The organism is Tenacibaculum sp. 1_MG-2023 (genome assembly GCF_030547425.1).
In the GTDB taxonomy this organism is placed as follows: domain Bacteria; phylum Bacteroidota; class Bacteroidia; order Flavobacteriales; family Flavobacteriaceae; genus Polaribacter.
The window spans coordinates 288,357-374,420 of the sequence record NZ_JAUORH010000001.1; the positions used below are offsets into that span (position 1 = coordinate 288,357).

76 protein-coding genes and 2 tRNA genes (1 of these 78 cut by a window edge) are annotated in these 86,064 nt (G+C 31.8%); 42 read left to right on the forward strand and 36 right to left on the reverse strand.

Annotated elements, in window-relative coordinates:
* The 5 genes from Q4517_RS01300 to Q4517_RS01320 form a co-directional block, all read left to right on the forward strand.
* On the forward strand, positions 1-196 hold the 3' portion of the coding sequence (locus Q4517_RS01300; protein ID WP_303505343.1) for a hypothetical protein. Its footprint begins 173 nt before the window's first position; the window shows 196 of its 369 coding nt (coding positions 174-369); the start codon falls outside the window, past its left edge; its stop codon occupies positions 194-196.
* A 161-nt stretch (positions 197-357) separates the two neighbouring features.
* Positions 358-1,146, forward strand: coding sequence for an MbnP family protein (locus Q4517_RS01305; RefSeq protein ID WP_303505345.1), 789 nt, complete (start codon positions 358-360; stop codon positions 1,144-1,146).
* Positions 1,147-1,245: 99 nt separating this feature from the next.
* Positions 1,246-2,277 carry a cytochrome-c peroxidase gene (locus tag Q4517_RS01310; protein ID WP_303505347.1) on the forward strand — a complete coding sequence of 344 codons (1,032 nt, stop codon included), beginning with the start codon at positions 1,246-1,248 and terminating at the stop codon, positions 2,275-2,277.
* Positions 2,240-3,226 (forward strand): transporter, encoded by a 987-nt coding sequence (locus tag Q4517_RS01315; RefSeq protein WP_303505349.1) that lies wholly within the window; start codon positions 2,240-2,242, stop codon positions 3,224-3,226. The genes Q4517_RS01310 and Q4517_RS01315 overlap by 38 nt, the downstream gene beginning before the upstream one ends.
* A gap of 121 nt (positions 3,227-3,347) precedes the next feature.
* Positions 3,348-3,890, forward strand: coding sequence for a DUF2911 domain-containing protein (locus tag Q4517_RS01320; RefSeq protein WP_303505351.1), 543 nt, complete (start codon positions 3,348-3,350; stop codon positions 3,888-3,890).
* Between the two features lie 66 nt (positions 3,891-3,956).
* Here the strand turns inward: Q4517_RS01320 and Q4517_RS01325 are convergent, their stop codons facing one another.
* Positions 3,957-4,955 (reverse strand): phytanoyl-CoA dioxygenase, encoded by a 999-nt coding sequence (locus Q4517_RS01325; protein ID WP_303505353.1) that lies wholly within the window; start codon positions 4,953-4,955, stop codon positions 3,957-3,959.
* A 397-nt stretch (positions 4,956-5,352) separates the two neighbouring features.
* On the opposite strand from Q4517_RS01325, the gene Q4517_RS01330 reads away from it, so the two are divergent.
* From Q4517_RS01330 to Q4517_RS01355, 6 genes are all read left to right on the forward strand, one after another.
* Positions 5,353-8,454 carry a leucine--tRNA ligase gene (locus tag Q4517_RS01330; RefSeq protein WP_303505355.1) on the forward strand — a complete coding sequence of 1,034 codons (3,102 nt, stop codon included), beginning with the start codon at positions 5,353-5,355 and terminating at the stop codon, positions 8,452-8,454.
* Positions 8,455-8,560: 106 nt separating this feature from the next.
* The gene (locus Q4517_RS01335; RefSeq protein ID WP_303505359.1) at positions 8,561-9,013 is read left to right on the forward strand and encodes a hypothetical protein; all 453 of its coding nucleotides are present in this window, start codon (positions 8,561-8,563) and stop codon (positions 9,011-9,013) included.
* A gap of 85 nt (positions 9,014-9,098) precedes the next feature.
* Positions 9,099-9,566: a hypothetical protein gene (locus tag Q4517_RS01340; RefSeq protein WP_303505361.1), complete on the forward strand. Its 468-nt coding sequence runs from the start codon at positions 9,099-9,101 to the stop codon at positions 9,564-9,566.
* Between the two features lie 107 nt (positions 9,567-9,673).
* Entirely contained in the window at positions 9,674-10,630 is a 957-nt protein-coding gene (locus Q4517_RS01345) for a hypothetical protein (protein WP_303505363.1), read from the forward strand.
* A gap of 240 nt (positions 10,631-10,870) precedes the next feature.
* Positions 10,871-11,884 carry a peptidogalycan biosysnthesis protein gene (locus tag Q4517_RS01350; protein ID WP_303505365.1) on the forward strand — a complete coding sequence of 338 codons (1,014 nt, stop codon included), beginning with the start codon at positions 10,871-10,873 and terminating at the stop codon, positions 11,882-11,884.
* Between the two features lie 30 nt (positions 11,885-11,914).
* On the forward strand, positions 11,915-12,787 hold the full coding sequence (locus Q4517_RS01355; protein WP_159610976.1) for an acyl-CoA thioesterase II: 873 nt from the start codon (positions 11,915-11,917) through the stop codon (positions 12,785-12,787).
* 60 nt (positions 12,788-12,847) lie between these two features.
* On the opposite strand, the gene Q4517_RS01360 is transcribed toward Q4517_RS01355, so the two are convergent.
* The 3 genes from Q4517_RS01360 to Q4517_RS01370 all read right to left on the reverse strand — a co-directional run bounded on the left by Q4517_RS01360 (position 12,848) and on the right by Q4517_RS01370 (position 17,533).
* Positions 12,848-15,109 (reverse strand): inorganic phosphate transporter, encoded by a 2,262-nt coding sequence (locus Q4517_RS01360; protein ID WP_303505374.1) that lies wholly within the window; start codon positions 15,107-15,109, stop codon positions 12,848-12,850.
* A 72-nt stretch (positions 15,110-15,181) separates the two neighbouring features.
* Entirely contained in the window at positions 15,182-16,384 is a 1,203-nt protein-coding gene (locus tag Q4517_RS01365) for a porin (protein ID WP_303505375.1), read from the reverse strand.
* Between the two features lie 264 nt (positions 16,385-16,648).
* A complete protein-coding gene (locus Q4517_RS01370) occupies positions 16,649-17,533 on the reverse strand; it encodes a metallophosphoesterase (protein ID WP_303505377.1) in 885 nt (294 codons plus the stop codon).
* A 191-nt stretch (positions 17,534-17,724) separates the two neighbouring features.
* Between Q4517_RS01370 and Q4517_RS01375 the strand changes: the two genes are divergently transcribed.
* Positions 17,725-19,809 (forward strand): M20/M25/M40 family metallo-hydrolase, encoded by a 2,085-nt coding sequence (locus tag Q4517_RS01375; protein ID WP_303505379.1) that lies wholly within the window; start codon positions 17,725-17,727, stop codon positions 19,807-19,809.
* 266 nt (positions 19,810-20,075) lie between these two features.
* On the opposite strand, the gene Q4517_RS01380 is transcribed toward Q4517_RS01375, so the two are convergent.
* On the reverse strand, positions 20,076-20,810 hold the full coding sequence (locus Q4517_RS01380; protein ID WP_303505381.1) for a hypothetical protein: 735 nt from the start codon (positions 20,808-20,810) through the stop codon (positions 20,076-20,078).
* Between the two features lie 270 nt (positions 20,811-21,080).
* Here Q4517_RS01380 and tssD point away from each other — a divergent pair, with 270 nt between their 5' ends.
* The 5 genes from tssD to Q4517_RS01405 all read left to right on the forward strand — a co-directional run bounded on the left by tssD (position 21,081) and on the right by Q4517_RS01405 (position 25,606).
* Complete coding sequence (gene tssD / locus Q4517_RS01385) at positions 21,081-21,866, forward strand: type VI secretion system tube protein TssD (protein ID WP_303505382.1); 786 nt, start codon at positions 21,081-21,083, stop codon at positions 21,864-21,866.
* Positions 21,859-23,304 carry a hypothetical protein gene (locus Q4517_RS01390; RefSeq protein WP_303505384.1) on the forward strand — a complete coding sequence of 482 codons (1,446 nt, stop codon included), beginning with the start codon at positions 21,859-21,861 and terminating at the stop codon, positions 23,302-23,304. The genes tssD and Q4517_RS01390 overlap by 8 nt, the downstream gene beginning before the upstream one ends.
* Positions 23,297-24,007 carry a hypothetical protein gene (locus Q4517_RS01395; RefSeq protein WP_303505386.1) on the forward strand — a complete coding sequence of 237 codons (711 nt, stop codon included), beginning with the start codon at positions 23,297-23,299 and terminating at the stop codon, positions 24,005-24,007. Before Q4517_RS01390 ends, Q4517_RS01395 begins: the two co-directional genes overlap by 8 nt.
* Positions 24,008-24,128: 121 nt before the next feature.
* Complete coding sequence (locus Q4517_RS01400) at positions 24,129-24,965, forward strand: hypothetical protein (protein ID WP_303505388.1); 837 nt, start codon at positions 24,129-24,131, stop codon at positions 24,963-24,965.
* 56 nt (positions 24,966-25,021) lie between these two features.
* Positions 25,022-25,606, forward strand: a complete 585-nt coding sequence (locus tag Q4517_RS01405) for a hypothetical protein (RefSeq protein ID WP_303505390.1) — start codon at positions 25,022-25,024, stop codon at positions 25,604-25,606.
* Positions 25,607-25,722: 116 nt separating this feature from the next.
* On the opposite strand, the gene Q4517_RS01410 is transcribed toward Q4517_RS01405, so the two are convergent.
* Both Q4517_RS01410 and Q4517_RS01415 read right to left on the reverse strand, forming a co-directional pair.
* A complete protein-coding gene (locus Q4517_RS01410) occupies positions 25,723-27,696 on the reverse strand; it encodes a DUF5689 domain-containing protein (RefSeq protein ID WP_303505392.1) in 1,974 nt (657 codons plus the stop codon).
* Between the two features lie 13 nt (positions 27,697-27,709).
* Positions 27,710-30,469, reverse strand: a complete 2,760-nt coding sequence (locus Q4517_RS01415) for a TonB-dependent receptor (RefSeq protein ID WP_303505394.1) — start codon at positions 30,467-30,469, stop codon at positions 27,710-27,712.
* A 186-nt stretch (positions 30,470-30,655) separates the two neighbouring features.
* Here Q4517_RS01415 and Q4517_RS01420 point away from each other — a divergent pair, with 186 nt between their 5' ends.
* Entirely contained in the window at positions 30,656-31,705 is a 1,050-nt protein-coding gene (locus Q4517_RS01420) for an endonuclease/exonuclease/phosphatase family protein (protein ID WP_303505396.1), read from the forward strand.
* 32 nt (positions 31,706-31,737) lie between these two features.
* Here Q4517_RS01420 and Q4517_RS01425 read toward each other — a convergent pair whose 3' ends face one another.
* The 3 genes from Q4517_RS01425 to Q4517_RS01435 form a co-directional block, all read right to left on the reverse strand.
* Positions 31,738-32,082 carry a hypothetical protein gene (locus Q4517_RS01425; protein WP_303505399.1) on the reverse strand — a complete coding sequence of 115 codons (345 nt, stop codon included), beginning with the start codon at positions 32,080-32,082 and terminating at the stop codon, positions 31,738-31,740.
* Positions 32,083-32,156: 74 nt separating this feature from the next.
* Complete coding sequence (gene recJ, locus Q4517_RS01430) at positions 32,157-33,842, reverse strand: single-stranded-DNA-specific exonuclease RecJ (RefSeq protein ID WP_303505520.1); 1,686 nt, start codon at positions 33,840-33,842, stop codon at positions 32,157-32,159.
* A gap of 18 nt (positions 33,843-33,860) precedes the next feature.
* The gene (locus tag Q4517_RS01435; protein WP_303505401.1) at positions 33,861-34,286 is read right to left on the reverse strand and encodes an OsmC family protein; all 426 of its coding nucleotides are present in this window, start codon (positions 34,284-34,286) and stop codon (positions 33,861-33,863) included.
* A gap of 119 nt (positions 34,287-34,405) precedes the next feature.
* On the opposite strand from Q4517_RS01435, the gene Q4517_RS01440 reads away from it, so the two are divergent.
* The gene (locus Q4517_RS01440) at positions 34,406-34,996 is read left to right on the forward strand and encodes a carboxymuconolactone decarboxylase family protein (protein WP_303505403.1); all 591 of its coding nucleotides are present in this window, start codon (positions 34,406-34,408) and stop codon (positions 34,994-34,996) included.
* A gap of 63 nt (positions 34,997-35,059) precedes the next feature.
* On the opposite strand, the gene mscL is transcribed toward Q4517_RS01440, so the two are convergent.
* Genes mscL through Q4517_RS01455 form a run of 3 tightly spaced genes read right to left on the reverse strand, consistent with a single transcriptional unit; the run spans position 35,060 to position 37,223 of the window.
* Entirely contained in the window at positions 35,060-35,461 is a 402-nt protein-coding gene (gene mscL / locus Q4517_RS01445; protein ID WP_303505523.1) for a large conductance mechanosensitive channel protein MscL, read from the reverse strand.
* Between the two features lie 51 nt (positions 35,462-35,512).
* The gene (gene alr, locus Q4517_RS01450) at positions 35,513-36,616 is read right to left on the reverse strand and encodes an alanine racemase (protein ID WP_303505405.1); all 1,104 of its coding nucleotides are present in this window, start codon (positions 36,614-36,616) and stop codon (positions 35,513-35,515) included.
* On the reverse strand, positions 36,609-37,223 hold the full coding sequence (locus Q4517_RS01455) for a thymidine kinase (RefSeq protein ID WP_303505407.1): 615 nt from the start codon (positions 37,221-37,223) through the stop codon (positions 36,609-36,611). Before Q4517_RS01455 ends, alr begins: the two co-directional genes overlap by 8 nt.
* Before the next feature lie 102 nt (positions 37,224-37,325).
* Here Q4517_RS01455 and Q4517_RS01460 point away from each other — a divergent pair, with 102 nt between their 5' ends.
* Complete coding sequence (locus tag Q4517_RS01460; protein WP_303505409.1) at positions 37,326-38,261, forward strand: hypothetical protein; 936 nt, start codon at positions 37,326-37,328, stop codon at positions 38,259-38,261.
* A gap of 51 nt (positions 38,262-38,312) precedes the next feature.
* Entirely contained in the window at positions 38,313-39,017 is a 705-nt protein-coding gene (locus Q4517_RS01465) for a glycosyltransferase (protein WP_303505412.1), read from the forward strand.
* Between the two features lie 32 nt (positions 39,018-39,049).
* On the opposite strand, the gene Q4517_RS01470 is transcribed toward Q4517_RS01465, so the two are convergent.
* On the reverse strand, positions 39,050-39,877 hold the full coding sequence (locus tag Q4517_RS01470) for a universal stress protein (protein ID WP_303505414.1): 828 nt from the start codon (positions 39,875-39,877) through the stop codon (positions 39,050-39,052).
* Between the two features lie 164 nt (positions 39,878-40,041).
* Here Q4517_RS01470 and rimP point away from each other — a divergent pair, with 164 nt between their 5' ends.
* The 4 genes from rimP to Q4517_RS01490 all read left to right on the forward strand — a co-directional run bounded on the left by rimP (position 40,042) and on the right by Q4517_RS01490 (position 45,542).
* Positions 40,042-40,503: a ribosome assembly cofactor RimP gene (gene rimP, locus Q4517_RS01475; protein ID WP_303505416.1), complete on the forward strand. Its 462-nt coding sequence runs from the start codon at positions 40,042-40,044 to the stop codon at positions 40,501-40,503.
* 12 nt (positions 40,504-40,515) lie between these two features.
* Positions 40,516-41,772, forward strand: coding sequence for a transcription termination factor NusA (gene nusA / locus Q4517_RS01480; protein ID WP_303505418.1), 1,257 nt, complete (start codon positions 40,516-40,518; stop codon positions 41,770-41,772).
* A gap of 123 nt (positions 41,773-41,895) precedes the next feature.
* Positions 41,896-44,787: a translation initiation factor IF-2 gene (infB, locus tag Q4517_RS01485; protein ID WP_303505420.1), complete on the forward strand. Its 2,892-nt coding sequence runs from the start codon at positions 41,896-41,898 to the stop codon at positions 44,785-44,787.
* 329 nt (positions 44,788-45,116) lie between these two features.
* Positions 45,117-45,542 (forward strand): hypothetical protein, encoded by a 426-nt coding sequence (locus Q4517_RS01490; protein WP_303505422.1) that lies wholly within the window; start codon positions 45,117-45,119, stop codon positions 45,540-45,542.
* Between the two features lie 47 nt (positions 45,543-45,589).
* Here Q4517_RS01490 and Q4517_RS01495 read toward each other — a convergent pair whose 3' ends face one another.
* From Q4517_RS01495 to Q4517_RS01510, 4 genes are all read right to left on the reverse strand, one after another.
* A complete protein-coding gene (locus tag Q4517_RS01495; RefSeq protein ID WP_303505424.1) occupies positions 45,590-46,468 on the reverse strand; it encodes a thrombospondin type 3 repeat-containing protein in 879 nt (292 codons plus the stop codon).
* A 505-nt stretch (positions 46,469-46,973) separates the two neighbouring features.
* On the reverse strand, positions 46,974-49,184 hold the full coding sequence (locus Q4517_RS01500) for a hypothetical protein (protein WP_303505427.1): 2,211 nt from the start codon (positions 49,182-49,184) through the stop codon (positions 46,974-46,976).
* Between the two features lie 97 nt (positions 49,185-49,281).
* On the reverse strand, positions 49,282-52,065 hold the full coding sequence (locus tag Q4517_RS01505; RefSeq protein ID WP_303505430.1) for a TonB-dependent receptor: 2,784 nt from the start codon (positions 52,063-52,065) through the stop codon (positions 49,282-49,284).
* 135 nt (positions 52,066-52,200) lie between these two features.
* Entirely contained in the window at positions 52,201-54,531 is a 2,331-nt protein-coding gene (locus Q4517_RS01510) for a TonB-dependent receptor (protein ID WP_303505432.1), read from the reverse strand.
* Positions 54,532-54,662: 131 nt separating this feature from the next.
* Between Q4517_RS01510 and Q4517_RS01515 the strand changes: the two genes are divergently transcribed.
* The 8 genes from Q4517_RS01515 to Q4517_RS01550 all read left to right on the forward strand — a co-directional run bounded on the left by Q4517_RS01515 (position 54,663) and on the right by Q4517_RS01550 (position 64,521).
* Complete coding sequence (locus tag Q4517_RS01515) at positions 54,663-55,322, forward strand: metal-dependent transcriptional regulator (protein ID WP_303505434.1); 660 nt, start codon at positions 54,663-54,665, stop codon at positions 55,320-55,322.
* A gap of 18 nt (positions 55,323-55,340) precedes the next feature.
* On the forward strand, positions 55,341-56,177 hold the full coding sequence (locus Q4517_RS01520) for a ZIP family metal transporter (RefSeq protein ID WP_303505436.1): 837 nt from the start codon (positions 55,341-55,343) through the stop codon (positions 56,175-56,177).
* 76 nt (positions 56,178-56,253) lie between these two features.
* On the forward strand, positions 56,254-59,379 hold the full coding sequence (locus Q4517_RS01525; RefSeq protein WP_303505439.1) for an exodeoxyribonuclease V subunit beta: 3,126 nt from the start codon (positions 56,254-56,256) through the stop codon (positions 59,377-59,379).
* 46 nt (positions 59,380-59,425) lie between these two features.
* Positions 59,426-60,619, forward strand: a complete 1,194-nt coding sequence (gene kbl, locus Q4517_RS01530; RefSeq protein ID WP_303505441.1) for a glycine C-acetyltransferase — start codon at positions 59,426-59,428, stop codon at positions 60,617-60,619.
* Between the two features lie 119 nt (positions 60,620-60,738).
* The gene (locus Q4517_RS01535) at positions 60,739-62,094 is read left to right on the forward strand and encodes an OmpA family protein (protein WP_303505443.1); all 1,356 of its coding nucleotides are present in this window, start codon (positions 60,739-60,741) and stop codon (positions 62,092-62,094) included.
* A gap of 169 nt (positions 62,095-62,263) precedes the next feature.
* On the forward strand, positions 62,264-63,775 hold the full coding sequence (gene atpD / locus Q4517_RS01540) for a F0F1 ATP synthase subunit beta (protein ID WP_303505445.1): 1,512 nt from the start codon (positions 62,264-62,266) through the stop codon (positions 63,773-63,775).
* Positions 63,776-63,846: 71 nt separating this feature from the next.
* Positions 63,847-64,140, forward strand: coding sequence for a F0F1 ATP synthase subunit epsilon (locus tag Q4517_RS01545; protein WP_115899854.1), 294 nt, complete (start codon positions 63,847-63,849; stop codon positions 64,138-64,140).
* A 99-nt stretch (positions 64,141-64,239) separates the two neighbouring features.
* A complete protein-coding gene (locus Q4517_RS01550) occupies positions 64,240-64,521 on the forward strand; it encodes a twin-arginine translocase TatA/TatE family subunit (protein WP_303505525.1) in 282 nt (93 codons plus the stop codon).
* 31 nt (positions 64,522-64,552) lie between these two features.
* On the opposite strand, the gene Q4517_RS01555 is transcribed toward Q4517_RS01550, so the two are convergent.
* The 5 genes from Q4517_RS01555 to Q4517_RS01575 all read right to left on the reverse strand — a co-directional run bounded on the left by Q4517_RS01555 (position 64,553) and on the right by Q4517_RS01575 (position 67,560).
* On the reverse strand, positions 64,553-65,194 hold the full coding sequence (locus Q4517_RS01555) for an O-methyltransferase (RefSeq protein ID WP_303505452.1): 642 nt from the start codon (positions 65,192-65,194) through the stop codon (positions 64,553-64,555).
* A 110-nt stretch (positions 65,195-65,304) separates the two neighbouring features.
* The gene (locus tag Q4517_RS01560; protein ID WP_303505454.1) at positions 65,305-65,565 is read right to left on the reverse strand and encodes a hypothetical protein; all 261 of its coding nucleotides are present in this window, start codon (positions 65,563-65,565) and stop codon (positions 65,305-65,307) included.
* A 7-nt stretch (positions 65,566-65,572) separates the two neighbouring features.
* Entirely contained in the window at positions 65,573-66,145 is a 573-nt protein-coding gene (locus Q4517_RS01565; protein ID WP_303505456.1) for a sigma-70 family RNA polymerase sigma factor, read from the reverse strand.
* Positions 66,146-66,160: 15 nt separating this feature from the next.
* On the reverse strand, positions 66,161-67,081 hold the full coding sequence (locus Q4517_RS01570) for a hypothetical protein (RefSeq protein WP_303505458.1): 921 nt from the start codon (positions 67,079-67,081) through the stop codon (positions 66,161-66,163).
* 8 nt (positions 67,082-67,089) lie between these two features.
* On the reverse strand, positions 67,090-67,560 hold the full coding sequence (locus Q4517_RS01575) for a nuclear transport factor 2 family protein (protein WP_303505460.1): 471 nt from the start codon (positions 67,558-67,560) through the stop codon (positions 67,090-67,092).
* A gap of 167 nt (positions 67,561-67,727) precedes the next feature.
* Between Q4517_RS01575 and panB the strand changes: the two genes are divergently transcribed.
* Genes panB through Q4517_RS01600 form a run of 5 tightly spaced genes read left to right on the forward strand, consistent with a single transcriptional unit; the run spans position 67,728 to position 70,718 of the window.
* Positions 67,728-68,546: a 3-methyl-2-oxobutanoate hydroxymethyltransferase gene (gene panB, locus Q4517_RS01580; protein WP_115899863.1), complete on the forward strand. Its 819-nt coding sequence runs from the start codon at positions 67,728-67,730 to the stop codon at positions 68,544-68,546.
* A gap of 39 nt (positions 68,547-68,585) precedes the next feature.
* Positions 68,586-69,524, forward strand: a complete 939-nt coding sequence (locus Q4517_RS01585) for a 2-hydroxyacid dehydrogenase (protein ID WP_303505463.1) — start codon at positions 68,586-68,588, stop codon at positions 69,522-69,524.
* A 24-nt stretch (positions 69,525-69,548) separates the two neighbouring features.
* Positions 69,549-70,007 (forward strand): DUF1801 domain-containing protein, encoded by a 459-nt coding sequence (locus Q4517_RS01590; RefSeq protein ID WP_303505465.1) that lies wholly within the window; start codon positions 69,549-69,551, stop codon positions 70,005-70,007.
* Between the two features lies 1 nt (position 70,008).
* Positions 70,009-70,401 carry a VOC family protein gene (locus tag Q4517_RS01595; RefSeq protein WP_303505467.1) on the forward strand — a complete coding sequence of 131 codons (393 nt, stop codon included), beginning with the start codon at positions 70,009-70,011 and terminating at the stop codon, positions 70,399-70,401.
* Between the two features lie 35 nt (positions 70,402-70,436).
* Positions 70,437-70,718: a TM2 domain-containing protein gene (locus Q4517_RS01600; protein WP_303505469.1), complete on the forward strand. Its 282-nt coding sequence runs from the start codon at positions 70,437-70,439 to the stop codon at positions 70,716-70,718.
* Positions 70,719-70,752: 34 nt separating this feature from the next.
* On the opposite strand, the gene Q4517_RS01605 is transcribed toward Q4517_RS01600, so the two are convergent.
* From Q4517_RS01605 to Q4517_RS01620, 4 genes are all read right to left on the reverse strand, one after another.
* Positions 70,753-71,625: a cupin-like domain-containing protein gene (locus Q4517_RS01605; protein WP_303505471.1), complete on the reverse strand. Its 873-nt coding sequence runs from the start codon at positions 71,623-71,625 to the stop codon at positions 70,753-70,755.
* An 80-nt stretch (positions 71,626-71,705) separates the two neighbouring features.
* Positions 71,706-74,234 (reverse strand): carboxypeptidase-like regulatory domain-containing protein, encoded by a 2,529-nt coding sequence (locus Q4517_RS01610; RefSeq protein WP_303505473.1) that lies wholly within the window; start codon positions 74,232-74,234, stop codon positions 71,706-71,708.
* Positions 74,224-75,135 (reverse strand): FecR family protein, encoded by a 912-nt coding sequence (locus tag Q4517_RS01615; protein WP_303505475.1) that lies wholly within the window; start codon positions 75,133-75,135, stop codon positions 74,224-74,226. The genes Q4517_RS01610 and Q4517_RS01615 overlap by 11 nt, the downstream gene beginning before the upstream one ends.
* Before the next feature lie 49 nt (positions 75,136-75,184).
* The gene (locus Q4517_RS01620) at positions 75,185-75,694 is read right to left on the reverse strand and encodes an RNA polymerase sigma factor (protein ID WP_303505477.1); all 510 of its coding nucleotides are present in this window, start codon (positions 75,692-75,694) and stop codon (positions 75,185-75,187) included.
* Positions 75,695-75,821: 127 nt separating this feature from the next.
* On the opposite strand from Q4517_RS01620, the gene Q4517_RS01625 reads away from it, so the two are divergent.
* From Q4517_RS01625 to Q4517_RS01635, 3 genes are all read left to right on the forward strand, one after another.
* The gene (locus Q4517_RS01625) at positions 75,822-76,874 is read left to right on the forward strand and encodes a hypothetical protein (RefSeq protein WP_303505479.1); all 1,053 of its coding nucleotides are present in this window, start codon (positions 75,822-75,824) and stop codon (positions 76,872-76,874) included.
* A gap of 115 nt (positions 76,875-76,989) precedes the next feature.
* Positions 76,990-77,607: a membrane metalloprotease gene (locus tag Q4517_RS01630; RefSeq protein WP_303505481.1), complete on the forward strand. Its 618-nt coding sequence runs from the start codon at positions 76,990-76,992 to the stop codon at positions 77,605-77,607.
* Between the two features lie 181 nt (positions 77,608-77,788).
* The gene (locus tag Q4517_RS01635; RefSeq protein ID WP_303505483.1) at positions 77,789-78,376 is read left to right on the forward strand and encodes a porin family protein; all 588 of its coding nucleotides are present in this window, start codon (positions 77,789-77,791) and stop codon (positions 78,374-78,376) included.
* A 33-nt stretch (positions 78,377-78,409) separates the two neighbouring features.
* Here Q4517_RS01635 and bioB read toward each other — a convergent pair whose 3' ends face one another.
* On the reverse strand, positions 78,410-79,510 hold the full coding sequence (gene bioB / locus Q4517_RS01640) for a biotin synthase BioB (protein WP_303505485.1): 1,101 nt from the start codon (positions 79,508-79,510) through the stop codon (positions 78,410-78,412).
* 106 nt (positions 79,511-79,616) lie between these two features.
* The gene (locus Q4517_RS01645) at positions 79,617-80,780 is read right to left on the reverse strand and encodes a beta-ketoacyl synthase N-terminal-like domain-containing protein (protein ID WP_303505487.1); all 1,164 of its coding nucleotides are present in this window, start codon (positions 80,778-80,780) and stop codon (positions 79,617-79,619) included.
* An 88-nt stretch (positions 80,781-80,868) separates the two neighbouring features.
* Between Q4517_RS01645 and Q4517_RS01650 the strand changes: the two genes are divergently transcribed.
* Complete coding sequence (locus tag Q4517_RS01650; RefSeq protein WP_303505489.1) at positions 80,869-81,306, forward strand: cytochrome c oxidase assembly factor Coa1 family protein; 438 nt, start codon at positions 80,869-80,871, stop codon at positions 81,304-81,306.
* On the opposite strand, the gene bioA is transcribed toward Q4517_RS01650, so the two are convergent.
* The 7 genes from bioA to Q4517_RS01685 all read right to left on the reverse strand — a co-directional run bounded on the left by bioA (position 81,292) and on the right by Q4517_RS01685 (position 86,062).
* Positions 81,292-82,557 (reverse strand): adenosylmethionine--8-amino-7-oxononanoate transaminase, encoded by a 1,266-nt coding sequence (gene bioA, locus Q4517_RS01655; RefSeq protein ID WP_303505491.1) that lies wholly within the window; start codon positions 82,555-82,557, stop codon positions 81,292-81,294. The two genes, Q4517_RS01650 and bioA, sit on opposite strands and share 15 nt — an antisense overlap.
* Complete coding sequence (locus Q4517_RS01660) at positions 82,535-83,683, reverse strand: hypothetical protein (RefSeq protein ID WP_303505494.1); 1,149 nt, start codon at positions 83,681-83,683, stop codon at positions 82,535-82,537. The genes bioA and Q4517_RS01660 overlap by 23 nt, the downstream gene beginning before the upstream one ends.
* On the reverse strand, positions 83,684-84,295 hold the full coding sequence (bioD, locus tag Q4517_RS01665; RefSeq protein WP_303505496.1) for a dethiobiotin synthase: 612 nt from the start codon (positions 84,293-84,295) through the stop codon (positions 83,684-83,686).
* Entirely contained in the window at positions 84,292-84,672 is a 381-nt protein-coding gene (locus Q4517_RS01670) for a putative signal transducing protein (protein WP_303505499.1), read from the reverse strand. Before Q4517_RS01670 ends, bioD begins: the two co-directional genes overlap by 4 nt.
* Positions 84,662-85,810, reverse strand: coding sequence for a pyridoxal phosphate-dependent aminotransferase family protein (locus Q4517_RS01675; protein ID WP_303505501.1), 1,149 nt, complete (start codon positions 85,808-85,810; stop codon positions 84,662-84,664). The genes Q4517_RS01670 and Q4517_RS01675 overlap by 11 nt, the downstream gene beginning before the upstream one ends.
* A gap of 47 nt (positions 85,811-85,857) precedes the next feature.
* Positions 85,858-85,931: transfer RNA gene (locus Q4517_RS01680), tRNA-Asn, on the reverse strand.
* 60 nt (positions 85,932-85,991) lie between these two features.
* Positions 85,992-86,062, reverse strand: a tRNA-Asn gene (locus tag Q4517_RS01685).
* Positions 86,063-86,064: the final 2 nt, after the last annotated feature.

The following is an 86,064-nucleotide window of genomic DNA, read 5'->3' on the forward strand; positions in this document are numbered from 1 at the left end:
GGAGCTTGAAAAACAACAAGACGACGACTTTAAATCACTACGAATTTCAATGGAAGAATACCCTATTGGGTTTGTTTCTATCCTTAATATAGATTTAGAAGAAAAACAGCTTATAAAAGAGAAAGGAACATTTTTTTATAAGAAAAACTACCATTACTTATTCAACAAAGAAGTATTTCATCCTCCTATTGCTTAATTTTTACATATAAAAAAAACTACTAATTGGTTACAAATAACGTAATCAAAAGAGTAGGCTATTGTAAAATAATAACAAAACTTAAATACAATTTACAGACAAAGATTTTTAATGATGCTCAGCATTGTTAAAGAAGTACTGTAGTATATAAAATTTAAAAGATGAAAAAAATATTAGCTATCATAGCTTTTGCTATGGTGTTCACTTCATGTAGTGACGATGAAATAATTAATGATAAATTAGAAGGAAAAAACGAAGTAGTAATAGAGTTTGATAACGGTTTTGCAGAAGACAAACTTTTACTAGGCACTTCAACATACACTAACGGAAATGGAGAAGTATTAACTGTAAATTCTTTCGATTATATCGTAAGTAATTTTGTACTTGTAACAGAAGAAGGAGAGGAATTTGTATACCCTAAAAATGAAAGTTACTTTATAATTAGTGAAGGAGGAGGAGATAAGCCTAAGAAAATTCAAATATCACTTAAAGACGTACCAGCAGGAAAGTATACAAAAGTTAAATTCGGAATTGGTGTAGACCAAGAACGATTTATAGAAGGACAAGCAGTACAACAAGACTTTTGGACTTTAGCTGAAAGTTATAACCTAACTTGGAGCTGGCAAGCAGGATATAAGTTTGTGGTTTTAGAAGGAAACTATAAAGAAGATACAACTGAAAATCCTTTTATGTTACATATTGCAAGTAGAGGAACGACAGTAGATTTATACAAAGAAGTAGAGTTACCTATGGATGTAGCTATTGTTAGTAAAGAACAATCACCACAGTTGCATATTAAAGTAGATGCTAATACAATGTTAGATGGTAAATCTAAAATTAAACTTTCAGAAGGTGCAACTATTATGGGAGGAGATAAAGCGTCATTAATAGCAGAGAACTATACTGAGATGTTCATGGTTCACCATGTACATCACACAAATCATCATTAATAATAAATACACTTAAAGAATAGGGTGAAAGCTCTATTCTTTAAGTTTTTTAAGTGTAATAGGCTAATTGTTTTCAATTAGCTACTAATACTGTATGTAATGAAAAAATTAATGATTGCATTGTTAGTGTGTTCTTTTTTTAGTTGTAAACAGGAAGATGTGTACACTAATGTAGAACTAGCTTTTGAACAACCAAGCAATTTTCCCGAGCCTCATTATAATTTAAGCTCAAATCCAATCACAGAAAAAGGCTTTGAATTAGGAAAGAAACTTTTTTATGAAGGAAAACTATCATCAGACGGAGTAGTTTCTTGTGCTTTTTGCCATCAGCAAAAGTTTGCATTTACGCATCACGGACATCAATTAAGTCACGGAGTTGAAGATAGAGAAGGAACTAGAAATACGCCTCCAGTTCAAAATATGGCTTTCCAAAAGCAGTTTTCATGGGATGGAGCAGCTTTTCACTTAGATATATTTCCAATAATACCAATTACCAATCCTGTTGAAATGGACGAAACCGTAACTAATATTTTGGAAAAACTACGACAAGACGCAGCTTACCTAAAATTGTTTAGTCAAGCTTTTGAAGACGGAGAAATCAATGCTGACAATACGTTTAAGGCGATGTCTCAATTTATGTTAATGATGGTTTCAGCTAATTCAAAGTACGATAAATATGTTCGAGTGGAAAAAGGAGGAGAGTTTTCTGAGCAAGAAAAAAAGGGACTAGCTCTTTTTAAATCAAAATGTGCTTCTTGTCATACATCCGACTTGTTTACAGATGATGCTTTTAGAAATAATGGTTTACCAATAAACGCAGAAATTAACGATTTAGGAAGAATGACGGTTACCTTATTAGAAGAAGACAAATACAAGTTTAAAGTACCCAGCCTAAGAAATATTGAACTTACTGCTCCGTATATGCACGACGGTCGATTTGGGTCTTTAAAATCAGTATTGAATTTTTATGCAACAGGAGTTCAAGAAACTCAAAATCTAGATCCAATTCTTAAAAATGAGAATGGAAAAACTGGAATACCATTAAACGAACAAGAAAAAGAAGACATTATAGCCTTTTTAAAAACATTAACAGATGAAGAATTTATCACAGATAAAAGATTTGCTGAATAAAGTACTACTCATATTAGTATTATTAATTTCAGTACAAATACAAGCGGACACGTTTCCTAAGCGATATGAGCTATTTTTAGACTGCGATGCTTGTGGCTGTAGTAACAGCGGAGGTAGTTTAGGAATGGGAGGAATTATAGATAATAATTTTGTTGGCGTACGTTATCTACACCAAAAATACCAATCAAAAGATGGGATTTTTAATAACTCTCCAATTATAAATGAGTATTTTAATACAGTACAAGTTTGGTCTCGAATTCCAATTATTAAAGAGTATTTAGAAGCCCAAGTTTTTGTTCCCTTTCATTTTCATTCAAGAGACTATGTTGATAAAACAACAGCTATTGATGGTTTAGGAGATATATCTTTTTTAATTAATTATACTGTTTTAAATAAAAATACAGGAAATTATAAGGAAGAAAAAGACAAGGTTATATCTTCTAACCATCTATTAAAAATTGGTGGAGGGTTAAAGTTACCAACAGGGACTTATAACGAAGCAATTAATAACTCAATAAACCCTAGTTTTCAATTAGGAACAGGTAGTACAGATGTAATTACGAATCTTCAGTATGTATTTAAGAGAAATAATTTCGGAATTACAAATTACCTTAATTATTACATAAAAACTACAAATAAAGAAGAGTATCGATTTGGAAATCAATTTAATTTCAATAGTACTTTCTTTTATGCTTTTAAAGATAGTAAGCAAAATAGTTTTGTACCTTCAGTAGGAGTTTCAGGAGAATTCTATGAAAGTAATAAAATGTTAGGGTTAAAAGTTAAAAATACTGAAGGTCATGCATTGTTTTCTAGCTTAGGAGCCGAGTATAATGCAAAAAAATTAACAGTAGGAGCCTTAGCAATGTATCCAATACAGCAAAACTTAGCGCAAGGAACTATAGAAGTAAAATATAGAACATCTATTTACTTGAATTACAATTTTTAAAAAAATTATTCTCTGTTTGTTTAGAATCAAAAAATAGGATTGTTTAAAAAAAAGAGCGGATTTTACGTAAGGATTCTTAAATTTGGTGACAAACCCTCAGTTAACAATTAAAAATAAGAACATGAAAAAATCAATTTTATCAATTATCGTATTCGCTGTAGCCTTAGTGTTTTCAAACGAAGTAACAGCTCAAAAATTCGCGAATTTAGATAAAAGTCCAATGGATGCAGCTGCTTTTCCTAGTAGTTATAGAATTTCAGATAAAAAAGTAAAAGTTGTTTATAGTCGTCCACAATTAAAAGGAAGATCGTTAGCAAAACTAGCTCCTATGGGAAAAGTATGGAGAACAGGAGCTAATGAAGCAGCTGAAATTACATTTTATAAAGAAATAACCTTTGGTGGTAAAAAAGTAAAAGCAGGAACTTATACCTTATTTACAATTCCAGGAGAAAAAGAATGGACTCTTATTTTAAACACAGCCAAAAATGTTTGGGGATCTTACTTTTATAATGAAAGTGAAGATGTAGCTAGAATAACTGCTCCTACTTCCAAATCAGATGAAACAATAGAGGCTTTCTCTATTGCTTTTGATGGTGAAGATGAAGCATTCAATATGTATATTGGGTGGGATAATGTTATTGTTACCGTACCTATAAAAGAGTAAGTAAAAGAATATTTAAAATTAAATAAAAGCATAACCAATTTGGTTATGCTTTTTGCTTTTTAAGTATTATTCTTCTAACCTGTATTTTAATTCAATATTAGAATCCATCAGATAAGTAAATACAATAGAACCAAAATTAATAGGATGCTCTATATGCATTTCAAGAGCTAATGTTAATGAAGATTCGTTTCTTGTTAACCAAATATGGTCATAAACATGTACCAATGTATCTAATATTAAGTAATTGTATTCTTTAATATTAATTGAGTTAACAGCTACTTTTTTATCAGGAAGTTGGTTAGGAATAGTCTTATTTTGGTTTAATAAGATAGCTTTTCTAACATTTAAAACAGTATCAATTTCTACAGATGTATGTTTAGCATCAGCAAAAGCATTAGTTGCTAAACTCATTTTTACCAATACGTTTTCTGGAATTACAGTTATATCTTCTGATAGTTGAGGTAGTAGATTAAATAAAATAGGAACATAACACTCTCTGTATAACAAAGCATCCAATGTTTCACTAAAGAGTATATGAAACTTTTCAGGTTCAGGGACTTTGAAAGTAACAGCGTCTGCAGTATAATAGTTCGTTACATAATTGGTAAGCTCTAATTTTTGAATAAGGGTTTTGGCATATTCTAGAGATTTATCATTAATTTCTAGTAAAGAAAACTGTACTTCTTCAGGACTAAAAAGCGGAGCAATTAGAGTAACAAATGGAGCATACGGTCCACAACCCGCGTAAAAAATATGAATTGTTTCATTAGGGTAATTTTGTTGCTTTTCTTCAATCGCTGTCACCATAGCTTTTAAAAACTTCACAGTTCGTTTATAGTCTAACAAACATTGTGCAGCATGATTTAACCCTAAAGCCTTTCCTTTTGCAGTTGTTACGGCTGCTAGGTGCTCCATGTTCTGGTCAAATCCAGTAAGTTGAATTAGTTCACGGAAATAAGAATGTATTTCGTTAATTAAGCTTTCAGTCTCAGGCTGTTCAAGAGAATCTTTAAGTAAAGCCGATACTTTTTCTTTGATATTGAAAGCAGTTACATTTTCACTCATAGTTTGGTTAGTTGTTAAGTTCTCTAAATTATAAAATACAAGTAGATTATAGTTAAATCATACTGAGTTTTTTGAAGCTTAAATTAGATCGCTTATTCCTTAAAAATAGTCGGTAAAGGTATTTTTTAGCCTCTATAATTGCTTAATTAATATTTTGTAAATGATAACCAAATATTAAACAATCAGAATGTAGAGAAACATTAAAAGTAATTTTAACAGATCCGGCATTACGATAATATAAATATCTCTCTTATTTCAATTTTAAACCTTGCAAACCTTTTAAGGATTGTGAGGTTTTTTGTGTTTATTTAAGTCTATACAAAGTATTAAAAGCACTAAACTTTTTACTTATCAACAATAACTGTAAATTTGCATCCTTTAAAACAAGCGATTACAAATGCAATACAATCACCAAGAGATAGAAAAAAAGTGGCAAAAGTACTGGGCAGAGAAAAGTACATTTAAAGCTGAAAATAATTCTGATAAGCCAAAATATTATGTGTTAGACATGTTTCCTTATCCATCAGGAGCAGGATTACATGTAGGGCATCCGTTAGGATATATCGCATCTGATATTTATGCGCGTTATAAACGTCATAAAGGGTTTAATGTATTGCATCCACAAGGATATGACTCTTTCGGGTTACCTGCTGAACAATATGCGATTCAAACAGGGCAGCATCCAGCAATTACTACCGAAACGAATATCAAAACCTACCGTCGTCAGTTAGATAATATCGGGTTTTCGTTCGATTGGTCTCGTGAAGTTCGTACTTCAAATCCAGAATATTACAAATGGACTCAGTGGATTTTTATTCAACTATTCAATTCTTGGTACAATAAAGAGACTGATAAAGCAGAAGACATTACAACTTTAGTAGCAAAGTTTGAAGCGGAAGGAAATGCGAATGTAAATGCAGTTGCTGATGAAGATATTGCTGTTTTTTCTGCCGATGAATGGAAAAGTTTGTCAGAGAAAGAACAACAAGAAATACTATTACAATACCGTTTAACATTCTTGTCCGATACCGAAGTAAATTGGTGTCCAGCTTTAGGAACGGTATTAGCAAACGATGAAATTGTTAACGGAGTTTCAGAACGTGGAGGGCATCCAGTAGTTCGTAAAAAAATGACCCAATGGTCTATGCGAATTTCTGCGTATGCACAACGTTTATTAGACGGATTACAACATATCGATTGGCCACAACCATTAAAAGATAGTCAAACCAACTGGATTGGTCGTTCGCAAGGTGCCATGGTTTCTTTCGATGTGGATGGACACGATGCTAAAATAGATGTGTTTACGACACGTCCTGATACTATTTTTGGAGTGTCTTTTATGACCTTAGCTCCAGAACACGAATTAGTGTCACGAATCGTGACTGATGAGCAAAGAAAGGCTGTTGAAGAATACATAGAGGCAACAGCAAAACGTTCAGAGCGTGATCGTATGGCAGATGTAAAAACTATTTCAGGAGTGTTTACTGGGGCGTATGCGTTGCACCCGTTTACAGGAAAACAAGTACCGATTTGGATTGGTGATTATGTATTAGCAAGCTACGGAACAGGAGCTGTTATGGCGGTACCATGTGGTGACCAACGTGATTATGATTTTGCAAAACACTTCGGATTAGAGATTCCAAATATTTTTGCAGATGTTGATATTTCTGAAAAAGCGAATGATGCTAAAGACGGAATTAAATTAGTAAACTCTGATTTCTTAGATGGTTTAAATTATAAGAAAGGAATGAAAACTGTAATCTACGAATTAGAAAAACGTGGATTTGGTTACGGAAAAATAAACTATCGTTTACGCGATGCAGTATTTAGCCGTCAACGTTATTGGGGAGAACCATTCCCCGTATATTACAAAGACGGAATGCCGCAAATGATTGATGCAAAGCATTTGCCAATCGTATTACCAGAAGTTGAAAAATACTTACCAACTGAAGACGGAAAACCACCATTAGGAAATGCTGATGTTTGGGCGTGGAACTGCGAAACCGCAGAGGTAGTTAGCAACGAACTTATTGATAATATCAAAGTCTTCCCATTAGAATTAAATACCATGCCAGGGTGGGCAGGAAGTTCTTGGTACTTTAACCGCTATATGGATTCGAATAACGAAGGAGAGTTTGTTAGCAAAGAAGCGGTTGACTATTGGAAAGAAGTAGATTTATATATTGGAGGTTCTGAACACGCGACAGGACACTTATTATATGCACGTTTTTGGCAAAAATTCTTATTTGATAGAGGATTGTTACCTGTGGATGAATTTGCTAAAAAACTGATTAACCAAGGAATGATTTTAGGAACTTCTGCTTTTGTGTATAGAGTTGATTACGTTGGAGGATATAATCCGGAAAAAGTAAATGGACTTCCTGCATTGACTAACCCTATTTATGTAAGTTATGGTTTTGTTGAGAAATTTAAAGAACTGCATAGCTTTTTGGTAGAAAATCCAAAAATACCAAATAATGAAAAGTTGAAGTTTATATGGAATGGTGGTTATAAACGTTTGTTTGGACTATTATTGGAAGAAACACCTATTTATGATGTCGAGCTAAATGAAAAATACGAGGATGTTTTAAGGACTTTCATAGAAATATTTGAAATGGTTGAAAAAGACATTTATAATAGTAATACTGAAACTACAGTAGATGGATTAAAATTTTCTCCAATTCATTCAGATGTTTCTTTTGTAAATGCTTCTGATGAATTAGATACAGAAGCTTTTAAAAATTGGAGACCAGAATTTAAAGATGCTACATTTATATATGAAGAAGATGGAACTTTTAAAGTTTCACGCGAGGTTGAAAAAATGTCAAAATCGAAATACAATGTGGTAAATCCAGATTTGATTTGTGAAGAATACGGTGCGGATAGTTTACGTTTATTCGAAATGTTCTTAGGGCCGTTAGAGCAAACCAAACCCTGGAAAACATCTGGTATTTCAGGAGTGTATTCTTTCCTAAAGAAATTATGGAAATTATTTACTGATGAAAACGGTATCAACGTTTCTGATGCAGAACCAACTAAAGACGAGCTAAAGACCTTACATAAAACCATTAAAAAAGTAGAAGAAGATATTGAGAACTTCTCGTTCAATACGTCAGTTTCTACCTTTATGATTGCGGTAAACGAGTTGACTGCTCAAAAGTGTAATAAGAGACAAATTTTAGAACCTTTATTAGTGCTAATTTCTCCGTATGCTCCGCATATTGCAGAAGAATTATGGAGTCAGTTAGGGCACAATGAGTCTATTGCAACTGTAGCTTTCCCAAAATTTGAAGAAAAGCATTTAGTTGAAAGCTCAAAGAACTATCCAGTTTCTTTCAATGGAAAAATGCGTTTTACTTTAGAATTACCGTTAGACATGAGCAAAGATGAAATTGAGAAAACAGTCATGGCACATGAAAAAACACAACAACAATTACAAGGAAGAGAGCCTAAAAAAGTAATTATTGTTCCAGGGAAAATTATAAATATTGTAGGGTAAGCTAACCTTATAAAATATAAAAGACCCACAAGCAATTAATTTGTTTGTGGGTTTTTATTTTTAAACTAAATTCGCAGCCAGTAAAAACAAATTAAAATTTAAACGAATGAAAAAGATTTTTAAAATTAGCTATGCGGTTTTAGTGTGTTTAACCCTAGTGATGAGTAGTTGTTCAGATAGTGATACCGATCCAGCAGGAATTGCAAATACGAAATTATCAGGAAAAGTATTTGGAACAAGTTTTACGGCTGAAGGAGGTAAAGCATTTATGACGGGAAATAATGAACTTTCAGTACATATTACCAATATTCAAGCTGATTGTAGTTCTGATGTTCTTAATTACGAATTAAGAATTGCAACTTATGTGAAAGCAGAGTTAGGAACTTATAATAATGTGAATGTAGTTTTTAATAAGAAAGGAGCGAGTCCTTCAAACTACCTTCAAGGAGTTGTAGAAGTTGTAAGGTTTACGAATAGTGAACTTACCTTAAAAATAAAAGCAAACTCAAGTGCTGATAATATGGTAGAAGGGTTTTTTACGGTTCCTTTTTGTGAGTAATAATAACAATAAACTATTTATTATTTGCTGCTTTTTTATTTTAGGTTATATTAGCGCCTCTAAAAAAATAATAAATATTTAATAAATGAAAAAGTTTTTCAAAATTAGTTATGTAGCTTTAGTATGTTTAACATTGGTAATGACTGGTTGTTCAGATGATGATAATACGGACAACGTAGATACCTCAATACCTAGTACTATTTTAAAAGGTAAAGTTTATGGAAAAGATTTTACTGCCAAAGGGGGAAAGTCATTTGCCTCAGGAAAAGAAGGAGAAGTTTCAATTAATATTACAAACGAAGAGGTAGGTTGTGATTCAGATATTTTTGATTATAAGTTAGAAGTTTCTTTATTAGTAGAAGGTAAAGTGGGAACGTATAATGATGTAAATGTTGTTTTCAAAGATGGAGAAGGAAACTTACTTAATGTTTTGGGGTCAAATGTTGAAGTTGTAAGTATTTCAGATTCTAAAATTAATTTAAAAATAGAAGCTGAATCAATCGATAAACAAAATAAAGTATCTGGTTCATTTGAAGTAGAATACTGCAAATAGAGTTTTAAAATATAATTTAGAAAGACTTTTACATTTATGTAAAGGTCTTTTTTTATACGACAAAACCAAAAACTTTTCGCAAATTTGCTTTCCCAAAAAAATAAAACATGAAAAAAATATCTCTCAACAACTCTTGGGTTTTTGCAATAATCCCAATCGGGATTTTTATTTTCGTAGCGCTTCCACAGTTTCAAAATATGTATGAATCATTTCATAAGCGAGATTTAGAAGTACAGCAAAAAGCACAAGAATTAGACTCGTTACAACAACTTACAAGTCCTACAAGAAAAGATTTAAACAATATAAAACGTCTTGAAATTACCGTTCCAATCCATCAGTTAAGTATAAGTAAACAGCGATATACTTACTATAAAACAGGTGGTATGTTAGCCGTTTTAGCTTTTATGTTTATTGGTATGTTTGGTTCTAGCTATTGGGCAAAAAGAAAGAAAAACTCATCGAGCAATAGGCAAATAGAATTTTCTTTTGATGATTTTACAACTGATGCTATTGGGCAACATGTCTCTTGGAATGCGGTTAAAGGTTCAGGAAGCAATTTTTTAAGTGAACGTTTACGAAAAACAGCTTTTGGATACAAAATTACCTCTAGTGCTTATCTGAAATTTGTAGCTTGGAGTTTCCTTTTAATGGGCTTAAACTATGTAGTTTGGTCGTATATTGAGTTCTTTGAGTTTTCAAAAGAACCATTAACGTTTATGCATGGAGGGAAATTATTTTTTATTTCTGGAGGTCCCTTTGTATTAATAGGGATTTTCTTACTGTTTTCTTTTGGAGCTAAAGCAGTTTTAAACTCTCAAAAGAGAAAAATAGTAGTTGATGGTGAAATAATACCTTTTCAGCAAGTATATGCCTTACAAGTGTTATCAAAATTTGTTCAAGGAAATAAGTCAGGAGGTTATTACTGTTACGAGGTAAATTTAGTTACTCAAGGTGGAGAACGTCATAATTTATTAAACCACGGAGACAAAGAATATTTGTTGAGCGATATGGTAAAAATAAGTAGATTTTTAAAAGTACCTGTTTGGAATAATGGTGTCGTTTAAAACAATTAATAGAATAATTAATAAACTTTTACTAATTTACCACAAATACAAACCATAAACGCTGTTATTATTTTATCCTGTAGAAAAAAAATATCCAATATATGTTACTTTTCCTCAGTAAAAGACATACCAGAAAAGGTTTGGGAAGAGCTTGACTGTGTAGATAATTTATACTTTCAACCAGCGTATTTAGAAGCTTTAGAAAAGAATAATCAGCAAATACAGTTTTCTTATATTTTATTGTTTGATGAAAAAAAAGAAGCAATAGCCTTTGCTACTATTCAATTGGTAGATTTTTATTTAGAAAGTGTTCAAAACGATTTACAATCGGTTGTAGAATGGATACGATGTATGGGGAGAAAACTACATTTATTGTCTCCTCAAAAACCATTTAAAATACTTACATGTGGTAATACTTTTGTAAGTGGAGAGCACGGAATATTCATCAAACCAAATCAAGATAAAAAACAAATTGTAAAACAACTTGCTAAAGCTATTGTAGCCTTTGAAAAAGATATTTCAAAAGAAACAATTGACGCTTTTATGTTGAAAGATTTTGTAAATGAATCTCTTTTTATTACCGATGCATTACACAGTGTGGGGTATAATTCGTTTAATGTAGATCCAAATATGATGTTAACGTTAGATGATAATTGGAATACTTTTGATGATTATTTAGCAGCATTAAAAACAAAGTATAGAGTAAAAGCAAAAAAAGCGTTACAGAAGAGTAGAGGCTTACGAACGGAAGAAGTAACTATTGATTCTTTGAAGCAATTACTGCCAAATATGACGTTACTGTATAAAAATGTATCAAACAAGGCGAGTTTTAACTTAGGATATTTTAATATAGAAACGTATATATCTTTAAAAGAAAATTTAAAGGATGACTATGTTATTAAAGTATATTGGTTAGGAGATAAGTTAGTTGGGTTTTTATCAGGAATAAAAAATCAAAACTCATTAGATGCACATTTTGTAGGAATTGATTATACCGTTAATAAAAGCTATGCTATTTACCAACGTATGTTATACGATTATATATTATTGGGTATAGATAATAATATAAAAACTATAAATTTTGGAAGAACAGCTAGTGAAATAAAAAGTTCAGTAGGAGCAGCACCGCAGGACTTAACAATTTATTTGCGACATAGAAAAAGCATTCCAAATCGTATTTTAAGCTTATTTTTGAATAGAATTCAACCAACAGAATTCCGATTAATAAAGCCTTTTAAAACAAAAAAAGTATAAAGAATTAAACCCCTTTTACTGTATTAACAAATGAAAAACACACAAGAATTATTAAATATACTTACCCTTGACGATTTAGGTGAAGGGAATTTTAACGGAGTAAGTAGAGATATAGGAAGTCCAAATGTTTTTGGAGGTCAAGTATTAGCGCAAGCACTAAATGCAGCGTATAGAACAACACCTAAAGAACGTATATTACATTCGTTACACTCGTATTTTTTAGAGGCAGGAAATTTAGAGTTGCCTATAACTTACAATGTGCAAACTATTCGTGATGGAGGTAGTTTCTCTACACGTAGAGTTACAGCACATCAAAAAGATAAAACGATTTTTATACTGTCTTGTTCTTTTCATAAAGAAGAAGAAGGATATGAGCATCAAATGCCTATAAAAAAAGATTTAAAACAACCTGAAGAGTTGTTGAGTTGGACAGATATGTTAGATCAATTTGGAGCTTTTTTACCAAAGAAAATGAAAGATTTTTTAAGTATTGAGCGACCTATTGATTTTAAACCAGTGCAGATCGTAAATCCGTTAGACCGAAAAGATTTACCTCCAGTAGTAGATGTTTGGTTTAAATTAAAAGGAGAAGCTTCTGATTTATCGTTAGGAATTAAACAACAAATATTAACGTATATATCAGACTATAATATTTTAACGGCTTGTTTAAACCCGAATGCAAGCGTAGCTAACTTTGGAAACACACAAATGGCAAGTTTAGACCATTCGATGTGGTTCTATCGTGATTTCGATTTTAATGATTGGATGTTGTTCTCGGTAGAAAGCCCTAACACGAATGGAGCTAGGGGGTTTGCTTGTGGAAATATTTATACAAGGGAAGGTAAACTGATTGCTTCGGTAGCACAAGAAGGTTTAATGCGTCCCATGAAGAAGAAGGAATAATTATAGTTTATAAAAATAGAGAAATAAAAAAGCCGAGGTAATCCCTCGGCTTTTGTTTGATTAAGCTTCTATTTCTGCTGATTTTGTACTAATATGAAACTCTTCGTAGGTTTCCAGTAAACTCATTAATCCAGAAACTAAATCTTGTGTTTCTATTAAAATACTAAAGTATAATGTAGTATTTTTTGGACTTGTTTCGTCTGTTCTAATACGATCTACTTGTTTTTCAATAGATTTAGATACATCCTTTAATAATTCTTTCTTTTCATTAATAATATGCTCTAAATTATCAAAGCTTCTATTTTCAAAAGTATCACCAATATCAGCTAATAGCTTAGAAAGTGTATTGTCAATACTTTTAAGGTCTTTAATTTGTCCTTTTTTAAGGTTTTTATGGTTGTTGTTAACGTGTTTATATGTAGCTCTAGAAATGTAGCTAATAGATTGTGCAACGTCTTGTAAATACCCTAAAATTAAAATATAAAATCTACTGGCTTGTACCGAAGTATCGTCTAACGACTTAATAAAGTAGAATACTCCGTCTTTTAAACTATCTATTTCATCGTTTAACTTAGTAACGTGCTTATCAGTTTTACGCAGTTTTATTAAATCGTGAGTAGCAAGGTCTTTTACAACACTTGAGTATAATTTATTAATACGATGAGCAACACCAGCAATATGATCTGAGCTTTCTTCAATAACACCATTAATAGTGATTAATTCTGCTCTTTCCATATGTACTTGTTTCTTTTCTTCTTTAGATTTTTTTCTGTGTTGTAAAGTATTTCTTGCAATTAAAAGAGCAACTACTAATAACAATACAGGAATCATTACCATATCCCAGCTAATTAAATAAGCTACTAAAGCAGCTGTTAAGAAAGCTGTAATGGCAGTTAAGAACCACCCACCAATAACATTAATTACACCAGCAACTCTATAAACAGCACTTTCACGCCCCCAAGCTCTATCAGCTAAGGAAGTACCCATTGCTACCATAAATGTTACATAAGTAGTTGATAAAGGCAGCTTCATTGAAGTTGCAATAGAAATTAAAATACCAGCAACAATTAAGTTTACAGATGCTCTTACTAAATCGAAGGCAGGCATTTCATACGTTTTGTCTTTAGGTAATTCAATTACAGGTTTTTGAAACTTAGAATCTATAAAGTTTAAAGCTTTTTTAGGTACAATAAAGCTAATACCAGCATTTATACCCATCGCTGTTCTAACAACAATTCTTGATAATGGATTTGGTTGAAATTTCTCATGCCCGTCTCCTTGACGAGATAAGTCAATACCAGTTTTAATTACGTTTCTTGCTTTACTAGAAGTCCATAAAGTAACCACCATAATAGCTCCAGCTAATAATAGTAACCATACGTTAGAAGGTACTTTTTTAGCTAAAATACCCATAGAAAAAGCATCAGGAGCAACACCAGATACTTCCCAAGCTTGGTATGAGTTCCAAGCAGCAATTGGTACACCAATAAAGTTTACTAAATCGTTACCAGAGAACGCCATGGCTAATGAGAAAGTACCAATACCAATAATTAATTTTAAAATATTAACTTTTAAAAACTGGATTAAAAGATGAGAAACAACACTCCAAAAAATAAAACTCCCAGCTATGATAAGTATAGTGTTTCCTTCAATTAGGTGTTTTACATCACTATAAAAAGGAGTTCCTTTCATTCCTTTGATAATGATAAAATAAGTAATTGCTGTAATTGCAAAACCACCAAATAATGAGTTAATATATGTAGGTCTTTTTTCGAAATTAAATGAATAAATTAAACGAGAAAAGAATTGTACAATGGCTCCTACAGAAAAGGCTACAACTACGGAGAGTAGAATTCCGTTTATAATTTGAATAGCTTTTTGATGATTGATATAAGTCCAAATATCAGAAATAGAATGTGCATCGTTGGCAGCAATTTTAATTAACGAAATACACACTGCTGCACCTAATAATTCAAATACAATAGAAACCGTTGTTGAGGTTGGCATACCTAATGAATTAAAGATATCTAACAGTAAAATATCAGTAATCATAACTGCCATAAAAATAAACATGATATCTTGGAACATAAACATGTTAGGGTTAAAAATACCCTTACGTGCTACTTCCATCATACCGCTTGAGGTAACTGCTCCAAAAAACACCCCAACGCTCGCAATTATCATAATATTTCTTACTTTAATTGCTTTAGAACCGATTGCTGAATTTAAAAAGTTTACAGCATCGTTACTAACTCCCACAACCAAGTCGACAATAGCTAAAACAGCTAAAGCGACTAGCATCAAAATATATGGATCTCCCATTTTTTAGTTTTTAATTAAGTTTTGCAAATTTAGTTACACAAGAATGCTCTCGTGTTATGTTTATGTTATCATTTAAAGATGGATATCTACTTGTAATCTATACATTAATTGATTTGTAGCTGTGGCTACATCTAGGTAACTAATATCGGTTTGTACTTTTAATTTATGACCAACGATGTACTTTGATAATCCTAATGTGTATTGGTTTTCAGTTCCTTTTCCTGTGATGTTTTCGTCTAAAGAAATATTGGTAAAACGACCTGATATTTCCCAGTTTTTAGCAAACAAATATCCTGATTGAAGGTTTAAACCACTTCCTACTTGTACAATTTCACCTGTAGGTGTGCCATCTGAATTTTTTGCAATAGGATCTTTGGCGTCTCTATATGCATATTCGCCCATAAAAGAGAATCCTTTGTATTTAAACATAGCATCCATAAAAAAGGTTGAAATATTTGTTTGATAATATCCTTCATCATTAACCATATAGGTACCTTGATTACTTCTGGTTTTTACGGCATTGTTGTTAAAGTCATAACTCATACCGATAGCAAGTTTAGGTGTTTGTTCTCTTTTTAAGTCTCCACCTGTATAATCACCCTTACCTTCAAATTTTCCAAAAGGTAAAAACTCAAGATGAGCAGTATACTGATGTCCTCCTAGGTTACCTACAGTAACATTTCTTCCTTCACCTTGTGAAAAAGCTAATGCTTCTCTTACAATAAACTTATCAGATAAATTAAAATGGTGTCTTAATTGTAGTCCCATATCTCTATCAATATTAAAACGACTGTTTAATAAAGAGCGATCTACTAATTGCATATTTGCAGAAGAAATAATACGTTCTCGGTTTCCTGGTAATTTAGTTTGTCCAAACCATAGCTCGAAGTTTTGATGGAAATTCCACTTTATAAAAGCATCTAAAATATACCTTGGAGCATTTCCTGTATGTTCTGAAGCACCACTAATATCTCTATTAGATAACCCAAGTTCTATTTTATATTTTAATTTAGGAGAAAAAGCAAATCCATTAAATTTTAAACGAGCTCTTCTCACCAACATTGAAGACGATGGGTTGTATAAGCCGTCTTTGTTAGAATCCCATTCGGCAGTTGCTAAAAATTGCATTCTAGCTCCCATTTTCATAGACCAAGTACTATCTTTTCCTACTAGGTTAAATATACCTTTTCCAAATTTTGGTGCGCTTGTTTGTTGTGCATGTGTGTAAAGTAACACAAACATACTTACAGACGTAAGTATTGTTTTACAGTTCATTAGATGTTGTTTACTAGTTTTTGTCGCGGCAAATAACAAACCTTAATGTTAATTTAGTGTTAACCTAATATTAAAAAACTGCCTTGTTTTCAAGGCAGTATATAGTAAGTCAAATAAATAGTCGACAAAAACTAATAAATTTATAATGACTACTCCTCTTTAGAGGTGAATCAAAAGTATTCTCTTTTTTTAATGTAAATATTAAGTACAATTTAACAAACTGTTATGTGATGTGTGGTTTTGAGTTAATAAAAAGTTACGAAGTTAAATGTAGTTAGTTATTTTTTTAGGTCCTTCAAGAACTGTTCTTGTAATTTGCATGGTGCCATCTTTATTGGTTACTACGTGCCATTTAATAAGGGTTATTTCATTGTTTTCAATCTCTAAACCAGTAATACATCTTGGATGTACACAACTGCCATCATTAAAATGTGGAAGCTCGCTTTCTGATGGAAACCGAGGACGGTGCGTGTGTCCTGTAACAATCATTTGGTTGTTATTGTTTTTAATCCATTCTTCTAAATGTTTCTCTACCTTTATGAGTTCTTTAAAGTTTTGAGCGGGACTTGTAGGGTCTTTAATTCCATGTATTTGTAGTGGTCGCCATAAAACACGAACTAAAAATCTACTAAATTTCCAAAAAGTATAATTGAACCAATCAGCTTGATGACCGTGGAGTAAAAAAATAGACTTCCCATCTTCTTGTGTCAATTTAATTGCTTCAGAAAAAGAGGCATTGGGCATTAATTCTTTTTTCTTTCCGTCAATAGTATCATAATAAGAATTAAAGTTTTTAGCAACATTTTTAGGTTTTCTATAATTCATATCATGATTCCCCCAAATAAAATGTAGCTTGTTTTGTTGATGGAATTTTTGAAGTAATAAGTAGATGTCTTTATTTGCATTGAAAATATTCACGAATTTATTTTCCCAAAGTTCATCACCATCTCCTAATTCTATATAGGTAAATTCTTTTTGAAGGTATTGAGATAAGGCGTAATGATATATTTTTCGATTATGAGCAAAGTCATCGGCAAAACTGTTATCACCTCTATGGCAATCAGAAAATAAAATGTATTTAGTATACTTGTTTAAAGGTAGTTTTTTTGCTTTTTTATAAGCGTTGGTTATTCTATGTTTTGAAAACATTTATAGCGAAAGTTTGTGTACATATAAAGATGCAAAAAAAGGAATATACCACAAAACTTGTTGAGTGATAGAATGAATAAATTTTAGATTTAAGCTTATGGTTAAGTGATAATTAAAAATAATTTCACTCTATAATGTTAATTTTTAATAACTTACATGAAATTTTAAATTAACATTAATACCCTTCAAAAATGAAAAAAAAGTATTTTCTACTTTCGTTACTATTGCTGTGCCTTAGTTTTTCTACTATTTACAGCCAAGAAAAAATGTTTTATGGTACTATTGAAACCAACGATGCTTTAAAACTACAAAAAGTTGCTCCTTCTGATATTAAAATTCTTTCCTCTACTAATGGTTTTAGTGCAGTAAAGTTAAGTCATCATGCAGCTGAGAAATTGCATCATATGATTTTAACTCATGGTCCTGGGTTTATTTATGAGCCTTCTGAAAAACAAGCTTTACAAACTATTCAGAAACTCCAGAGTAAAAAAAGGTATCAACAGAGAGCATCGTATACTATTAGTGAAGATCAAGTTGTAAATCAAAGTTTGGGCTTGGTTAATAATACAAATATTGCCAATCAAATAGTAGAGCTTGAAAACTATGGTACTAGATATCATACTACACAAAAGGCAAAAGATGCTGTTCAGGATTTAAAACAAAAATGGGAAACCATGGCTAGTGGTAGGTCTGATGTTAGTGTGAGAATAGTTAACCACAGTAGTACTACAATGCCTTCGGTTGTTATGACTATTCAAGGAAGTGATCTTCCTAATGAGTATGTAATTATAGGTGGACATATTGATTCTGTTAGCCCAGAAAGAGAAACGAATGCGCCTGGTGCTGATGATAATGCTTCTGGTATTGCTACAATTACTGAAATGGCTAGAGTACTTTTTGAAATGAATTTTGAACCAAAAAGAACTATAGAGCTTATGGCATTTGCTGCCGAAGAGGTTGGGTTAAGAGGCTCTAAAGAGATTGCTGAAGATTATAAAAATAGAAATGTTAATGTGTTGTCGTATGTGCAGTTTGATATGACGAATTATAAAGGGTCACCAAAGGATGTTTATATTTCTGATGATAGTTATAATAGTAGCACTCTTAATGCTTTTTTAGCTAGTCTTATGGATCATTATAATGCTTCAGGAAGTCATCAATTTACTTACGATTATACACGATGTAATTACGGTTGTTCCGATCATTATAGTTGGGCACAACAAGGATATGATGCTGCTTTTCCTTTTGAGGCTTCTTTTAATGATTCAAGCCCTTATATTCATACTGTAAATGATACATCTAGTAGGTTTCCAACTGCCAATGCTACGCACGCAGCAAAGTTTGCTAAACTTGGTTTAGAGTATTTAATTGAGGTAGCGAAAAGTAAAGGAAGTGTTAGTGTACCAACAACGTATTGTGAATCAAAAGGAAATAATGTTAATGATGAATATATTCAGAATGTAACACTTGGGGCTATTAATAATAATTCAGGAGCTTCTAATGGATATGAGGATTTTACTAGTATTTCTACTAATTTAGAGCAAGGTAGTTCTAATACAATTACTGTTACTCCTAAATGGACAGGTACTGTTTACAAAGAGGGATATGCTGTTTGGATTGATTATAATCAGGATTCTGATTTTGAAGATAGTGGAGAGCAAGTATGGGTTAAAAGTGCTTCTTCTGATAGTTCTGTTAATGGTACATTTACTGTACCTACTACTGCAAAACTAGGTAATACAAGAATGAGGGTGTCTATGCGATACAATAATACTCCTGCTTCTTGTGGTTCGTTTGATTACGGTGAGGTTGAAGATTATACTATAACTATTATTGAGGGTGATGGAGGGACTACTACTAATATTTGTGATGGGGTGCCTGAATATGATTCTTCTCAAAATTACCAGGTTGGTGATAGGGTTGTTTATTTTAATGTTTTGTATGAGAGAACTTCAAATGGATGGAATAATATTGGAAATTGTGGTAGTGCTAAAGCCTCTAATTTAAATACGGAACGTGTTTTAGTAAATGATAAGGATGTAATTGTTTTTTCACCTAATCCTATTGAGGATAGTTTTATGGTTTTACAAGTAAATAATGAGCTGTGGAAAAATAGAGAGGTTGCTATTTATAATGCTAACGGAAGGTTGCTTACGAAAGTAAAAATGAGTTCTAGAAATAATAATGTAGATGTTTCAAAATTATCAGCAGGAATTTATTTTGTGTCTTTAGATGATACAGGGAAAAGGTATACTAAGCAATTAGTTAAAAAGTAGGTTTTATAAATTGTAAAAATAAAACTTTAAGTTAGTAGAATTATTATTGCAACTTCTTTATCTGTTATTTAAGTTTATAGTTTTATAAATGTTTATGATAAAAATAATATTGCAGTAAGTAAAAATATTAAAGAAGTTATAAAAAGTATAATTGAAGTATATAAAATAATAAATTCAGTTAGATTAACTATTTTTACCATTCATAAAAAAAATACTGCAGTTACACTCTGTGTAACTGCAGTTTGCTTTAATAATAAAGCTATTAGTTATTTTCTTATAACTTTAAATTCTAACCCACTTATTTGTTTGTATTTTGGGTTTTTGGTGCCGAATATACTTTTTACGTAAAGTTTTACTTCTTTTGATGTTTGTACTAAGCCTGTTAATGGATTGTATAGTGTATTGTTTCTTTGAATCATTGCATTGCTGTACTGTGTATAGGCATTAATTAGCTTTGTGTTGTTTTCTTGTAACTGGTTAAGTTTAGCTTGTAACGAAGTTGTTTTTAGTTCTTCTTCGTTTGGGTTGTAAATGGTGTTTTGTACTAAAACTTGTATGAGGTTTGCAAAGTGGTTGATTAACTGATCGTAAGATTGTTGTGAGGTGGAAATTGTTTTGTTTGTTGATTCTTCTATTGTTTTTTCTTTTTCTACTGTTGTTTTTTTTGACGACCCTTGTAGTTTTCTGTTAATTGTTTTTGCATTTTGAATAGCTAAGGCATCTGCGCCAGATACTATAAAACTATTAAGTGTTTTTGTTGCTAGTGTTTTTAAGTTTGCAAACGCATTTTTACGATTGTTCACTGCGTTACTATACGCTGCTTTTGCAGTGGCTACTTCTTCTAATTTTTCTGAGGCAGTGGTATATAGTTTTTCTAATTCAGTAATAGTTAACCGTGTATTTACAGGGTTATATGTTTCTGCATATCCTTTACAAAAAGATATTAGTTCTTGAAAGTTAGCTACATTTTTTGCATGACCTGTTTCTGAAATTGATGCCATAAGATTGTAATTTTAAGTTATTATATTGTTTTTTGCTTAACCTTATGGGTTATAAAGGATGTTAATTTTTATTGTATATAGCAATTTAAATACAAAAGCAATTTTTATAACTTCTTTTTGTTAAGCGCTTTAAATATAGTAGTTTTTTTAAATTATTTTTCTATCTATTTTTTTGCTCTTATTTTATTTCTATTAAATTTGTTATCAATGTTTTTATGTAGAGGCTGTTAAGTTTCTGTATAACAGTATTTAGCTATAAAGAAAATTACTATGAATATAAAAGCCAAACTCTTTGTGTGCGGAGAGGAACGAGAATTAATTGCTACTAGTTTAAATTACATTCGCCTTACCGATTGGAATGGTAAACCTACATCAGCCCTAATGGGAGGTGCTTTTACGGTTACTTTTAAACCAGAAATGTACGATGATGCCTTTATTGAATGGATTATAGCCGATAGAAAGGACAATAAAAAAATACGTCATCCTTTTAATCTTTATTTATTAAGAGATGGAAAAGTGGTTTTTTATGAAGATGATTTTGATGGTGTAGAGCTATTCCAATACAATTTTCAAGACGGTGTACTTATAAATTACCATGAGATTTTTGATAATCAAAAAGGTATGCAGGTTACCTTAACCATATCGCCTGCAATGCAAGATTATCGTTTTTTTAATAATAGTACCGATTGGCGTAGAAAAAGCCCAACTCGTTACATAAAACCATGGCAAGAGAGTTTTATACCGCCTATAGAAGATATTCCTTATAAGGCACAAGAAGATACTATGCCAAGATTTAAAAGGTACTTTTTTGAAAATAAGAACGGAGAACGAATACAACAGCAGGATATTGAGGTAAATGAAAAAGTTATCTTAGTTATAGAAACAGAAAATGCAGAGGGAGAAACAATAACCATTGATTTAAAAGACGATAACCTAAATTATAAATACCAAGATAAAGTATTAGAAAACGATATTTTGAAAAGAGTTTCAATCACAGGAAAACAAACAAAATTAGAATTAATAGCTACTGAAGAAAAAGTAAATAAAAATGACTAAAGAAAAGGAAAGAACGTACAAAGGAATAGCTTCTTTTGATAGTGGTAAAGGAAATACAATGGAAATTACTTTTCCAAAAGTAAGACCAGCATTAAAGTTCATAGCAAATTTAAGAAGGTTAGATAATTACAAAGGAGAGTTTGGTTTTGATTGGATGAGAGATGATTATCAAACCATATGTGAAGATTACGAAAAGTTAAAAAAAGAATATACTCCAACTAAAATTCATGATAAAGATTATTTTGTACCTTGGTTAAGCATGTTTCCTCAACAGGAAAATGTAAAACTTAAATTAGAAGTTGAGATATTAGAAGGAACAGCAACAGACGTTGATATAATTAAACTACCTAAAAAAGATGGTATACGTTTTGAACCAGAGGAAGTAAAAGTGTCAGAAGCAAACGAAAAAGAAATTTCAGTATTTTGTGATACATCTATATCAAATGACATGAATATTAAGTTGTTTGATAAAGATGATAATCCAGTTGGAGAGATAAATATTTTCAGAAATAAGACCATTCATAACTTAAAAGTTAAAATTGTAAAAGTTGTAAGAAAAAACAGTAGTGAAAGGGATTTGAGGGGGATAAATGAAGCTTTACAACAGGTCGACTTAAATAATTATTTAAATAAAAATTCATTAAATCAAGCTCTTATTAAAACTAGTATAGAGAATAATAACACTAATGTTATTGAGCTAGATACCGAACAATTAACAAAGGATAAAAAATTAGATGGCGCAGGATTTAAAGATAATGTAGAACAAGTTAGTTCAATGTTTTTAGATGAATATATGCAAAAGTATGAGCAAGAATCGAAACACAAAGGTCTTTTAGTATTTGTCACTATTTTACGAAAACCTGGCACTGCTGGTGATGGGCAATTATTAATTGGTGATGCTCGTAATTGTAGTATTTTTTATGATGGAAGATACCAACCCACTACTTATGCTCACGAAATAGCCCATGTACTTGGTTGCATGCACCCCTTTGATGAGTTTAATGAAGAAAAAATTAATGAAATAAATAAACGAATACAGAAGTATACAGATAAAATAAAAATAAGAGAGGATGAGATTTTAAAAGACGGAGAGAAAATTAAAAGAGCTGAAAAAAGAATTATAGAAATGAAAAAATATCCTAATAACCTTACAGCGATTAAAAATATTAAAGTTAATACGAATAACATTAAAGTATATCAAAAAAATATTGAAAATAGAGAACTGTCTATTTCTAAAATTAAAGAATTTATTAACAAGGATAAAAAGAGAAAAGAACAATTAACACATATAAAAAATGAAAATGAATACTCTTTCCCAATAAAGGACAGTACAAAAGAAAATTTTATGGATTATACTATTTCACGTTCTGCAAGAATCAGCTTTTGGAGTTGGCAATGGAGAACAATGCAAAACGATATAAAACGTTATTATGAATAAACTTATTCTATATATACTTGTATTTTTTTTATATAACTGTTCAGTACAAAAAGAACAGATGAAGAATGCTGAAATAAAACAGATTCAACTTGATACTTTAGTTGAAAAAGATATTCTCCTTATGCCTCTTTATGTTGATGATTATAGTTTAGAAGATAAAATAACTAAGCTAAAAATAATTATAAATGAATATGGCTTATATCAATTTAAAGACTCTGTGCTTGTTGATGGAGAAATGGAAATCACGTTACATGAATTCTCTAAGATTGATAAGGATAAAATAACTGACTGTGAAGAGCCTCCTATTCCTTATGGTTATTTAGAAGGTGATATCATTAATGGAAAAAAAGAAGGAAAATGGTTAAAAAAAATACAAGTTCCTAAGCCTCCGTATAACATAATTGTTAAAATACTTCATTACAAAAATGGTGTTTTAGATGGCAAGTATCAGGTTTATAACACGAAAGGAAGAGCGTTGTATCCTATGGATCCACATCCTTTATATCCTGATGAGTACAAAGACTATCAAATATTCAAAAAGGGTACAGGATGGTATTATGATTATTATTATGAAAAAGAAATTTTAAAGGTAAAAGGATATTATATAAATAGTATAAAGGAAGGTGCATGGGTATATTATGATAAAAATGGCAATGAAACGCATAGAGAATATTATAAAAAAGGGGTTTTAATTAATGAGTGATTCTAAAAGAGAAAGTTGTATTTGCAAGATTTTTAAATTACCTAAAAAATGATGATTAAAGAAGCTGAAAGAGTAGCAAAAAAATATAATTTACCAACAGAATTTACTAAGGAGTTTTAATATGAGTGAAAGTATAACTATAAGAGAAGGAGGAGATTTTAAGAGAGCCAAAGAATATTTTGATAATAATGATTGTCATATTAATTTATCAAGAGAAATAAAAGACAAAAATTATTTTGAAGAGTTTCTGCGTTATTTCAATGATATTGACAATCTTGCAATGTCAGCCTACGGAGAAGGAGTTTCTTATGATTTTTTGTATGATATGACAAGTTTGAAGTACCTGCATTTACATACCATGTATCCTGTGGATTTTGAAAAATTAAAAGAGTTAGAAACCTTATCATTATGGTGGAATAAAAAGATGATAACTAATTTTGATAAGCTTCAAAATTTAGAACATTTATCAATTACAGAATTTGATGAAAAAGACTTAACTAAATTAAGTGCGTTAACCAATTTGAAAACTTTAAGTTTTAAAACAGCAAAAATAAAGTCTTTAAAAGGAATTGAAACTTTAACTAATTTAAAGTGTGTGTCTTTTGGTGGTGTTAGAAGTTTAACAGATATTTCAGATATAACAACTTTACAAAAGTTAAAATATTTAGAATTTGATATTTGTTGGAAATTGCAAGACTTTAGCTCTATTGGAGAGTTAAAAGAATTAGAGGTTTTAAAACTTTTAGATTGTAAAAATTTAGCATCTATTAAGTTTGTTAAAAATATGCCTAAGCTAAAGCAATTATATACTTTAGGGACAACAATTATTAACGATTTCGATACAACGCCTGCTGAAAATATGCCTGTATTTTTTGGAAGTCAATATAAAAAGTACAACAAACAATATCCTGAAAAAGAAATACAGGAAGGACAAAAATCTTGGAGTAGTTATTTATAGTTAGTGTTTAGTTTTAACTATTCATTATGTTGATACTCGAAAAAAAACTGCTACAGATGAAAAAGAATATAGATAAACAAATAGAGAAACTTATCAATCCATCTGTAGTTTTAAGAATAGATGGTTTAAGTAAATCAAACCCTGAGTATGATTTATATTTTTTTAGTACTCTACTGCTTTGTATATGGGAAAGTCTCTATAATAAAGATTTGAATCCCTCTTATCATATAAAAGATTCTGTTGGAAATATATATTTTAATGAAGAATTACGAATTAAAATAAATAGTGGGGTTAATACAATTGTAAAAACAGCAAAAGGATTAAGGTTAGAAAAGAAGTCAAAGCCTTTTTTTATGAGCGTATATGATTATTTATATATAGAAGACTCAAGTAGTAATAAGTTATATTGTTATAGCAAAGAGCTTATGGGATCTGGTCTGTTTAACAGTAGTATGTTTTCAGTTGAATTAAAAAAGCCTATAGATGAATTAACGCAAGAGGATTATTATAGTTTTCTAGGGAAAAACTTTAAAGAGCTTGATGGTCGATTAATAAACGGAAAGGAAGAAAAGGTGTTTTTGACTTTACATAGTTATCATAAAAATAAAAACGTGTGGAAAGTTCGATTACTCACATTTTGATAAATATTTTGTGATTATTTAATAAACTAAGAGTATAAATGTAGTGTGGTTTACCTAAAAAAACAACCCAAGTATTGAATACTTGGGTTGTTTTGTGTTTAGATATAGTAATTTAATTATCTTACTCCAGGTGTAAAGGCACCAGGAGCATCTTGAGGTGCATTTGTAGTACCTGCATCTCCTGTATCATTCCAAATATCCCATTCTGAGAATGTATATGTTGGGTTTCCTTGTGTTACTGAAGCTTTACGGTAAGCTCTACCATCTTCAAATTCATGATTTGTACCAGATCCATCTTCCCCAATAACTCCAAAGATATCAATTACAGTTCCGCTTGGATCTACCAATTCTAATTGGTCGTCTCCATTAGAATCAGCTGCAGCAGAAGTAGACTCCATATCAGCAGTAACACCATATATACTTGAGAGTTCTGCAGCATTTTTGGCAATTACAAAAGTACTAGTTCCAGCTATGGTTTTACCAGATAAGTCAATTGAAGAGGTTGATGAAGTTGCACCATTTGTATATCTTCTAATTGTCCAACCTGTTAAGTCTATTGCGTCAGTTCCTGAATTATATAATTCTATAAATCTTGCATTAGCATTGTTGTTAGGGTCTGCTAATTCAGAAAAGAAAATAGTATTGGTAGTAGTGCCACCTCCACAAGTAGTATAATCTTCAGTAAAATTAATATCAGCTTCGTTTCTTAAATAGATTTGAGGAGTACCTTCATAAACAGTCATAATACCTGTTATAGCTCCTTTTTTATCATTTACATTATTGTTAGCAAAAGTTGCCTCTTTTCTAACATAAGTGGTTAATGGAGTGCCATCACATTCAGCAATTAACTCATTGTTACCGTCATAAATTTTGGTATTGTCTTTGAATTGTACTCCATCAATTTGTACTAATTTACTTTCGTAATCACCAGTTAAAGCTTGAGCAAAAGTGATAGTCTCAGGAGTAGGTAAGGTACCAGCTGTTTGGCTTATGATACTTGATGGAGAAAGGTTTAGTTGTAATAAATCGTTATGCTCACTTAATTTAGCGCCTCCAACTGCGATTTCTACTTCGTCTCCTAAGTTTAAGTTGTGATCTCCACTAAAACGTAAAGCAATACCTGCAGTAGCATCTTGAGCAAAAGCACTTAATGAATGTAAGTTACCAGAAGCTAAATCAGAAGTAATAACTACTTTTATTTTTAAGTTTTTTGTAACTGTTGCTTCTCCACTACCTTTATAAAAGGTTTTAACTTCATTTAAAGTAGCATCAACAGGAGGTGTATTACAACCATATTCTTCAGTAAAGTTAACATCGTTAGTATCTCTAATAAATAATTGGTAATCGCTGCTGAACTTTCCTAAAATAGAAGTAATACTTCCTTTTTTATCTGGGATAGGGTATGATTTAAAAGTTGAGAAACCACTAGTTCTCATGATAATAGATTCAAAAGTTTCGCAACTTACGAAGTTTCTGTTAACTGAAGAAGTGTTGTTAGGGTCAGGGTCAGCATAGGTTAATCCTTTTTCTTGAGCTTGTACCCCATCAATTTTAATTAATGTATTGATGTGAGCATCAGTTAACTCTCCAATTGTTAAGTTGGTTGGTACTATTTCAGCAATTTCAGAAGATCTATCAATAAAGTCGATATAATCGTTTGCATCAATTCTATCCGTACTGTAACCATTTAAAACACCTATTTGAAAAGAAGCAAAGTATTTACTTAACGCAAGTCCTTTTAATTTAATGTATATTTTTCTACCCACATTATAACGAGCTCCTAGGTTAGTGTCATCTATTCTTACTTCTAAACCTACAGTTGGATTTTCTGGTTTATCTTGAATAATAATTGATTTAAAAAAATTACCTTCTCTATCGTCAGAAACTACATAACCATAAACAGTAACGTCTTCAGTAAACTCTACAGGATCTCCATTGTATTGTGCAATAATTTCGTCTAAAGACTTTAAGTTCTTGTATTCTTTATCTGGTCCTATTGTTGGTAACTCAAAGTCGTTGTTATCAACACATGAAGTAGAGATTGCAATAAAAAGTATTGCAAAAATCTTGTATAAATTTATTTTTTTCATTTTGAGTGTTTTTTTAGAATCTATAATTTAAGTTTAAGAAATAAGTAGTACCTCTACCGTACCAGTATTTATTTCCGAAGGTTGGTGTACCGTTAGCATTATCGTCGCGTAATTGGTGATAATTTGCATTTCTTCCTTGTTCGAAGCCACCTGTTTTATACTCTTGGTTGAATAGGTTACTAACACTAGCAAATAAACCAATGTATTTACCATCACCTACTTTCCAAGATTTTCCACCGATAGCATTTACAACCATATAATCATCAAATTGCTCTTGAGTTAATAATTGTCTAGCTAACACTGGGTCGTAATCTGCAAAAGCAGCTCCGTCTGCATCACTTATAAAATTAGCAGTTCTTCTAATGGGAGAAACATCTACATAAGCTTCATCCATATAGTTTGCTGTAACACTAATAAACCAATAATCTGGATCTCTATACTCAAAACCAAAAGAGTATGCTTTGTGAGGTCCTGCAGCTAGTTTATAATCTTTAAGAGCAGCAGGTCCCATATCTCTTTTACCATCAACAAAGCCTTCTGTATTAGCGTTTTCAGTAGTAATTACAAGATTTGGATTGTTATTATAGGTGTACTGACCAATATTAGCTGCTCCCTTTAATTTAATTGTAGGAGTAACCTGCGCTTCAATTCCAAACTCAACACCAAAATGTCTTTTGTCTATATCAGTTAAGATTTCTTGGATAAATGCCGAAGTATCTCCTCCAATACCATCAGCAAAGAAGAATGAAATTTCAGTAGCATCTTTAATATCCGTGTAATAACCTGTAATTCTTGAAGTAATTAAAGGACTTCTAAAAACATAGCTAACATCTCCAGATAATATTTTCTCACTATTTAACTCGGCAACATCCGCAACAGTATTATTGTTAGACCTTGAGTTGGCAAAAGAGTTACGCAGAGATGGTGCTTTTGTAATATAACCTCCGTTTACATCAATTAAGTGACGACCAGAAACTTTATAGGTTAATCCACCTTTAGCTCCGTAGTTAAAGAAATCTAACTTGTTCGATTTTCCATAAGAGTTAGTTGGGAAATATCCATTTTGGAACAAACCTTCTCTTTGGTGCGTAGTGTTGTTCGCTTGTCCTGCTACATAAAAATCAACTTTGTTGTATTTGAATTGTAACTGAGCAAAACCTCCATATACTTCAGAATTGAAGATATAATTGTATTTAAAGCGGTCTCCTAAACCAATTGTTCTATTAGGAGTTAAAAGGTTACTTTGTTGTTGGTCAAAAGTATCACCAAAAGTATTTACATCCAGATAGCCTGTAGCCCCAAGCATATCTATTGGAGAAGCAAAGTTTTCAGATTTTAACTTTCTGTACTCACCACTAGCTGTCAGTGTAATATTTTCATTTAACTCTGAAGATAAAATCATATTAGCTGTTAATTGCTGATCATCGTTTCTATCTTCATATAAAATTACACGAGCATTTTCAGGACTTCCTTCGTTTCCAATATATAATTCATCCCAATCAATTTGTCCATCATTTTGGAAACCAGTTAATGATTTGTATGCGTTTTCATAATCTGGTCCATTAGGATCTGATAAATACCAGCTTGGTAACTTTCTGTAATACGTAGGATCAGGATTGTTAGCACCATTATAATCTAAACGACTATTACCGATTTCTCCAAATTGAAAACTAATATTAGTGTTTAAAGTTGTATTATCAGAAAGATTCCAATAGTGGTTTAACATTATAATAGGTTCGTATAATCTTTTCACTCTAGAGTTTCTGTTTTTGTCTCCTTGTTTTCCCCAATATGAGTTATAACGAATTCCTTTAATATCAAAAACTTCTTGAGTATTTGGTGAAGATTTTCCTCTTTCGTTTTCTGCAGCAATCACTGTTAAGTTTAAGCTGTGCGCATCGTTAATTTGTTTTTCAAGTGACAAAAAGATAGAGTTAGCATCGTAAAAAGTACCATCAACATACCCTTCATTACCAGCTCTTCTACTACCAGAAACAGTTATTGCCCATCCGTTAGCTAACAAACCAGAAGAGTATGTTGCCATTAAGCGGTGGTTGTAACTTCTGTTAGAAGAAGCATAAGAAATACGTCCTCCTTCGCTATATTCTGAAGCTCTGGTATTAATGTTTGTAGAACCTAACACACCACCAAAAGCGTAGTTTGAAGGAGTCAATCCATTACTAAATTCCTGATTACGTAATACATCGTTTAAACCTCCCCAATTACTCCATTGAGGTCTTCCGTTGTATAATTTGTTCATCTCAATTCCATTAATCAAAACTTTACCGTTTTCAGAATCTAAACCACGCACTCTGTAAAAAGAACCACTCCATTCAAAAGCAGCAGTACGTAAATAAACATCTCTAGAAGCTTGTAATAAACCAGAAATGTTATCAGCAGCACTTGTATCATCATTTAATTCATCGTCTGTAATAGTAATGGTGCTTAAATCTTGATCTTCAGATAAATCTTCATACATAAAGATTGTGCCTAAATTTACTGTTTTTCTAGATAGTTCTACTGGAAAGTTTTGGGTTTCATACCCGTTTAATGATACCGTTACAATTTGTCTTCCGTTTGGTAAGCCATTTAGTGTAAAAGCACCACTAGCGTCTGTAGTACTGGAGACGTTAGCTTCTTTTACACTTACAGAAACACCTTGCATAGGTTTTTCGGAATCGCCGTTTATTACGATTCCCTTTACAATATTTTGCGCATTCAAGCCAAGCATGCCTGAAAGAAACAATAACATTGTTATCGTAAAATTTCTCATAAATAATTTTTTATAAAATATTTGAATATGTTAATTCCCATGGCCGAGAAATGCGGCAAAAGGGAAGCAAAACTACGAAAAATCTAATTATGTTAATATTAAGTTAATATTATGAAAGGTAACATTATATTAATTATGGGTTTTGGCTCGAAAATTGTTTTATTTTTGCCACCTAAAATTTATAAAATGAGAAACATAACTACTTTTTTAATGTTTATTTTTGTTGCATTTTCTATTTATGCGCAACAAAATCAAAAAAAATATAAAATAAGAACGGTAGGTTTTTATAATTTAGAAAACCTTTTTGATACCAAGAATGATCCTGAAAAGAATGATGAAGCAAGTCCTATCATGGAAATGAAAGGAGGTAAAGAAGAGGTTTATTGGGATAAAATTGACAAACTTGGAGAGGTAATCTCTCAATTAGGAGCGGAAAAGGCTAGAACTAGTCCAGCAATTTTAGGTGTAGCTGAGGTTGAGAATAAAAAAGTTTTAGAAGATTTGGTAGCCTCTGAAAAATTAAAAAAGAAGCGTTATAGTATCATTCATTTTGATTCTCCAGATAAAAGAGGTATTGATGTGGGATTGTTATATCAATCACGTTATTTTAAGCCAATTCATTTCGAGGCATTCGACCCTAATATATATGACCAGAATTATAAAGTTTATACACGTGATATTTTGTTGGTATCAGGATATTTAGATGATGAATTGATACATATTATTGTTAATCACTGGCCATCTCGAAGAGGTGGGGAAGCAAAGAGTAGACCATTACGTGAAAAAGCGGCTTATAAAGTGAAGCAAATTATTGAAAAAATTAAACTGAATGACCCAAATCCGAAAGTGTTAATAATGGGTGACTTTAACGATGACCCTGTCAATTCTAGCTTTAAATCTGTTTTACAAACTAAGAGTAAGAAGAAGAATGTAAAAGAGGGCGATATTTATAATCCGTACGAAGATATGTTTCGTCGTGGATTTAATACATTAGGGTATAGAGACAATATTAACTTGTTTGATCAAATAATGTTTACTTCTCAACTATTAGACAAAGGAGAAAAAGATTTTTCAACCTATAAAATGTTTAAGTCTGGGATTTTTAATAAACGTTTTTTAACTCAGAAAAGTGGTCGTTATAAAGGGTACCCTTTTAGGAGTTTTTCTTATGGAAAATATACCGGAGGGTATAGTGATCACTATCCAGTATATATGTACCTAATTAAAGAAGATTAGATTAAAAAGGCTTACAATTTTTGTGAGCCTTTTTAGTTTTTACATATGTCATTTAGATAATTATTCATTCTTAACTGGAATAAAGTTCCTTTTAAAAGATCGTCTATTTGCCATAATTCAACTGAAGAAACTGCTATGCTAACTTTATCTGAAGGAGTTTGTAGTAAAATAGACCTACAGTCTTTTCCTTTACTACAAGTAGCACAATTTTTTTGAAGCTTAGAGTCCGTTACCTTATCTAAAAATAATTCTATTTCTTGTTCTGTTAAATGAAATCCTGTATCTCTAAATATTAATTGAACTAAGTTTAAGTTGTTTTCTTTCCAGTGAAAAGAAATGCCTATGTTGTTGTCGTATATTTTAGTAATTCCGTCCATAACTATATTTATATCGATAACAAATATAAAAGTTTATTTGGAATTATTCTAAATAAAAAAATATAGGTCTTTTACTATTTTAAATCTTTTAACATTAACTGAATAGAAGTATGTCCATTCCAAGTGTTCTCATCTAACGTATAAGCAACGTCAAAATCATTTTGGGTAAGGTTTATTTTATTTCCTAAACCAAAACCTATAGCATTATATGTTTTTTGGTCTGAACCATAAATGAGATTCAATCTTAAATGACTCTTATCTGCGCCAACTTGTTTACCATAACCGTTATCTCTTACCGCTGAAGTAGTAAAAATGGGTTTCATATTTAGTGGGCCAAAAGGTGCCATTTGTTGAATAATACGGAAAAACTTAGGAGTAATTTCTGATAAGTCAATCTCAGTGTCAATCGTAATTTCTGGCGTTAATAAATTTTTGTCAATGGTGGAAGCAACCACTTCTTCAAATTTATTTTTAAAGTTTTGATATTGCTCAGGCAATAAGGTTAAGCCTGCTGCATATTTATGTCCACCAAATTGTTCAATGAACTCTGAACATTTTTCTAAAGCATTATACACGTCAAACCCTTTTACTGAACGAGCAGAGGCTGCTAGTTTTTCTCCACTTTTAGTGAATACCAAAGTTGGTCTGTAGTAAGTTTCGGTTAAACGTGAAGCAACAATACCAATGACTCCTTTGTGCCAGTTTTCATCAAAAACAACTGTAGTATATTTTTCTTGTTCGTTGTTGTTTTCAATTTGAAGTAAGGCTTCTTGTGTAATTGCTTTATCTAGTTCTTTTCTGTCGGAATTGAATTTTTCAATTGCAGCAGCAAATTCAACAGCTGAGTCAAAATCCATTTCAGTTAACAATTCAACAGCATAATTTCCATGTTTCATTCGTCCAGCAGCATTTATTCGTGGAGCGATTATGAAAACGACATCAGTAATAGTGAGTTCTTTTTTTTGTAATTGATGGATGATGGCTTTGATGCCATTTCTAGGTTGTGAATTGATGACTTGTAACCCATGATACGCTAATACTCTATTTTCACCAGTCATAGGAACTATATCAGCAGCAATGGCTGTAGCAACTAAATCTAAATAGGGGATTAAATCTTCAATCGTTTGATTTCTTTTTGAAGCTAATGCCTGAATTAATTTAAAGCCAACACCACAACCACATAATTCATCATACGGATAGTTACAGTCTATTTGTTTAGGGTTTAAAACAGCAACCGCTTTTGGAACTTCGCTCCCAGGTTTATGGTGATCACAAATGATAAAATCTATTCCTTTTTTAGTAGCATAATCAACTTTATCAATGGCTTTAATTCCGCAGTCTAAAGCAATAATTAAAGAAAATCCATTGTCTTCGGCAAAATCAATTCCTTTATAAGAAACACCATATCCTTCTTCATATCGGTCAGGAATATAGGTTGCAATATTTGGGTGAATTGTTTTTAAGTAGGATGACATTAAAGAAACGGCAGTAGTTCCGTCAACATCATAATCACCAAAAACTAAAATGTTTTCATTATTAGCTATAGCGTTTTCTATACGCTGTACAGCAATTTCCATATCCTTCATTAAAAAAGGATCATGTAAATCATTTAGTGATGGGCGAAAAAAATGTTTTGCATCATCAAATGTTTCAATACCACGTTGTACCAAAATTTTAGCCAAGTTTGTATCGATGGCTAGTTCTTTGGCTAATTGTTTTACTTTATTGGTGTCTGGTTGCGGTTTTAATGTCCAGCGCATAGCAATTTTTATCAAAAATTAATTGTTGTGTAGATGTATGCCAGTAGTTACATCTGCAAATTTCCTAAACATTTCCATAACACCACAGTATTTTTCTATCGATAAATCTACTGCTTTGTTAATTTTTTTCTCGTCTAAATTACTTCCGTAAAAATGATAATCTACCAAAACTTTGTGATAATATTTTGGATGCTCATCGGTTAATTCACCAGTAACTACAATTTTAAAATTGTCAACCTTTACACGCATTTTTTCTAGCATAGGTACAATGTCTAAACCAGAACAACCTGCTAACGATGAAAGCATCATAGCTTTAGGTCGTAATCCAGAATTATTTCCTCCGTGCTCTTCAGAAGTATCAATAACTATTGGATGCCCACTTGGGTTATCACTTTCAAATTGCATTTTTTCTTTCCAAACGGTTGTAACTGTGTTTGTTGTCATGTCTTAATATTTTTTTGTTTATTGCGTAAGTAAGTCTGTGTATGATTTGACTTAATTATGTAAATAGTAACACAAACTTACAGTAAAAAGTTAGTATTAAAAACTTAAAAAATAAAACTATGCCTTTAGTAACTCCTTTAAATCCGAATCATGATGAAGAAACAAAGCAATTATCTGATTTTTATAATGAAACCTTAGGTTTTTGTCCGAATTCAGTATTAACCATGCAACGCCGACCAGAAATTTCTAAAGCATTTATTAATTTAAATAAAGCAGTTATGGCTAATCACGGTCGGGTAACTTCTGCTTTAAAAAGGATGATTGCTTGGGTAAGCAGTAATGCAACAGGTTGCCGTTATTGTCAAGCTCATGCAATTCGTGCAGCAGAGCGCTATGGAGCAGAACAAGAACAATTAGATAATATTTGGGAATATAAAACACACTCTGCCTTTTCTGATTCGGAACGTGCTGCGTTAGATTTTTCATTAGCAGCTTCTATGGTTCCAAATATGGTAGATGAAAAGATTAAAGAGGAATTATATAAGTATTGGAATGAAGGGGAAATAGTTGAAATGTTAGGAGTAATTTCTCTCTTCGGGTATTTAAATCGTTGGAATGATTCTATGGGTACAAGTATTGAAGATGGTGCTGTTGAAAGTGGAGAGCAGTATTTAGGAAAACATGGTTGGGAGAAAGGAAAGCATGTGTAGATAGAATTATTAGAAATAGAAAAGCTCGCTATTGCGAGCTTTTCTGTTACATTTTTTTAAGAATTACTTTTTAAGTAAATCTCTAATTTCGGCTAATAATTCTTCTTGGCTAGGTCCTTTTGGAGTCTCTGGAGCCGGTTCTTCTTTTTTCTTCATTGCGTTTACCGCTTTTACTACCATAAACATAATAAAAGCTACAATAATAAAATCGATAACATTGGTTAAAAATTCACCATATAATATGGCAACTTCTCCTGTTATTTTACCTGCTTCATTAGCAACACCTTCTGAGATTATGTGTTTTAAATCTTTTAAATCAGCGTTAAAAATTAGTCCAATTAAAGGAGAAACAATTCCTCCAGTGAAAGAAGTCACTACTTGCTTGAAAGCAGCCCCCATAACGAAACCTACTGCAATGTCTACTAAATTACCTTTCATCGCAAAGTCTTTAAACTCTTTGAGCATTCCCATATTTTTGATTTTTAATAGTTAATTGAACTGAAAAATATAAAAAAATTAGCTTTTAACCAATCTTTTTATACGTTGAGATAAGGCAGTAAGTATTTCATACGAAATAGTTTCACACTTATGAGCCATATATTCTACGTGTTGTTGATGGTTGAAAATAATAACCTCGTCACCTTCATTACAATCAATTTTGGTAACATCTACCATAATCATATCCATACAAACATTTCCAATGATAGGAGCTGGTTGATTATTAATGAACACAAATCCATTTTTATTTCCTAGTTTTCTTGATATACCATCTGCATGTCCTATAGGAATGGTTGCACTTCTTGTAGGTTGACTAGCAACAAAAGCTCTATTGTAACCAACTGTTTCACCTGGTTGAACTATATTGATTTGAGAAATTATAGATTTAAGTGTATGTGTATTTTTAAGTTGAGAGGTTTCTTGTTTATCATTTCCAAAACCGTATAATCCTATGCCTAAGCGAACCATGTCAAATTGAGCTTGAGGATAATTGATAATTCCAGAGGTGTTTAAGATATGTATCATGGGTTGATGCCCTAAATGCTCATAAATTTGTTTTATGATGTAGGCAAAGTTATTTATTTGACCTATAGTGAAATTTTGTTCATTAGGATCTTCACTAGCAGCTAAATGAGAAAATATTGATTCAACTTTTATGTTGTTTGATTTCTTTAGCTCAGCAACAATAGAAGGAATATCAGTATGCCAAAAGCCTAATCGATTTAATCCCGTATTAAATTTTAGGTGTATAGGGTAATTCATTAAAGGCTCTTCATCAGCAAGCTTTAAAAAAGCATCAAAAATTTTAAAATTATATAGATTGGGTTCTAAACGATACTTAACAATATCTTTTAAGTTTTGAATTTGAGGGTTTAGAACTAAAATAGGAGTTGTAATCCCTGCTTCACGTAATATTATTCCTTCGTAGGAATAAGCAACCGCAAAATAATCAACTTGGTCTTGTACAATTTTAGCAATCTCTGTTGATTCGCTTCCGTAACCAAAAGCTTTAACAACTACTAATATTTTTGTGGTAGGTTGTAGCTTTTGTTTAAAATAGGCTAAATTGTGTAGTACAGCTTTAGGGTCAATTTCTAATACGGTAACGTGATTATTATTCATTTTTGCTTTCTTTTTTATTATGCGTTTTGTGCTCTTTCATAGCTTTGTAATAGGCAGCTCTACTTAGTGGCTCGTATTCTTGGGTTTCGCCTAAAAATACTAAATCCTCACTTTGAGCTTTTCTGTAGCTATAGTGGGCTAAGTTTCCTGTGCGAGTACAAACAGCATGTACCTTAGTAACGTATTCTGCAGTAGCCATTAAAGCAGGCATTGGTCCAAAAGGTTTTCCTTTAAAATCCATGTCTAAACCAGCTACAATAACACGAATTCCTCTATTAGCTAAATCGTTACAAACAGCTACAATTTCATCGTCAAAAAACTGTGCTTCGTCTATTCCAATAACATCAACATCATTAGCTAATAACCTAATATTTGAAGATGCAGGAACTGGTGTAGAACGAATCCTATTTTCATTGTGAGATACAACTTCCTCATCGTCATATCGAGTATCAACTGAAGGTTTAAAAATTTCAACACGTTGCTTAGCAAACTGAGCACGTTTAAGTCTACGGATTAATTCTTCGGTTTTTCCCGAAAACATTGAGCCACAAATTACCTCAATCCAACCAAATTGTTCTGTATGATTTACTGTATTTTCAAGAAACATTTTGTAATTTTAAGCTCTAAATTATTGATTTTTGTATTACTTTCGAATAAGGAACAAATTTATTAAAATTTAACAGCAAAAATTAAAATCAAACAACAACTTATGCACAAAAAACTAGCATCGGATTTAACCAGTTTAGCACACAGTATCTTACAGATGAAAAATAGGGAAGATGTGTTTGAGTTAAAGCAAAAGGCATATGAGGTTTACGAAAAACTATCGGTTTTAGCGTATGTAGAAGAATATATAAATAACACTCCTAATCCTACAAAAACTAAAGAGGAGTTGTTAAAAGATGTGTTGCTTGCTGAAGAAAAAAAGGAAGCAGAAGTTGTCGTAGAAGAAGTTACTTCTAAGGAAGAAAAGATAAGTGTTGAGTCTAAGGAGGAAGTTATAAGAGACTTGAAAGCTGAGGTAGAAAAAAAGGAAGAGTTAATTCAAGAAGAGATAAAAGTAGAGGAACCTGTAGAGGAAAAGATACAGGAGGGAGAACTTTTAGAGGAGAGAAAAGTACATCACTTAGAAGAAGATTTAAAAGAAGGTTTTGAGCAAGAAGCAGATGAAATAGCTGAGAAAGTAATTCAAGGGATTAATGAAGAAATAACTACTAACGATATCATTGAACAACCTTTTGGTGAATTAGAAGAGTTGCTACATGGCGATGCTGAAGATGTAAAGAATGATGTAAAAGATGTAGGAGAAAGGAAAATACCAACTTTAGAAGATGAGTTACAAGATACGATTTCGGTAGATGTAATGACAGATTTATTTACCAAAGCAGAACCTAAGAAATCACTAAACGATCATTTTCAACAAACGATTCAGATAGATTTAAATGATAGAATTGCTTTTGTGAAACATTTATTTAACGGAGATCAAAACGATTTTAATAGAGTAATATCTCAGTTGAATACCATTAAAACAGAAAAAGAAGCAAAAAAGTTCATTAATAAAATGATTAAACCAGACTATGATTGGTCTGAAAAAGAAGAATATGAAAATAGACTGTTAGAAATTATTGAAAGAAGATTTGCTTAAAACATAATTAAGATTAATAACAAAAATATGGAGCAGAAGTATATTTTTTGCATGAAGTGGGGTACATTGTACGGAGCAGAATATGTAAACCGATTATATTCGATGGTGAAACGAAATTTAACCTATGATTTTAAAATGGTTTGTTTTACTGATGATAAAAAAGGAATTATTGAAGAGGTTGACTGTTATGAAATACCCGAAATGAATATTCGTACGGATATTCCAGAAAGGATGTGGAAGAAACTAACAACTTTAAAAGAAAATCTTTATGGTTTAAAAGGAACGGCTCTCTTTTTAGATTTAGATATAGTTATAGTTGATAACATAGATTGTTTTTTTGAAGTAGATGGAACTTTTAGAATAATTAAAGATCATAGTTGGAGAACATGGAGAATTACGGGGAATTCATCAGTATATAGATTTCAGATAGGGAAACATGGGTATGTCTTCGATGATTTTTTAGAGAAATTTGAAGAAATAAGAAAAGTACACAGGAACGAACAAGAATATTTAACTCACAGTATTAACGATAGAGGGCATTTGGAATATTGGCCAAAAGAATGGTGTCCAAGTTTTAAGTACGATTGTGTGTCTAGGTTTCCTTTGGCATTTTGGAAAACACCAGTTATACCTAAAGGGGCAAAAATTATTATTTTTCATGGGGAAATTAATCCACATAAAGCAATAAAGGGAGGAAGAGGAAAATGGTACCGATATGTAAAAGCAGCTCCTTGGGTAGAGAAATACTGGAAATAAAAAAGAAAAGTGCACTTAAATAGTGCACTTTTTTAAACTTTAAAAGTAAGCATTGGTCGTATTGCATTTTTTGATAGGTTTTTAGTAATACTTCCATTGAATATGTGAGATAAACCACTTCTTCCATGAGTGGCTAATGCAATAATATCTGCATCAATTTCAGTAGAGAAGTTTAAAATCCCTTTTTCGATAGAAGAATCATTATAAGCATTTATAGTGTAGTTTTTTAAACCATATTTATCGATGAATTTTTTAATACGTTGATTGGTTTCTTGAGTGTTTTCAAATTTTTGAGGAGTATTTATTTTTAATAAGTGAATTGTACTATCAAAACTTTTAGCAAAATCTAAAAACCGCTCAAAGGCTTGATTTTTATTAGGCTTAAAACTTGAAGCAAAAACAATATTCCCAGGGTTAAAATCATCTCCATTTTTTTTGGTGACAATAACAGGAATATTAGAGTTTCTCACAACTTTCTCGGTGTTAGAGCCTATAAGAATTTCCTCTAAATTCGTGTGACCTTTGGCTCCCATAACAATAAGATCTGTTCCGTTTTTTTTAGAATAATCTTGAATTCCATCATAAGGGGTCTGAAATCGGATAGCATGTTTGATATTGTCGTTTTTAGGAAAAAACATTTTTTTGTAATCAAGCATTCTGTCGCGAACTTTTCTAATATACAACATGCTTTCTGGGATACTGAAATTAACTCCTGATCCCATATCTACAAATCCAGTAGGAAGTTCAACCATATGAAGTAGGTGAACTTCGCTGTTAGCTTTTTTAGCTATTGTCGAGGCTAACTTCGAAGCGTACTCAGAAGGTTTTGAAAAATCGATTGGTACTAGTATTTTTTTCATAATAAGAAGATTTAAAGAGAGATAGTCATTTAAATATACGAAAAAACAACTTAATGTAACAAGGAAAAGATATTTGTGTGTTAATGAATAACTTACTATATTTGCAGCAAATTTATTAATCAGATAGATGAAGGGGACGTGAGTCCCCTCTTTTTATACCTAAGATGAATCAAGAACGAGTTAAAGAATTATTACAAGAAGCCTTACAAGAAAATGAGTCGTTATATTTAATAGACTTACAGTTTTTGGCAGACAATAAAATAAAAGTAATAGTAGACGGTGATTCAGGCGTGCCGCTAAGCGAATGTATTCGTATTAGTAGGAATATAGAACATAATTTAGATAGAGAAGAAGAAGACTTTTCGTTAGAAATTACAACGCCAGATATTGCGCATCCAATAACTGTAAAGCGTCAGTATAAAAAGAATATCAACCGAATTCTAAAAGTTAAAACAGCAACTGAAGAGTTTGAAGGAACATTAACTGAGGTAACAGAAGATACTATTACCTTATTTTGGAAAGCAAGAGAGCCTAAGCCAGTAGGTAAAGGAAAGCATACGGTAGAGAAAACAAAAACACTAGCGTATCAAGATATTAAAGAAGCAAAAGTGAAGATCATATTTTAATTAGAGAATGAAATGGAAAATATTGCGTTAATTGAATCATTTTCGGAGTTTAAAGATAATAAGAGTATAGACAGAGTAACATTAATGTCTATATTAGAAGAAGTATTTCGTGCAGCCTTAAAACGTAGGTTTGGGTCAGATGAGAACTTTGATATCATTATTAACCCAGATAAAGGAGATTTAGAGATTTGGAGAAACCGAGTGGTGGTAGCAGATGGAATGTCTGAAGACGATAATGAGGAAATTGAACTCTCAGAAGCAAGAAGAATTGAACCAGATTTTGAAATTGGAGAAGATGTTTCTGAAGAAGTAAAGCTAGTAGATTTAGGAAGACGTGCCATTTTAGCATTGCGTCAAAACCTAATTTCTAAAATTCACGAGCACGATAGTACAAACGTCTTTAAGCAATTTAAAGATTTAGAAGGAGAAATTTATAGTGCAGAAGTGCACCATATTCGTCATAATGCTGTAATTTTGTTGGATGATGAAGGAAATGAGATTGTTTTACCAAAGAGTGAACAGATTCGTTCTGACTTCTTTAGAAAAGGAGATGCAGTTAGAGGAGTGATAAAATCAGTAGAGTTAAGAGGTAATAAACCCGCTATTATTTTATCAAGAACTTCGCCAGCGTTCTTAGTGAAATTATTTGAACAAGAAATTCCTGAGGTTTTTGATGGTTTAATCACTATTGAAGGTGTTGCAAGAATTCCTGGAGATAAAGCAAAAATAGCAGTAGATTCTTATGATGATAGAATTGATCCTGTTGGAGCTTGTGTTGGTGTAAAAGGATCTCGTATTCATGGTATTGTACGTGAATTAGGAAACGAAAATATTGATGTAATCAATTACACTAAAAACGAACAGTTGTTTGTTTCTAGAGCATTAAGTCCTGCTAAAGTTACTTCTGTAGATATTCAGATGTACGAAGAAGAGAAGAATGGTAAAAAAGGACGTGTAAACGTTTTATTAAAGCCAGAAGAAGTATCAAAAGCAATTGGTAGAGCTGGTGTTAATATTCGTTTAGCAAGTGAATTAACAGGTTACGAAATAGATGTTCAAAGAGAAGGAATTGAAGAAGAAGATGTAGAGTTAACAGAATTCTCAGACGAAATCGAAGCTTGGGTAATTGTAGAGTTCAAGAAGATAGGTTTAGATACAGCAAAGAGTGTTTTAGAAAAAGACGTATCAATGCTAGTACAGAGAACCGATTTAGAAGAAGAAACAATATTAGATGTTCAACGAATTTTAAGAGAAGAATTCGAAGACTAAAATATATAAAGGAAGCTAGTTTCCTGTTTTTAATGCAAAATCTAGCAAAAAAGAGAAAAAAAGCATAACTATACTTAGCATGTATAAAGTGTGTTTTTTCAATAAAAAAGTATAAAATAATATATGGCTGAAGGCAAAAAATTAAGACTAAATAAGGTTTTAAGAGAACTAAACATTTCTTTAGATAGAGCTGTAGAACACCTAGCTAAAAATGGCTATGACATAGAAGCTCGCCCTACTACCAAAATATCAGATAAAGAATATCAAATTTTATTTGATGGTTTTCAAACTGATAAATCTAAAAAGGTGGCCTCTAAAGAAGTTAGCGAAGAAAAGAAAAAAGAGAAAGAGGCAATTCGTCAGCAATTAGAACAAGAGCAAGAAAAAAAGCGATTAGAAGAAGAAGCAAAAAAACAAGAAGTTTTAAAAGCCAAAGCTGAAAAGTTAGAACTTAAAACTGTAGGTAAAATAGATGTTGAAACTGGTAAAGCTGTTGAAGAAAAACCAGAGCCAACTAAAATTGAGTCAACTAAAGTTGAACCAGTAAAAGTAGAGCCTGCAAAAAAAGAGGAGAAGGTAGAAGAACCTAAGAAAGAAGAGTCTGTTCAACCAGTTCAAGAAACAAAAAAAGTTGAAGAACCAGTAAAAGTTGAAGAGAAAAAGCCAGAGCCTCCAAAAACTGAGAAGCCCAAAAAACAAACAGTTAATACTCCTAAAAAGGAAGTGAAAAAAGAACAGCCTAAAGAAGTAAAAAAGACTGTTGATAAAAAGGTTAAAGAGGTGAAGCAATCAGAAAAAGAGACTGAGGTTACTCCAGAAAATGCTGAGAAAATTAAAACTCAGTATAAGAAATTAGAAGGCCCTAATTTTACAGGTCAAAAGATTGATTTAAAACAATTTGAAAGACCAAAAAAGAAGAAACCAGAAGCTAAAACTGACGGAGATAAAAAGAAACGTAAAAGGATTAGTAAACCAGGTACCCCAAGTACAGGTACAGGAGCAAGACCTCAAGGAAATAATAGAGGAAGTGGTCCAAATCGAGGAGGCCAAAGAAGTGGAAACCGAGGAGGTCAAAGAGGTAGAAGACCAGCTACAGCTCCAAAAGAAGAATTAACAGAAGCACAAATCCAAAAACAAGTTAGAGAAACCTTAGAGAAACTTCAAGGTAAATCTAAAAAAGGAAAAGGTGCAAAATACCGTAGAGACAAAAGAGACGCACACCGTCAGCAAAGTGAGGCTGAATTACAAGCTGCACAAGCAGAAAGTAAAGTGTTAAAAGTAACAGAGTTTGTTACGGTAAGCGAAGTAGCTACGATGATGGATGTTCCTGTTACCCAGATTATTTCTAGCTGTATGATGTTAGGAATGATGGTAACAATGAACCAACGTTTAGATGCTGAAACATTACAAATTGTAGCAGAAGAGTTTAACTATACAGTTGAATTTGTAGGTGCTGAAGTAGAGGAATCTATAGAAGAAACTGAAGATAAGCCAGAAGATTTAGCCACTCGTGCACCAATTATTACAGTAATGGGACACGTAGATCACGGTAAAACTTCATTATTAGATTATATTCGTAAAGCGAATGTAATTGAAGGGGAATCAGGAGGTATTACGCAACACATTGGTGCTTATGCAGTAAATGTGGGAGATCAAAAAATAGCTTTCCTAGATACACCAGGTCACGAGGCCTTTACAGCAATGCGTGCACGTGGAGCTCAAGTTACCGATTTAGTAATTATTGTAGTAGCTGCCGATGATGATGTAATGCCACAAACAAAAGAGGCAATTTCTCATGCACAAGCAGCAGGAGTTCCAATTATTTTTGCAATAAATAAAATAGATAAGCCTAACGCGAATCCAGATAATATTAAGACGCAACTTTCTTCTATGAACTTATTAGTAGAAGACTGGGGTGGTAACATTCAATCACAAGAAATTTCTGCTAAAACAGGGCAAGGAGTTGATGAATTACTAGAAAAAGTATTATTAGAAGCAGAAGTATTAGAGTTAAAAGCTAACCCTGATAAGAATGCAAATGGAGCTGTTGTAGAAGCTTTGTTAGATAAAGGTAGAGGATATGTATCTACAATTTTAGTACAAGCGGGTACCTTAAAAATTGGAGACTATATGTTAGCAGGAAAGCATAGTGGTAAAGTAAGAGCTATGTTTGATGATAAAGGAAGAAAAGTATTAGAAGCAGGACCTTCTACACCTGTATCAATTTTAGGGTTAGATGGAGCACCACAAGCAGGTGATAAATTTAATGTATTTGAAGATGAGCGTGAAGCTAAACAAATAGCAGCTAAACGTTCTCAGTTACAACGTGAGCAATCAGTTAGAACACAAAAAACATTAACGCTTGCAGAAATTGGTCGACGTATTGCATTAGGAGACTTCAAAGAATTAAACATCATCTTAAAAGGAGATGTAGACGGTTCAGTAGAAGCTTTAACAGATTCGTTCCAGAAACTATCTACAGAAGAAATCCAAGTAAATATTTTACATAAAGGAGTTGGAGCAATTACCGAGTCTGATGTATTATTAGCAACTGCTTCAGACGCGATTATAGTAGGATTTAACGTACGTCCACAAGGAAATGCACGTTCGGTAGCAGATAGAGAAGAGGTTGATATCAGAACATATTCAATTATCTACGATGCTATTAATGACTTGAAAGATGCCATGGAAGGAATGTTATCTCCAGAGATGAAAGAAGAGGTTCTTGGTAATGTAGAAATTAGAGAAGTTTATAAAATTTCTAAAGTTGGTAACATTGCAGGATGTATGGTGATGACAGGGAAAATTACAAGAGATTCTAAGGTTCGTGTAATTAGAGATGGAATTGTAGTTCATGATGGTGTATTAACGTCGTTAAAACGTTTTAAAGACGATGTTAAAGAAGTAACTAAAGGATACGATTGTGGTCTTCAAATAAAAGGATATAACGATATTAAAGAAGGAGATACACTAGAAGCTTATACTGAAGTTGCAGTTAAGAAAAAACTTAAGTAATCACTTACTTTAATATAGAATATAGAAGGTACCTAATTGGGTGCCTTTTTTTGTGCTTAGTATGTGAAAATTACTTTTTTAATCAATTTATTATTAAATGTTTAAAGCACTTTAAAGTGCTGATATGATTATGTATTATTCTGACAATAGCTATATGCATATGTTTACAGAAAGAAGGTCAAAAAGCTAGAATGGATGCAGTAGTTACTTCAGGAGGATTCAGAGCTACTATGGCAGATTAGTCTGTTTTAATACGAAATTCATATATTAAGACGTTCTTTATTTAAAAGAGCGCCTTTTTATTATTATAATCTAAAAAGTAAGAATAGATGAAGTACCAAAAAATAATAATTCCTGTAGTATTTTTATTAGTGATGAATTGTGTAGCACAAAATAAAACAAAACAGTTTGATAAAATAGCTTATGAAGCGCAAACAAGGGGAAGTTTGGTGCAGTTAACTATTGAAGGAAATAAATTATCATACAAAACGTATCAAAAGGAAGGAACTAAAGAAATAACTAAAGAACAGTTAGAAGAGCTAAAAAGGATAGTTAATGAGTTAAATTTAGAGAATATAAGTGATTTAAAGGCACCAAGCGAAAAAAGAATAACTGATGGAGCCTTGCATGCGGTATTTACGATTAAAATAGCTGATAAGGAATATAAATCAAGCATATTCGATGCTGGTAATCCGCCAAAAGAATTAAAAAAACTAGAAGGTTTTTTCTATAACCTTTCAGGGTTAAAAGAATAAATAAAAAACCGAGCAATTTGCTCGGTTTTTTGTTAAAAGAAAGAATATTAATTCTTTTTATAAATTTTACTTTTTTTACCGTTTTTATCAATAAAATAGAAACCTTCAGGTAGGCTTTTAATAACATCAGTTTCTTCTGTTTTATTGTTGACTGTAGTTTCATTAATTTTATTCCCGTTTACATCATAAATAGTCAACTGGGTAAGGGTTTTACTCATGTACTCTTTAAAATATATTGGAATTACAAATGTATTATTATCTACATTTGATTCATTAATATTTTCAATTTCTCCAATTATATAGTAATTGCCGTAAAGGACATCATCATACTCTTTACCTGTTTTTATTTCATCCCCAAAAATAGTAGTAGATGCTACAGTATATCCATTTTTGCTTATTGAAGGAACACTTATGGGATTTCGAAGAGTTAATTTATAATCACTATCGTCTAATGTTTTTCCATTAATAGATGTGTAAAAATTTATTTTTGTTGAGCTAGAGCTGATTTCACCAATATTATCAATAATAATTTGTTGAAGAGAAAGTTGACCTGCATTTCTCGAAACAATATGTCTATTAGAGCCCAAATCGTTTAAACTAGTAGAACATGTTGAACTTGGACATTCACTTATTATGTAAACATCGTCTATTTTTAAATCTGGGTTACCAATAGGACATCCATTGTTAGAAGAAGGACCAGCTTGATTAGGACAGTTGTCTTGCCAGTTTTGTACACCATCTCCATCAGAATCTCCATTATCCTGTGAATCACAAGCGTCACCTATATTATCATTATCCATATCGCTTTGATTACTATTTGAAATACTTATACAGTTATCTTGGCTATTCAAAACACCATCTCCATCATTATCTCCATCAGGAAATATATAGGTCAAGGTTTTAGTTAAACCAGCATATTTTACCACCAAAAAAACTTTTTATTTAGTTCGGTAGAGTAATCTATAAGAGAATTGTTCCACCAATTTTTTAAAGTATAAGAAGAAAATATTAAGTCAACATCATCTTCACGATTCCAATAACTTCTAGCTATCTCATTTGAAGAGTTTACAGCGTCTTTGTAAACAATTAAGTCTATTTGATGATGTCCATGCGTACTATAGCTATAGTTCCCTTTAATTTTAAATTCAAAATCAAATCTTGTGCCAGCAGGAAATGTTAGTCCTTTTGTTTCATTTACCTTAAAGTCTATAACATCTATGGCCTGAGAAAAGCATGAGAAACTTAAAATGAATAATGTAATTAATGTAATTTTTTTTCATAGTTTTTATATTTTATAAATTAATCGCTATAAAAATCAAGATTTTCCCTCGTTTATGAGTTAACCAGAGATTACTAAAAAGTAAATAAACTATAAAACAAAAAAACCGAGCAATTTGCTCGGTTTTCTATAATTTTTAGTTTAAGTTACTGCTATAAACCTTTTGTCCATCCATTTGTCCAGTCAGGAGCATCAGCGCCATTACCAGCACCTGTGGTAGTTCCTTCAGAAATAAATGATTGGTTAGTCCCTGTATAATCTGTTAAAGCAAAGCCAGCGACATTGTTTGCAAACTGAATATTGGTCATTTTTAAGTCACCGTTTTCAATTCTCACACCAGCTTCCGCATCAGTAGATTTTGCTTTTACACCTAAATCAACACCTGATATATAGAGGTTATCAATAGTAAAGTTTCCACCACCTTCTTTGTAATATAAAGCTCCTTCAGTTACGGGTCCCACTACAGTGATGTTTTTTAAAGTAGCTGTAGTTACAGGAGTAGCATTTCCATTATCTCCGTTATTAGAACCTTCAATACCAGCTTTGGCACTCCCAGAGATGTACCAGTACTCACCGGTTCCAGCCCATCCGTCAGCAAAATCAATAGAATCATCTCCTGAGTTAGTAGAAACTAAATATTTACCATTAACTGTACCTCCGAAAAATTCGATTCCGTCATCTCCTCCTTCGAAAGATTGAACATACTCTAAAGTAGTTCCAGAACCTACACCGAATAAAGAAAGTCCGTTAAATTCTTTAGATGAGTTAAAAGATGCTCCTGTATATTCAATTCTTAAATAACGAATAGAACCAGAACTGTCATCAGTTGTGTTTCCACCGTAAGTTAAACCAGCAACTTCTGAAGTTGCAACAGAACCAACATTTGTAGGAGCTTTACCACATATAACTAGTCCTCCCCAGTCTTTTGCAGCTGGAGTAGCTGAATTTGAAGTCATAATTACAGGATTGTTAGCCTCTCCATTGATGAAGATTTGTCCTCCTTGAGCAACAGCTATATAAGAAGAAGTACCTCCAGTAGCCTTAATAACTGTTCCTGCAGGAATTGTTAGCTTACCTCCTTCTTTTACTACAAAAGCACTTGTTAATTGGTATTCTACGTCAGCTTTTAATGAAACGTCACCTGTTACTTCACCAGCTAAGTTTTCTTTAGAAACACCACTATTACTTAGACCTCTTGTCCATCCTGCAGTCCAGTTTGGTGCAGCAGCACCATTACCAGCCCCAGTAGCAATTCCTTGATTTATAAAACTTTGATTAGCACCTGTATAATCAGTCAAAGTAAAACCATCAACATTTTCAGCGAACTGAACATTGGTCATTTTTAAGTCACCATTTTCAATTCTCACACCAGCTTCCGCATCAGTAGATTTTGCTTTTACACCTAAATCAACACCTGATATATAGAGGTTATCAATGGTAAAGTTTCCACCCCCTTCTTTATAATATAAAGCTCCTTCAGTTACAGGACCAGCTACTGTAATGTTTTTTAAAGTAGCGTTAGTTACAGGAGCAGCATCTCCGTTATCTCCATTATTAGATCCTTCGATACCAGCTTTAGCACTTCCAGAGATATACCAATATTCACCAGTTCCAGCCCATCCGTCAGCAAAATCAATAGAATCATCTCCTGAGTTAGTAGAAACTAAATATTTACCATTAACTGTACCTCCGAAAAATTCGATTCCGTCATCTCCACCTTCGAAAGATTGAACATACTCTAAAGTAGTTCCAGAACCTACACCGAATAAAGAAAGTCCGTTAAATTCTTTAGATGAGTTAAAAGTAGCTCCAGTATATTCAATTCTTAAATAACGAATAGAACCAGAGTTGTCATCAGCCATATTTCCACCATAAGTTAAACCAGCAACTTCTGATGTAGCTGTACTACCTACATTTGTAGGAGCATTACCACAGATTACTAAACCTCCCCAGTCTTTTGCTGCTGGGTTAGAAGATCCAGAGGTCATAACTACTGGGTTATCTTTGTTACCATCTATAAAGATTTTTCCTCCTTGAGCTACAGCGATGTATGCAGAAGTACCTCCAGTTGCTTCTATTTTTGTACCAGCGGGAATATTTAAAATACCACCTTTTTTCACTACATAAGAACCAGTTAGTTTATAAGTAACACTAGCATCTAAGGTCACTTCAGTAGATACTTCTCCTGATAAATCTGCAGAGCCGCAAGGTTGACAAGAACCACCACAGTCAACACCTGTTTCATCTCCATTTTGAATTCCATCAGAACAAGAAGAAGTCTGAATTGGGTCATCTTCCCCACAAGATACTACTGTAGATAGCGTAGCAGCCATTATTATAAGGGTAAAAATTTGTTTTCTCATTTTGTTTATAGTTAATTTATTTTAATAACACAAATAAAGAAACTCAACATTAACTAAGTGTTCAGGTAAAATTAATGTTGAGTTATAGGATTGTTAATTAAAAGTTATATGATAACGATAGCTTAAAGTCAACTCCTTTGTTGTAAGATAAAATTGTAACGTCTTGATTATCTTGAAGTCTTTCTACGGAAGGGTTTAGAAGGTTTTTTACTGAAATTCCAAGGCTTAGCTTTTCATTTAGTTTTGATTTTAATATTAAATCAAGTGTACCAAAACCTTTGTCAACTAAGTTCCCTTTTCCTTCAGTACCTAAAGCAAAGATTCTATCAGAGAAGTAGTTGTATACTAATGTTGACTGAAAGTTCATTCCATTATTAAAGCCTTTTTTGAAACTTAAATCAGTATTGATTAATAAGTCAGAAGCACCAGCAAAACCATCTCTTGTCTCACTAAAATCTACACTTGTTCCTGGGTTTTCATTAATAACTTTATCTTTATCTAACTCTTGCTCATGATTCATATATGAAGCATTTAAACCAAAAGTTAATTTATTACTTAAAGCGTTTTCTCCAATTTCCTTGTTAAATAATACTTTTCTTAATTCTAACTCAACCCCATAGGCCATACCCCAATCTCCAGTATTAGCATAACTAATATCATTAGAAGCTGAGTTTATTCTTATTTCGTTAATAGGGTTTTCTATGTACTTACCAAATACTCCGATAGAGATAACTTCTTCTCTTTCAGGGAAGTATTCCCATTTGAAATCAGCATTGTAATTATCTGAAGAATATAAGTTAGGGTTACCAATAGAACTGTTTACAACGCCTTCATAAAGAAATGGAGCTCTTTCTTTAAATTGAGGTAAAGTATATGATTTACTAGCAGCAAATTTTAAGTTATGTTTATCATTAAGAGTATATTTTAATGATGTTGCTGGTAAAATTTGTAATTGATCTAACTCGCTTTGACCCGCGTTAACGGATGTATTGTACTCTAATGATTGATTAATTTGCTCTCCTCTTACACCAAAAACACCTGTAAATGTATCAGAAAATTTATATTCAACCTCTAAATATCCAGCATTAATGTTTTGATTTCCTCCATATGTTTGAGGTAATAAAACATTGGTAGATGTACCTAAACCGCCTCTAAATGTCCTAATAGTGTATAGACCAGCATTAAAATTAGCTTGATTAAAATAACTGTCTAAATTGTAAACATCATCTATAAATGGTTGTGTTGTTCTTTGATTGATGGCAAAGTTAAATTGAGTAGCATCAAAATCTACATTTTTAAACCTTCCGCTGTATCCTAATTTAATTTTAGCCTTGTATATGTCATCACTATTTTTAACGAACTGATATGTAACAGCTGCATTTGCAGCTAACTCCTCTTCCTCTAAATCAGAGTAGAATCTATGGTTATCAGAATCATTACTTATTAAGAAAAAAGATTTAGGACCATTAGGTTCGTCATTTCTGTGTGGTAGAACTGTTGCTTGTCTACGGTCAGGAATGTTATTTTTGTTGAAATTATAAGCAGCTCCCCATTCAGCTTTAAAAGTGTCACTAATTCTATGATTTCCTAGTAATTGATGAACGTATAAAGTGTTTCTCATAAATGTTTGTCTTTGAATTACAGCACCGCCTTCAGGAGCGTTGTCAAAAACATCATAAATACCTTGGTAGTCATCATGTGAATTACTAGAGTTATTTATCATTACTCCATTGTATTTAAACTCATGACCTTTATGTTTTAAACGAATATTCCCCATTAAAGAGGTGTTTGTGTCATAAGAATATGATTCTCTGGTTAAATTTTTTCTAGCCACTCCTGAAACATTAACATCGCCTCTAGCTACTCCTTGTTTATAACTATAAGCATTGTCAAATGATCCAACAGCAAAAAAACTTACTTTTGTATTGTCTGATAGATTATATGAATCTCCTCCTTTAATTGCTATAGAAGAGTTAATAGGGAAGTTTCCTGTTTGCTTATCCCAGCTTGTAGTGAAGTTGTAATTATTTAAAGGGAAAGCAGGATAATATGTTTTGTAGAAACCAAAACTATTTGGCCCGTCAGCTACATAAAATTTGTTTTTTTGAACAGCAACTGAATTTAAAGAAGTACCCAAGTTAATTTCAGCAAATCCTTTTCCTTTATATACCTTAGACGAGATGTTTATATTAGCGCCACCAAAATCCCCATAGTTTTTGGTAGAGTAAGTTTTATCTAGGCCTATGTACTCGACAATATCTGTAGAAAAAATACTTAAATCTATGTTTTTCTTTGAAGGATTGTTAGATGGTAAAGGAAGCCCATTTAACGTTGTTACATTATATCTATCTCCAAGTCCTCTTACAAATACCCCACCAGAGCCTTCTTGTTTAGATACTCCAGTAGTTTTAGTAACAGCTGTGGCAATATCACTGACACCTTTTCTAGAAAGCTCTTGGTTACCTATTTTTGTTTCAATAGTAACAGCTTTCTTTTGTTCTAATAATAAGGCAGTTTCTTTCTCTCTACTAACAGTTGCATTAATTTTTACCTCGTCTAAGGTAACGCCTTCGTTAGCACCTAACTCTTGGTTTACAGTTGTGTTTTCGTTCTCTTTTACAGTAATCTGTTTTTCAATAGTTTGATATCCAATAAAACTAAAAACGATAGTTTGATTTCCAACAGGTACATTTAAAGTGTATTTACCGTCCATCTCTGTAGTTCCTCCTATAGATGTCCCTTTAATAAAAACATTGGCAAAAGGCAATGCTTCTCCATTCATCTCTTTATCAGTAACAACTCCAGATATAGTTCCTTTACCACTTTGAGAAAATGCTAAATTACATAAGCTTAAAAAAGCTATAAATAATATTTTTTTCATTCTAATCTTTGAATTCTGTTTATTTATCATGCAAAATTCAAGTTAAACAGTAAAGCTAATGTTATGTAGGAATTACGTTTGTATTATTTGAATGTTTATTTAATGTTAACTAGTTTTTGATATGTTACTAAAGTATTAATTGTTTGTAAACTTTATACCAATAACAAAGGTTCTTGGTGTAGCTGGACCGTAAATAAAATTGCTGTCACGTTCTTTACCTATATCAAACTTTGATTGATATGCATCAAAAATATTTTTAATTCCAGTAGTAAGCTCTAGGTTAGTGCTTAGTTTTTCTAAATTAAAATTATAACTAGTGTTAATTCCTAAGTTAAAAAAAGAAGGAGAGGTAAAGTACTCATCTGCTGTTAGATTTTGTGGAGAAGCTAAATGCAATACTTCCATATTTCCTGTATACACTAAATTTAAAGCTGTTTTAAATTTTTGGTTTGGAGTATAAGTCGCAGTAGCATACCCATAGGTGTTAGGTGTACGTAAAAACTCTTTTTTTAAAGATAGTTCGTCTGAATTGTTAACGGCTGAGTTATACTTGCTTGACTGATAGGTAAAGCCCGCATCTAGTTGCAAGATACCATCATAATTTAATCGTGTTTCTAAAGTGATTCCTTTTACTACGGCACCATCACCATTTCTTTTTTCAAAAACTTCACCAAAAGCATCTTCTCCAATAGATTCTAAATAAAAAGCATCTTTTAAATTTGTGTAAAAACTCTCAAAGGTGAACCCGTAAATATAATGTTCGGTAGGTTTGTCGTAATTAAAGGATAAAGTATAACTATTAGAACGTTCTCTTTTTAAATCATCTGCTAACAATACTCGAGAAATTCCACCACCAGCAAAAGCTATGTGTAGATCGGTGTCAAAAGCTTGTGGAGCTCTAAAACCAGTTCCCCATGTTCCTCTAATTTGTGTGTTTTCAAAAGGTTTAAATAATAAAGATACTCTTGGGCTAGCTACATTGTTAACAATGGTTTTTTGAGTTCCGTCTTGTTTTAAAGCATTCAATTTATGATTGTCGTAACGAACACCCGTTAGTAGATTTAACTGTTTGTTTATTTCCCAATCACTTTGAAAAAAGAACCCGAAGTTTTGAGTTAATTGATCTACCTTGTATTCGTATGCTTCAATAACATCAAAAACATCGTCTTGTACAAATTCACCACCTAAAGTAAATACATTATTTCCTCCTAAAAACTCCTCTAATTGGTGGTTGAATTGTAAGCCACCTTGAAAAGTAGTTGTAGTTGAGTTTCCATACGGAGGTTTTGCTAAATGATCTGTGTCCTGAGGAGTGCCAACATCTGGACGAATTCCTGTATAATGTTCTCTATCGGTATATTGTGTAGCAAAATAAGAAATAATTGAACTCTTATCATCGTTAAAATTAATTTGGTAATCAATATTTCCTACATAAACATCGTGTACACGTTCTTCTGATTGTAGCGCAAAATGAGGAGCTTTATCTACCATTTCACCACCATAACGATATTCATTCATTTTACTAAAGTTAACCTCTATTTTTTGATTATCTGTTGGAAGGAAAAACAAATTAGTTCCAAATGAGTTATTTTTTAACTCAGGTAGCTCAGAAAAATTATCACCATTAGCATCATACAGTTCTCTTTTTCTGTTATTGATAAAAAATGAAGCACCAGCATTTCTGTCTTCATTTATAACAGTAGCATTTCCGGAAATAATATGATCTGAAGCACCTTTGATATTCTGATAGGTGTAACCTATACTGTAATTGTTTTTCTTTGGGATTTTGGTAATTACATTCACCGTACCACCAATAGCACTAGAGCCATATAAGGCAGAACCACCACCACGTACTACCTCAATGCGTTCAATCATGTTGGTAGGTACTTGTTCTAATCCGTACAATCCAGTTAACGGGCTAAAAATAGGACGACCATTAATCAAAATCTGAGAGTATCCGCCAGCTAAACCATTCATTCGGAGTTGTGTATAATTACAAGTTTGACAATCGGTTTCTACACGTAAACCAGTTTGAAACTTTAATCCTTCCGATAAGTTACATGCTTGTACATCTGCCAAGGTTTGACTGTTGATAACATTTACAATAACAGGGCTATTGGTTCTACGTTTATCGGTACGAGTACCTGTAACAGTAACTTGATCTAAAATTTCAGCAGTTTCTGTTAATGTAAAATTGACTGTTTTTTCTTCTGAAGGATTTAGAGTGAAGGTTTTTCTTTCTGACAAAAAACCAATACTAGATGCAACTAAGACAAATTTGTTTTTTGTTGTCTCTAATCTATAGTTACCTAATTCATCTGTGGTAGTTCCGTCTTCTGTTCCTTTTATAAATACATTAGCAAACGGTATGGTTTCTCCTGTGGAAGAAGTAATTTTTCCTTTAATCGTTTGTCCATTTACAATGCTTGATACTAATATTAAAGCTAAGGCAATGTGATTTTTCATGTTGAAAATAGTTTCCTGTTAAACAGTTTTAAAATAAAAATTTATGCAAATATAAATTAATTTTTAGTCTAGACTAAAAATATGTTTAATTAAATCAAAAACTATATATTTGCATACCTAAAAAAATAGAGATGTTTAGTCAGTCTGAAGAAAACTATATAAAAACAATGTATCATTTGGCTGCTGATTATAAAAAAGGAATCAGTACGAATGCAATTGCAAAAAAACTAGATACAAAAGCATCTTCGGTAACAGATATGGTTAAAAAACTATCAGAAAAAAATGTGGTTAGTTATAAAAAGTATCAAGGAGTAACGTTAACCGATTTTGGAAAAAAAATAGCTGCAAATATTGTTCGTAAACATCGATTATGGGAAGTTTTCTTAGTAGATAAATTAAATTTTTCTTGGGATGAAGTGCACGAAGTTGCAGAGCAGCTAGAACATATTAAATCTCCCAAATTAATTAATGAACTAGATGCTTTTTTAGATTATCCAAAAAGAGATCCGCATGGAGACCCTATTCCAGATAAAGAAGGAAACTTGCAAATAATAGAAAAAAGTTTGTTATCCACTTTTAAAAAAGAAGAAATAGGAGTTTGTGTAGGGGTAGACGACAGCTCTTCAGAATTTTTACGTTTTTTAGATAAACAAGGAATCGCTTTAGGAAAACAAATAAAAATTATAGAAAAAGAACCTTTTGATGGTTCTTTAATAATAGAGATGGAAGGTAAAATACTTTCTGTGTCCAATAAAATAGCAAGTAATTTATATCTGCAAAAATCACATTAAAAAATTATATAAAAACATATGAATACATTTGATCAATTAGTAGCTTTTGGAAAAGAGCATCCAATTCAAGCAGCTTTATATGCATCCCTTTTTACATGGGGTTTGACCGCTTTAGGAGCAAGTTTAGTGTTCTTTTTCAAAAAAATGAACCGAGCTGTTTTAGATGGAATGCTAGGTTTTACAGGAGGAGTAATGGTAGCAGCAAGTTTTTGGAGTTTGCTGGCACCGGCAATAGATAACAGCCCAGGAGAAGGGTTTGTAAAGGTGTTTCCTTCAGCAATAGGTTTTGCTTTGGGGGCTTTAGCGTTGTTTGGTATGGATAAAATATTACCGCACTTACATATTAATTTTAAAGAGCATGAAGTTGAAGGTGTAAAAACAAGTTGGCACAAAACAACCTTATTAGTGTTGGCAATTACTTTACATAATATCCCAGAAGGTTTAGCAGTTGGAGTGTTGTTTGGAGCGGCTTCTACAATGGTAGGAGTAGAGCAAACCGAAATGATTATCGCTGCTATTTCATTAGCTATTGGTATTGGAATTCAAAATTTCCCAGAAGGATTTGCAGTTGCAATGCCTTTAAGAAGACAAGGAGTGGGGCGTTTTAAAAGTTTTTGGTACGGACAATTGTCAGCTATTGTGGAGCCTATGGCAGCTGTTTTAGGAGCTGTAGCAGTATCTTTTTTTACACCGATTTTACCTTACGCATTAGCGTTTGCAGCAGGAGCAATGATTTTTGTAGTAGTTGAAGAAGTAATTCCAGAAACACAACGAGATAAATATACTGATATCGCAACTCTAGGCTTCATTGGAGGGTTTATTGTAATGATGTCGTTGGATGTTGGTTTAGGATAGGAACTAAATAAGAATAAACTTAAAAAAGCTAAACAAATCCTGTTTAGCTTTTTGTATTTTGCATAAAATTTAACTAGTGCATAAACCATCCATTTTTCAAGTATACAATGCTTCTGCGGGAAGTGGTAAAACATTTACTCTGGTAAAGGAGTATCTGAAAGTTTTATTACAATCCGAAGATATTTTTCGCTTTCAAAAAATATTGGCAATTACATTTACCAATAAAGCTGCCGGAGAAATGAAAGAGCGTGTATTGGATAATTTACAAGCTTTTGCAGAAGGAGAAACAAACGATTTACTAGAGATTATTTTAGAAGAAACATTGCTTGATAGAACTGTTGTAAAAGATCGAAGTAAAAAAATACTGGATGAAATTCTTCGGAATTATTCTGCTTTTTCAATTACTACTATTGATAGTTTTACCCATAAAATTATTAAGAGTTTTGCTTATGATTTAGGACTACCACTTAATTTTGAAGTGGAAATGGATGCAGTTTCTTTGTTAAACGAAGCTGTAGATGTATTGATTTCTAAAATAGGAAGTGATGAAGCGTTAACTAAATTACTGATTGATTTTTCTTTAGATAAAGCTGATGATGATAAGTCATGGGATATTTCTCGTGAACTCAATGAATTTGCTAAAATTTTGCTGAATGAAGATGATACAAAACACTTTAAAAAACTAGCAGATAAGAAATTAAACGATTTTACTTCACTTAAAAATAAGTTACAAAAGCATCAAAAGCAAATTGTTGGTCGCTTTAAAGAGTTAGGAGAAGAAGGTTTACAGGTAATTGAAGCAGTACAGTTAGATCATAAAGATTTTTACCGATCGATGTTGCCAAATCATTTTGTAGCGTTGGCCCAAAACCCAGAAAAAGCAAAGTTTTTTGATCAAAGTAAATTAAGAGAACGAATTGAAGAGAGTAATTTTTATTCTAAGTCAAAATCAGAAGGTATAAAAGCAGCGATTGAAGGAGTTTTACCAGATTTGTTGAGATTGTATACAGAATCAGAACAGTTATATCAACAGTTTTCAATGAACAAATTAGCATTGAAAAGTATTATTCCGTTAGCAGTTTTAAATAATATCAATCAAGAATTATCGCACTTAAAAGAAGAAAATAATTTACGGTTGAATGCTGAGTTTAATCAGTTAATTTCTGATAATATTAAAGACCAACCAGCACCTTTTATTTACGAGCGAATTGGGCAGCGGTTTATGCATTATTTTATTGATGAAATGCAAGATACATCAACCTTGCAGTGGCAAAACCTAATTCCATTAATAGATAATGCGTTAGCACAAGAAAATAGCAATCTATTATTGGTAGGTGATGGGAAACAAGCAATTTATCGTTGGCGTGGAGGGAAGTCAGAACAATTTATAGGATTAGGATCAGCAAAAGATAATCCGTTTCAAATTACGAAGGAAATAAAAACTTTAGAAACCAATTTTAGGAGTTATGCTGAGGTAATTAATTTTAATAATCAGTTTTTTCAACATACAGCAAACTTTCTTCAAAACGAATCGTATAAACAATTGTTTGTTGAAGGGAATAAACAATTAACAACCACTAAAAAAGGAGGTTTTGTATCACTCTCTTTTCTAGAAAAAGAAGCAAATAAAGAGGAAGAAAAAAATAAATATCCGAAGAAAATTTTAGAGCTTGTTAAAGAATTAGAAACTGATTTTTCTTTGAATGAGATTTGTATTTTAGTTCGTAAAAAGAAAGATGGAATTGCAGTAGCAAATTACTTGTCTGAAAACGGAATTGATATAGTTTCCTCGGAAACATTACTATTGGAAAATAGTTCAAAGGTTAATTTCATAGCAAACGTTTTACAAGTAATTCAACATCCAAAAGATAAAGAAATCTGTTTAGAAGTTCTTTATTTTTTACATAATCACTTAAAAGTTGTAGAGGATAAACACTCGTTTATAGCTAAGTTGATTCATCAACCAAACGAAAAACTTTTTCAAGAATTAAAAAGCTACGGAACGTCTTTTGATTTATCTACATTTCATCAGTTACCTTTTTACGAGAAAATAGAGGAAATTATACGTGGATTTCAATTAATTACTTCTTCAGATGCTTATGTGCAGTTCTTTTTAGATGTAGTTTTAGAACAACAACGAAAAGGAACAAGTATTCAAGAGTTTTTAGATTTCTGGTCAGAAAAAAAAGACAAACTAAGTATTGTAGCTCCTGAAAGCGGAAATGCGGTACAAGTCATGACAATTCACAAGTCAAAAGGGCTAGAATTTCCTGTGGTTATTTTTCCATATGATTTAGATGTGTATCGACAAGTGAATCCGAAAGTTTGGTTAAATGAATTACCAGAAAACTATGATGGCTTCAAAGAGTTATTGGTTCCATTCAATAAAGACTTGAATTATGTAAACGATAGAGGTTTGGGAATTTATCAACAACAAAGAGAAGAGTTAGAGTTAGATAATTTTAACCTACTATATGTTGCACTTACCAGAGCTGTTGAACAATTATATATAGTAACAGAAAAGAAGATTTCGTCTAAAGGAGAGGAAAATACCAATTTCTATTCAGGAGTATTTATAAATTATTTAAAAAAAATAGATGAATGGAATGATGAGGTTTTAGAATATTCCTTTGGAAATAAAGAAAGAGTAAGTGTTCGAGAAGAAAAAATATCACAAGTCCAAATACAACAAGGTTTTATATCTACACCTTGGAAAGAACATAATATACATATGTTAGCAAGTGCATCAAAATTGTGGGATACTGAGCAAGGAAAGGCTATTGAGTTTGGTAATTTGATTCATGAAATGATGGCAGAAATTATTACTAACGATGATGTGGAAAAGGTTGTTTATCGTTATGAGCAACAAGGAGTGTTGCCGCAAGAAAAATCATCCGAAGTAATAAAAGATATGCAGCGAATTGTAAATCATTCAGAGTTAAGAGAATACTTTTCTAAAGAAGTAACAGTGTTTAATGAAAGAGAAATTGTAGACGTTGATAATCAAATTATAATTCCAGACCGGTTGATTTTTAATCAAAAAAATGAAGTAGTGATTGTTGATTACAAAACAGGAAAGCCATCCAAAGCATACCATCAACAGCTGTTAAAATATGAACGAGTATTAAAGTCAATAAACATTGAAGTGTTAAAAAAAATACTAGTATATATTGACGAAGAAATTTTGGTTGAAGAAGTTTAACAACTAACTTTGGGCTTTTATAGCAAACAACTTTCAAACATAAATTATGTACGGAAAAATTAAAGAACAATTAGAACAAGAAATTCAGGATATAAAAGATGCTGGATTGTATAAATCAGAACGTATTATTACTTCGTCACAAGATGCAGTTATTAAAATATCTACAGGAGAAGAGGTGATTAACTTTTGTGCCAATAATTATTTAGGATTGTCAAATCATCCAGAAGTAATTCAAGCAGCAAAAGACACCATGGATACGCATGGTTTTGGAATGTCATCTGTACGATTTATCTGTGGGACACAAGATATTCATAAACAATTAGAGCAAAAGATAGCTGATTTTTATACAACAGAAGATACCATATTATATGCAGCAGCTTTTGATGCAAATGGAGGGGTTTTTGAACCTTTATTAACCAAAGAAGATGCTATTATTTCTGATAGTTTAAACCACGCATCTATTATTGATGGAGTTCGTTTGTGTAAAGCAGCACGTTACCGATATAATAATAATGACATGACTTCTTTAGAAGAGCAATTAATTGAGGCGAATAAACAAGGTCACCGATTTAAAATTATCGTAACAGATGGAGTGTTTTCTATGGATGGAATCGTAGCGAAACTAGATGAGATATGTGACTTAGCTGATAAATACGATGCTATGGTAATGGTTGATGAATGTCATGCCGCTGGATTTATTGGTAAAACAGGAAGAGGAACGGTAGAGCTTAAAAATGTAATGGATCGTGTTGATATTGTTACAGGGACCTTAGGTAAAGCTCTTGGAGGAGCTATGGGGGGATATACTACAGGAAAAAAAGAAATTATAGAGATTTTACGCCAACGTTCACGTCCATATTTATTCTCAAACTCATTAGCTCCAGCAATTGTAGGTGCTTCATTAAAAGTATTTGATTTATTATCAAATGATACAACATTACGTGATAAATTAGAATGGAATACAAATTATTTCCGTACTGAAATGGAAAAGGCAGGTTTTGATTTAGTTGGAGCTGATGCAGCAATAGTACCTGTGATGCTGTACGATGCAAAACTATCTCAAGACATGGCAAATAAATTGTTAGAAGAAGGCATTTATGTAATAGGTTTTTTCTACCCAGTTGTACCGAAAGAGCAAGCAAGAATTCGAGTGCAGTTATCTGCAGCTCATGAAAAAGAACATTTAGACAGAGCAATAAAAGCTTTTAGTAAGGTTGGGAAAGAGCTAAAAGTGATATAAATATCTTGTGCAAAAACTTGCATTTATTGTAAGTTTTTGTAGATTTGTTTTTGTAAATAAGTTTGAACAACTTACATTTGCGTAATATATAAACGAACTTTTAATTTAAATTTTTAATAATGAAACAATTAAAATTAGCTGTGATGGCTTTATTTGCGTTTGCCGCAATAAACGTTAGCGCACAGGATTCAGACAACCCTTGGGCGGTTGGTTTCGGGGTTAACGCAGTAGACGTTAGGATCCCTACGGAATTTGGAGATTATGCTAAAGATTACATCGGTACTAGTGACTGGAATATCTTACCATCAATTTCAAGAGTAACTGTAGATAGATACTTAAATGATGGTTTTACATTACAATTAGCAGGATCGTTAAATAAAATCGAAACTTTCCGTGAAGAAGATGATATGGATGAGCTTTACTGGGCTATCGATGCTAACGTAAAGTATGACTTAAACAACTTATTTGGTCAAACAGGATGGTTTGATCCTTATGTATATGTTGGTGGAGGTTATACATCTTTAGCTGACGAAGGAGAAGGGATGTTAAATGCTGGTTTAGGATTTAATACTTGGTTTAACGATAATTTAGGGTTAAACTTCCAATCTGGAGGAAAGAAAGAATTTGCTGATAAAGTTCAAGATCATTTCCAACACTCAATTGGTTTAGTATTTAAATTTGGAGGAAAGGATACTGACGGAGACGGAGTATATGACAAAGATGATGCATGTCCAGAAGTTGCTGGATTAAAAGAATTCAACGGATGTCCTGATACTGACGGAGACGGAATCAAAGATTCTGACGATGCATGTCCAGAAGTTGCTGGTTTAGCTGCTTTAAATGGTTGTCCTGATGCTGATGGTGATGGTATTGCTGATAAAGATGATGCTTGTCCAACTGAAAAAGGAACTAAAGCTAATAACGGTTGTCCTGATGCTGATGGAGATGGTGTTGTAGACGGAAAAGATAAGTGTCCTAACACTGCTGGTCCAGCTGCTAACAACGGATGTCCTTGGCCAGATACTGACGGAGACGGAGTATTAGATAAAGACGACAAATGTCCTAAAGAAGCAGGTGTAGCATCTAACAACGGGTGTCCTGAGGTAGTAATTAAGGAAGAAGCTGTTAAGAAATTAAACGAGTTCGCAAGAGCTATCTACTTTAACTCAGGAAAAACCACTTTTAGAAAAGGAGTTACTGGTAAATTAGAATTAATCGCTGGAATTATGAAAGAATACCCTAAAGCTAACTTTAGCATCCAAGGGCATACAGATAGTTCAGGATCAAATAAACTAAACCAAAGATTATCTGAAAGAAGAGCAAAAGCTGTTCTAGATTACTTAATCACTAAAGGTGGAATTGATTCAAAAAGATTAACTTCTGCTGGGTTTGGTGAAGACTACCCAATTGCTGATAACAAAACAAGAGCTGGTAGAGCTGAAAACAGACGTGTTGAGATTAAATTAGTAAAGTAATTTAACTACAATCATAATATCAATAAAGGCCTCACATTTGTGAGGCTTTTTTTTATAGAAAAATACTCCGAAAGGTTTTTTAAATTCCACTAAAAAAATTACCTTTGCACCTTGAAAAAATGAGTTAAAACTCATATAGTAAATAAAATAACTTTAATTACATATAGTAATGTCTACAATAACAGGTAAAGTTTCTCAAATTATTGGTCCAGTAATCGATGTTGAGTTTAATACAGGAAGTGCTGAATTACCAAAGATCTATGACTCGTTAGAAATTAAAAAAGCTGATGGTTCTATCTTAGTTTTAGAAGTTCAACAGCATATAGGTGAAAATACGGTACGTACAATATCTATGGATGCAACTGATGGATTAAGTAGAGGTACAGAAGTAATCGCTACAGGAAACCCAATTCAAATGCCAATAGGGAACGATATTTACGGTCGCTTATTTAATGTAACAGGTGAGGCAATTGATGGATTAGGAGATTTACCTAAAGTAGGTAAGGATGGTTTACCAATTCACCGTCAAGCACCGAAATTTGAAGATTTATCAACTTCTACCGAAGTGTTATTTACTGGAATTAAAGTAATTGATTTAATTGAGCCTTATGCAAAAGGAGGTAAAATTGGATTATTTGGAGGAGCAGGAGTAGGAAAAACAGTATTAATTCAGGAGTTAATTAACAACATTGCAAAAGGACACGGAGGTTTATCAGTATTTGCAGGAGTTGGAGAAAGAACTCGTGAAGGAAACGATTTATTGCGTGAGATGTTAGAGTCTGGAATTATCAAGTATGGTGATGATTTCATGCACTCTATGGAAGAAGGAGGATGGGATTTATCAAAAGTTGATAAGCCAGGAATGAGAGATTCAAAGGCAACTTTCGTATTCGGTCAGATGAATGAGCCACCTGGAGCACGTGCTCGTGTAGCTTTATCAGGATTAACAATTGCTGAGTATTTCCGTGATGGAGCAGGTGAAGCGCAGGGAAAAGACGTATTATTCTTTGTTGATAATATTTTCCGTTTTACACAAGCAGGTTCTGAGGTGTCAGCATTATTAGGTCGTATGCCATCGGCGGTAGGTTACCAACCAACATTAGCAACTGAAATGGGAGCTATGCAGGAGCGTATTACTTCTACTAAAAAAGGATCTATTACATCTGTACAAGCGGTTTACGTACCTGCAGATGATTTAACTGACCCTGCACCAGCAACAACGTTTGCTCACTTAGATGCAACTACTGTATTATCTCGTAAAATTGCAGAGTTAGGTATTTACCCAGCGGTAGATCCATTAGATTCTACTTCAAGAATTTTAACTGCTGATATTTTAGGAGATGAACACTATAACTGTGCACAAAGAGTAAAAGAAATTTTACAACGTTATAAAGAATTACAAGATATTATTGCAATTTTAGGTATGGAAGAATTATCTGAAGAAGATAAATTAGTAGTTCATAGAGCACGTCGTGTACAACGTTTCTTATCTCAACCATTCCACGTAGCTGAGCAGTTTACTGGTTTAAAAGGAGTGTTAGTAGATATTAAAGATACGATTAAAGGATTTAATATGATTATGGATGGTGAGTTAGATAAATACCCTGAAGCAGCATTTAACTTAAAAGGGTCAATTCAAGAAGCAATTGATGCTGGAGAGAAAATGTTAGTTGAAGCATAAACCCAGTAATAATATCTGAGAATTTAGAGGTGAGTACTTCTAAAAAACTCAATACTCAATACTATAAAACTATGTTTTTAGAAATCGTAACACCAGAAGCTATTTTATTCTCATCAGAAGTTGATTCTGTAGTAGTGCCAGGTGTGAATGGAGAATTCCAAATTTTAAATAATCACGCACCAGTGGTATCTATTTTAAATGAAGGAAAAGTAAAAGTACACGTACACACACAAGATCATTTAGTTTTTGATGATTTACATGGAAGCATTGAAAGGTTACCAGAAGATGATAAAGTTTTAACTTTAAAAATTAAATCTGGAACTATAGAAATGAAAGACAATAAAACAATTATTCTTGCAGATTAAGACGTTTTAAATTATAAAAATTAAGAGCCAAGCAAATATTGTTTGGCTTTTTTTTATTCAGTAAAGAATACCAGATTGAATTTAATTATCTTTGCAGTGATGAATGGAATATTTTTATTTATTGGAGGACCCGAGATTTTTGTAATCTTGTTAATTGTAGTCATGTTATTTGGAGCAGATAAGATTCCAGAAATAGCAAGAGGGCTAGGAAAAGGTATACGTCAAATTAAAGACGCTACTAATGATATTAAAAAAGAGATTAATGATAGTGCAAAAAATCAAGGTATAGACACAGACTTTGTAAGAGATATTAATAAAGAGGTAAACGAAGTAAAAGACAATATTGACGATTTTACTGGGCCTATAAAAAGAAGTCGTTAAATTAGGTAGTATCTCATAAACTGTGTAAGTTTTAAATAACTCTACTAATAGTTAATCCGTCCCTTATAGGTAGTAATACGGTTTCTAAGCGACTATCTTCATTTAAAAGTCTATTGTATTCTAAAAGTATTTTAGTGTCAATATCTTTAGAGTCTAGCTCTTCAACGACTTTTCCACTCCATAAGACATTATCAGATAAAATAACGCCACCTTTATTCATTTTTTCAATGATTAAATGGAAGTAATTTACATAATTAGACTTGTCAGCGTCTATAAATACTAAATCGAATTTAGAATCAATAGTAGAAATAATATCTAAAGCATTACCAATGTATTGCGCTATTTGGTTCTTATATTCAGACTTTTGAAAATACTTGTATTGAAGTTCTTCTAACTCTTCATTTTTATCGACAGTATAAAGCATTCCTTCTTTTGATAACCCTTCAGCTAAACATAAAGCAGAATAGCCTGTATAAGTACCAATTTCTAAAATTGATTTAGGTTGAATTAATTTTGAAATCATAGATAAAACTCTTCCTTGAAAAGCTCCGCTTAACATGCGAGGGTTTAATACTTTTTGCCAAGTCTCTCTACTTAGTTCTTGTAGTATTTTGGGTTCAGCTTGAGAGTGTTTAACAACATAATTATCTAATTCTTCAGGTAAAAAGTGCATATAAGTCGTTTTTAGTGTGCAAAATTAAAAAAACGGAATTTATCACTATAATAAATTCCGTTTCAATCTAACAAAAAATCAAAAAATGGTTTTTTAAAAACCAAAATCGTCTAATTAAGTTTATTTAATTGTTCCTTTAAGTTTTCCTTATCTTTACTCGACAAGCAAGCAGTATGTTTTTTACAGTCTTTTGATTTTAATTTAAAAAGATCAGACATTTTTCTGTTTTGTTTCGTGTACAAAGCACAAATTTTACAAGTTAGTAAGTGCCAGTTAAGTTGTAATTTTTCATATACTGAAGCTTCTCCATATTGACTCTTGTCGCAAATGGTTGTGGCCTCATCACATGTAATTTTAAAAAATTTAAACATTATTTTTTTACTTATTAAACCAATTTTTTTCCATACAGTCTCTTAATTGTGTTCTAGCTCTATGAATGATAACCCATAGGTTTGACGGAGAAATATTTAGCTCCTTACAAATATCTTCAGTTTCAAACTGTTGTATGGTTTTCATTTTAAATACCATAGCATACTTTTCAGGGAGATTATCAATACACCAATCTAATTGGTTTTTCAATTCTTCATTTTCAATATCCTTGTCTGCATCATTACCCCAGGTTTGTGGTACTCGTTCTTCAATCCAATCCCCTTCATTTTCACCACTATCATAAAAATTCATTCGCACTTCAGCTTGTCCTTTTTTTGAATTTATTTTTCGGTAGTAATCGATTATTTTTCTTTTTAAAATAGAAATTAACCATGTTCGTTCTGTAGACTTCCCTTCAAAATTCTTTGCTGATTTTAATCCTGCAAAAAATGTTTCTTGCACTAAATCTTTAGCAATATTTGAGTTATTTACACGTACAATAGCGTAATTAAACAGGTAGTCAGCATAATTGTCCACCCATTTATCAGGAAATAAAGTATTTGAAGGATTTGTTAGATTCATTAAATCAAAGATAAGTTATTTTTTATTGAAATAAGTAACGTAAACCCTACTTAGTCCGTTAGGATTATTTTGAATAAAATCAATTATTTCTTTAAAGTTTTTCTTTTCATTTAATTTATTTGAGATTTTACTTTTACTGGTTGTGTAGTAAATTTTATTATTTGCAAGATCTACAAAAGGACAATAATCTAGCTTTTTTGAATTGATATTAGTTAAGTGTTTCGCAGGTAACCATTCGTTATTATTCCCTTTTCTACTTATATACAAATCACCTCTACCTAAATCATCTTTTCTTCCGTACGAAGTAAAAATAATAAAACTTTCATCTGGAGCAACAAAAGCATTGAATTCATATTTCTCAGAGTTTACGCTTGAATCTAGAGGAGTAGGAGTTGTATATTTCCCATTAATAAATCTACTTACATAAATGTCTTCTTTTCCTTTAGAGTTTTTATATTCAGCGGTGAAAAACAAATCTCCTTTTTTTGTTAATGAAGGGTAAAACTCATTAGCAGAAGTATTAATTGTAGCACCTACATTTATAGGGTTAGACCAATTATCAGACAGAGACTTTCGCGATACATACCAAATATCCATGTCTTTTTTTACCTCGTTAGAGGTGTTGTTTTTTCTGTTAGAAGCAAAAAAAAGCTTCAATCCGTCAGGAGATAAAAAGGGTTCTAAGTCTTTATACTGACCAGAAAAACTAACAGCTTCAGGTTCTTGCCATTTCCCGTTAACTTTTTTCGAATAGGCTATAAAAGAATATTCTTTAGCATAACTTTCAACAGTAAAATAAAACTCATTTTGATTTTTACTCATTGAAAAATCTCTAACATTAGGCAACCCATTAAATAATTCAGGAAGAAATAATTCAGATTCTTGAGCAAAACTAAAACTAGAAATACATAAAAATAAAAAGTAAATTTTTTTCATAAAAATTATTATTTAATTGTTTTACAATTACTTCTACGTCTCATATCAACTAAGTATATAATTTCCCATTTTCCGTTATTATTAAAAAGTTGAAAAGAATTAGCACCACAATGGCTAAATTTTCCGTTTAAATAAAATTCATAAGGAGTCCAAACTGAGGCTAAATTCCCATCAATCTTGACGTCCCAAGACAAAAATTTTTCTAAATAGATATGTTCAGCTTTTTTATTAGCAATACCGGTTAGTAGTTTTGTTTTGCTTTCTGTAATCAATATTTTTTTACCTTCTTTATTAGTATGCGTAGTTTGGATATTAATTGTAGAATTAAGTGTAGAGCTTACTAAAGTACTGTCACCTTTGTGAAGTCCTTCAAAAAAAGTTTCAATAGTATTTTTAATTGCTTTTTTTTCTGGATTTTCTTGCGCATTTACCATTGTTGAAAGAGCAAAAATAATTAATAGAGTACATGTTTTTTGCATGTTAGTTTGGTTTAGTTAGGTAAAACTATTAAAAAAATGAATGGATAAAGTTTAATTAACAGAAGATTAACGAGGTTAAAAAAGGTAAAAAACGAAACGCTTATAGGTTTATAATAAATAAAACCATTGAATAATTATGTATTTTTACAATCCATAAAATAAAAGAAATGTCAGTAGCAAAAAAACAATATAAAAGAATTACCACTAAATCTCTTGTTGAAATGAAAGCAAATGGAGAGAAGATTTCAATGCTTACAGCTTATGACTATACCATGGCTAAAATTGTTGATGGTGCAGGTATAGATGTGATTTTAGTAGGTGATTCAGCATCAAATGTAATGGCTGGTCATGAAACTACATTACCTATTACATTAGATCAAATGATTTATCATGCAAGCTCGGTGGTAAGAGGAGTTGATCGTTGTTTAGTAGTAGTCGATTTGCCTTTTGGAAGTTATCAATCAGACCCAAAAGAGGCATTACGTTCTGCAATTCGCATAATGAAAGAGAGTGGTGGGCATTCGATTAAATTAGAAGGAGGAAAAGAGATAAAAGATTCTATTAAACGAATTTTAAATGCAGGTATTCCTGTAATGGGGCACTTAGGATTAACACCACAATCTATTTATAAATTTGGAACTTATACCGTAAGAGCAAAAGAAGAAGAAGAGGCAGAAAAGTTAATGAAAGATGCTTTAATGTTAGAAAAATTAGGGTGCTTTGCTATCGTGTTAGAAAAAGTTCCAGCTAAGTTAGCACAAAAAGTAGCGGAAGCTTTAACGATTCCAGTTATTGGAATTGGAGCAGGAGCAGGAGTAGATGGACAAGTATTGGTAACTCACGATATGTTAGGAATGACACACGAGTTTAATCCTCGTTTTTTACGTAGATACTTAGATTTATATACAGGAATGACAAATGCATTTGAACAGTATATTACAGATGTAAAGAGTCAAGACTTTCCAAACGAAGAAGAACAGTATTAGTTTTTCAATGTATCAATTTGATAATTTGAAAATGTAGTGATGAAAATTTTACATTTAGATACAAACCATTCTCTTTTAATTAACCAGTTAAAAGAGAGTGGCTTTGAAAATTATGAAGATTATACCTCTTCAAAAACAGAAATTGAAGACAAAATTCACGAGTATGACGGAATTGTCATCCGTAGTCGATTTACTATTGATAAATCATTTTTAGATAAAGCGACAAATCTTAAATTTATAGGACGCGTTGGAGCTGGGTTAGAAAATATTGACTGTGATTATGCTAAAAAAAAAGGGATAAACTTAATTTCAGCACCAGAAGGGAATAGAAACGCTGTAGGAGAACATGCGTTAGGAATGTTACTTTCTTTATTTAATAAGCTTAATAAGGCAGATAAAGAGGTGAGAGAAGGAAAGTGGTTTCGTGAAGAGAATAGAGGCGTTGAACTTGATGGAAAAACAGTTGGAATTATCGGTTATGGAAACATGGGGAAAGCCTTTGCTAAAAAACTCCGAGGTTTTGATGTGGAAGTAATTTGTTATGATATTAAACCAAATGTTAGCGACGAAAACTGTAAACAAGTTTCTTTAAAAGAATTACAAGAAAAAGTTGATGTGCTGAGTTTACATACCCCTCAAACTGAACGTACTTTAAATATGGTAAATGATAAGTTCATTAATAATTTTTTAAAACCTTTCTGGTTGTTAAATACAGCTAGAGGGAAATCAGTAGTAACAGAAGATTTGGTAACAGCGTTACAATCAAAGAAAATTTTAGGAGCAGGGTTAGATGTATTGGAGTATGAAAAAAAATCCTTCGAAAACCTATTTACAGATCAAGAAATGCCTAAAGCATTCAAGTATTTAATTCATGCTGAAAATGTATTGCTTTCTCCCCATGTTGCAGGTTGGACTATAGAAAGTAAAGAAAAACTAGCACAGACTATTGTAGATAAAATCAAAGTAAAATTTTGCTAACTTGTAGCTTCAAATTCATGAAACATGAAATACGAAGCATTTACAGTAGAAGAATACATTAGTCAATTACCAAATGAAAGGCAAGAAGTAGTAAAAAAACTACAGACACTTATTCGAAAAAACTTACCTAAAGGGTTTGAAGAAGGAATCAATTATAATATGATTGGTTATTATGTTCCACACTCAAAGTACCCGAATGGTTATCATTGTGACCCAAAACTCCCCTTGCCTTTTATAAATTTGGCTTCACAAAAAAACTCAGTGAATCTTTATCATAGTGGAATTTATGCTAAAAAAGAGTTACACGATTGGTTTGTGTCTGAATATCCTAAACATTCAAAAAGAAAAATAGACATGGGAAAAAGCTGTATTCGTTTTAAAAAGTTAGATGATATTCCGTATGAATTAATTACTGAATTATGTACAAAAATGACTGTAGATGAATGGATAAATATTTATGAATCCGTAATAAAAAAGAAATAGAATGAAGAAAAAAGGTAAAGTAATAGGAATTGGAGGAGTTTTTTTTAAAACTGAAGATACTAAAGCAACGAAAGATTGGTATAAAAACAACTTGGGCTTTAATACCGATGATTGGGGTTGTACTTTTTGGTGGAAAGACAATGAAGGTAAAAAAGCTTCAACACAATGGAGTCCGTTTAGTAAAAACACTAATTACTTTGAACCTTCTAAAAAAGACTTCATGTTTAACTATCGAGTAGAAAATTTAGTAGAATTACTAGAAGAACTAAAAGAAAAAGGAGTCACTGTTATGGACAAGGTAGAAGAGTACGATTATGGCAAGTTTGGATGGGTTGTAGATTTAGATGGAAATAAAATTGAACTATGGGAGCCAAAAGACGAAGCTTTTTTATAAATTTAGCACCGTCTAATAAATAAAATAAATAAAAAATGGATGTAATTGATGAAAATGGGAACACTGTTCCTAATCAAGAAAGTAAACGAGTGTTAGCGGGTATTTTAGGTATCATTGTTGGAGTACTGGGAGTTCATAAATTTGTATTAGGGTATACAAAAGAAGGAGTAATAATGTTGCTAGTAACTGTGTTAACTTGTGGTTTTGGAGGTTTTATAAGCAGTATAATTGGTTTAATTGAAGGTATTATTTATTTAACAAAATCTGATGAAGAGTTTGTAGAAACATACCAAGTTAATAAAAAAGGTTGGTTCTAATCATCATAAAAAAAAGCGCCAATCGGCGCTTTTTTTATGATGCAATATTATTAGCTTTATTTGTTTTAATAATAGCTTGTTTGTTTTTCCAGTCAATCCACTTTTGCCCTTTAATACGGCGCATAACATTATCTATCGTACGCATAACAAAAACATTGTAAACGGCTTTTCCTAAGTTTTTTGGATTGCGAGCAATAGCACGTAAACTCATTGAAAAACCAGGAGTTACATAACGCATATAATGCCAATATCCTTCAGGCATGTACAATACATTACCATGCTCAAGTTCAGTAACATGACCTTCAGCGTTTTTAAGTGCAGGCCATTTTTCAAAATCAGGATCGTTAAAATCAATATCTTCACGAGTAATTAATGAATGTGGAATTTTATATAAGTGTTTGTTTTGTTTTTGGTCAAACAAAATACACTTCTTTTTTCCTTCAAAGTGAAAATGAAAAATATTTGCTAAATCGATATCGTAATGCATAAATGTATACGAATCACGCCCTCCAAAAAATAGCATTGGTAACCCTTTCATTAAACGTAAACCAAAATCTGGAAAAGTGAAATCTTTTTGTAGTTGTGGAACTTCTTTTAAAACATTCCATAAGAAAATTCTAAATTTAGTAGGCTCGCGCTTTAGTAAATCTACATACTCACTCATTTTCATGGTTGCATGAGGCTCATTAAACCCATCTTTATAGTCTACAGGTCTATTATCGTATAAAGGTACAGTTTTATCACCTGCTACTTCTTTCATATAATCTAAAGACCATTTAGAGTATGCTGGCCAGTCTTCAATAAAACGTTCAATAACCACAGGTTTTTGAGGTTTGAAGTATTTTTTTATGAAGTCTTCTTTAGTAATGGTTTCTACTCTGTCTATTTGTTGCAACTGTAATCCCATACATTCAATTTTTCGAGAAGCAAAGTTAATAAATTGTTACGACGTTTTTTTGAGTTAACAATGTTAAAAAATAATAGTATTTAAAAACTAATTCTAAAGCTAAGGTTTGGAATAAAGGGGAGTGAGTACGTATTTATTTCCTTTGCTTTGTTACTGTTGCTTTCATCAAGAACATAGTACGTGTTTATTGTGTTTTTTCTATTGGTAACATTGGTAAAGCCAATTCTTATAGTAGATTTTAGATCTTCTGAAAGATTAAAGTTATAACTCCCAGAAGCATTGATTCTGAAGAAATTTGGATGCCTTTCTTTGTTAGGAGTATCATAATTTACTATAGTTTTGTTACTGTCTTGTATTGTTTCATTATCTTTTACGAGTTTAGTATACGGCGTACCTGATCGTAAAATAGCTCCAAGAGAGAATTTGATGTTGTTGGTAATATTATAGTTTATAGCACTACTAAAAGAATGTGTAATATCTAAACTACTAGGAAAAGTATCAGGAGTAAAAGTTTTAAATGTATAATTATTTTCCGCAAAGGTGTAGCTTAACCAACTACTAAATTTTTTAGTTCTTTTATTAATTAAAAATTCAACACCTTTTACCTTATAGTCTCCTATAGAATTTAGTGTTTGAACATTGTTATAAAAACCTTGATTGGCAACAGTTATACCATCAACAAATTTATAAAAACCAGTAAGATCTATTTGTAAGTTATTTTTTGAATACTCTGCTCCAAAAGATATTTGTTTACTTTTAATAACAGGCGTTTTATCATTGTCAGCCAAAACCCATCTTCTTTTTTCTATACCTAAAAAGTTATCTTGAAAATCTATTTTCTGTGCAGTTGTTTGATTTTTAAACTCTCCTTCTAATTTTAAAAATAGACTATTATAAAGTTGTTGTCTTAAGTTAATCCTTGGTTCTATGATAAGTTTATTAAAATCGTGAAAATAATTAACACGAAAACCTACTCTAGCATAAGTGTTATTTTTATGATAAACTACCTCAGAAAAAAGAGCAGTTTTAAGTAAAACTTCTTTTACAGATTTAGAAAAGTCAGGAGCATTAACAGTTGTCTTATTAGCAATACCTATTTCATTAAAAATAGCACCATTAGTAAGTTGAAAAACATCTGAAAAATAATGATTAGTAATAAATCTAATTTCAGATTCTAAAACATTATTAAACTGAGTTTGAAATTGATCAGTTTCTCTATTAAAGTCTGATGAATTTATTTTGTAATCTGAAATAAAAGTAGAGAATTCTGTAGAAAAATTGGGTGACCAATCGGCATTCCAGCTAATATTTGCTCCAATATTTTCCTGTTTTAAATTGCTATTTTCTTCTATAGTTGCCTCATTGTTTGTATACTCTTCTGTATACTCTAAGTTATTTTTGATGTTTATTAAGTTCGCTCTCAATACATGATTTTGATTTATATCATATAATATTTTAAAAGAATAATCATAAAAATAGAAATCGGTTGAAGCTTTATTTTCTTTGTTAGAAGCTATAGAGTTTTCTTGAAAACTTCTACTAAAATATTTATCGTAGGTTGGGGTGTTAAAAAAATCTGTATAAGACCTCCTTGCTGAAGCATGAATTCCGATTTTTTTAGTTATAGGAGCTTGTAAAAAAGCGTCTACACTTAGCAAATTAAAACCAGCACCTCCAAAGAATGTGTCAGTAATTTTGTTATTGGTTTGCATATTGACGGTACTGGAAACACCATCGCTAAACTTTGTACTAGTGCCATTTTTGGTCACTGTAGCTTTTTCTGTTAAATATGGGTTATATGCAGAGATTAAACCAAAAAAATGACTCGTATGGTACATCTTAATTCCATCCCAAAGCATTAAGTTTTGATCGTTTGTTCCACCTCGCACATTAATGTTCGATACACTTTCATTCACACTTTCTACACCAGGAAGTACTTTAATCATTTTTAAAATGTCTGGTTCTATTAACCCTGGAAGAATTCCGAATTTTTTAGTTTTTAAAAGAGTACTTCCATCAATGTTTTTTTGAAGACCAGAAGTTAAAAAATTAGAAATGATTACTTCTGATAACTCTTCTGATAAATTCTCTAGGTGTATTTCTTTACACAAGTTTTGAGGGAATAAATTTTTGGCAGGTAGTATAATAGGTTTGTATCCAATGTAAGAAATAGTAATGTTTGCATTTGCAGGAACTGAGTTGATATTGAATTCACCGTTAGTATTAGATGTAGTTCCACTATTAGTGTTATTAACTAAAATAGTTGCTAAAACCAATGGTTCAAGTGTGTTGCTGTCTACTATCGTTCCACAAACAGGAATTTTCTTTTCCAAGTATGATATAGTAATAAACCGATTATCTAAAAGTTTAAAATTAAAAATGGTAACAGACTCTAAGTAACTTAGAGTTTCAGATAAAGATAAAGTATTATCAGGTCTTGTAATGTATACATTTTCTAAATTCCTATCAGAATAAGTAAAGGTTACCTCATGTTTTTTTTCAATTTCAACTAAGACATCTTTCAGTAAATTTTTGGTAATAATGTCTTGTGCCTTGATAGCAAAGGAAAATAGGAAGAGAAATAAAAAAGTAGTTTTTTTATTGACCATTCTTGTAAATAGTAATTCTTTTTTCTTCTATTTTATATGATAATTGTAAAGGAATTGTAACTGCTTGCAAAGCTACATTTATGTCTTTATGGGTAAAACCACCTGTATAAAGTTGTTCTAAATTAACACCCTTAGTTTTTATAACATAACCATATTGGTTTTGTAAATCGTCTAGCACAAATTGTAAAGGAGTACTTTTAAAATTAGACTCATCTTGTAACCAAGATTTATTATTAATATTAAAAGTATTTAAAGTGTCAATTTTACCATTTATAACCTTAAATATTTTCCCCTTAGCTAATTTAATTAGTGAGTTGTTGTAGTTTACACTAACTAAACCTTCGTAGGTTTTTACTTCAAAATAATTATTTCTTTCTTTAACGTTAAATTGGGTTCCTAAAACAGTGATTTTTCCAACAGAAGTATTTACGGTAAAAGATTTTCCTTTTTTGACTTTAAAAAAAGCTTCTCCTTTAAGTTGCATGTCTCTACTGTTTTTCCAATCCTTTTTGTTGAAAGACACAGTAGAATTTGCATTTAAAATCACTTCAGATTCGTCTGGTAAGTTAAAGGTTTTTGTTTCTGCATATTGCGTACTAAAGTTTACTGAATTATTGAAAAGTAAGAAATAAGAAGAAACTAGTAAAACAATAACTGCGGCAGCATATTTATAAAAGTTCTTGTAGCTTAATGGAACAACCTTACTTTTTTTAGTAGTAGTTTTTTTCAATTCAAACTCTTTAAAAGCCTTTTCAATATCCACTTTAGGAGTTTCTATGTGAGAAGAGTAATGCGCTATTTTTTCAAGATTTTTAAAGTTTTTATCTTGTTTTAATAGAGACAGTTCTTCATCAGAGATTTCTCCGTTTAACCATTTTAATATGTATTGTTCATCTTTCATTTTGTGCTTAACTAACTTTTAGACAATAAAGAAGTAAATTTCCCTACCCTTACAATAATTCTATTTTTGATCTCAATTTTTTTAATGCTGAAGACATCCTTTTTTCAACGGCTTTTTGCGAGATATTTAGTAGCTCAGCAATTTCTCGATATTTTTTACCGTCTATTCTATTCATTAGAAAAACTTCTCGTTCAGCTTCTGTTAAGTTTTCAATAGCGTTTTTTAATTTGGTTTTAAACTCTTCTTCTTCTAATAAATATTCCGGACTTTGATTATTTATATCCAAATAGGGAGCGCTTTTAGCATAGTTTAAAATAACTTTTTCATGCTTTAATTTGTTTAAAAAAAGGTTGTTTACACTGGTAAATAAGTACGATTTTGCCTTTTCATATGATATTTCTGAACATTTTTCCCACATTTTTAAAAAAGCTTCTTGTATTAAATCTAGGGCAGTATCTTTATCATTAGATTTATAAGATGAGAAGTTGGTAACGAATTGAATATTAGTTTTATAAAACTCGTTAAAGTCTTCCTCATTACACAGTGATTTTTTAGTCATATGAATGCTTTTATAGAGTTAAAATAGAAAAAAAATCGAAAACAAAGGTAGGGTAAAACGATTTATAGTTTTCTAAAGGGCAGAAAGAGCTCAAAAAAAAATATTTAAAAAATTAAAATTTATTAAGATGAAAACAATAAAATTAATAAGCATATTAGCACTAGTTACTTTAACAATTTTTACTTCATGTCAATCTGAAGAAAACGAACAGGTAGGAACAAATCCCAATGCAAATACACCTACTTCTGAAACTGCAAAGAAATATAAAAGAACAGGTATGAACGATGGTTCTGAAGATGATTTTTTGGATGGAAATTCATGTGCTGAGTTATTGTTTCCAATAACAGCAACTGTAAACGGTAAAGAAGTGACTATTATAAATGAATTAGACTATAGTTTAGTTCTTGAGATAATGGATGAGTTTAATGATGATGAAGATACCATAGTTTTTAATTTTCCAATAACAATAAAATTAAATAACTATACAGAAGTAACTATTACTTCGCAAATAGAATTGGAAGAATTAAATAGAAAATGTGATGACGCATCAGATGAAATGGAGGATGCTATCTCTTGCGCAAAAATAGAATACCCTATATCAATGCTAACTTATGATGTTAATTTAGAACAAACAGGTACTGTTGTAATCGAATCGGAAAAACAATTGTACAATTTTGTAGATAGCTTAGATTCAAGCGAATTATTCTCTGTTAAGTATCCAATAACTATAACTTTAAATAACGGTAGTTCTGTGGAAGTTAATAGTGATTCTGAATTTGAAGATGCTCTTGAAGAGTGTACTTCTTATGAAGAAGAAGAGGAAGCAGCAGAAGAAGCAGCTGACGAATTAGAAACCATTATCAGTAAAGCTAAATTTAAGGTAGAAAGCTTTATTCAGGCAGGAGTGGAAAAAGCTGACGAATATGCTGCATATACTATAGAATTTACAAATGAAGGGAAATTAATAGCAAGAAATATAGTAAACACAACTTTAGAAAATATCGAAGGAGAATATGATGTAGAATCAGATACAAGAGTCCTTTTAGAAGTTGAGTTTGAAGCTGGAACTGTTGTAAGCGCTTTAGGTAATGAATGGGTTGTAACTACTTATACAAGCACTTTACTTACATTACAAAGTACAACAGATACTTCAATAACATTAACATTTAAAAAGATATAAAGAAAAAATCTTTTAAGCTAGTTGATTTTGGAACTTTATGGCTACGCTAGTAGTAGCCTAAAGTTTTAAAAAACCAATGATATTCAAATTACGTAAGTAAGATAAAGAAAGAATAATGAGAAAAAAGTTTTTTACAGTTTTACTATTCAGTGTTTTGATTTGGGGATGTTCCAAAGAAAGTGAACCAATAATTAATGATGGTGTTGAGGTTGCAAAAGAGAATAGAAAACCTACGGGAGCATCAGCAAATGAGTTATTATCAGGCAATGTTTATAAAAAAATGATTGTAGAGTTAGCTTATGTTGAAGGATTTGAACCAACTGAAGAGGCAAAGAATAACTTTAAAAACTTTATTGAAGAAAGAACTTTCAAACCAAACGGTGTAGAATTATATACGAAATCAATACCTACTATAGGAAAAGAAGTATATACAATCAATGATATTGTAACGATTGAAAAAGAGCATAGAACTTATTATAACACACAAAATACCATAGCGGTTTGGGCATTGTTTATAAATGGTAAATCTTCAAAAGATTCCGATTCTTCTTTTGTTTTAGGCACTGCATACTATAATACATCGTTTGTAATTTTTGAAGAAACTATTAGAGAACTAAGTAATGGAACATTTGAGCCAGAAAGAAGCTTATTAGAGTCTAGTGTAATCCATCATGAATTCGGACATATTTTAGGACTTACAAATTTAGGAACCCCCTTTACAAACAGACCATGAAGATGCAGATTATCCAAAACATTGTAACGAAGAAAGTTGTTTAATGTATTGGGCAGCAGAAACTAGTCATGGTATTGCAAACGTATTCTCATCAAATAAAATTCCAACACTAGATAGCCAATGTATAGCAGACTTACAAGCTAAAGGAGGAAGGTAGAGTAATAAAATTAAATCGATAAAAATGAAAAAAAATCAGTTAATACTATTGTTTATAGCAATGATTAGTGCATCTATAGTTGCACAAAATGATGATAAGAAATCTAAAGCAGGTATTAAAGGAGGATATAATTTATCAGCAGTGAGCTTTGGTGGAGATTCTGAAACAGCACAACTACATGGGTTTCATATAGGTTTTTATGGAGAATCATTTATAGGTAGTAATGTTTCACTTCAATTGGAGTTATTGTATTCGCAACAAGGGTATAAAATTATAGATGGAGGAAGTACCTATAAACAGGAGTTAGATTATATTAATCTTCCTTTAATGTTAAAGCTATATCCTTCAAAAAACTTCTTTTTAGATGCAGGACCTCAAATAGGGTTTTCAATATCGCATAAAGAAACTTTTGATAGTGGTTTTATCTTGTATGACACCTCAAAAGAATTTGAACCCAGAAATTTTGATTGGGGATTAAATTTTGGTGGAGGTTTTAAAACTAATAGCGGAGTAACTTTGGGAGTAAGATATCATTTAGGGTTGAACGATATTTATGATGAAGATAAACCCAAGAATAGAGTTTGGCAGTTTTATATAGGATTTGACTTCTAATAAAAAAGCGATGTTTAAACATCGCTTTTTTTATTACTGTTTTTTTAAGGCTAAAGCCTCTTGTTTTTTTTGTTCGTTACGTTCAATTTTATGATCAGGCCTTGTCCATTTTGGTTTTTCACCCAACGGTTGGTACTGAGAATTTTCTGCATCTACAGATTCTCTTTGTTCATGTTTAAAGAAAGGTTTTTGGGTGTTTAAACCTAAGTCTTCAAACATTTTCATGTCCTCATTAATATCAGGATTTGGAGTAGTTAATAATTTATCTCCTGCAAAAATTGAATTAGCTCCTGCAAAGAAACACATAGCTTGACCTTCTCTACTCATTTGAGTTCTTCCTGCAGATAAACGTACTTGTGAGTCTGGTAATACTATACGAGCCGTAGCTACCATGCGAACCATTTCAAAAATATTTACTGGAGGTTGCTCCTCTAATGGAGTACCTTCTACGGCTACTAAAGCATTAATAGGTACAGATTCAGGATGTGGAGAAAAACGAGTTAAGGTTTCAAGCATTCCCGCTCTATCTTCTAACGATTCTCCCATACCAATAATTCCCCCAGAACAAACAGTTACATTTGTTTTACGTACATTTTCAATCGTGTCTACTCTATCTTTAAAGGCACGAGTAGAAATTACATCGTCATAATAATCTTCCGAAGTATCAATATTGTGGTTATAAGCATACAAACCAGCTTCCGCTAAACGTTTTGCTTGGTTTTCGGTAACCATACCCAAGGTACAGCACACTTCCATATCGAGCTTGTTAATAGTACGCACCATTTCTAAGACCTGATCAAATTCTGGTCCGTCTTTTACGTTTCTCCAAGCCGCACCCATACAAACTCTTGATGAACCACCTTCTTTGGCACGTAACGCTTGCGCTTTTACTTGGTTTACAGTCATCAAATCATTTCCTTCAACATTGGTGTGGTAACGTGCAGCTTGCGGACAGTAACCACAATCTTCAGAACATCCACCAGTTTTGATAGAGATTAACGTACTTACCTGTACAGCATTTGGGTCGTGATATTTTCTATGCATAGTTGAAGCCTCGTACAAAAGCTCCATTAAAGGCTTATTGTATACTTCTAGAATTTCCTCTTTCGTCCAATCGTGTCTAATTTCAGTCATAAATTCGAGTTGTTTGTGGTGGTAAAAATAAAAAATTCCGCTTCGAAAGCGGAATTTTATGACTCTTATTTTTCTTTGGCAAGAGAATCTCTCTTATCGATTGTTTTTAAGTGTTCTTCGTTGTGATTAAAACAGAAACCGCATTTCCTCCAAAACCAACAGCGTTTACTAGTATTTTATTGAGTTTTTTTGGAGTGTGTTGAGGTTCAGCAAAGGGAACTTCAATAACTTGTTGGTGTTGTAGCATTAGTACGGCTAATTCTAAACTTAACAAACCAGAAGCACCAAAAGTATGACCGAGTTTCCATTTATTAGTAGTTAAAAACGGAGTTTTTTTACAAAATACTTTTTGAATCGCATTAATTTCTGATTGATCTCCTTTAATGGTTCCAGGGGCATGCATTATAATAGCGTCAATTTCATCTGGAGAAATTGTTCCTAAAGCCATTTTCATTGATTTTTGAAAACATTCTGCATCTGTTGTTACAGAAGTATTGTGTTTCAAAACTTCAGTAGCATATCCAACCCCTTCAATAAAAGCGATGGCATTTTCCTTAGCTCCTCTCTCTAAACAAAATACCGAAGCACCTTCTCCTAATACCATGGTGTTTTTGGTTTTGTTGAGGTCAAAAGCCTTACATGGATATTTATCATTTTCTTTAGAATATACTTTTAATGCTTGCATTTGAGCAATGGTAAAATCGGTTAATGAAGCTTCACTAGCACCAATCATAAATTTTTCTGACATTCCCGATTGCAACCAAGCAACTCCATTCAATAAAGAATGTAATCCGGTTGAACAAGTTATAGAATGTGAAATTTCAGGTCCGTTACTCTGTAAGTCATGCGCTATCCATGAAGAAATATTTCCTAAAGTAGTTGTTGGAGAGCTTAAGGTAGATGACTTACCTGTTGCTAAAAACTCCTTATGGTATTTTTCAAATAGAGAAGTTGCTCCGCGAGAAGAACCAATGTTAATTCCGAAGTTATCTTCAGGCTTCCAGTCTGTTTGTTCCATTGTTTTTCTGGCAACAAAGAGCGTATATAAAACGGAAGGATCTAAATTCTTATACTTATTGTCAGAGTTTCTAACACCTTCAATAGTACGTTTATCTTCATCAGTTAATTGTGCTACCCATGTTTTAGACTCTTTAAACTCTTTTAAGGTTAAAAAATGTTGGTTATCCAGGTAGTTCTCCCATATTTTTTCTGGAGTACTTCCCAAGGCTGAAACAGATGCAAAAGATGTTATTGAGATGAGTTCTTTCAATACGATAAAATTTCAGCAAAAATAAAGGTAAAATCAAGTATTCTAAAGAAAATAAAAATATTTATCTTGTGATAAAATTATTGAAGTTATGAGTGAGCAACATCAAAAAAGTTGGTTTAGTAGAAATTGGTTGTGGTTTATTCCATTAACAGGTTGTTTAGGGTTTATTTTATTGATTGTTTTAGGTGTAGGTGCAGCATTTTTTGGTGTGTCAAAAATAATGACAAGTTCAACTCCTGTTGAATATGCTATTGAGCAGGCATCTAAAAATAAGTTGGTTATTGAAAACTTAGGTCAACCTATTGAAAAATACGGAATTCCATCAGGAAATATTTCTCTTACCAATGATGATGGAAATGTAGATTTTTCTATTCCGATAAGAGGAGATAAAGGAGAAGGAACTCTTATTGTTAGAGGAATTAAGATAGATGGAGAATGGGTTTACGAAGATTTATACGTTCATATTAAAGAAACTCAAGAAGAGATTAATTTATTAGAAAAGGAAAAAGTTCTAGAGACTATCTAGAACTTTTTCAATAGTTGTATATGTTTTTTCAAGTTGCTCTTTCGTAATTACATAAGGTGGTTGAATGTAAATAGTATTTCCTAACGGGCGTAAGAAAACGCCTTCATCCATAAAAGACTTTAAAAGTTGGTCTCGAAGCGTTCCGTAACGACCAGCATTGGTGTTTAAATCAATCGCCAAAATGACACCTTTACATCTTGTTGTGTTTACTTTTGGGTGATTTTCTATCTTTTCGGAAAAAGATATATTAGAGTTTTCAATAAATTGGATGTTGTCCTGAATCTCTTTGGTTTGTAATAACTCAATACTAGCCAATGCAGCACTACAAGCTATAGGATTTGCAGAATAGGTATGGCAATGAAAAAAACCTTTGGCAATATCGTTATCTAAAAAAGCCCTATAAATTTCTTCGGTACATGAAGTAATTGACATAGGAACCAATCCAGCGGTCAATGCTTTGCTTAAGCATATAATGTCTGGTTTGGTAGCGACTTCATCAGAAGCAAAATGATTACCAGTTTTTCCGAAACCAGTCATTACTTCATCAGCAATAGTTAACACGTCATTTTCTTTACAAATAGCTAAGATACTATTCAAATTTTCGGCTTTGTGAATTTTCATTCCAGCAGCTCCTTGTACTAAAGGTTCGTAAATGAACCCGGCAACATTGTGTTCTGAAATAATCTGTTGTAATTTTTGTGCAATAGCCTCATTGTTTTCTCCATTTGGAACAGGAATTCGTTGAATATCCATTAAAAAATCTTCAAAAGGACCATTATACACAGATAAACCAGAAACAGACATGGCTCCAAACGTATCGCCATGAAATCCATCTTCAAAAGCAATGAAAGTGTTGCGCTTTTCACCCTTATTAAAATAGTATTGTAAAGCCATTTTAATACCTGCTTCTACAGCAGTAGATCCGTTATCATTAAAAAAGATTCTATTTTGATTTTTGGGTAGAATTTTAATCAACTCTTCAGATAATTTTACCGCAGGTTCATGGGTAAAATCGCTAAACATAATCTGATCTAAGGTTTGCATTTGTTGGTAAACACGATTGGTGATGAAATCGTTACAGTGACCAAACATGCAGGTGTACCAAGAGGAAATAGCATCGATATATTCATTTCCGTGTTCATCGGTTAGTATACATCCTTTTGCTTTTACAATACCCAAACTATTAGGGTGTGTTTGATGTTGTTTTAGTGGATGCCACAAATGTTTTTTATCGCGTTCTTGTAAGTTCATAGGTTTCGTTCTTTTGAAAAAGAGCTGTCAAATGTACAATAGAAATACATAAAACCACTCCGAAATAGGCAATAAACAATAACCACATAATAGGGGTTAAAAACAATTCAGAAAAAAAAGCGGGAGATACTAAAAACAGTTCAGATATAAGTAAGAAAAAAGTGTAAGAAATCCAGATGCTTTTATGAATGTTTTTATTTAATTCTATCCAAATAAAAGGGAGATACATTCCTAAAAAGAGTAGATGTAACCAAGCAATTAGCATAAACCTATTGGTTACAACTAAGTTTGAAAAGTAAGGGATGCTACCAAAACAGTTCAAAACTCCAATTAATAGTAGAATTCCAAAAAATAATTGGTATTGTAATTTTTGATGTAAGAATAAGTTTTTAAGTCTGAAAAGTATTATGATTAATATTCCTGCACCAATACCTCCTAGAATTTGAATAGCCAGATAACTGAAGCTGTATTTCAATGAGTGTGCATATAGTAATATCAAAGAAAAAACTATAAGTAGAATTTGATTTTTTGATAGTTTAATTGCTGTTTTTTGAAAGAATACGGCAAGCATCCAAAGAAAAAAGGAACCGAAATATTGAAAATGTAAATAGAAAAAAATAGCTTGTTGATACCAAGGAGAAGTTTGCATTTTCATAGCCATTAGCGGACCTAAAGCATAAGGACCAATTGATGAAATGAAATGAAAAACAATTCCTGTTTTAATTAATGTTACATCTGATTCTTTACCCTGCAAACGTTTCCATAATCGTAGTAGTAACCAATAGCTAATCCATAAGTGTAGGGTAGAAAAAATAATGGTTACCAAAGCATACCCTTGAATGATAAACCCAACTAATAAGATAGCTACACAAATTTGTAATGCAAGATAGAGTCGGTAAGAAATTTTATCAATTCCGTTGGTAAAACGTGTAAAGAGTAATACAATTAAAGCGTTGAAAACAAACCCTAATAACATAATGTGAGAATGGGAATGTAATACAAACTTAAAAGGAAATCCAGAAATACTACCAGTAAAAGCATACCGCAAGACTAATCCTATGATGGCTCCTAAAAAACCAAAAAGTAAAGGAAAAGACCAAAGATGTTTTACACTAACAGGTTTCATTTATAATTTGTCTTTAAGTAGTTCTGCGTATTCTTTAATCACATTTTTATCAAAATAAGGTTCTTCTTCAATACGACCAATTACAGGTGCTCCAGTCATTTTTTTAATAATATCTTCTGTTGTTTTATGTTCGTTTCCTGAAAAAATTAAGGAAACTTCAAACCCTTTTTCTTTTAGTAAGTTAACTGTTAATAAGGAGTGATTAATACTTCCTAAGTAATGACGAGAAACTACAATGACTTTATAGTTGGGATTGATAACATCTAACAAGGTGTTTTTATCATTTAAAGGAACGAGTAATCCGCCAGCTCCTTCGATAACTAAATGGTTTTTAGTAATAGGCTCTTTTATGTTGTCAATCTCAATGGTAATTCCATCAATTTCTGCGGATGCATGCGGACTCATTGGTGTTTGTAATGCATACGAGTTTGGATGAAAAACAGTTGTTGAGTTAGAAATTAATTTTTCAACTTTATGAGTGTCGGAATATTCTAAGTCACCCGATTGAATAGGTTTCCAATAATCGGCTTCCAAAGCTTCTGTGACAATAGCAGCAGCAACGGTTTTTCCTACTTCCGTAGAGATTCCTGTGATAAAATATTTTTTTTTCATTTGAAAATTGTTTTACAATCGTTGCAGATTAAATTTTTACTTTCAAAAAAAGGAAAGAGCATAAAAAAGATATTTTTACGCTGTAAATCGGCAACTAATATTTTTGTTGAATTACATTTAGGACAATGAGTGTTATTTCCGTTTTCATCTTTTGTGTACTCTCTTATTTCATTATAAATAGTAGCAGCCTTTTCTAAATCATTATTGTGTACCAGTAATTTTACTCCACCAATAGCTTGACTAATCAACGGGTCAGAATCAATTGTTTTTTCGTCCATTAACAGGGTCTTGATGTTTTCTGAATCTAACTTAGTCTTTACAACTTGTGCTTCGGTAGAGTATTCGAATACTGCTAAAATGGTGTGATTATCTTGCATTGTGTTTTTTTTTAACAAAAGTAGCAAGGTTCTCTAAAACATTGATGACTTCTTCTTTAGAATTATAAGAATGTAAGCAAAAACGTAAACGTTCTTGATTTGGAGGAACTGTAGGCGATAAAATTGGCTTTACGTCAAATCCTTTTTGTTGTAATTGTAAAGCGATGCTTTTTACGCGTTCATTTCCAGAAATAATACAACAATGAATGGCTGAGTTACTCTCAATAAAACTTAATTGTAGCCTGTTTGATTCCTTAATAAAGTGTTGAATGTTTTGTTGAAGTTGTTCTTTGGAATTACTAATAACTAATTCATCATAAGCAATTTTTATGGTGGCCAACGAATGAGGAGACAATCCAGTAGTGTAAATAAAACTGCGTGAAAAATTAATAAGATACTGTTGTAGTTGTTTGCTTCCCAAAATGGCTGCTCCATGGCATCCTAACCCTTTTCCGAAAGTAATAATTCGGGCAAAAACTACATCTTCTAAATGTAATTTTTGAACTAACCCAAAATCAAATACCCCCACAGCATGTGCTTCATCTATAACAAAATGTACATTCGTATGTTCTTGGATTATTTGTGACATTGCTGTTAAGTCAGGAGAATCTCCATCCATAGAAAAAACAGATTCTGTAACTATGTAAACTTCTGAATTATTGTCTTGGGCAAAACGAATAATTTTTTTTTCTAAATCTTTTATGTTGTTATGTTTAAACTTAAAAGATTTTGCATTAGATAATTGAATTCCATCTCTTATAGAAGCGTGAATAAGTTCATCGTATAAAATAATATCACCACGTTGAGGTACAGAAGAAAAAAAGCCAACATTGGCATCATAGCCTGAATTAAAAATAAGAGCAGCTTCTGTATTATGGAGTTTAGCTAGTTGCTTTTCAGCTGTTGTGTATAGTTTATGGTTTCCAGAAAGCAATCGAGAACCTGTTGCTCCATTAATTTTGAAGTTATTATTAATTAAGTATTGATGTGTTTTATTAAAAATAATTTCAGATTTAGCAAAACCTAAATAATCGTTAGAAGAAAAATCAATAAGTAAATTTTCTTTACCGAGTCTCCTCAAAGAGTTTTGGGTTATTCTTTGCGTAATTTTTTGTTGTAGTTTTTTAGGAAATTGCATGATGTAAAAATAAAAAAAAGACTTACGTGGTGTAAGTCTTTTTTTTGCTCCCCCTCTTGGACTCGAACCAAGGACCCTCTGATTAACAGTCAGATGCTCTAACCAACTGAGCTAAGGAGGAATGTTCTTTTAGAACAATATATGTATGTTGTAGAAATTATCGGCTTCTACGTTGCCTTTGCTCCCCCTCTTGGACTCGAACCAAGGACCCTCTGATTAACAGTCAGATGCTCTAACCAACTGAGCTAAGGAGG

Excerpts from the sequence above, each read along its gene's own strand:
- Q4517_RS01305 (WP_303505345.1), top strand. The coding sequence starts at position 358 with ATGAAAAAAATATTAGCTATCATAGCTTTTGCTATGGTGTTCACTTCA.
- Q4517_RS01310 (WP_303505347.1), top strand. The coding sequence starts at position 1,246 with ATGAAAAAATTAATGATTGCATTGTTAGTGTGTTCTTTTTTTAGTTGT.
- Q4517_RS01315 (WP_303505349.1), top strand. The coding sequence starts at position 2,240 with ATGAAGAATTTATCACAGATAAAAGATTTGCTGAATAAAGTACTACTC.
- Q4517_RS01320 (WP_303505351.1), top strand. The coding sequence starts at position 3,348 with ATGAAAAAATCAATTTTATCAATTATCGTATTCGCTGTAGCCTTAGTG.
- Q4517_RS01325 (WP_303505353.1), bottom strand. The coding sequence starts at position 4,955 with ATGAGTGAAAATGTAACTGCTTTCAATATCAAAGAAAAAGTATCGGCT.
- Q4517_RS01330 (WP_303505355.1), top strand. The coding sequence starts at position 5,353 with ATGCAATACAATCACCAAGAGATAGAAAAAAAGTGGCAAAAGTACTGG.
- Q4517_RS01335 (WP_303505359.1), top strand. The coding sequence starts at position 8,561 with ATGAAAAAGATTTTTAAAATTAGCTATGCGGTTTTAGTGTGTTTAACC.
- Q4517_RS01340 (WP_303505361.1), top strand. The coding sequence starts at position 9,099 with ATGAAAAAGTTTTTCAAAATTAGTTATGTAGCTTTAGTATGTTTAACA.
- Q4517_RS01345 (WP_303505363.1), top strand. The coding sequence starts at position 9,674 with ATGAAAAAAATATCTCTCAACAACTCTTGGGTTTTTGCAATAATCCCA.
- Q4517_RS01355 (WP_159610976.1), top strand. The coding sequence starts at position 11,915 with ATGAAAAACACACAAGAATTATTAAATATACTTACCCTTGACGATTTA.
- Q4517_RS01360 (WP_303505374.1), bottom strand. The coding sequence starts at position 15,109 with ATGGGAGATCCATATATTTTGATGCTAGTCGCTTTAGCTGTTTTAGCT.
- Q4517_RS01365 (WP_303505375.1), bottom strand. The coding sequence starts at position 16,384 with ATGAACTGTAAAACAATACTTACGTCTGTAAGTATGTTTGTGTTACTT.
- Q4517_RS01370 (WP_303505377.1), bottom strand. The coding sequence starts at position 17,533 with ATGTTTTCAAAACATAGAATAACCAACGCTTATAAAAAAGCAAAAAAA.
- Q4517_RS01375 (WP_303505379.1), top strand. The coding sequence starts at position 17,725 with ATGAAAAAAAAGTATTTTCTACTTTCGTTACTATTGCTGTGCCTTAGT.
- Q4517_RS01380 (WP_303505381.1), bottom strand. The coding sequence starts at position 20,810 with ATGGCATCAATTTCAGAAACAGGTCATGCAAAAAATGTAGCTAACTTT.
- tssD (WP_303505382.1), top strand. The coding sequence starts at position 21,081 with ATGAATATAAAAGCCAAACTCTTTGTGTGCGGAGAGGAACGAGAATTA.
- Q4517_RS01390 (WP_303505384.1), top strand. The coding sequence starts at position 21,859 with ATGACTAAAGAAAAGGAAAGAACGTACAAAGGAATAGCTTCTTTTGAT.
- Q4517_RS01395 (WP_303505386.1), top strand. The coding sequence starts at position 23,297 with ATGAATAAACTTATTCTATATATACTTGTATTTTTTTTATATAACTGT.
- Q4517_RS01400 (WP_303505388.1), top strand. The coding sequence starts at position 24,129 with ATGAGTGAAAGTATAACTATAAGAGAAGGAGGAGATTTTAAGAGAGCC.
- Q4517_RS01405 (WP_303505390.1), top strand. The coding sequence starts at position 25,022 with ATGAAAAAGAATATAGATAAACAAATAGAGAAACTTATCAATCCATCT.
- Q4517_RS01410 (WP_303505392.1), bottom strand. The coding sequence starts at position 27,696 with ATGAAAAAAATAAATTTATACAAGATTTTTGCAATACTTTTTATTGCA.
- Q4517_RS01415 (WP_303505394.1), bottom strand. The coding sequence starts at position 30,469 with ATGAGAAATTTTACGATAACAATGTTATTGTTTCTTTCAGGCATGCTT.
- Q4517_RS01420 (WP_303505396.1), top strand. The coding sequence starts at position 30,656 with ATGAGAAACATAACTACTTTTTTAATGTTTATTTTTGTTGCATTTTCT.
- Q4517_RS01425 (WP_303505399.1), bottom strand. The coding sequence starts at position 32,082 with ATGGACGGAATTACTAAAATATACGACAACAACATAGGCATTTCTTTT.
- recJ (WP_303505520.1), bottom strand. The coding sequence starts at position 33,842 with ATGCGCTGGACATTAAAACCGCAACCAGACACCAATAAAGTAAAACAA.
- Q4517_RS01435 (WP_303505401.1), bottom strand. The coding sequence starts at position 34,286 with ATGACAACAAACACAGTTACAACCGTTTGGAAAGAAAAAATGCAATTT.
- Q4517_RS01440 (WP_303505403.1), top strand. The coding sequence starts at position 34,406 with ATGCCTTTAGTAACTCCTTTAAATCCGAATCATGATGAAGAAACAAAG.
- mscL (WP_303505523.1), bottom strand. The coding sequence starts at position 35,461 with ATGCTCAAAGAGTTTAAAGACTTTGCGATGAAAGGTAATTTAGTAGAC.
- alr (WP_303505405.1), bottom strand. The coding sequence starts at position 36,616 with ATGAATAATAATCACGTTACCGTATTAGAAATTGACCCTAAAGCTGTA.
- Q4517_RS01455 (WP_303505407.1), bottom strand. The coding sequence starts at position 37,223 with ATGTTTCTTGAAAATACAGTAAATCATACAGAACAATTTGGTTGGATT.
- Q4517_RS01460 (WP_303505409.1), top strand. The coding sequence starts at position 37,326 with ATGCACAAAAAACTAGCATCGGATTTAACCAGTTTAGCACACAGTATC.
- Q4517_RS01465 (WP_303505412.1), top strand. The coding sequence starts at position 38,313 with ATGAAGTGGGGTACATTGTACGGAGCAGAATATGTAAACCGATTATAT.
- Q4517_RS01470 (WP_303505414.1), bottom strand. The coding sequence starts at position 39,877 with ATGAAAAAAATACTAGTACCAATCGATTTTTCAAAACCTTCTGAGTAC.
- rimP (WP_303505416.1), top strand. The coding sequence starts at position 40,042 with ATGAATCAAGAACGAGTTAAAGAATTATTACAAGAAGCCTTACAAGAA.
- nusA (WP_303505418.1), top strand. The coding sequence starts at position 40,516 with ATGGAAAATATTGCGTTAATTGAATCATTTTCGGAGTTTAAAGATAAT.
- infB (WP_303505420.1), top strand. The coding sequence starts at position 41,896 with ATGGCTGAAGGCAAAAAATTAAGACTAAATAAGGTTTTAAGAGAACTA.
- Q4517_RS01490 (WP_303505422.1), top strand. The coding sequence starts at position 45,117 with ATGAAGTACCAAAAAATAATAATTCCTGTAGTATTTTTATTAGTGATG.
- Q4517_RS01500 (WP_303505427.1), bottom strand. The coding sequence starts at position 49,184 with ATGAGAAAACAAATTTTTACCCTTATAATAATGGCTGCTACGCTATCT.
- Q4517_RS01505 (WP_303505430.1), bottom strand. The coding sequence starts at position 52,065 with ATGAAAAAAATATTATTTATAGCTTTTTTAAGCTTATGTAATTTAGCA.
- Q4517_RS01510 (WP_303505432.1), bottom strand. The coding sequence starts at position 54,531 with ATGAAAAATCACATTGCCTTAGCTTTAATATTAGTATCAAGCATTGTA.
- Q4517_RS01515 (WP_303505434.1), top strand. The coding sequence starts at position 54,663 with ATGTTTAGTCAGTCTGAAGAAAACTATATAAAAACAATGTATCATTTG.
- Q4517_RS01520 (WP_303505436.1), top strand. The coding sequence starts at position 55,341 with ATGAATACATTTGATCAATTAGTAGCTTTTGGAAAAGAGCATCCAATT.
- kbl (WP_303505441.1), top strand. The coding sequence starts at position 59,426 with ATGTACGGAAAAATTAAAGAACAATTAGAACAAGAAATTCAGGATATA.
- Q4517_RS01535 (WP_303505443.1), top strand. The coding sequence starts at position 60,739 with ATGAAACAATTAAAATTAGCTGTGATGGCTTTATTTGCGTTTGCCGCA.
- atpD (WP_303505445.1), top strand. The coding sequence starts at position 62,264 with ATGTCTACAATAACAGGTAAAGTTTCTCAAATTATTGGTCCAGTAATC.
- Q4517_RS01545 (WP_115899854.1), top strand. The coding sequence starts at position 63,847 with ATGTTTTTAGAAATCGTAACACCAGAAGCTATTTTATTCTCATCAGAA.
- Q4517_RS01550 (WP_303505525.1), top strand. The coding sequence starts at position 64,240 with ATGAATGGAATATTTTTATTTATTGGAGGACCCGAGATTTTTGTAATC.
- Q4517_RS01555 (WP_303505452.1), bottom strand. The coding sequence starts at position 65,194 with ATGCACTTTTTACCTGAAGAATTAGATAATTATGTTGTTAAACACTCT.
- Q4517_RS01560 (WP_303505454.1), bottom strand. The coding sequence starts at position 65,565 with ATGTTTAAATTTTTTAAAATTACATGTGATGAGGCCACAACCATTTGC.
- Q4517_RS01565 (WP_303505456.1), bottom strand. The coding sequence starts at position 66,145 with ATGAATCTAACAAATCCTTCAAATACTTTATTTCCTGATAAATGGGTG.
- Q4517_RS01570 (WP_303505458.1), bottom strand. The coding sequence starts at position 67,081 with ATGAAAAAAATTTACTTTTTATTTTTATGTATTTCTAGTTTTAGTTTT.
- Q4517_RS01575 (WP_303505460.1), bottom strand. The coding sequence starts at position 67,560 with ATGCAAAAAACATGTACTCTATTAATTATTTTTGCTCTTTCAACAATG.
- panB (WP_115899863.1), top strand. The coding sequence starts at position 67,728 with ATGTCAGTAGCAAAAAAACAATATAAAAGAATTACCACTAAATCTCTT.
- Q4517_RS01585 (WP_303505463.1), top strand. The coding sequence starts at position 68,586 with ATGAAAATTTTACATTTAGATACAAACCATTCTCTTTTAATTAACCAG.
- Q4517_RS01590 (WP_303505465.1), top strand. The coding sequence starts at position 69,549 with ATGAAATACGAAGCATTTACAGTAGAAGAATACATTAGTCAATTACCA.
- Q4517_RS01595 (WP_303505467.1), top strand. The coding sequence starts at position 70,009 with ATGAAGAAAAAAGGTAAAGTAATAGGAATTGGAGGAGTTTTTTTTAAA.
- Q4517_RS01600 (WP_303505469.1), top strand. The coding sequence starts at position 70,437 with ATGGATGTAATTGATGAAAATGGGAACACTGTTCCTAATCAAGAAAGT.
- Q4517_RS01605 (WP_303505471.1), bottom strand. The coding sequence starts at position 71,625 with ATGGGATTACAGTTGCAACAAATAGACAGAGTAGAAACCATTACTAAA.
- Q4517_RS01610 (WP_303505473.1), bottom strand. The coding sequence starts at position 74,234 with ATGGTCAATAAAAAAACTACTTTTTTATTTCTCTTCCTATTTTCCTTT.
- Q4517_RS01615 (WP_303505475.1), bottom strand. The coding sequence starts at position 75,135 with ATGAAAGATGAACAATACATATTAAAATGGTTAAACGGAGAAATCTCT.
- Q4517_RS01620 (WP_303505477.1), bottom strand. The coding sequence starts at position 75,694 with ATGACTAAAAAATCACTGTGTAATGAGGAAGACTTTAACGAGTTTTAT.
- Q4517_RS01625 (WP_303505479.1), top strand. The coding sequence starts at position 75,822 with ATGAAAACAATAAAATTAATAAGCATATTAGCACTAGTTACTTTAACA.
- Q4517_RS01630 (WP_303505481.1), top strand. The coding sequence starts at position 76,990 with ATGAGAAAAAAGTTTTTTACAGTTTTACTATTCAGTGTTTTGATTTGG.
- Q4517_RS01635 (WP_303505483.1), top strand. The coding sequence starts at position 77,789 with ATGAAAAAAAATCAGTTAATACTATTGTTTATAGCAATGATTAGTGCA.
- bioB (WP_303505485.1), bottom strand. The coding sequence starts at position 79,510 with ATGACTGAAATTAGACACGATTGGACGAAAGAGGAAATTCTAGAAGTA.
- Q4517_RS01650 (WP_303505489.1), top strand. The coding sequence starts at position 80,869 with ATGAGTGAGCAACATCAAAAAAGTTGGTTTAGTAGAAATTGGTTGTGG.
- bioA (WP_303505491.1), bottom strand. The coding sequence starts at position 82,557 with ATGAACTTACAAGAACGCGATAAAAAACATTTGTGGCATCCACTAAAA.
- Q4517_RS01660 (WP_303505494.1), bottom strand. The coding sequence starts at position 83,683 with ATGAAACCTGTTAGTGTAAAACATCTTTGGTCTTTTCCTTTACTTTTT.
- bioD (WP_303505496.1), bottom strand. The coding sequence starts at position 84,295 with ATGAAAAAAAAATATTTTATCACAGGAATCTCTACGGAAGTAGGAAAA.
- Q4517_RS01670 (WP_303505499.1), bottom strand. The coding sequence starts at position 84,672 with ATGCAAGATAATCACACCATTTTAGCAGTATTCGAATACTCTACCGAA.
- Q4517_RS01675 (WP_303505501.1), bottom strand. The coding sequence starts at position 85,810 with ATGCAATTTCCTAAAAAACTACAACAAAAAATTACGCAAAGAATAACC.